83 protein-coding genes and 2 pseudogenes (1 of these 85 only partly in view) are annotated in these 105,150 nt (G+C 63.8%); 41 read left to right on the top strand and 44 right to left on the bottom strand.

Going from position 1 to position 105,150, the window contains the following annotated elements:
- The 6 genes from LGN19_RS29535 to LGN19_RS29560 all read left to right on the top strand — a co-directional run.
- Positions 1–560, top strand: the end of a protein-coding gene (locus LGN19_RS29535; protein WP_226218669.1) for an acetamidase/formamidase family protein. 781 nt of this gene lie to the left of the window's left edge; the window shows 560 of its 1,341 coding nt (coding positions 782–1,341); its start codon lies off the left edge, out of view; it ends in the stop codon at positions 558–560.
- Between the two features lie 58 nt (positions 561–618).
- Complete coding sequence (locus tag LGN19_RS29540; protein WP_175221955.1) at positions 619–1,821, top strand: aromatic ring-hydroxylating oxygenase subunit alpha; 1,203 nt, start codon at positions 619–621, stop codon at positions 1,819–1,821.
- 14 nt (positions 1,822–1,835) lie between these two features.
- A complete protein-coding gene (locus LGN19_RS29545; RefSeq protein ID WP_043185625.1) occupies positions 1,836–2,177 on the top strand; it encodes a hypothetical protein in 342 nt (113 codons plus the stop codon).
- Between the two features lie 74 nt (positions 2,178–2,251).
- The gene (locus tag LGN19_RS29550) at positions 2,252–2,743 is read left to right on the top strand and encodes a nuclear transport factor 2 family protein (RefSeq protein ID WP_174957555.1); all 492 of its coding nucleotides are present in this window, start codon (positions 2,252–2,254) and stop codon (positions 2,741–2,743) included.
- Between the two features lie 303 nt (positions 2,744–3,046).
- A complete protein-coding gene (locus LGN19_RS29555) occupies positions 3,047–4,120 on the top strand; it encodes a porin (RefSeq protein WP_226218671.1) in 1,074 nt (357 codons plus the stop codon).
- Positions 4,121–4,137: 17 nt separating this feature from the next.
- Complete coding sequence (locus tag LGN19_RS29560; RefSeq protein WP_226218673.1) at positions 4,138–5,568, top strand: purine-cytosine permease family protein; 1,431 nt, start codon at positions 4,138–4,140, stop codon at positions 5,566–5,568.
- 60 nt (positions 5,569–5,628) lie between these two features.
- Here LGN19_RS29560 and LGN19_RS29565 read toward each other — a convergent pair whose 3' ends face one another.
- Positions 5,629–6,279: a response regulator transcription factor gene (locus LGN19_RS29565; protein ID WP_226218675.1), complete on the bottom strand. Its 651-nt coding sequence runs from the start codon at positions 6,277–6,279 to the stop codon at positions 5,629–5,631.
- A 686-nt stretch (positions 6,280–6,965) separates the two neighbouring features.
- On the bottom strand, positions 6,966–8,135 hold the full coding sequence (locus tag LGN19_RS29570; RefSeq protein ID WP_226218677.1) for a porin: 1,170 nt from the start codon (positions 8,133–8,135) through the stop codon (positions 6,966–6,968).
- 669 nt (positions 8,136–8,804) lie between these two features.
- Here LGN19_RS29570 and LGN19_RS29575 point away from each other — a divergent pair.
- The gene (locus LGN19_RS29575; protein ID WP_413227250.1) at positions 8,805–9,941 is read left to right on the top strand and encodes a TIGR03364 family FAD-dependent oxidoreductase; all 1,137 of its coding nucleotides are present in this window, start codon (positions 8,805–8,807) and stop codon (positions 9,939–9,941) included.
- A 237-nt stretch (positions 9,942–10,178) separates the two neighbouring features.
- Here LGN19_RS29575 and LGN19_RS29580 read toward each other — a convergent pair whose 3' ends face one another.
- Positions 10,179–10,850 carry a TetR/AcrR family transcriptional regulator gene (locus tag LGN19_RS29580; RefSeq protein WP_226218769.1) on the bottom strand — a complete coding sequence of 224 codons (672 nt, stop codon included), beginning with the start codon at positions 10,848–10,850 and terminating at the stop codon, positions 10,179–10,181.
- A gap of 355 nt (positions 10,851–11,205) precedes the next feature.
- Here LGN19_RS29580 and LGN19_RS29585 point away from each other — a divergent pair, with 355 nt between their 5' ends.
- The 13 genes from LGN19_RS29585 (at position 11,206) to LGN19_RS29645 (ending at position 29,195) form a co-directional block, all read left to right on the top strand.
- Positions 11,206–12,018: an enoyl-CoA hydratase-related protein gene (locus tag LGN19_RS29585; RefSeq protein ID WP_226218681.1), complete on the top strand. Its 813-nt coding sequence runs from the start codon at positions 11,206–11,208 to the stop codon at positions 12,016–12,018.
- A 29-nt stretch (positions 12,019–12,047) separates the two neighbouring features.
- Positions 12,048–13,232: an acetyl-CoA C-acyltransferase family protein gene (locus LGN19_RS29590; RefSeq protein ID WP_226218683.1), complete on the top strand. Its 1,185-nt coding sequence runs from the start codon at positions 12,048–12,050 to the stop codon at positions 13,230–13,232.
- A gap of 47 nt (positions 13,233–13,279) precedes the next feature.
- Positions 13,280–14,836: a long-chain-fatty-acid--CoA ligase gene (locus tag LGN19_RS29595; RefSeq protein WP_226218685.1), complete on the top strand. Its 1,557-nt coding sequence runs from the start codon at positions 13,280–13,282 to the stop codon at positions 14,834–14,836.
- Positions 14,837–14,897: 61 nt separating this feature from the next.
- A complete protein-coding gene (locus LGN19_RS29600; RefSeq protein ID WP_226218687.1) occupies positions 14,898–15,368 on the top strand; it encodes a hypothetical protein in 471 nt (156 codons plus the stop codon).
- A 785-nt stretch (positions 15,369–16,153) separates the two neighbouring features.
- Complete coding sequence (locus tag LGN19_RS29605; RefSeq protein WP_226218771.1) at positions 16,154–17,647, top strand: NAD-dependent succinate-semialdehyde dehydrogenase; 1,494 nt, start codon at positions 16,154–16,156, stop codon at positions 17,645–17,647.
- A gap of 29 nt (positions 17,648–17,676) precedes the next feature.
- The gene (locus LGN19_RS29610; protein ID WP_226218689.1) at positions 17,677–18,843 is read left to right on the top strand and encodes an iron-containing alcohol dehydrogenase; all 1,167 of its coding nucleotides are present in this window, start codon (positions 17,677–17,679) and stop codon (positions 18,841–18,843) included.
- Positions 18,844–18,895: 52 nt separating this feature from the next.
- On the top strand, positions 18,896–20,359 hold the full coding sequence (locus LGN19_RS29615; RefSeq protein ID WP_226218691.1) for a flavin-containing monooxygenase: 1,464 nt from the start codon (positions 18,896–18,898) through the stop codon (positions 20,357–20,359).
- A gap of 12 nt (positions 20,360–20,371) precedes the next feature.
- Positions 20,372–21,355 (top strand): alpha/beta hydrolase, encoded by a 984-nt coding sequence (locus LGN19_RS29620; protein WP_226218692.1) that lies wholly within the window; start codon positions 20,372–20,374, stop codon positions 21,353–21,355.
- Positions 21,356–21,522: 167 nt separating this feature from the next.
- On the top strand, positions 21,523–23,145 hold the full coding sequence (locus LGN19_RS29625) for an AMP-binding protein (RefSeq protein ID WP_226218694.1): 1,623 nt from the start codon (positions 21,523–21,525) through the stop codon (positions 23,143–23,145).
- Between the two features lie 437 nt (positions 23,146–23,582).
- Complete coding sequence (locus LGN19_RS29630) at positions 23,583–25,073, top strand: flavin-containing monooxygenase (RefSeq protein ID WP_122950381.1); 1,491 nt, start codon at positions 23,583–23,585, stop codon at positions 25,071–25,073.
- A 32-nt stretch (positions 25,074–25,105) separates the two neighbouring features.
- A complete protein-coding gene (locus LGN19_RS29635) occupies positions 25,106–26,056 on the top strand; it encodes an alpha/beta hydrolase (RefSeq protein ID WP_175221947.1) in 951 nt (316 codons plus the stop codon).
- Between the two features lie 222 nt (positions 26,057–26,278).
- On the top strand, positions 26,279–27,898 hold the full coding sequence (locus LGN19_RS29640; RefSeq protein ID WP_226218696.1) for a GMC family oxidoreductase: 1,620 nt from the start codon (positions 26,279–26,281) through the stop codon (positions 27,896–27,898).
- Between the two features lie 607 nt (positions 27,899–28,505).
- A complete protein-coding gene (locus LGN19_RS29645) occupies positions 28,506–29,195 on the top strand; it encodes a response regulator transcription factor (protein WP_226218697.1) in 690 nt (229 codons plus the stop codon).
- Between the two features lie 345 nt (positions 29,196–29,540).
- Here LGN19_RS29645 and LGN19_RS29650 read toward each other — a convergent pair whose 3' ends face one another.
- The 5 genes from LGN19_RS29650 to LGN19_RS29670 form a co-directional block, all read right to left on the bottom strand.
- A complete protein-coding gene (locus LGN19_RS29650) occupies positions 29,541–30,503 on the bottom strand; it encodes a WD40/YVTN/BNR-like repeat-containing protein (RefSeq protein WP_226218699.1) in 963 nt (320 codons plus the stop codon).
- Positions 30,504–30,519: 16 nt separating this feature from the next.
- On the bottom strand, positions 30,520–32,919 hold the full coding sequence (locus LGN19_RS29655) for an efflux RND transporter permease subunit (protein WP_226218700.1): 2,400 nt from the start codon (positions 32,917–32,919) through the stop codon (positions 30,520–30,522).
- 7 nt (positions 32,920–32,926) lie between these two features.
- Positions 32,927–34,633, bottom strand: coding sequence for a DUF1302 domain-containing protein (locus LGN19_RS29660; protein WP_122950386.1), 1,707 nt, complete (start codon positions 34,631–34,633; stop codon positions 32,927–32,929).
- Between the two features lie 16 nt (positions 34,634–34,649).
- The gene (locus LGN19_RS29665; RefSeq protein WP_226218701.1) at positions 34,650–36,107 is read right to left on the bottom strand and encodes a DUF1329 domain-containing protein; all 1,458 of its coding nucleotides are present in this window, start codon (positions 36,105–36,107) and stop codon (positions 34,650–34,652) included.
- 266 nt (positions 36,108–36,373) lie between these two features.
- Positions 36,374–37,354, bottom strand: coding sequence for an aminotransferase class IV (locus LGN19_RS29670; protein WP_175221940.1), 981 nt, complete (start codon positions 37,352–37,354; stop codon positions 36,374–36,376).
- Positions 37,355–37,919: 565 nt separating this feature from the next.
- Here LGN19_RS29670 and LGN19_RS29675 point away from each other — a divergent pair.
- On the top strand, positions 37,920–39,380 hold the full coding sequence (locus tag LGN19_RS29675; protein WP_226218702.1) for an aldehyde dehydrogenase family protein: 1,461 nt from the start codon (positions 37,920–37,922) through the stop codon (positions 39,378–39,380).
- 142 nt (positions 39,381–39,522) lie between these two features.
- Here LGN19_RS29675 and LGN19_RS29680 read toward each other — a convergent pair whose 3' ends face one another.
- Together LGN19_RS29680 and LGN19_RS29685 are read right to left on the bottom strand one after the other, a co-directional pair.
- Positions 39,523–40,122 carry a TetR/AcrR family transcriptional regulator gene (locus LGN19_RS29680; protein ID WP_226218703.1) on the bottom strand — a complete coding sequence of 200 codons (600 nt, stop codon included), beginning with the start codon at positions 40,120–40,122 and terminating at the stop codon, positions 39,523–39,525.
- Between the two features lie 585 nt (positions 40,123–40,707).
- Positions 40,708–41,337 (bottom strand): TetR/AcrR family transcriptional regulator, encoded by a 630-nt coding sequence (locus LGN19_RS29685; RefSeq protein ID WP_122950390.1) that lies wholly within the window; start codon positions 41,335–41,337, stop codon positions 40,708–40,710.
- A gap of 781 nt (positions 41,338–42,118) precedes the next feature.
- On the opposite strand from LGN19_RS29685, the gene LGN19_RS29690 reads away from it, so the two are divergent.
- From LGN19_RS29690 to LGN19_RS29705, 4 genes are all read left to right on the top strand, one after another.
- Positions 42,119–42,976 carry an NAD(P)-dependent oxidoreductase gene (locus tag LGN19_RS29690; protein ID WP_226218704.1) on the top strand — a complete coding sequence of 286 codons (858 nt, stop codon included), beginning with the start codon at positions 42,119–42,121 and terminating at the stop codon, positions 42,974–42,976.
- A 20-nt stretch (positions 42,977–42,996) separates the two neighbouring features.
- Entirely contained in the window at positions 42,997–43,875 is an 879-nt protein-coding gene (locus LGN19_RS29695) for a phytanoyl-CoA dioxygenase family protein (RefSeq protein ID WP_174938107.1), read from the top strand.
- Positions 43,876–44,116: 241 nt separating this feature from the next.
- Entirely contained in the window at positions 44,117–45,265 is a 1,149-nt protein-coding gene (locus LGN19_RS29700; protein WP_226218705.1) for an MFS transporter, read from the top strand.
- Positions 45,266–45,470: 205 nt separating this feature from the next.
- Positions 45,471–46,160, top strand: coding sequence for a hypothetical protein (locus LGN19_RS29705; protein WP_226218706.1), 690 nt, complete (start codon positions 45,471–45,473; stop codon positions 46,158–46,160).
- 631 nt (positions 46,161–46,791) lie between these two features.
- Here the strand turns inward: LGN19_RS29705 and LGN19_RS29710 are convergent.
- The 6 genes from LGN19_RS29710 to LGN19_RS29735 form a co-directional block, all read right to left on the bottom strand.
- A complete protein-coding gene (locus LGN19_RS29710; RefSeq protein ID WP_226218707.1) occupies positions 46,792–47,697 on the bottom strand; it encodes an NAD(P)-dependent oxidoreductase in 906 nt (301 codons plus the stop codon).
- Positions 47,698–48,250: 553 nt separating this feature from the next.
- On the bottom strand, positions 48,251–49,519 hold the full coding sequence (locus LGN19_RS29715; protein WP_226218708.1) for an aminotransferase class III-fold pyridoxal phosphate-dependent enzyme: 1,269 nt from the start codon (positions 49,517–49,519) through the stop codon (positions 48,251–48,253).
- Positions 49,520–50,389: 870 nt separating this feature from the next.
- Entirely contained in the window at positions 50,390–50,614 is a 225-nt protein-coding gene (locus LGN19_RS29720) for a hypothetical protein (protein ID WP_122950397.1), read from the bottom strand.
- A gap of 106 nt (positions 50,615–50,720) precedes the next feature.
- Positions 50,721–51,596, bottom strand: coding sequence for a phytanoyl-CoA dioxygenase family protein (locus LGN19_RS29725; RefSeq protein ID WP_226218709.1), 876 nt, complete (start codon positions 51,594–51,596; stop codon positions 50,721–50,723).
- Positions 51,597–52,353: 757 nt separating this feature from the next.
- Positions 52,354–52,620 carry a hypothetical protein gene (locus LGN19_RS29730; protein ID WP_226218710.1) on the bottom strand — a complete coding sequence of 89 codons (267 nt, stop codon included), beginning with the start codon at positions 52,618–52,620 and terminating at the stop codon, positions 52,354–52,356.
- Positions 52,589–55,780 (bottom strand): cytochrome P450, encoded by a 3,192-nt coding sequence (locus LGN19_RS29735; protein ID WP_226218711.1) that lies wholly within the window; start codon positions 55,778–55,780, stop codon positions 52,589–52,591. Before LGN19_RS29735 ends, LGN19_RS29730 begins: the two co-directional genes overlap by 32 nt.
- A 91-nt stretch (positions 55,781–55,871) precedes the next feature.
- Here LGN19_RS29735 and LGN19_RS29740 point away from each other — a divergent pair, with 91 nt between their 5' ends.
- The 3 genes from LGN19_RS29740 to LGN19_RS29750 all read left to right on the top strand — a co-directional run bounded on the left by LGN19_RS29740 (position 55,872) and on the right by LGN19_RS29750 (position 59,342).
- Entirely contained in the window at positions 55,872–56,501 is a 630-nt protein-coding gene (locus tag LGN19_RS29740) for a TetR/AcrR family transcriptional regulator (RefSeq protein ID WP_226218713.1), read from the top strand.
- Positions 56,502–57,117: 616 nt separating this feature from the next.
- On the top strand, positions 57,118–57,837 hold the full coding sequence (locus LGN19_RS29745; protein ID WP_039353478.1) for a response regulator transcription factor: 720 nt from the start codon (positions 57,118–57,120) through the stop codon (positions 57,835–57,837).
- Positions 57,837–59,342, top strand: coding sequence for a sensor histidine kinase (locus tag LGN19_RS29750; RefSeq protein ID WP_226218715.1), 1,506 nt, complete (start codon positions 57,837–57,839; stop codon positions 59,340–59,342). Before LGN19_RS29745 ends, LGN19_RS29750 begins: the two co-directional genes overlap by 1 nt.
- 19 nt (positions 59,343–59,361) lie before the next feature.
- On the opposite strand, the gene LGN19_RS29755 is transcribed toward LGN19_RS29750, so the two are convergent.
- The gene (locus LGN19_RS29755) at positions 59,362–60,462 is read right to left on the bottom strand and encodes an AraC family transcriptional regulator (RefSeq protein WP_122950401.1); all 1,101 of its coding nucleotides are present in this window, start codon (positions 60,460–60,462) and stop codon (positions 59,362–59,364) included.
- A gap of 179 nt (positions 60,463–60,641) precedes the next feature.
- Positions 60,642–61,097 (bottom strand): carboxymuconolactone decarboxylase family protein, encoded by a 456-nt coding sequence (locus LGN19_RS29760; protein WP_122950402.1) that lies wholly within the window; start codon positions 61,095–61,097, stop codon positions 60,642–60,644.
- A 70-nt stretch (positions 61,098–61,167) separates the two neighbouring features.
- On the opposite strand from LGN19_RS29760, the gene LGN19_RS29765 reads away from it, so the two are divergent.
- A complete protein-coding gene (locus LGN19_RS29765; RefSeq protein WP_226218716.1) occupies positions 61,168–61,380 on the top strand; it encodes a hypothetical protein in 213 nt (70 codons plus the stop codon).
- Between the two features lie 17 nt (positions 61,381–61,397).
- Here the strand turns inward: LGN19_RS29765 and LGN19_RS29770 are convergent, their stop codons facing one another.
- Positions 61,398–62,189 carry an HAD-IIB family hydrolase gene (locus LGN19_RS29770; RefSeq protein WP_226218718.1) on the bottom strand — a complete coding sequence of 264 codons (792 nt, stop codon included), beginning with the start codon at positions 62,187–62,189 and terminating at the stop codon, positions 61,398–61,400.
- A gap of 303 nt (positions 62,190–62,492) precedes the next feature.
- On the opposite strand from LGN19_RS29770, the gene LGN19_RS29775 reads away from it, so the two are divergent.
- Both LGN19_RS29775 and LGN19_RS29780 read left to right on the top strand, forming a co-directional pair.
- On the top strand, positions 62,493–64,127 hold the full coding sequence (locus tag LGN19_RS29775; RefSeq protein WP_226218720.1) for an AMP-binding protein: 1,635 nt from the start codon (positions 62,493–62,495) through the stop codon (positions 64,125–64,127).
- Positions 64,127–65,287: an AraC family transcriptional regulator gene (locus LGN19_RS29780; protein ID WP_226218721.1), complete on the top strand. Its 1,161-nt coding sequence runs from the start codon at positions 64,127–64,129 to the stop codon at positions 65,285–65,287. Before LGN19_RS29775 ends, LGN19_RS29780 begins: the two co-directional genes overlap by 1 nt.
- Positions 65,288–65,373: 86 nt before the next feature.
- Here the strand turns inward: LGN19_RS29780 and LGN19_RS29785 are convergent, their stop codons facing one another.
- Genes LGN19_RS29785 through LGN19_RS29800 form a run of 4 tightly spaced genes read right to left on the bottom strand, consistent with a single transcriptional unit; the run spans position 65,374 to position 68,970 of the window.
- Complete coding sequence (locus LGN19_RS29785; RefSeq protein ID WP_226218723.1) at positions 65,374–66,015, bottom strand: membrane integrity-associated transporter subunit PqiC; 642 nt, start codon at positions 66,013–66,015, stop codon at positions 65,374–65,376.
- The gene (locus LGN19_RS29790; RefSeq protein WP_226218724.1) at positions 66,012–67,682 is read right to left on the bottom strand and encodes an intermembrane transport protein PqiB; all 1,671 of its coding nucleotides are present in this window, start codon (positions 67,680–67,682) and stop codon (positions 66,012–66,014) included. Before LGN19_RS29790 ends, LGN19_RS29785 begins: the two co-directional genes overlap by 4 nt.
- Positions 67,679–68,326 (bottom strand): paraquat-inducible protein A, encoded by a 648-nt coding sequence (locus LGN19_RS29795; RefSeq protein ID WP_175221932.1) that lies wholly within the window; start codon positions 68,324–68,326, stop codon positions 67,679–67,681. The genes LGN19_RS29790 and LGN19_RS29795 overlap by 4 nt, the downstream gene beginning before the upstream one ends.
- Entirely contained in the window at positions 68,323–68,970 is a 648-nt protein-coding gene (locus LGN19_RS29800; protein WP_226218726.1) for a paraquat-inducible protein A, read from the bottom strand. Before LGN19_RS29800 ends, LGN19_RS29795 begins: the two co-directional genes overlap by 4 nt.
- Before the next feature lie 254 nt (positions 68,971–69,224).
- On the opposite strand from LGN19_RS29800, the gene LGN19_RS29805 reads away from it, so the two are divergent.
- On the top strand, positions 69,225–69,686 hold the full coding sequence (locus LGN19_RS29805) for a glycine zipper domain-containing protein (protein ID WP_226218728.1): 462 nt from the start codon (positions 69,225–69,227) through the stop codon (positions 69,684–69,686).
- 260 nt (positions 69,687–69,946) lie between these two features.
- Here LGN19_RS29805 and LGN19_RS29815 read toward each other — a convergent pair whose 3' ends face one another.
- From LGN19_RS29815 to LGN19_RS29840, 6 genes are all read right to left on the bottom strand, one after another.
- Positions 69,947–70,207: a hypothetical protein gene (locus LGN19_RS29815; RefSeq protein WP_226218730.1), complete on the bottom strand. Its 261-nt coding sequence runs from the start codon at positions 70,205–70,207 to the stop codon at positions 69,947–69,949.
- On the bottom strand, positions 70,204–70,893 hold the full coding sequence (locus tag LGN19_RS29820; protein WP_122950412.1) for a response regulator: 690 nt from the start codon (positions 70,891–70,893) through the stop codon (positions 70,204–70,206). The genes LGN19_RS29815 and LGN19_RS29820 overlap by 4 nt, the downstream gene beginning before the upstream one ends.
- A 113-nt stretch (positions 70,894–71,006) precedes the next feature.
- Positions 71,007–72,449: an efflux transporter outer membrane subunit gene (locus tag LGN19_RS29825; RefSeq protein ID WP_226218731.1), complete on the bottom strand. Its 1,443-nt coding sequence runs from the start codon at positions 72,447–72,449 to the stop codon at positions 71,007–71,009.
- Positions 72,450–72,453: 4 nt separating this feature from the next.
- Entirely contained in the window at positions 72,454–75,597 is a 3,144-nt protein-coding gene (locus tag LGN19_RS29830; protein ID WP_226218733.1) for a multidrug efflux RND transporter permease subunit, read from the bottom strand.
- Between the two features lie 20 nt (positions 75,598–75,617).
- Positions 75,618–76,775: an efflux RND transporter periplasmic adaptor subunit gene (locus LGN19_RS29835; protein ID WP_122950414.1), complete on the bottom strand. Its 1,158-nt coding sequence runs from the start codon at positions 76,773–76,775 to the stop codon at positions 75,618–75,620.
- A gap of 436 nt (positions 76,776–77,211) precedes the next feature.
- Positions 77,212–78,351 (bottom strand): ATP-binding protein, encoded by a 1,140-nt coding sequence (locus LGN19_RS29840; protein WP_122950415.1) that lies wholly within the window; start codon positions 78,349–78,351, stop codon positions 77,212–77,214.
- A 440-nt stretch (positions 78,352–78,791) separates the two neighbouring features.
- Here LGN19_RS29840 and LGN19_RS29845 point away from each other — a divergent pair, with 440 nt between their 5' ends.
- The 3 genes and pseudogenes from LGN19_RS29845 (at position 78,792) to LGN19_RS29855 (ending at position 79,653) form a co-directional block, all read left to right on the top strand.
- Complete coding sequence (locus tag LGN19_RS29845; protein ID WP_226218735.1) at positions 78,792–79,082, top strand: hypothetical protein; 291 nt, start codon at positions 78,792–78,794, stop codon at positions 79,080–79,082.
- A 91-nt stretch (positions 79,083–79,173) separates the two neighbouring features.
- A pseudogene (locus LGN19_RS39965) lies at positions 79,174–79,284 on the top strand (STM2901 family protein); the annotation flags it as partial.
- A 3-nt stretch (positions 79,285–79,287) separates the two neighbouring features.
- Complete coding sequence (locus LGN19_RS29855; RefSeq protein WP_226218738.1) at positions 79,288–79,653, top strand: DUF1493 family protein; 366 nt, start codon at positions 79,288–79,290, stop codon at positions 79,651–79,653.
- Between the two features lie 245 nt (positions 79,654–79,898).
- Here LGN19_RS29855 and LGN19_RS29860 read toward each other — a convergent pair whose 3' ends face one another.
- The 8 genes from LGN19_RS29860 to LGN19_RS29895 form a co-directional block, all read right to left on the bottom strand.
- Positions 79,899–80,642 (bottom strand): hypothetical protein, encoded by a 744-nt coding sequence (locus LGN19_RS29860; protein ID WP_226218739.1) that lies wholly within the window; start codon positions 80,640–80,642, stop codon positions 79,899–79,901.
- Positions 80,643–80,694: 52 nt separating this feature from the next.
- Positions 80,695–81,135 carry a hypothetical protein gene (locus LGN19_RS29865; RefSeq protein ID WP_175221927.1) on the bottom strand — a complete coding sequence of 147 codons (441 nt, stop codon included), beginning with the start codon at positions 81,133–81,135 and terminating at the stop codon, positions 80,695–80,697.
- A gap of 58 nt (positions 81,136–81,193) precedes the next feature.
- The gene (locus LGN19_RS29870; RefSeq protein WP_226218741.1) at positions 81,194–82,669 is read right to left on the bottom strand and encodes an efflux transporter outer membrane subunit; all 1,476 of its coding nucleotides are present in this window, start codon (positions 82,667–82,669) and stop codon (positions 81,194–81,196) included.
- An 11-nt stretch (positions 82,670–82,680) separates the two neighbouring features.
- Positions 82,681–83,595, bottom strand: a complete 915-nt coding sequence (locus LGN19_RS29875; protein ID WP_226218743.1) for an HlyD family secretion protein — start codon at positions 83,593–83,595, stop codon at positions 82,681–82,683.
- Positions 83,596–83,618: 23 nt separating this feature from the next.
- The gene (locus LGN19_RS29880) at positions 83,619–83,813 is read right to left on the bottom strand and encodes a DUF1656 domain-containing protein (RefSeq protein ID WP_174957465.1); all 195 of its coding nucleotides are present in this window, start codon (positions 83,811–83,813) and stop codon (positions 83,619–83,621) included.
- On the bottom strand, positions 83,803–85,902 hold the full coding sequence (locus LGN19_RS29885) for an FUSC family protein (RefSeq protein WP_226218745.1): 2,100 nt from the start codon (positions 85,900–85,902) through the stop codon (positions 83,803–83,805). Before LGN19_RS29885 ends, LGN19_RS29880 begins: the two co-directional genes overlap by 11 nt.
- Positions 85,903–86,002: 100 nt before the next feature.
- Entirely contained in the window at positions 86,003–86,926 is a 924-nt protein-coding gene (locus tag LGN19_RS29890; protein ID WP_175221923.1) for a LysR family transcriptional regulator, read from the bottom strand.
- Between the two features lie 526 nt (positions 86,927–87,452).
- Positions 87,453–88,178 carry a FadR/GntR family transcriptional regulator gene (locus LGN19_RS29895; RefSeq protein WP_226218746.1) on the bottom strand — a complete coding sequence of 242 codons (726 nt, stop codon included), beginning with the start codon at positions 88,176–88,178 and terminating at the stop codon, positions 87,453–87,455.
- A gap of 303 nt (positions 88,179–88,481) precedes the next feature.
- Between LGN19_RS29895 and LGN19_RS29900 the strand changes: the two genes are divergently transcribed.
- A complete protein-coding gene (locus tag LGN19_RS29900) occupies positions 88,482–90,725 on the top strand; it encodes a TonB-dependent siderophore receptor (RefSeq protein ID WP_226218748.1) in 2,244 nt (747 codons plus the stop codon).
- Between the two features lie 45 nt (positions 90,726–90,770).
- Entirely contained in the window at positions 90,771–91,793 is a 1,023-nt protein-coding gene (locus LGN19_RS29905; protein WP_226218749.1) for an alpha/beta hydrolase family protein, read from the top strand.
- Between the two features lie 558 nt (positions 91,794–92,351).
- On the opposite strand, the gene LGN19_RS29910 is transcribed toward LGN19_RS29905, so the two are convergent.
- From LGN19_RS29910 to LGN19_RS29930, 5 genes are all read right to left on the bottom strand, one after another.
- A complete protein-coding gene (locus LGN19_RS29910) occupies positions 92,352–93,464 on the bottom strand; it encodes a GTPase (protein WP_226218751.1) in 1,113 nt (370 codons plus the stop codon).
- Between the two features lie 545 nt (positions 93,465–94,009).
- Positions 94,010–94,444, bottom strand: coding sequence for a lysozyme inhibitor LprI family protein (locus LGN19_RS29915; protein WP_226218753.1), 435 nt, complete (start codon positions 94,442–94,444; stop codon positions 94,010–94,012).
- A 425-nt stretch (positions 94,445–94,869) separates the two neighbouring features.
- A complete protein-coding gene (locus LGN19_RS29920; protein ID WP_226218755.1) occupies positions 94,870–95,814 on the bottom strand; it encodes an alpha/beta fold hydrolase in 945 nt (314 codons plus the stop codon).
- A gap of 254 nt (positions 95,815–96,068) precedes the next feature.
- Positions 96,069–97,139 carry a D-cysteine desulfhydrase family protein gene (locus LGN19_RS29925; protein ID WP_226218757.1) on the bottom strand — a complete coding sequence of 357 codons (1,071 nt, stop codon included), beginning with the start codon at positions 97,137–97,139 and terminating at the stop codon, positions 96,069–96,071.
- On the bottom strand, positions 97,136–98,164 hold the full coding sequence (locus tag LGN19_RS29930; protein ID WP_226218759.1) for a D-alanine--D-alanine ligase: 1,029 nt from the start codon (positions 98,162–98,164) through the stop codon (positions 97,136–97,138). Before LGN19_RS29930 ends, LGN19_RS29925 begins: the two co-directional genes overlap by 4 nt.
- 234 nt (positions 98,165–98,398) lie before the next feature.
- On the opposite strand from LGN19_RS29930, the gene LGN19_RS29935 reads away from it, so the two are divergent.
- Entirely contained in the window at positions 98,399–99,301 is a 903-nt protein-coding gene (locus LGN19_RS29935) for a LysR family transcriptional regulator (RefSeq protein ID WP_122950682.1), read from the top strand.
- Between the two features lie 331 nt (positions 99,302–99,632).
- Positions 99,633–99,752, top strand: a pseudogene (locus LGN19_RS29940) (IS5/IS1182 family transposase); the annotation flags it as partial.
- A gap of 146 nt (positions 99,753–99,898) precedes the next feature.
- Here the strand turns inward: LGN19_RS29940 and nuoN are convergent.
- On the bottom strand, positions 99,899–101,371 hold the full coding sequence (gene nuoN, locus LGN19_RS29945; RefSeq protein ID WP_226218761.1) for an NADH-quinone oxidoreductase subunit NuoN: 1,473 nt from the start codon (positions 101,369–101,371) through the stop codon (positions 99,899–99,901).
- A gap of 388 nt (positions 101,372–101,759) precedes the next feature.
- Complete coding sequence (locus LGN19_RS29950; protein ID WP_174963346.1) at positions 101,760–102,074, bottom strand: DMT family transporter; 315 nt, start codon at positions 102,072–102,074, stop codon at positions 101,760–101,762.
- Between the two features lie 666 nt (positions 102,075–102,740).
- Here LGN19_RS29950 and LGN19_RS29955 point away from each other — a divergent pair.
- Both LGN19_RS29955 and LGN19_RS29960 read left to right on the top strand, forming a co-directional pair.
- Positions 102,741–104,531, top strand: a complete 1,791-nt coding sequence (locus LGN19_RS29955; protein ID WP_226218762.1) for an acyl-CoA dehydrogenase — start codon at positions 102,741–102,743, stop codon at positions 104,529–104,531.
- Between the two features lie 81 nt (positions 104,532–104,612).
- Positions 104,613–105,150, top strand: a 538-nt coding sequence (locus LGN19_RS29960) for an NAD(P)/FAD-dependent oxidoreductase (RefSeq protein WP_413227251.1), incomplete at its 3' end; no start/stop codon positions are given.

Genomic DNA, 105,150 nt, shown 5'->3' on the forward strand with positions numbered 1-105,150 from the left:
ACAGCGTGCGCGAGGGCGCGATCCTGATCTGCCCCGTCAAGGTGCCGGGGGCCGGCGTGTACATGGGCGACATGCATGCGCAGCAAGGCAATGGCGAGATCGCCGGCCACGCGACCGACGTCGCGGGCGAGGTCGAGCTGCAGGTCGAGGTGATCAAGGGGCTGACGCTGGACGGTCCGATCCTGCTGCAGCGACCGGATGATCTGCCGCCGATGGCGCGGCCGATGAACGCGGCGCAGCGCGCACGGGTTGCGGCGCTCGCGGCCCGCTACGGGCAGCGCGAGATCGAGGAGAACGCGCCGATCACCTTCATCGGATCGGGAGCCACGCTCAACGACGCGACGAAGAACGGTTTGCAGCGCGCGACGAACGTCACGGGGCTGGCATACGACGAGATCCTCAACCGCGCGACGATCGCCGGTTCGATCGAGATCAGCCGCTTGCCGGGCGTCGTGCGGGTCACGTTCCTGTGCCCGATGCCGGTACTCGAACGCCTCGGCATCGCGCACCTGGCGCGCGCGCAATACGGACTCGACGACGGCGCGCACGACCGGACCTGAACCGCGTGACGGTCGACACGATCGAGCAAGGCAAATCAATTCATTGAGAGGAGCAGCGATGGACACCACCACCAATACCCTGAGATGGGCGGCCAAGTATCCGGAACTCGGCACGGAGCCGATTCCGGTCGAGCCCTGCATATCGCCGGCGTTCTACGAACGCGAAAAGGCGCGCGTGTTTTCGAAGACCTGGCTGAAGGTCGGGCGCATCGAGGAAATTCCGAAGGTCGGCGACTACAAGGTCAAGAAGATCCATTTCGCGAAGACGTCGGTGATCCTGATGCACGGCAAGGACGGCACGATCCGCGGCTTTCACAACACCTGCTCGCACCGCGGCAACAAGGTCGTCGTCGAGCATGGCGAGGAAACCTTCGGCCGCAACAAGGCGGCAGTCGTCACGTGCCGGTTCCACGGCTGGGTCTACGACGGCCAGGGCCAGCTCGTTCAGGTGCCGGAGGAGGAGCGCTTTCCGCCGTGTTTCGACAAGGCGTCGAGCGGGCTGACGCCGGTCCATACGGAGGTGTGGGAGGGCTTCATCTTCATCAACCTGGCCGCGCAGCCGGAGCGCTCGCTGCACGCGTATCTCGGCGGCCTCGGACAGCATCTCGCGGGCTACCCGTTTCATGAGATGAGCCAGTGCTTCAGCTACAACACGGTGCTCGACTGCAACTGGAAGATCGCGCTCGACGCGTTCTCCGAGGCGTATCACGTGTCGACCATCCATGCCGGTTCGTTTCCGAACGTGTTCTCGAGCGGGCTGACCGACGTCGCGCTGTTCGACGAGCATCGCACGACCGGCATTTGCCTGACGCTCAATGCCACGCCGACGCCGGTCGCCGGCATCGCGAACGGCATCACGGGCGCGTCGCTGGTCGCGCAACGCGGCTCGTCGATGCTGCCGCCGGGCGTGAACCCCGACCGCCGGGGCGACTTCTCGTTCGAACTGAGCGTCGTGTTCCCGAACATCCTGATCCACATCTCGGAGGGGATCTGGTTCACCCATCAGTTCTGGCCGCTGTCGCACGACAAGACGCTGTGGGAGGGCAAGTACTACGTGAAGCCGCCGAAGACCAACAGCGAACGCTGGGCTGTCGAGTTCGCCCAGGTGCTGCAGCGCAACGCATGGCTCGAGGATACGGCGACGATGGAGGATACGCATGCCGCGCTTGCGTCCGGCGCCAAGCAGCACATGTTCCTTCAGGACGAGGAAATCCTGCTGCGACATGGGTACAAGGTCCTCGAACAGTACATGGAACAATGACGGAGACGCACGCAATGGACAATCTGCTTCCGAAGGAATTCGACATGCTCGAGCCGCTCGTCGCGGCGTGGGCTCTCCCGACCCAGAACGAACGGCAGCAGCGCCGCATCGGCTCGTCGAGCGGCGAACTGCGCTACTTCTACGACAACATGCTGCCGCGGCTGCCGTCGATCCTGACGTACCTCGACCGCTATCCGATCGGTGAATTGCCGGCGGACGCCGCACGGCTGCTGTCGCTGGCGCTGTCGCTCGCCGAAGTCGCGCCGCACATCGAACTGTATCGCGGCGATCCGAAGGTACCGTACAGCTTCGACGAAGCACGCTTCGTCGCCGAGCACGGCGACGCACGGCACTGAACTGCCGAAGCATGTCCGGCGCATGCCCGATGTCCGGCTGGATATCGGGCGCATTCCTGCAAGGAGACCGGCCGATGGCCGCATCGACACTCGCCCGGCGCATTGCGCGCCTCGAGGCAATCGCCGACGTCGGCCAGCTCGTCGGCCGCTACGCGTATGGGGCCGATCGACGCAACGATCCCGCGTTGATGGCGCCGCTCTTCAGTCGCGACGCGGTGTGGGAAGCGAGGGGTTTCGGGCGTCATGAAGGCCGCGACGTCATTGCGGAGCAACTCGCGCGCATCGGCAGCGAGCAGATCGTCTGGAGCCTGCACTACATGGCCGTGCCGGTGATCGAGATCGACGAGACGTTGCTGAGCGGGCGATGCCGATGGCATTTGTGGGAGCTGGCGCAGATCCGACCGGGCCACGACGATGCCGAGCCGCCGGCCGCCCACTGGATCGGCGGCGCGTATGACAGCCGCGTTGCGATCGACGAAGGGCAGTGGCGTTTCCGGAGCGTGTTGCTCGATCTTCGGCTCATTCATCGACACGACGCGGCGTGGTTGCCTCGTCCGTCTTCCTGACCCGATCGGCGAACCCGCGAAGACAGGGCGCTTCATCCGGCCGCGTGCGAACGCGGCCTTTTTTTCGTGCGCCGCCGCACCGCTCGTGTGCCGTATCGAATCAGAAGACAAATAAGTATTCCCATCTAGTTTCTTACGTGCGCGACCGAATGTCGGCAGCAATTTCGGCTTCTTAACTTGGAGTCGCTGCGAATTCGCAGGATTCGCGAGCGGAACGGCCGGTGCGTCGATGCATCGCGCCGGCCGTTTCCGGCAAGCGTCTGCAGGCATGAATCGAACGACTGAAACCCCGGGAGACACTCAGTGAAGAAAACCAGATGGATGGCGATTGCCGTCATGGGCGTGCCGCTGGCGGCCGCCGCGCAAAACAGCGTCACGTTGTACGGCGTGCTGGATGCCGGCGTGACCTTCATCAGCAATCAGGGCGGGAACCGCAACACGGTGATGTCGACCGGGATGCAGGTGCCCAATCTGTTCGGCCTGCAAGGCAGCGAGGATCTGGGCGGCGGGCTCAAGGCGATCTTCAAGCTGGAAGGCCAGTTCGGCCTGGAGAACGGCCAGTCGATCGGCGGCGGCACGTTCGGCCGGCAGACGTATGTCGGCCTGGCAAGCCCGTGGGGCACGCTGACGTTCGGCAACCAGTACGAGTTCATGTTCGAGTCGCTGTCCGCAAAGCGCCTCGGTCAGTCGCTCGGCTACGTCAGCCTGTACAACCTGCAGCAGGGACCGTTCCAGGGGCTCGGCACGCCGTACGGCGGCCTCGATTTCAACCGCGTCGCCGGTGCGTTCCGGGTCGCCAATGCGGTGAAGTACGTGACGCCGGACTACCGCGGGCTCGATGCCGGCGTGATGTACGGCTTCGGCGGCGTCGCGGGCTCGTTCGGGACCGACAGCACGATCAGCGCGGGCATCAACTATGCGAACGGGCCGCTCGGGCTCAATGCGGCCTACACCTATGCGAAGGATCCGTCGATCAACAACGGACGCGACGGCATCCGCAACTGGGGGCTCGGCGGCCGGTACACGATCGGCAAGCTGCAGCTCGACGCGATGTATACCAACACGCGCAACACGTTCAGCAACGCGCACGTCGACGTCTATCAGGCCGGCATCGACTACATGTTTTCGCCGTTCACGATCGTGCATGGCGACTACCAGTACATGAAGGGCAATGCGCAGCTCGGCAATAACAAGGCGCATCAGTTCGGCGTGACGCTCGACTACTGGCTGTCGAAGCGTACGGATATCTACACGAATCTCGTGTACCAGCGCGCGAGCGGCAATGCCGACGCGAACGCATGGATCTCCGGGTTGTCGGCGCCCGCCGCCGGCGGCAACCAGACGGCCGTGCGCATCGGCATGCGCCACCTTTTCTGAGGCCGGAGGACGTCACCATGCATAGCGAATCCAATCTCACTTCGCGTACCGACGATCATGCGCTGGAGGCCGTGCCGGACAACGAGCGCCAGAACTGGCTGCAGTTGTCGTGGAGTACCGCGGGCATCGTCACCACGCTGATCCAGTTGTTCGTCGGTGCGCTCGTCACGTTCGTCGCGGGCATCCGGATCGGCCTGCTCGCCGGCGTATTCGTCGCCGTCGCCGGTGCGTTGCTTGGCTGGGGCGCCGGCCATATCGCCTACCGCACCGGGCTGTCGAGTACGGTGCTGTCGCGCCGGCACGGCCTCGGGTCGCGCGGCTCGGCGCTGCTCGCGCTCGTGTTCGGCTTCATGATCACCGGCTTCATCGCCCTCGAGAACGCGCTGCTCTACAAGGGCTTCCTGTTCTATCTCGACCGGCCCGATACGCTCGACATGCGCATGCTCGTGTACGGCATCCTGTCGGTCGCGTGGATCCTGCTGACGGCCTTCGGCTTCAGGCTGGTTGCGCGCGTGTCGTCGCTGGCGCTGCTCGCGTTCCTCGCCGTGCTGGCCTACATGATGGTCGAAGTCATCGCCGCGTCCGGACAATCGTGGGCGTCGGTCACGCAGTTCGGCGCGCAGATGCCGGTCGCCGTGCTTCACGCGCTCGGCGCGGATACCGACGTCGGCAAGTTCAGTTTCTGCGTGAACGTGATGATCGGATCGGCCGGCGCGCTGGCGCTGATCGACGCCGATCTCGGGCGCTATGCGAAATCGTCGCGGGACATCGCGATTGCGGCGGTGATCGGCAACGTCTTCATGGATGTCGTGATGGTCGCCGTCGGCGGGATCGTGATGTATGCGGGCATGGACCAGATCGTGGCCCATCACATGAAGGCGGGCGGGATGACCGAGGCGGCCGCGCGAACGCTTGCGCTGCAAAGTCCGGACAGCGTCGCCGTCGCGTTCATCGTGTTCGGCGGCCTGTTCGGCACGTTGCTGATGGTGTTTGCACAGTCGAAGGCACAGGTGCTCAATACGTACAGCGCGTCGCTTTCACTGACCAATCTCGCGGACGCGTTGTTCAACTGGCGGCCCGGCCGCTTCACGTTCGTCGTGCTGGCCAACGTGCTGGCCTGCCTGATGCTGGTCGGTTCGATCCTCGCGTGGTTCAACGCGTTCATCACCGTGCTCGGCGTACTGACGACCGGGTTCGCCGGAATCATCATCGCCGACTATCTGCTCGTCGGCCGCATGCCGGGCTGCTCCGCACCGGCGGACGAGGAGATCAACTGGGCCGGTGTCGTGACGGTGGCGGCGGGTTTCGTGCTGGCGCACTACGTGCTGGAACGCGTCGTGCCGATCGAGTTCTTTACGTCGCTGATCACGTCGTTCGTGCTGTATCCGGTGCTGCGCGTCGGCATGCTGAAGCGCATGAACCCGGCACGCGGGCAGGTCGAGGGCTGACCTGCGCGGCATCCGGCCGGCCCGTCCCGCGGCACGGACGGCGGCCGGCTCGGCCGCGGTTCATTCTTCGTGCTGCGGGGTGCCGCGCATCCCGAGCCGCACGAGCTCGGCGAGCGACGTGGCACCGAGCTTCTCGCGGATGTGCGCGCGATGCACTTCCACGGTCTTGTAGCTGATGTTCAGTTCGGCCGCGATCACCTTCGATGCCTTGCCCTCGATCAGCAGGTCGAACACCTCGCGTTCGCGTGCCGACAGCTGCTTGAGCAGGCCCTGCGTCTGGCTGTCCGCCTGGGCCTGCCGGTATTCGCGCAGGCCGACCTTCAGCGCGTCGGCGACCTTGTCGATCAGGTCCTGGTCGTTGTAGGGTTTCTCGAGAAAATCATAGGCGCCGCCCTTCATCGCGCGAACGGTCATCGGAATGTCGCCATGCGCGGTCAGGAAGATGATCGGAAGCCGGAATCCGGCGGCGCGCATGCTTTCCTGCAATTCGAATCCACCCATGTACGGCATTCGAATGTCGAGCAGCAGGCAGCCGGGAATCTCCGGATCGGCGCCGGACAGAAATTCGCGCCCGTTCGAGAACACATCCACCTGGTGTCCGACCGATTCGAGCAGCCAGCGCAGCGACACGCGTACCGCTTCGTCGTCGTCCACGACGTAGATCCTGGGCGTGCGGTCGTGATGGGGGGGACTCGATCGACGGCTGTCCATGTGCGTTTCCTGTTTCGTTGCTGCTTGTCGGCAAGGTCGTTCGGGTCGTTCGAGATCCGGATTCGGGATTGAAATCGCATTCGAACCTGTCGCAGTCTGCTGGGCGCAGCTGGATTCCGGTGCGGAAATCGTGGAAATTCTATCGTTTCAATATTGGCCGGGACAGCCGGGAAAGTCCTCACCGGTAGTTGATCTCCAGGCAGTGAGGCGTGCTTTTCGCGTCGGATGCGGGACGATCCTGCGTCGGGTGGTCGGCCGTGATAGTCAGGACGGCGCAATGACGTGCGTCACGGCCGGTTCACGGTCATGGAGGGTATTCCATTGTCGTTTCGAGACAGGCGGCAGAAATGGCGAGCCGCCCGTCCATCAGCGAACCGCCACGCGGCGTGCGACGACAGCGGCCAGCAGGGGCGCGGCAGCGAATGTGGCGAACAACCACACGGCCGCCTGCTGCGCACCGGCGAGCCCGCCGGGCGTCGAGAAACCGGCGAGACTGGGCGAGCGGGCAAGGTGGCTTCGAACGAGATCCCGAGCGGCCAGCTGACCGGCACGTGCTCCGTGCTCACGTTGCGCAACGCGCAACCGCAGCCGTATGAGCGGGCGGGCACGTGCCGGTGGCGCGCAGCGCAATCCAACGGCGGCGGCCCCGGATGCACGCACGCACCCGGGGCCAAACAACATCGCGATCAGAACTTGTGACGCAGGCCCAGCGCGACGATCTCCTGCGACTTCGTGCCGGCATAGCCGTACGAACCGATCGACGCCTGCGCGTCCTGCGTGACCAGTTGTCCGCTTGCGTTCACGACCTGCTGCTGGCCGCTCGCATGCTGGTAGGCGCCGATCAGATAGAGGTCGGTGCGCTTCGACAGCGAATAGTCGGCGCCCACCGACACCTGGTGATACTTCGCGTCGACGTTGCCGCTCGCCTTCGTGTACGCATAGCCGACACCGAGCAGCAGCGGTGCCGATGCCTGGTACGTGGCGAATGCGCGGCCGGTGTTGTACTTCTGCGTATTGGCGAAACCGGCGAGCGAATCGCCGTCGCGGCGGTACTGCGCATTGCTGTAGCCGAGGCCCAGCGTGACCGGGCCGATCGCGTACTGCCCCGCGACCTGCGCGATGCCGATGCTCTTCGCGCTCAGGTAGCCGCTGTTGATCGGGCCGTCGAAGATCGCGTCGGACGAGCCGCTCCAGCCCGTGGCGCGTGCGGCGCCGCTCACGTTGTTGGTGTAGAAGTAGCCGCCGGCGATCCCCAGCGGGCCGTTGTTGTACGCGGCTGCGATCGCGTACGTGAGGCCCGAGCCCGTCGAGCCGGCGACGCCGCCGAAGCCGTACATCGCCTCGACCTGCAGGCCGGCCAGCACTGGCGACGTGTACTTGACCGTGTTGTTCACGCGCAGGCTGTTGTCGTTGTTGTCGACGTCGCCCGGCGTCGCGAAGATGCCGCCGAAATAGTTGTCGCCGGTGACGCCCTGAACCAGATCGACGACCGGGTCGTACTGGCGGCCCAGCGTGACGGTGCCGTACTGGCTGCTCTGCAGGCCGACGAACGCCTGGCGGCCGAACATGCGGCCACCCTGGCCAAGGCGGCCCGTGCCCGAATTGAAACCGCTTTCGAGCTGGAACACGGTCTTCAGGCCGCCGCCCAGGTCCTCGCTGCCCTTCATGCCCCAGCGGCTGCCCGACAGGTTGCCGGTGCCCATCTGCCACAGATTGTTGCCCGTGCCGCCGTTGCCGTGAACGTACGTGATCGACGTGTCGATCACGCCGTACAGCGTGACGTTCGACTGTGCGTGCGCCACGCCGGCGACACCCAGCAGCGACAGCGAGAGAGCGGACAGTGCGAACTTCTTCATCGTTGAATTTTCCATGCGAGAGCGATACGTGTTTAATTAAGGACTGTGAATCAATTGAAAAGCCGATCCGACCGCTCGAGGCGAGCCTGCCGACCATTCGTGGTGTCCGTCAGCCGGAGTCGGCCGGATTTCCGGCGACGCGGTTACCGGCGACACGGCAGTGTTGCGATCCTTGGTGACATGCACATGAAAAACCACAAAACAGCATGAATTGGCTTAAGTTGCCACGGCACATGGCGGGCCAGGGCGATCCACTGCGGACACGCTGCGCGGGCGAGCGCGTGTTGCGCGGCATGCTGTTCCGATGTGCGTGAAAAGCGCATTCACGCAATACAGTCGAGATATTTCGGCATGTCATCCGTACGCTGACAGCGGATTCGGGCGACGAGAATGCGACACATGCGAATGCGGCGACCCGGCAGGTCGGCGCAGATTTCCGCCATGTCGTGCAATGGCAAAATGTGTCAATTCATGCGATTTTGCGGTTTTTCATTCGGATGTCATCTTGCGTCGCGATAGTGCGGGATCGGGCGACCGTCCCGGGGACGAGCAGCACGTGCCGGCCCGTTCGCCCCGCTCCCGGGGAGCCGTCCATGGGACGCGGCGAGCGGCAACCGATGCGCACGGCCCGACGGGCGGCGCGTGTCATCTGGACAAAAGGAACGTGCAATCGTGAACGCCATCGCAGCGGCAGATTCTTATGACGTGATCGTCGTCGGCGCGGGTATCGTCGGCCTCGCCCATGCCTATACGGCGGCACGCAAGGGGTTGCGCGTCTGCGTGATCGAGCGCGATGCCGCATGCGTGGGCGCGTCGATCCGCAATTTCGGGTTCGTCACCGTCACCGGGCAGCACGCCGAGCACAGCTGGCGGCGTGCGCGCGCGAGCCGCGAGGTCTGGGCGGACGTGGCGCCGCAAGCCGGCATCGACGTGCTTCACCAGGGCCTCCACCTGATTGCGCGTCGCCCCGAGGCGCTGCACCTGATCGACGCTTTCATGCAGACCGGCATGGCCGACGGCTGCCGGGTCATGACGCCCGGCGAAGCGGCGGCCGTGGCGCCGGCGTTGCGGCTGGACGGCGCGCAAGGTGTGCTGCACAGCCCGCATGAACTGCGCATCGAGCCGCGTACCGCGATCGGGTTGCTGGCGGCGTGGCTGGCGGAGCGCTTCGACGTGCGGTTCCGTTACGGCGAGATGGTGCACGAGGTGCGAACGCCGACCGTGCGTACGTCGCGCGGTGTGCTGCACGCGGAGCGCGTGATCGTCTGCGGCAATGCGGACAGCCGTCATCTGTATGGCGACTGGTTCGCGCAGCATCAGGTCCGGCTGTGCCAGTTGCAGATGCTGCGCGTGCGGCCACGACGCGCACTGACGCTGCGCGCCGCGGTGATGAGCGACCTGAGCCTGCTGCGTTACTCGGGTTTCGCGGCGCTGCCCGCGGCCGACGCGTTGCGCACGCGCCTGAAGGCGGAAGAACCCGTGTGCCTCGGTTACGGCATCCACCTGATCGCGGTGCAGAGCGCCGACGGCAGTCTCGTCGTGGGCGACTCGCACGAATACGGCGCCGCGCCGCTGCCGTTCGCGACGCAGGAGATCGATGCGCAGATCCTGCGCCTGCTGCAAGAGACGCTCGATGTGCCGGAACTGGACGTCATCGAGCGCTGGACCGGCAGCTATCCGTCGGCATCCGATGCCGATTGCGTGATCGAGACGCCGGACGACGGCACGCGCGTCGTCGTCGTGACGAGCGGCGCCGGGATGAGCACGGGCTTCGGGATCGCGCAGGACGTGTTTGCCGCGTGGTGATGGCGCGGGCATGCGGGTCGCGCATCCGACGGATTCGCGGGACCCGCGGGACTCACGCGGCCGATGATCGACGGGGCCGCTCGAGGGCGTGCTAGGCGAGCGTATCGATAACGCGCGTCCCTGACATCCAGGTTGGCTTGCGTGCCGGTCACTCTCGGCACGGCATCCAGCCGACTGCGGTCGCCCGGCGTGGCGGCCCGATCCTGTCGCTCCGCCGAGCGCGGCCCGATTACGCCTTCACTTGCCCCCCGCTTCCCGACGCAGCAACAGGCCACCGGTGAGCGTCGCAATGCAGTGCTCCGCGATCTGCTCGGGCGTGTATTCGCCGCCGGGCTGATACCAGCGCCCGATCCAGCTCAGTGCGCCGCCGATCACGAAGGCTGCCATCTTGGGATCGCACGGCGCCAGCGAACCTTCGTTGACCCCTTCCGCCACGAGCCGGCGGAACTGCTGGTCGATCGATGCCTTGAGTTGCCGCAACGCCGCGCGGCTGTCGGGCGGCAACTCGTCGTCGCCCACGCGGATCAGGCACATGCCGAAATCCATCGTGACGATCCGCGCATACACGTTCATCGATGCGACCAGCTGGTCGACCGCCTTGCCGCCGGCGCTGCGCGATTGCTCGATGCCCTCCAGCACCATCTCCAGGCCCTTGCGGACGCACTGCAACAGGATGTCGTCCTTGTTCTTGACGTAGTAGTAGAGCGTCGGCTTGCTGACGTGCAGCTCGGCGGCGATGTCGTCGAGCGAAGTCGCGTGAAACCCCCGCTCGTTGAAGAGCCGGGCGGCAGTCGACAGCACCGCGTTGCGTTTTGCTTCGCGTTGTTGTTCGCGCTCGGTGGCGGGCGTCCAGGGTGACGCGGTGTCGGCGGGGCGTCGGGACTTGGGCGCCGAAGGGGGATTGGACATGAGGCAAACGCGGGAAAGTACGGATGGTGAAGTATCGTTCAAAACCTAGAATCTACCGAATCGTAACTATGTTACTCGAAAGTAGGTTCATGGAAAAATCCGTGAAACACCTGTTGGCCGCGATGACCGGGACGTGTTCGGCTCGGGCTACGGCGGCCGAAGGGCCATCGTGCGGCGGTGCGCGAGCCGGCATGTCGTCGAACGCCGGGCGTGACAGGGCGCGGCGGGCGGCAGGGGTGCCCGCGCAAGCCGGCCGCCGCGATCGGGGCGCTTGCGGCGACCCATCGCCCGATCGACCGGGCATGCGGTGTGATCCACGGCCTGCCCATCAGTTGCGTCTCTTCCTGAAATGCCGATGAATACGACCGACTCACCTTCGCGGGACGTCCCGGGCGCTCCCGAACTGCAAGTGCAGCGCGCGGCCGCAGTCGTCACGCTGACCTTCAACCGGCCGCACGCGCTCAACGCGCTGGACGTGCCGATGGCCCGCGCATTGCTCGCCGCCGCGAAGGATCTCGCGGCCGACCCTTCCGTGCGGGCCGTCGTGCTGCGCGGCGCCGGCAAGGGGTTCGTGGCGGGCGGCGATCTGGCGACGCTGCGCGCCGATCCCGTGCAAGGGGCCGTCGATCTGATCACGCCGATTCACGAGGCCGTGGCGATCCTGGCCGGACTGAACGCGCCCGTGATCGCCCAGGTTCATGGCGTGGCCGCGGGTGCGGGCCTGAGCCTGATGCTGCAGGCCGACTTCGTGCTGGCGGCGGAGGGGACGCGCTTCAACTCGGCCTTCATCAACCTGGGTGCGAGCTGCGATTCGGGCACCTCGTGGGCGTTGCCGCGCCTGGTGGGGCTGCGCCGCGCACTCGAAATCGCGATGCTGGGCGAGACGTTCGGGGCTGCCGATGCCGAGCGGCTCGGGTTGATCAACCGGGTCGTCCCGGCGGAGCGGCTTCAGGAGGAAGTCGACGCATGGGCACAGCACGTCGCGTCCGGCCCGACGCTGGCCTATGGCGCAATCCGGCGCCTGATGCGCGAGTCGTTCGACCGCAGCCTGCCCGCGCAACTCGGCGCCGAAGCCGACGCGTTCCGCGCCTGCGCGGCGACGCAGGACTTCGCTGCCGGGCTGGACGCGTTCCATGCCAGGCAGACTGCCCGGTTTGCGGGCCGCTGATCCATTCCATTCATCTTCCGGAGATCGATATGACCCAGCGTGACATCTATGTCGTCGGCACCGCGCGCACCGCGATCGGCACCTTTGGCGGCGCGCTCAAGGACGTGCCGAACACGCAGCTCGCGACCACGGTCGTGAAGGCGGCCATCGAGCGCAGCGGCGTCGCGCCCGATGCGATCGGCCACGTGGTGATGGGCAACGTGATTCCGACCGAGCCGAACGACGCCTACCTGAGCCGCGTGGCCGCCCTCGATGCGGGTTGCCCGATCGAGACGCCGGCCTTCAACGTGAACCGCTTGTGCGGCTCGGGCCTGCAGGCCATCGTGTCGGCGGCGCAGGCCATCGGCCACGGCGATTGCGATATCGCGATCGGCGGCGGTTCCGAGTCGATGAGCCGCGGCCCGTACTTCGATACCGCGGCGCGCTACGGCGCGCGCATGGGCAACGCCGCGCTGATCGACTACATGGTCGGCATCCTGCACGACCCGTGGGAAAAGATGCACATGGGCATCACGGCGGAGAACGTCGCCGCGCGCTACGGCATTTCGCGCGACGCGCAGGATCGCCTCGCCGCGGAGAGCCAGCGGCGTGCCGCGTTGGCGATTGCGCAGGGGCGCTTCGACGAGCAGATCGTGCCGGTCGAGATCGGCACGCGCAAGGGCGTGGTCCGGTTCGATACCGACGAGCACGTGCGGGCCGATACCACGGTGGAGACGCTGGCCGGCATGAAGCCGGTCTTCAGGAAGGACGGCCTCGTGACGGCCGGCAATGCGTCGGGCATCAACGACGGTGCCGGCGCGGTCGTGCTGGCGACGGCGGAGCGTGTCAACGCGCTGGGCCTGCGGCCCCTCGCGCGTCTGGTCGGTTATGCGCACGCTGGCGTAGAGCCCGCGTACATGGGGATCGGGCCGGTTCCGGCCACGCGCAAGGTGCTCGAACGCACCGGGCTCAGGATGCAGGACCTGGACGTGATCGAAGCCAATGAAGCATTCGCCGCCCAGGCTTGTGCCGTCATTCAGGAACTGGGCCTGGATCCGACCCGGGTCAATCCGAACGGATCGGGCATTTCGCTCGGCCACCCGGTGGGTGCCACGGGGGCGATCATCACCACGAAGGCGATTGCCGAACTGCACCGGACGGGCGGCCGCTACGCGCTGGTGACGCTGTGCATCGGCGGCGGGCAGGGCATCGCGGCCATCTTCGAGCGAGCCTGAATCCGTTCGACGGCCGGTTCGATATCGATCACCAGTCAGGAGACGTCATGCATTTGACCATTGGGCTGCATCGCGCGGTACAGCAGAAGCCGAATGCCATCGCGACCGTGTTCGGCGAACGGCGCCGGACCTTTGCGGAACTCGGCGAACGTGTGTCGAGGCTGGCATCGGCGTTGCAGACGCTGGGCCTCGATGCCGGCGGCCGCGTCGCCATGCTCGCGCTGAATTCCGACCGCTATCTGGAGTACTACCTGGCGGTCCTGTGGGCGGGCGGCGTCGTCAATCCGGTCAATATCCGCTGGAGCCCCGCCGAAATCGCGTATTCGCTCGACGATTGCGATACCGCGATCCTGCTGGTGGATGACGCGTTCGCACCGATGGTGCCCGAGTTGCGCAGCCGGTCGACGGCGCTGCGCGCGGTCGTTCATGCGGGCGAAGGCGCGACGCCCGATGGCATGCTGTCCTACGAGGCGCTGCTGGCAGCCGCGCCGCCGGTGCCCGACGCGATGCGCTCGGGCGAGGACCTGGCCGGCATTCTCTACACCGGGGGCACGACGGGCGTGCCGAAAGGCGTGATGCTGAGCCATCGCAACCTGTTCAGCAACGCGCTCGACATGCTTGCCGAAGGCGTGATCGCGGAGGACGGCGTCGGGCTCCACGCCGCGCCGATGTTCCATGTGGCCGACGTGACGCTCATGCTGGCGCTGCTGCTGCGCGGCGGGCGGCATGTGTTCCTCCCGGCATTCGAGCCGGCCACGGCGTTGTCGGTCATCGAGAAGGAGCGGGTGACCGATACGCTGCTGGTGCCCACCATGATCCAGATGCTGGTCGATCATCCGGCCATGAAGACGCACGACGCCAGCAGCCTCCGGCTGGTCCAGTACGGCGCCTCGCCGATCAGCGAGGCGGTGCTGAATCGCGCGTTTGACGCACTGCCCGGTGCCGCATTCATGCAGCTTTACGGGATGACCGAGATGTCTCCGGTGATCGCCGTGCTGCCGCCTGCATGCCATACCGCGGAGGGCCGCCAGTCGGGCAAGTTGCGCGCCGCGGGCCGGTCGACGTTCTTTGCCGAGATCCGTGTCGTCGATGCCGACGGTGTCGAGGTGCCGCGCGGCACGCCCGGCGAAGTCGTTGCGCGCGGCGCAGGTGTCATGCAGGGGTACTGGAACAAGCCGGCGGAAACCGCGGCGGCGATTCGTGACGGGTGGATGCACACGGGAGACGGGGGCTATCTCGACGAGGACGGGTTCCTGTTCATCGTGGATCGCCTGAAGGACATGATCGTGACCGGCGGCGAGAACGTCTATTCGGTCGAGGTGGAAAACGCGATCGCGAAACACCCGGCGGTCGCGATGTGCGCCGTCATCGGGATTCCTGATGAAAAGTGGGGCGAGACGGTTCATGCGGCGATCGTGCTGAAGCCGGGCGCCGACGTAACCGGAGACGACATCAAGTCGCATTGCAAGACGCTCATCGCGGGCTACAAATGCCCGCGCAGCGTCGAATTTCGCGACGGGCTGCCGCTGTCCGGTGCGGGCAAGCTGCTGAAGTATGTATTGCGCGAGGCTTACTGGAAAGGCGCCGGCCGGTCGGTGGGCTGACGCTGCAGGGTGCCTGCGGTGATTGCCCAAGCCGTTCGGCGGCGGGGCGTGCTTTCATCGTATGAGCGTGTTCAATGCCCGTACGGAATGGGGAACTGACACGGGCGCTCTGGCGCGCTTGCCGGAATCGGCGCAACGAGCGAGATGGCTGCGCGGCAGGCGAACGCTATCTGCCCGACGGCGCGACGGAACCGTACTGGTGCCGGCCGGCGCCGCGCGGCGGGAGACCAGGATCGCGGAGCGGCTCGACCGGGATGACCTGCTGCTCAACGGCTTGCTGCCCGGCCTGCTCGTGCGCTTTGCCGTCGACGGGAAAATACCGCGCACGGTGCTGCTGATCCACAGCGACGCCGCCTGTTTCCATTTCTCGAAGGCCATCGTGCGTTCGCGTTTCCGGGATCCGGATGCGCGGATCGAACGCGACCGGCTGCCGAGCGCGGGTGCGATGCATCGGCGGTTGAGCGGCGCCACGTTCGACGAAGATTCGTACGATCGCGACCTCCCGGCTCGCACAGTCGCCGGGCTGTACTGAGTGCCGGCGGGGCGATCCGCGCGCACATCGGTGCAGATCGCCCGCCCTTGTAGCACATCCCATTTCACAGTCGCATTGTGTGGCCGAAGTCGTAGAGAACCGGCGACAGAAGCCGGGAACGGCGGCTTCGGTCGCCGGTGCGTGCCTGTTGTACGCCCGCGGCCCGCGGCGATACGCGACCACGGGCCGCGCTTTGATGCGCGATCAGGCAGCCGTCAAGCGTGACGGCGCGCACCGCATTCGCCGCACAACAGGTCGTCGCCGGCCATCGATTTGTACACGATGTGCACGCGGTGGCTTCGTTCGCCGCGAGCGGTGACCTATCCAACGCCGGCGGGATGCCGGTCCCGCGGTGGCGGTGGGCGGTGAACGACGCCTGCAGCAGCGCTTCGACGAACCCGACCGATTCGCCCCGAGCGATCCCCTTGTCTGACGCTCCCGCCTCGTGTGGCCCTCTCCCCAAGGGGGCACCGGTAGCCCGTGCAACTACTGAGTTGCCGCAAAAAATGGTTTATGGTCAAATGACCATGTCACGTGATCTACATTCCTGTTTCATCCCCAATTGGAAGCCACCGCAATCGCGCGGACTTCCGCTGGGCGGGCAATTTCTTTGCGAAAGCGTCCGGGTGACGGGGAAATTGGCCGGCGTCGGCTACCGGAAGTCAGGCGGAATCGCGGGAGATGGAGCAGGCGTCATCGTAGTCAAGCCCGGGCAGTTTTCGGCGGTCGGCCGACAGCGCCCGGGTTGAAAAAAGAAATCTCTGGAGACAGTGCTCGTGGATGAAATGCACAGCAGGATGAACCAATCGATCGACCCGTCGGCGCTTCGCGCCCAACTGCGCGACGGATCCTTGCTGGAGACGCGTGCGTGGCTTGCGTCGGGATGGGTTGGCGGCACGGATGGTCGTTCGTTTCCGGTAACGAATCCGGCCACGGGTGAAATCCTGGCCCGCGTGGCGAGCCTTGGCGCAGCAGACGTGGAGCAAGCCATTGCAGCGTCGGCCGTTGCACAACAAGGCTGGCAGAAACGCACCAGCCACGAGCGCGCGAGGATATTGCGCGCGTGGTACGACTTGATCGTTGCGAATGCCGACGACCTCGCATTCATCATGACCTCCGAGCAGGGCAAGCCGCTGGCGGAGGCCCGCGGCGAAATCGTGTATGCGGCTTCGTTCGTGGAGTGGTTCGCCGAAGAGGCGAAGCGTGTCTACGGCGACGTCATTCCTCACCCGCAAGGCGACAAGCGCATCCTTGTCATCCGTCAGCCGGTCGGTGTTTGCGCTGCAATCACACCGTGGAATTTTCCTGCCGCGATGATCACGCGCAAGGTGGCGCCGGCACTGGCGGCGGGCTGTTCCATCATCGTGCGCCCCGCGGACCTGACGCCGCTGACGGCACTTGCGCTTGCCGTCCTGGCCGAGCGAGCGGGAATACCGGCGGGTGTCCTTCAAGTGGTGTGTGGCCCGTCGCGCGAGATCGGCGCGGTGCTCACGGCCAGCCCGATCGTGCGCAAGCTTTCGTTCACCGGCTCGACCGAAGTCGGCCGCGTACTCATGAGCCAATCGTCCGGGACGATCAAGCGACTTTCTCTCGAACTCGGCGGCAACGCACCCTTCATCGTGTTCGACGATGCGGATCTCGACGCAGCGATTGAAGGTGCGATGGCGTCGAAGTACCGAAACAGCGGCCAGACCTGTGTTTGCGCCAATCGCTTTCTTGTCCAGGCGGGCATTCATGACCGCTTCGTCGAGGCGCTCACCCTGCGCGTTCAGGCGCTCAAGGTAGGGAACGGCATCGAACCGGGGGTGCAGCAGGGGCCGCTGATTCAGAAGTCCGCTTGTGACCACCTAAATCAGCTGATCGACGATGCGGTAAGCAAGGGCGCACGAATCGTCACCGGCGGGAAAGGCCATCAGCTTGGGGGCACGTTCTTCGAGCCGACGGTTATTGCCGATGCGACGCCGGCCATGCGTCTCGCACGCGAAGAGCTCTTCGGGCCGGTCGGTCCGGTGTTCCGATTCGAGGATGAGGCAGAAGCGATCGCGATGGCCAACGACACCGAGTACGGGCTCGCAGCCTATCTCTATACACGCGACCACGGCCGGATCTGGCGCGTCGGCGAGGCACTGGAGTACGGCATGGTCGGCCTGAATACCGGCGTGATTTCGAACGAGGTCGCGCCGTTCGGTGGGGTCAAGCAATCGGGCCTTGGCCGTGAGGGTTCCCGTTATGGAATCGAGGAATACCTGGAAATCAAGTACATGTGCGCCCAAGTCTAACTGCCAAAGTCTGCATCAAGGAAACGCCAATGGAAATGTCCCCGCAATCGATGCTCTTCGAAACCGTTCCGTCCATTCTCCAGGAGTGGGGTTGTGTGCGCCGCCTGGGTCAGGTGATGGCGGCATGGACGGAGCGCCGTCATGTCCTGATCGTTACCGACGCGGGACTGCACAACGCCGGTGTGCTGGAGCCGGCGAAAGCGTCGTTGGCGGCCGAGGGATTCCGTGTGGCGGTGTTTGACGAGGTCGTGGCCGATCCGCCGGAGATCGTGGTTTCGCGCTGCGTCGAGTTCGCGCGCAGTGCAGCGGCGAACATCGTCATTGGCCTGGGCGGCGGCTCGTCGATGGACATTGCAAAACTGGCCGCCGTGCTCACCGTCTCGCGGCAATCGCTCGCGGAAATGTACGGAATTGGCAACGTTCAGGGTGCACGCTTGCCATTGGTGCAGATCCCTACAACGGCTGGAACCGGGTCGGAAGTCACCAACATTTCCATCGTTTCGGTTAACGAAACAACCAAGATGGGCATCGTCGCACGCCAGCTGTATGCCGACAAAGTGATCCTGGACGCTGAATTGACGGTCGGCCTGCCACGCAGCCATACCGCTGCGACGGGCATCGACGCGATGGTTCACGCCATCGAGGCCTATACCAGCAAGCACAAGAAGAATGCCATCTCCGATGCGCTCGCGCGTGAGGCACTGCGATTGCTGGTGAGCAACCTGATTCCGGCTTGCGAAAACGGCGAGGATCGGCAGGCGAGAGAGGCCATGCTGCTGGGCGCCACCCTGGCGGGGCAGGCCTTTGCCAATGCCCCGGTGGCCGCGGTCCATGCGCTGGCGTATCCATTGGGTGGCCATTTCCATATCCCGCATGGCTTGTCGAACGCTTTGATGCTTGCCCCGGTGCTGCGTTTCAACGCCGAAGCGGCCGCTTCGCACTATGCGGAACTGGCAGACGTCGTCGGCGCGGGTGGAACAGGTGACGCCACGGAGCGCACGGCAGCGTTCATCGCATTCATGGAAGACCTGATGGACCGATCCGGCGCGCCGCGTCGTCTCCGCGACGTGGGTGTCACGCATGCGAGCCTGCCAACGCTGGCGGCCGATGCGATGAAGCAGCAGCGCTTGCTGTTGAACAATCCAGTCGTTGTCACGGAGTCGGACGCATTGCGCCTGTACGAACAGGCCTATTGAACCGACGCCGGAAAATCCGCAGTCGCCGTAACGTAAATATAGAGAGTGCACCGTGAACAATGTAGAAAGGATTGAGCACCACGAGATCGTTATCCTGGGTGCAGGCTTCGGAGGCCTCGGCATGGCCGCTCGCATGAAAATCGCGGGCATCGACGACTTTGTCGTGCTGGAGAAGCGTCCCGATCTCGGTGGCGTCTGGCTGGACAATTCGTATCCCGGCGCAGCATGCGATACCGAATCGCACCTGTACTGCTACAGCTTCCATCCGCATTTGCGCGTGAGCGCCATGTATGCCGGCCGCAATGAGCTGCTGCACTATTTGAAGTCACTTGCCACGCGGTTCGACCTGGCAGAACACCTGCGATTCAACCGCGAGATTCGCAGTGCGGAATGGGATGCAGAGGCAAGCCTCTGGCGATTCGAGCTGAACGACGGTTCCCGGATGACCTCACGATTCTTTGTGCCGGCCTGGGGGCAACTGAACCGTCCGATGATTCCCGCGGTTCGCGGTCTGGCGGATTTCAACGGAGCGTATTTCCACTCCGCCGAGTGGCGGCATGACGTGGACTTGAGCGGCAAGCGTGTGGCAAGCATCGGAAATGCCGCCAGCGCCGTGCAGTATGTGCCGCTCATCGTGCCGAAGGTCGATCACCTGACGGTATTCCAGCGAAGCGCGAACTGGATCATGCCGCGCAACCAGATCGTCTTCTCGACGGAGCAGCTCGATACCTACGAGCGCGAGCCCCATCTTTTCGAAGAAAGCAGGAAATCGCTGCATGCTTTCCGCGAGTCCGGGTTCGAGCGTACACGGATGGGTTCCAACGCCCAGATGGAAGGCAAGAGTCTCGCGTTGGCACACCTTCATCGCCAGGTGACCGACCCGGTACTGCGCGAGCAGCTGACGCCGGATTATGAATACGCGTGCAAACGGATTCTGCGATCGGACGACTACTATCCGGCGCTCATGCGCGACAACGTCGCGCTGGAGACGGCGGGGGTGGAGTCGTTCGTCGACGAGGGCATCGTAACCCGGGACGGCCGTCTGCTCCCGTTCGACGTGGTCGTGTTCGGAACCGGATTCGAGAGTCAGGCATTCCAGGGCAGCCTGCAGGTTCGCGGAACGGACCGCACGTTGGCCCAGGCGTGGGAAGACGGCCCGGAAGCGTATCTCGGCATGACCGTGCCGGGCTTTCCGAACATGTTCATGTTGTACGGGCCGAACACGAACCTGAACCACAACTCGATCGTGTCGATGCTCGAGATCCAGCAGAACTACATCATCGACGCGATCGGCGGCATGGCTACGGCTGGCGTGAAGGCAGTCGACGTCGACCGGACCGTGTTTGACGAATACAACGGCAAGCTGCAATCGGCGATGGTCGGCTCGGCGTTTTCGGCGGGCTGCTCGAGCTGGTACAAGAACGCGCAAGGCAAGGTGATCAACAACTGGCCGGGCACGGTGGACGAATACCGCGCGGCGACGCAATGGGATCAAAGCGTGTTCGCTGCGATCTGAGCGGAGAGGCACATGACATCAGTGCACTGGTTGCCGCTGACGGAGGTGGCTGACGATGCTCGGGACGCCGTCCGGGCGTTCCGCGAACTGGGCGGACGACACTACGGCAGCTTTTCCGTCGACCAGTCGCGCGTGAACTTCGTGCGTGCCTGCGAATTGAACGGCCTCACGGGTGACGAGGCCGTTGTCCATGAAGACATCGACGTTCCCGTTGCGGACGGCAGCATTCGGGTACGGCTCTATCGTCCGCCCGCAGGGGCGGGTGCCGACGGCAAGCCGCTTGTCGTCTTCATTCACGGCGGCGGGTGGGTGATCGGCAGCGTGGACACGCATGACGGCATCTGCCGTCATCTCGCACGGCATGGCGGGTGTGCTGTCGCGTCGGTGGAGTACCGGCTAGCGCCGGAGTACCGGTGGCCGGTCCCGCTCGAAGATTGCGAGCAGGCACTGGACTACCTGATGGCCAACGCTTCTGCGCTCTCCATCGATGCGTCACGGGTGGTCCTGGCGGGCGACAGTGCCGGCGGCAATATGGCGACCATCATCGCCAATGCGGCACCGGCGGCGGGACCCGCGATCATCGGGCAGATCCTGTTTTATCCGGTGACGGACCTGACGGCATCGCTCCCTTCATACCAGCGCATTCAAGGCGGATTTCCGCTTGTCGCCGAGTCGATGCCCTGGTTCCGGGATCACTACGTGCCGGCCGGCCCCCCGCTTGATCTTCCGCGCCTGTCTCCGCTGCTGCATGCGGAAGGCCGGCGGCAGCCACCGATGTTCATTGCAACGGTGGGGCTGGATCCGCTATGCGATGAAGGCATTGCCTACGCATCGTGCGCGGCACGGGCAGGGAGCAAGGTCGAGCATCACCATCTGCCCGGACATCATCACGGCATCGTCACCGCGGCCCGCAATATTCCGGCAGCGCGATATCTGCTGGAACGCGCGGCTTCCTTTGTTCGGCGGCTTGCCGACACGGAGGGTTTCAATGTTTGACGTCTTGATCTTCGCGCGGGCTGGCGCATCGCTGTCCGTGCGGTCGTGTCAATGACGAGTTCGCCAGGGATGAATCTCGCGTAGCTCGACGCGTTCCGGCTCGTTGACGAGCCTGATGAGCGGAGTGGCGTCGCGCAATTATTCAAACGGGACAGAGGAGATTGGGTATGGAGAAGATCTGGCTTGATGCCTATCCGCCGGAGGTTCCGGCAGAGATTGATTCCAATGCGTATCGATCCGTCAGTGCGCTGATTGAAGAAAGCTTCGGCAAGTTTCAGGGAAAGCCCGCTTTTGCGTGCGACGGAAAGCGGATCACATATGGTGAGCTTGACGAAATGTCTCGTTCACTGGCCACGTGGCTGCAATCGCGGGGGCTCGAGCGTGGTGCGCGTGTCGCCATCATGATGCCGAATGTGCTGCCTTACCCGATCTCGATTTGCGCAGTCCTGCGTGCCGGCTACGTTGTCGTCAACGTCAATCCGCTTTATACGCCCCGCGAGTTGCAGCATCAGTTGAACGACAGCGGCGCGGAGGCGATCGTCCTTCTCGATAGTTGCGTTGCTACTTTGGACGAGATCAGAGCACAAACGCAGGTGAAGCATGTTCTGATTGCGACGCAGGACCAAGCTTCGCCCGCGGCGCCGATCTCGAGCGCGCATACGACATTTGACGATGCGATTGCAGAGGGACGTCAGGGCAAATTCGTGCCGGCCTCCCAGTCACCGGATGACGTCGCCTTTCTCCAATATACGGGGGGGACAACGGGGGTGTCGAAAGGGGCGACCCTCTTGCATCGGAACATCGTCTCGAACGTATTGCAGACGGACGTCTGGCTCAAGCCTGCGCGTAGTTGGCGCCCTGACGTTACACAGTTCATCACGGTGGCGGCGCTTCCGATCTATCACATCTTTGCGCTCAACGTGTGCTGCCTGTTGACCATGCGTACGGGCGGGCTCTGTGTGCTGGTTCCGAATCCGCGTGATATCGGCAGAATGATCAAGTCGCTTGCCGGATACAAGATCACGAGCTTTCCGGGAGTGAACACGCTTTATAACGCGATGCTTCATCATCCGGAATTTTCCAACCTCGATTGCTCCAATCTGCTGCTGGCCAACGGCGGCGGGATGGCCACACAAGAGGCCGTCGCAAAGCGCTGGAAGGAGATGACTGGCGCGCCGATTATCGAAGGATACGGGCTGTCCGAGACATCGCCCTGCGTCACGATCAATCCTGTGGCCCGTGGCGAATTCAATGGCACGATCGGTCTGCCGCTGCCTTCTACCGAAGTGTCGATCCGGGACGACGACGGCAGGGAATTGCCGCCCGGAGAAGCAGGGGAGTTGTGCATTCGTGGTCCCCAGGTGATGGCCGGTTACTGGCAGCGACCCGATGAGACCGCGAAGGTGATGACCGCGGACGGCTTCTTCCGGTCGGGCGACATTGCGTCGATCTCCGCGGACGGCTTCGTGCGCATCGTCGACCGCAAGAAGGACATGATCCTCGTGTCCGGCTTCAACGTCTACCCGAACGAGATCGAAGAGGTCGTTGCCAGACACCCGGGTGTATACGAGGTCGCGGCTATCGGCGTACCCGACGAGCATTCCGGAGAGGCCGTCAAGCTGTTCGTGGTCAGGAAAGCGCCCGACCTGACGGACGAAGATCTGCTGACGTTCTGCAAAGGCCAACTGACTGGCTATAAGCGACCGAAAAGCATCGAGTTTCGCGACAGCCTGCCAAAGAGCAACGTCGGGAAGATCCTTCGACGAGAGTTGCGGGCGCCGAAGGGTTGACGTCATCGTCAGGGGCTGATGCCATCAAGTTCGAGCTGCCCCGTCGCATCTCCCCGAGCGGATCCCGGAACGATGCGACGGAGCATTCGGCACGACGGGACCCGTGCGAGGCGACGCAACCTTCGCAACCGATCGAGTAATGGAAACCCCTGATTCAAATTGTCCCTTGACTGCATAGACTGGGAACCGTGGAACTTGGTCAATTGATCATGTTCTGGGTGACCGGTCAAACCGGGATGCGTACGCCAATGATCCGCGTGCATGTCAGGCCGGGTGTGTCGATGATCTTTCCTGCGGTTGTCCCGTGCTGGTTTGAAGCGTTGTCGCTGGCATACACGTGTGGGCGTCTTTTTGCTTCGTAGTCACATGACCAAGTCTAATGATCTGGTCGTGCGGCGTTACGGATATTTTCAATAACTGGTCATCGGAGGGATCTCATGACTAAGAAACAAACAGATTCGTGTTCGCCTGAGCACGTAGATGTACTGATCATTGGGGCCGGGATCTCGGGGCTCGATGCCGCTTGTCATCTCCGCATGAACTTGCCGGGCCGCTCGTTCGCCATCCTCGAAGCCATGGATGGATTCGGTGGCACGTGGTGGACCCATCGCTACCCCGGCGCGCGTTCCGACAGCGACCTGTACACGTATGCGTTCGGATTTCGCCCGTGGCAGGGCCGCTCGATTGCAACGGCGGAGGAGATCCACAGCTATCTGGGCGATGTCATCAAGGAATATGACCTCGGTTCGAAGATCCGCTATGGGCATCGTGTTCAAACGGTGAGCTGGTCGAGCGAACAGAAACGCTGGACGGTCGAGGTATCGCGCAACGATACGGGCGAGCGCTTCTCGATCACCACCGACTTCCTGTGGCTGGGGGCGGGGTACTACGACCATCGCCAGGGCTTTACGCCCAAATGGAACGGGTTCGATCGCTACAAGGGAACGGTCGTCCATCCGCAGCACTGGCCCGAAGATCTCGACTATGCCGGAAAGCGGGTGGTCGTGATCGGCTCGGGCGCGACCGCGGCGACGCTGATTCCGGCGATGGCCGGAACCGCGGCGCACGTGACGATGCTCCAACGGTCGCCGACGTTCTTCACGGCGGTGCCCTGGACCCACCAGCTGGACGCGACGCTTCGCGAACTGAGCCTTCCCGAAGAATGGCGATCGGAGATTCTGCGGCGTGCGCACCTGAAGCAGACGTTCGACCTGATCAATCTGTCCGCAGCGAACCCGGACGCCGTTCGCGACTGGCTGATCAACGAGACCCGGCAACAGCTGCCGGAAGGGTTTGACGTCGACAAGCACTTCAATCCCGGCTATCGCCCGTGGCAGCAGCGCGTGGCGGCAGTGCCCGAGGGCGACCTGTTCACGGCCATCCGGGACGGGAAAGCCTCCGTCGTGACGGACACCATCGAATCGTTCGACGAAAGCGGCATTACGCTGGCGTCGGGCGAGCACCTGCAGGCGGACATCGTCGTCACGGCGACCGGCTTCGACATGAGCGCTTTCGGCCAGATCGCCTTCCAGGTCGATGGAGATACCGTCGACATGACCAAGCGGGTCTCGTATCGAGGAATGATGATCGAGGGTATCCCGAACATGGCGTTCATCTACGGCTACTACCGGTCGAGCTGGACGCTACGCGCCGATCTCGTCTGCGAATTCACCTGCCGCGTCCTGGCGCATATGGACAAGGTGGGGGCGAAGACGGTGGAACCGCGCCTGCGCGCCGAGGACGCCGACATGCAGCGGCTGCCGTGGACGGACCCGAACAACTTCAATGCGGGGTACGTGATGCGCTCGCAACACCAGATGCACTCGCGTGGCGATCGCATGCCGTGGCAGCACCACTTCGAGTACGAGGAGGAGCGCCAGACCATTCCGGAATTGAGCCCGGATTCCGAAGTCCTCGTGTATCGCTGATCTCCGAGCAACGTTCGATTAAAGGTGATGTTATGGCACTCGATTTGCACCTCGCTGGTTTTCTCGAATCCTTTGCCGGGTCCGGCGCGAAACCGCTGCCGCAGTCGACCCCGGAAGAGGCGCGCGGATTGATGCAGCACCTGGCACGCGCCGTTCGCGCACCGGAGGCCGTTGTCGACATTCACGGCGTGGAAGACTTGACCGTTCCCGGCGCGGCTGGACCGCTGCGGGCGCGGCTCTATCGTCCGACCCAGGAGCGTCATCTGCCGACGGTCGTCTATCTCCACGGCGGCGGGTTTGTGATCGGCGATCTGGATACCCACGACAACATTTGTCGAGAGCTGGCTCGTGGCGCGAACGCGGTCGTTGTTTCGGTGGATTACCGGCTGGCTCCCGAGCATCCGTATCCGGCCGCGGCGGACGATGCGATTGCCGCGACCAAATGGGTGATCGCGAACGCGGGTGAACTGGGCGGAAGCGACGTCGTGGCGGTGGCCGGAGATAGCGCTGGCGGCAATCTTGCGGCCGTCGTGACCCAGCAACTGCACGCCGACGGAATTTCGCTTTCCGCCCAGTTCCTGATCTACCCCGCAGTCGCACAGGACCGCGCCGGCTTTCCTTCCTTCAAGGAAAACGGCGAGGGCTACCTGCTCGATCTCGAGACGATCGCCTGGTTTGACCGACATTACGTGCTCGACGGTACCGACAGGGAGGATGCGCGACTCGCCCCGATCCGTGCGAAGGACCTTGCCGGGTTGCCGCCCGCGGTCATCCTGACCGCCGAATTCGATCCGCTGCGCGACGAGGGCGAAGCCTATGGCCGCTCGCTCCACGCGAGCGGCGTCAAGGTCGACACGATCAGGTGCGATGGAATGATTCACGGGTTCTTCGACATGGGGGCGATCTCCCCGGGCGCCCAGGCGTGGATCGAGAAGGGCATCGCGAGCTTTCGAAAGGTACTCGGCGGCGCGCAGCACCATTGATACGTTGGCGGAAGCGAGTTGATTTCGCTTTTCGCCATTTCGTGGCCGCACGCGGTTCGATGGATGACCTCCAACGCTGCCGGCGCGGCCACGCAGTGCTGATGCATGACGGAATGAAGCCGATTGCGCAACGGTTCGGTGAGGCCGCGACGTGAGTGGTGGAGTCAATGCATCAGGTAGTTGCTTGTGACGCGTTCAAGCATCTATCCAGGACACAGACCCGTGAAGAACTCATTCGATTATCTTGTTGTAGGCGGCGGCTCGGCAGGCAGCGTGCTGGCTTCGCGTTTGACCGAAGACCCTGATGTGACGCTGTGCCTCTTCGAAGCCGGCGGCACCGGCGATGGATGGCCCATCAACGTTCCGGCCGCCCTGGTGCTGATGGTCCCGTCCCGGCTGAACAACTGGGCGTTCGAGACGGTGCCCCAAAAGGGGCTGCTGGGACGACGCGGCTACCAGCCGCGTGGCAAGGCGTTGGGTGGATCGTCGGCGATCAATGCGATGGTGTACACGCGTGGCCATCATGCCGACTACGACGACTGGGCCGCGCTTGGCAACGAAGGCTGGGCCTGGAACGACGTTTTCCCCTATTTCAAGCGAAGCGAGCATAACGAGCGGCTTGGCAATGAATGGCACGGGCGCGGCGGCCCGCTGTGGGTCAGCGATCTGAGGACCGGTAATCCATTTCAGGGCCGTTGGCTGGAGGCCGCACGTCAGTGCGGCCTGCCCGTCACGGACGATTTCAACGGTGCGGAGCAGGAAGGCGTCGGCATCTACCAGGTGACCCAGAGGAATGGCGAGCGCTGGAGTGCGGCACGTGCGTATCTCTTTCCGCATCTGAAGGTTCGCGACAATCTGACGGTGGAGACCGGTGTGCAGGTCAGACGCATCGTGTTCGACGGCAACAGGGCCGTTGGCGTCGAGGTCTCGCGTGGGGGGAATGTCGAGACGGTCTGGGCAAAGAAAGAGGTGATCCTTTCCGCGGGAGCGTTTCAATCGCCTCAGTTGCTGATGTTGTCCGGCGTCGGGCCGAAGGACGAACTTCAGCGTCATGGGATCGAGGTCGTAGCCGATCTCCCGGGCGTGGGGGAGAACTTGCAGGATCACCCGGACTTCGTCGTCAGCTACAAGACGAATAGCCTGGACGCGCTAGGTGTATCGGTACGCGGCGGGATCAAGACGCTGCGCGACATCAGGCAATACCGGGCGTCGCGGCAGGGCACGATGACGACCAACTTTGCTGAAGGCGGCGCCTTCCTGAAGACGCGTCCCGATCTGGAGCGACCGGATGTTCAGATGCACTTTGTCGTGGGTCCCGTCAGCGATCATGGAAGGAAGGTGCAGCTCGGACATGGTATTTCCTGTCACGTGTGCCTGTTGAGGCCGAAAAGCCGTGGATCGGTCAAGTTGCGAAGCGCCGATCCGCTGGACGCGCCGTTGATCGACCCGGCATTCCTCGAGCACGCGGACGATCTCGATGTCCTGGTCGACGGATACAAGCTGACTCGGCGGTTGATGGCGGCGCCGGCGATGTCCGAGTTCGTGACGGAGGATCTGTTCGAGTCCCGGTCGCGATCGGACGAAGACATTCGTGCGCTGCTGCGCGAGCGGACCGACACCGTGTACCACCCGGTAGGAACGTGTCGCATGGGGAGCGACGCGCTCGCTGTCGTTGATTCCCAGCTGCGCGTACGGGGAACGGAAGGCTTGCGTGTGGTGGATGCCTCCATCATGCCGACGCTGGTGGGTGCAAACACGAACGCGCCGACGATCATGATCGGGGAGAAAGCCTCTGACCTGATTCGGAGGATCTCCAGATTCCCGTCCGCGATGTCGGCGTGAAAATCGGCATCGTGGTTTAACGGGCCGCTTCACGTGCTGGCCTTCGTCAGCATAGGCGCCTCAACCGTACCCGGACGTTGCGCGCGCGATATGCGCGGCGACGTCCGCTGCCGGAAGCCTGGGGCCAGCTGGCCGGTTGAGGCAAAACCGGACGCTCCCCGGGCATCGCGAGCTTTTTGGCGTCGGGCGCTCGAGCGGTGAGGTCGGGTGATGCAGCCAACCGCCGATCACGAACGCACCTTTGCTCTTTGGCGGGCAGGGCAGGCACGAGGCAGGCGATGTCGTCGCCTGCGGCCGGGCTGCCGGGTGGCGACCTGTATGCGCCAACCACCGGATGAAGGCCGGTGCGTGCCTTGCCGCGATGAGCCGCAGCTACCAGCGAAGCAATCGGCCGATCGATCCCGCTCGGCGTCCGGCCTGGTCCGGGTGCAGGAAATATTCTTCCCCAGCTTCTATCCCGATGGCTTCGGCGTGCGCCATGCCGAACGCCGCTTTCAACTCGTCGAGTCGTGCCAGTTCGTGCCGGTGAACCTGGACCCCGTCCGGCGTCGAACGCTGTCCGGAAGGTGTTCACGCGCACGAAAGGCGACGACTCGGAAATTCAATCATGCACTCGCTCATACTCATCGCGGATGACGCACCGGACATGTCGTCAACGCTCGATACCTGCCTGACTCGCAACGGGTTTCGAACGTTTCAGACCAACACCTCCCAGGCCGTGCTTGCCACGCACCTGCACCTGAAGCCGGATCTGGTCATTCTCGACGTCCGTGAACTCCGTGCGGATACCCTGGAAATGCTGGCCAGGCTGCGACGACAGAGCGATACCCCCATCGTTGTCATTTCGGAGTGTGATCTGGACAGGGAGCGGTTGCGCGCACTGCACGCCGGCGCTGACGACTACATCGTCAGGCCATTCAACCCGGACGTGGTCGTCGCGCGATTGCTCACGATGCTTCGCCGCTCCGGTGCGCTCGCTCCTGAACGTCGTCTCCGGGTGGGAGCGCTCGAAGTCGATACGGAAAGCTATAGGGTGTGCCTGCGGACGTCCTCCGGTGAAACGCCGGTTTCCGTGACACTCGTCGAATTCCGCCTGCTGGCTCACATGGCCAGGCTGCCGAATCGTGCCTTTACGCGCATCGAATTGCTCAATGCGTGCATGGCAGACGTAAGTGCATCCCCACGCACCGTCGACAGCCACATGACCCGGCTACGGAGAAAGCTGGTGGCCGCAGGGGCGTCGGGCATCCTGGAAAGCGTGCACGGCGTCGGCTATCGCCTGAGAAAATCCGGCTGACGGGGGAAGGCGTCGCTCGTTGTCCGAATCCGCTGTTCGTCGAGTGTGCATGCGGCGGTGGCGTGCGTGCCGCAGAGAATGGTGCGCCACCAGGCGATCGTCCGCTCCGAGCCGTTGCGGCGGTTGCGCAGATACCCGACCTGATCGCTTGGCCCTGGGCCTCATGTGGGATGCGGGCGGGCGGCGCGTCCGTATGCCGCTTCTTCATCGCGTTACCCCTGGCCTCCAGGGTAGGCGAATTCGATGGCCGTTTGGCTGCACCATCCATCCCGGGTCGGGCAGGCTTCGACACAGCGAGCCGCATTTCACGATCACGGCTCGCTGCGCGAATCAAGCATCCGACAGTTACTGCGCGACGACCCCGTCGCGAGAAAAAACCAGCCACTTGTCGCCAGGCGAGGGGAGCGCCGCGGTGTACGTCGTCCCGGTCTGGGTGTGCAGGCGCTGGAACGTCTTTCCATCATCGGCGCTTTGAGCCTGCAGCCCGTCGACACCCACCGCCAATACCGTGGAGCCTCGGGACGCAAGCGCGGTAATGGAATTCTTGGTGTCGAGTGTCGCGCGTGACCAGGTCTGGCCGTTGTCCTCGCTTCGCATCAACGTGCCGCGCAGCCCGCCGACCAGCAGCACGCCATTGGGCAGCGCCACGCCGCACCAGAACGACCCCTTGTAACCGGTGTCCACGCTCTCCCAGGTGTTGCCCTTATCCTTGGAGATAAAGAGTTGCCCCTTCTCGGCCGTAGCAAAGATCTCGCCATTGCTGTTCGAAAAAAGACCGAACAGATTCAGGTCGGACTTCTTGCCGTTCGGGAGAACGGCTTCCTTTTTTGTCCAGGTCTTGCCGCCGTCATCGGTGACGAGGATGAGCGACCAGAGTCCGACGGCCACGCCGTGGTTGGCATCGATGAAGTGAACGCCGAACAGCGGGCGATCCTCGGTCGTCGCGAGACGCTGAACCTCCCACGTCTCGCCGCCGTCGGTCGTCTTCAGGATCGCGCCCCAGTGGCCGACTGCCCACCCTGTCCTGGCGTCGATGAAACTGACGGACGTCAGCGTCGAGCTCACGGGCACGGCCTTGGCCTGGCGGTACGTCGGGCCGCGGTTATCGGACAGCAGGATGATGCCGTTCGCGCCGACACTCACCACCCGCTGGCCTGCCCACGTTGCATCCAGCACGGGCGACTGGGTCGCAATGCTGGACTGGACGGCCGGAACGGGCCTGAGTTCCGATGCGGATACGCCGCCCATCAGCGCGCCAAAGACGACGATACCGGCCGACATGGAGAGAACCTTACGATATAGGGTCATGGAATCCTCTTCTTCTTCAATGTGCGAGCAGGCCGGGTGCGCGCGCGGGCCGGCGCCGCGGGAAGATGCGCTCGAGCCAGACGGCGAAGGCGGGCAGAACCGTCATGGCCATGACCATGTTGACGATGAACATGAACGCCAGGAGCTTGCCCATATCCGCCTGGAACTTGAGCTCGGAGAACGACCAGGTGGCGACGCCGATCGCGAGCGTGATCGCCGTGAAGATGGTGGCCGTCCCGATCTCGAGGATCGATTGTTCGAGCGCCTTGACGATGCCGACGCCGTTGGCGAGATGCAACTGCAGGCGGTTGTAGATATAGAACGCATAGTCGACGCCGATGCCCACCGCCAGCACCATCACGGGCAGCGTGGCGACGGTCAGGCCGATCTGCAACTCCTTCATGAACCAATAGCCGATGAACGTGCCGATCGTCAGCGGCAGGCAGCATGCAAGGACAGCACGCAGGTCACGGTACGTGACGAGGACGAGCAGGACGATCGTCGTATAGACGTAAAGCATCATCGGCAATTCGCTGCGCTCGATTTCGTCGTTGACCGCGGCCAGCACGCCGGCGTTTCCGGAGGCGAGCCGGATCTTCACGCCCGGCAGCTTGTTCGTATCGCGGAATTGCTTCGCTGCGTTGATCACCTGGGTGATCGTGGTCGCCTTGTGGTCTGCCAGATAGATGTTCACCGCGGTCATGCTGCAGTCCTTGCGCATGACGCCGGGCGTGCGGGCCACCTCGCCGGCCAGCGATGAATAGTTGTCGGGGTCGATGGGGATCGCCGACATCTTCGGATTGCCTTCGTTGTACCCCTCGTTGTATTGCCGCAGCAACGACGAAAACGAGACGACCGACAATACGCCGGGAACGGCACGCATCGACCAGACGAAGCGATCCTGATAGGCGCCGACTTCCACGTTGTTGCAAGACTGGGGCGGCGCTTCGAAGACGATGGAAATCCAGTCCAGGCCGACGTCGTAGCTCGACGCAATGGAAACCGAATCCTTGTTGAACCGGGCGTCGGCGCGAAGCTCGGGCGCGCCGGCCTGCAGCGTGCCGACCACGCGATCCCGGCTTTCCCAGGCCGCCACGCAGAACACCACGACGGCCGCCAGCAGGATGATCGCTGCATTGCGCGGAACGGCGACTTTTGCGAGAACCCGGAGCACGCGGCCACGACGAGCGGCATGCAGCTCCGCATTCTTTGCATAGTTGCCGTCGACCTTGAGCATCGACGCTGCCAGCGGGAGCATCACCAGATTCGTGACGATCTTGTACGCCACGCCGAGCGAAGCGGTGATCGCGAGCTCGCGAACCATCGGGATCGGAATCAGGATCAGCGTGACGAAGGAGACGAAAGCGGTCACCAGGGCGAGCGTGCCGGGAATCAGCAGCCCGCTGAAGCTGGACCGAGCGGCTTGCTCCACGGATTTCCCGTGGGAGATCTCGCGAACGATGAAGTTGATCTGCTGGACGCCGTGTGACACGCCGATCGCGAACACCAGGAACGGAACCAGCACACCCAATGGATCGAGCCCGTAGCCGAGGAGATGCAGCGTACCGAACTGCCAGACGAGCGAGACAAGCGAGCAGGTCAGCGGCAGGATCGTCAAGCGAATGGAGCGGCAGTACCAGTAGACGGCCAATGCGGTCAGGAGCAGGGCGATCGCGCAGAACTTCAGGACGGACGATGCGCCGTTTGCAATATCACCAATCTGTTTCGCGAAACCGATGATCTGGATCTCATAGTTCGAATCCTCGAACTTGGCTCGCAATTGCGATTCGAGCGCCTGATCCAATGCCACATAGTCGACCCGCTCGCCTTTGGCATCCAGCTCGTTGAGATCGGCGGTGACCATTGCACTGCTCTGGTCGCGCGACACGAGGCTGCCGACGAAGCCGCCCTGGGCCGTCGAGCGCGAAATCGCGCCGACGGTATTGCTGTCGAGCTGATCGGGCGTCACGGTGCCGGGAATGAGCGGGTCGGCCCGGAATCCGTCTTCGGTAATCTCGTTGACGAATGAATTCGGAGTCCAGAGCGACTGAACGCTGCTGCGAGACACGTTGGGCAGAAACGTGACCGCCTGGGTGACCTCATACAGGCGTTTCAACGCGGCCGGCGTCCAGATGCTGCCCTTGCGGGCCTTGACGACGACGATCAGGCGGTTGGCGCCGAGCAGGTCGCCGCGATACTCGTTGAACGTCTGCGTGTATTCGTGGCCAAGCGGAAGCTGCTTCTCGAACCCGGCGTCCATGCGCAGCTTGACGGCGAAGCAGGCCATGGCGACCGTGAAGAGAACCAGAAGCCCCAGAACGAGACGCCTGTGACCGAACAGCGTATTTTCCAGCGAATGAAGAATTCTTAGCAGCTTGCTGGGCCGGGCTGCGTCGGAAACAGGCGTTTGATTCATATTGACCTCAGAAATTGCGAGATGCGACGATTGCCACGAAGTCTCGATCACGTAGCGGGTTGGCCAGCGGGTTGGTCGGGCCCATGAAGCGGGTGTAGTTCAACGCGACCTGCCAGTTCGCCGGGTTCTGTATGAAATTCACATACAGGTTCATCGCCGTCACGCCGCGCATGAACTGGGCATTCACGTTCGGCGTATTGCCGAACAGGCCGTACCGGACGTATATCCCCGGATTGACCTGCCACCCGGGAATGACCGTGCCGTCGTAGACCCAGTTGAAATCGACGTCGATCCCGCCGGAGTATTTCGTTCCCTGTGCACTACCCGGCGAGTTGAGCGCACCGGTCGCGAACAAGTCATTGAACTCATTCCCCCACAGAAGCGCACCAGGAGAAATCGGCGACCCGCCATAGCTCTTGTGAAGCCCGGGATAAGCAATGATCACCGTCTCGGTCGTCAGGGTGGCGGTCTGCGCGCCGAGCAGCTTGAGGAACGCGCCGGAATTGCCCGGCTGGAGCGAGTAGAGGGTAGTCAGGTGCCACTGGAATCGCTTCTCGTCGACCCAGCAGTTTCCCCCTTGCGCGACGCATCCACTGGCCGGGTTCAGGGGAACGGCATCTCGCGGACGGTACGAGAGCTCGGTGCCGATCGCCCAGTCGCCAACCGGGAAGTTAGCGCTGACACCGATCATGTGACGGTCTTCCGGAAATCTGAAGACCGTCCCACCCGTCGAGCTCAGCGAGACTTGCGGGAACTTGTCGTGGTACGCGATCGTGTAGAAACCGAGATTCAGGTCCGTTCCCGCCGGCTGGTAGCGAATGGAAAAGCCGTACTGCCCGCCGTTTTTCGGATGGACGGTCGCGACGCCATACGCATTGTTGCCGGGCCCTACGATCTGATTCGACCAATAGCTGCCAACCGGGGGAAGGTAATTCTGGTTCCAGTTGCTCTGGATGTACCCTTCGACGTTCACGCCGTGACCCACACCGGACGCGACACTCAGGATCGGGGCAGGCAGGATGAATTCCTTGACCTGCGCGCCCGGTTGCGATGCGCGATTCACGTCGATCGCATTCGTCGCATTGATCCCCCCGACTTCCCAGATACTTTCGCCCCAGCTGACGACCTGGTTACCCACGCGGATGCGCGTAATCTGATCGCCTACGTTGAACTGCTTGCTGACCCACAGGTCAAGCAAGCGCGGCTTGAAGCGGATGTTCTTCTCGGCGTCGGACGAGAGCCCGCCGTTCAGGCTGGGCGGTGGGTTATAGAAAAGGTTCTGCCCGCTGGTTGCACCGGTGGTGTGGGTGCCGGAGTAGTCGTATTGCCAGGTGCCACGTGCCATGAACGTGAGCCCCTGCGACGGCATCTTCAGAAGCAGCTCGTGGCTGCCCTTGAGATAGCTCGTGAACGGATCTCCCTTGCCGTAGTTGATGTCGCCCTGATCGGAGAGGCCACTCAATTGACCGAGTCGACCGCCACCGGTCTGCGCACCGGTGGCCTGGTTGTAGGTCGGCGATACGAGGTTGCTGCTTGGCGAGGCGGTTCGAATACCGACGCCCGCCGACACCGTGGAGTCGAAACTACCTTCGACATTCCCGATCGTGAACGTGAAGGCGTGCGCGCTGCCGCACCCGAGGGCGACAAACGCCGAGATCGCCGCGCGCACGAAGATCACGCTGGATCGGGGCTGTAATGAGGAGGGGGTAGCCATTTTGTTTCGGCCCCTGTCAACGCTCGCTCAACGCACGGAGATTATCGGCGTTGTAGAAGCTCGGCTTGTAGTGTTGGTCCGCCGACGAGTCGACCGACCACTTCGCGTCCCGTCCGGCCGCGAGCATCGAACCGTCCACGAGGTATCGGCCATCGACGAGGTTGTACTGAGCGAATGCGAGCGTGTCGCAGCTCCCCGTCTCATACACCGGAATGACGTAGCCCTCGCGGACCTTCGAGATGTTGCCCTGCGCGTCGTAGTCCACCGCGCCGAGGTAGTTCCAGCTGTCTTCGTCGACGTAGAAGAGGCGCTTGGGAGCGGTATGGCGCATCCCCTGCTTGACGGTGGCTTCCACGACCCACACGCGGTGGAGTTCGTAGCGACGCTTCGACGGGTTGACGAAGTCGGGGCCATACGCATCTTCAAATTTGTCCGAGAAGTCGTACATGCCCAGGTCGTTATACGTCACGATCATTTCCTTCTTGCCGAGCAGCTTCCAGGAGAATCGGTCCGTCTGTCCGGAGAAGACCAGCGCTTCATCCATGTTGTACTGGTTGTCGAAGCCGATCTGGGGCGCGTCGTACGCATACGACGGCATGCGACGGGTGCGGCGCTGCCCCGGGAAGTAGTAGAAGACTTCGGTCGGCTTGCCGGCGTAGGTCGTAAAGATCGCGGCCTGGCCGGCAATGGCCGCCGGGGACTTGTACGCGTAGTAGGCGTTTCCTTCGACCTGATTGACCTTCGCGAACGTCGTGCCGGCCTTGTCACCCCACGGCTGGTAGATCCACGCGTCGGAAACGTTCTTGATCCAGTCGGACGCGCCCTTTCGCGGAGAGACGACGGTGATGATGTCGCGCATTTCGACACCGGCGCCGCGGTAGTGCAGCTTCGCGTTCCACATCACTTCCGCGCCGGTCTTGGGCGCAGGGAAGGGGTAGCCGGGCAGGTGAGCATCGGCGAGTTCCGACCCGTCCGCGTTCATCTTGGCGAAGCCCACGTTGTTCTTCGTGTTCTCCGCGACGAAATCGGGAGCGCCGCACGTGCGCCGGGACGGATAGACCGGCATCGAGAAGCCCTTCAGGTTCTTCAACAGCGCGATCTGGCCCGGGTTGAGCTTGTCCGCGTACTTGTCGACATTGCTGGCATCGATCGTGTACAGGGGCTTGTCGGACTTGTATTTGAAGAAATCCGCGCGGCGCTTGCCGTAACTCCAGCCCGCCCCGACGTTACCTACGGGCGTCCATGCGGGAATGCCGCTCGCGGTGCCGGCGACTTCGGCACCCGACGGCGAATGAGCCGAATCCGTACCTTCCGCCAGCGCACCGGTCAAAGACATCGCGACTGCGGAAGCGATGACGGACAATTTCGCTGCCGATCGGATGAGCGAAGCAGATTTCTTGAAAGCATGAGTCTTGACCACGGCTATCTCCTTGACCTTGACCAGGTGACGTGCGCCCGCCAAAGGGTTATGCATAGATGAATGCGGATGAACGGTTTGGAAGTTCTGTCCGTTTGTTAGCTATGCGAAATGAATGAAGGTGCGTTTTTCTTTGTTTTCGTGAATCGGCGAACTCCAGGTCATCGTTGTCACGCTGGAGTTCGTATTGCCCGGCACCCTGTTGGCGTGCCGGACGGTTTGTTACTGCGTGCAGCTATTGGGCGCCCACCAGGGCCGGATGCGGCCGGTTCGACCGGATCGGCTTCGTACGCGCCACTTGTGAACGGCTTCTGGCTTCCGGCTTATGCCGGGACCGACGAGAAGTATTCAGCCGGTTGAGCGTGCCATCCTGCCCAGCGCTTCTCCCAGTAGAGGTTGTGAATCTTCTCGGAGATCGGGCCGGGGCCGTTGCGGTTGCCGAGCGGCTGATCGTCGATTGCGCTGACGGGCATGATCCCGCCTGCCGACGACGAGGTGAATGCTTCGTCAGCCTCGCGCAGCTGGGTCGCGGTGTACTTGCCGATGTTCACCTTGAGGCCGAGCTCGGCGGCGATGTCGAAGACGCTCTGGCGCGTGATGCCCAGCAGGCAGCCTTCGGCCGGGGTATAGAGTTCCTCGTTCTTGATGAAAAACACGTTCGCACCGGCTGCTTCGGTGAGGTTGTCGCTTTCGTCGACGAGAACCGCCCAGTCCTTCTCCTGGGTCATCGCTTCGAACAGCGCGAGCTTCATGTCCATCCAGTGGAAGTTCTTGGCCGTGGGATCGACCGCCTTCGCGGAAATGCGGTTGTACAGCTTGCTGATCAGCAGGTTCGAGCCTCGCGTGCGGACCTCGTCGTCGGCCTGGAAGAAGAACGGCACGGCAAACGCGAACATGGCGTTCTTCATCGCGCCGCGGTCGCGGCGATCGACGCTCAGCGGGCCGCGGGTGACGCACCACCAGACGTACGCGTCCTTCAGACCGGCGTTGCGTACGAGGTTGTGGAGAATCTCCTTGACCTGCTCGCGATTGAACGGATTCTCGAGGAAGAACTTCGCCGACGATTCTTCCATGCGCGTGAGGTGATCATCGAGCCGGAAGAAGTTGCCCCGCGAGACGGTGACGACATCGTAGGCCGCGTCGGCGTGAAGGAATCCCGCGTCGACGAGCGGGACGGTCGCTTCGGTGATGGGGACGTAGTTGCCGTCACAGAAGGCACTGCCATCTTCGTAGCGGGGTTCATGCGGAGCGCGAGCATGCAGCGGGTTCTCGTGCATGATCTGCTGGACTTGAATGATTGCCATGGTAATTACCTTTCGCTCCCGAGGGAGAGTTGTCGTTCGGTGTTGACGTCAAAAGCGACCGGATCGCGGTGCGCTTCTTTGCGGATTGCTTACTTCCTGGCTATCCGGCGTGAAGTCTTCCATATGACTTGATCAAATGACCGTGTAGTAGAAAGTATTGCTCGAAAAATTCCTTGTCGATGAAGGTTAACCCTCTGTGATGCCTGGCTGGATACGTGAGCGGCGAGCAGACCTATGTCTGCTGGCCGTGATGGTCGGATGTCCTTCCGGCAGACCAAACCGATCCGCCTGAGAAAAGTAGCTTCGGCGTGTTGCGAGCTTCGCCGGAAGTCGTCTCGTGGTCTCGTCTCCATCATCATCGGGTCAAGCCCGCTGCAGATCTTTTGCGGCGACATGACTGTTCGTTCCGTGAAGGGTCTTACTTCGGCGTGCCGGTGGCAATACTGATTATTACCGAGTCATGTGACTTGGCCAAATGATCAAAAAAGACGATAGTATGGATCTTCCCGGGCGATCCAGAAGGCTGAAGACTCGCCCTCGATACCAACTGACATGGAGCGAGCAGATGCCGATTTTCGAAGCAGACCATCTCCGCAAGGCGTTCATAGGCGGCCGTTGGGTAGCGCCTGCGAACGGTGGCGTGGAGCACGACATCATCAACCCGGCGACGGGCGAAGTCTCCGGCGTGTTGCTGTTCTCTGACGAAGCCGATGTGAACCTGGCCGCGGAGGCGGCGCGCAACGCCTTCGCAGGATTCTCGAATACGCCCCTCGTTGAGCGGCTCAAGCTGCTCGAGCGCGTGATCGGTGCATACACCGAGCGGTTGCAGGATATGGCGGACGCCATCACGCTCGAGATGGGCGCACCGATGGACGCCATCTCTCGCCCGCTTCAGGCGGCGCTGGGGCTCTGGCACCTCCATACGACCCTGGAAGTTGCGAAGCAGTATCCGTTTGAACGAACCCAGGGCACGTCGCGGATCGTGAAGGAGCCGGTGGGGGTGTGCGGGTTGATTACGCCCTGGAACTGGCCAATGAACCAGGTCATGTGCAAGGTGGCGCCGGCGCTGGTGGCGGGTTGCACGATCGTGTTGAAGCCCAGTCAGAATGCACCGTACTCGGCCATTGTTCTCGCCGAGATCCTTGAGAAAGCCGGCGTACCGCCCGGCGTATTCAATCTGATGCAGGGCTCCGGGCAGCGCCTGGGCAGGGCCATTGCGTCCAGCCCGCTCTTTGACATGGTGTCGCTGACGGGTTCGACGAGCGCTGGCGTGGAGGTCGCTCAGGCCGCTGCGACGACGATCAAGCGGGTGACGCTGGAGCTGGGCGGCAAGTCGGCGAACATCATTCTGGATAGCGAGAACTTTCAGCGGGGCGTCACGCACGGGGTGCTCCAGATGATGGCCAATTCCGGCCAGACCTGCACCGCGCCATCGCGCATGCTGGTGCCGGCGCATCGGCTCGAAGAGGCGGAGCAGATCGCGGTCGCTGCATGCGGGCAGGTCGTCGTCGGTGATCCGCGCGATCCCGGTACGACCATGGGGCCGATGGCGAACCAGCGCCAGCATCAAAAGGTGCAGGAGATGATCCGGGTGGGAATCGACGAGGGCGCGATGCTTCTATCGGGTGGGCTCGGCAATCCCTCCGGGCTTGAGCGAGGCTACTACGTCAAGCCGACGGTGTTCAGCCGCGTGAACAATCGCATGAAGATTGCAACCGAGGAGATTTTCGGCCCCGTATTGGTGATCATCCCCTATCGGGATGAATCGGACGCCGTCACCATCGCCAACGACTCGCCGTACGGATTGTCCGGCTACGTCTATGGAGACTCGATCGAACAGGCGGAGCGCGTCGCCAGAAAATTGCGGACGGGGATGGTGCATTTGAACGGCGCGGCTGTCGATATCGCGGCACCGTTCGGTGGGTACAAGCAATCCGGCAATGGACGAGAGTGGGGCTACGCCGGTATCGAGGAGTTCCTGGAGACGAAGTCGATGTTCGGTGCGACGTCGGGCGCCGTCAGCTAGCGGGAATCGACGACGGGCGTCCGGCGGGATGCGGACGTCCGTCTACGGCAAGGTGGCAAGGTCGAAGCGCGCGATGAGGCGGAGCGCTGACGGGTGCTGTCGGGCTGCCGGCTATGGGTGCAATGACGCGCCGTGTCGACGCTCAAGCCTGTACCGTCGAGCTCGAGAGGGAGGTGGCAAACGCCTCCAGCGCTGAACTTGCATGATCCAGGTTCGCCCTGAGCTGGCGGATATTCGTGTCCCCGTGCCAACTGTTCAGCAATCCATCGATCAGGATGATGCTCATTCTGGCGACGGATTCAATCGCGTCATGGTTGACTTGCGGCGCGCACTTGCCGAGGTAAGCGATCGTTCGCTCGATCGTCTGGACATAGGTTTTCAACGCGAAATCGGGGCGATGACGCTCTGCCCACTGGATCAGTTCAGACTGTGCTCGCGCGTACGACGGATGCTGCACGAGCCATTCGACCATCTTGCGCAGCTGCCATCCGGCGAGTTCGCCGAAAGAATGAAATTCCCTGTCAGCGGGGGCATTCGCTGCGAGAAGGTCGAACAGGGATTCGTAAACCGCATCGAACAGATCGTCCTTGGTATGGAATACATAATGCAGCGATGCCAGAGGGCAGTTTGCGGCTTCGGCGATTCGCCGCGTGGTGGCTCCGGCAACGCCGTGCGCGGCGATGACTTCGACGGCAGCGTCAACAAAATCTTGTCGCCGCAACGCAGCGCGAACTCTTGTCATTGGTAAACTCCGGTACCCGAAAATCCTCTTCCGTTCACGTCATACACAGGTGTAGTGTTTATCCGTGATACATGGTCAAGTGACCATAACGCTCGTGAATTATGTCGGCTTCTTGAAAGTTTGTCCATGAATGAGCCGGCCACGGGTGCCCTGAATATTCAGTTCGCTTGGTTGAGCTGATTTTGGAAAGTGTGATCGCTTGACTTGATCATTTGATCGGTCAACGTTAAGCAGACAAAGAAGCGCTGTCGATGGAGGTAAACCCGTGAGCGCGAGAGCGGCAACGTAAGACCGAGGGCCGCCTGCCGGGAGCGTCAGGTTTCGATGCGATTGGAAACGGGCTGCTTGGTCGCAGCCCGTGTGGATTTTCGGCGGTGCCCATCACCTCGCGTCGCACGTGCGCGGCCGGACGCGCACAACGGTTCGTGAAAGCACCTTCGAGCAGCGCTAGCGAGTAGGGCGGCGCACGGGACAAAGCTGAAAATGTCATGCGCCGCGCACCGTGCGGTCATTTTGAAGAGGCGACGTGACGCTGCCGCCGTGAGGACACCGGGGAGCCGGTGCCTCGGGGCAGGTGGCAGGAGCTTATTGCTTCCGTACCGACTTGCGAGGGGTCTTGGCGGCAGGGCGAGCGTCCAGAAGCGTCGTCGCGTAGGCGGCCAGCATCTTGCTGGCGTGGTCGACATCGGCGGCCAGACGCTTCGAATCTTCCTGGGCAAACCACGAGAAAAGCAGTCCGTCGACCAGGGCAATGCTCAGCCGCGCGATGGCATCCAGCGCCTTGGCATCCGCGCGAGGCTCGGCGGCGGCCAGCATGGAACGGGCACCTTCCTGGGATATGCGAAGGGCGCCAATGGCCATGTCGGGCTGATGTCTGAGCGCCCACGTGTACAACTCTGATTGAGTCTTCGCGTATGCCGGGTTTGCTTCGAACCAGGCCATCACGGAGCGCAGGTTGAACTCCGCCAGTTCCGACAGGGTGCCGTGCTCCGGCGCCTCCGGGCTATCCGAGCGGATCAAGTCGATCAAGGACTCGTAGACCGCGAATAACAGCTCGTCCTTTGAGTGAAAGACGTAGTGCAGGGAAGCCAGTGGGCACCCTGCGGCCTCGGCGATGCGGCGGGTCGTGGCACCCTTCACACCGTGCTCTGCAATCACCGCGACAGTCGCCGCTACGAGGTCCTGGCGGCGGACTTCAGCCCGTACTCTCTGCATTGGCCAGAGCTCCGTTTTATGTCTTCGTCCAAAGGTGCTACCCGTGCAGGGTAGTCGAATCCTCGGATATTAGCATGACGATGGACGGCATTTCGCAAGCAACGCAAGGCGTTGTCCTGCACGGATGTTGTGCCGCCATGGCGGCGCGGGAAAAGTCGTTCGCAGGGACGTGTTGCGCGTGATCGCAGCATCGGTGCATCGCGGTGCCTGGCAAACATCCCGAAGCCGACGCGACTCGGCAGCCTGCTTCGGGAACCAGGGGCGCACTCATTCATTGGGCATCCGCCCGGCTGATCAAGCGGTGCTCCGTTTGTCTGGCGGCGTTTGCGTTCCGGTTTCGATGCTGCTGTCTCGGGAGATACGCAAATGCGGTGACCGACGTGCGTCCGCGAAAAGGGCAGCCACGCGTCGCGTGGAATGGGCGCAACTGCGTTGGCTTGTACGGTGCCTTCGTGAGGTGGCTAATGGAAACTCCGTATTCCAAATGTCCTGTCGAGGCATAAGATTCGTGCCTGTAGATACGTGGTCATTTGATCAAGTCAACTTGTCTGCACCGCTGACGTGACTTTGGGTATCTCCTGGTGCAGCGAAATCCCCGCTCCGGGGCATGTGTTTCGCCACCGGGCGCGTCAGCCGCAATACAGGGAAGGATGATCACTTGAATCGGGTTGGCATGTGCATTGCTTTGTAGTCATATGACCAAGTCGTGTGATCTTGTATGTTGACTTGAACGATGAATCTCTCTTGGTGGTGTGGTCAACGACAACGATAGGGAATGCGAATGAGCAATTTGATTGCTGTCTTGGGCCTGGGGGCGATGGGGTCAGCAATTGCCACCTCCCTGATTGCGGATGGCGAGAAGGTCGTCGTCTGGAACAGAAAAGCGGAGAAGGCGCAGCGAGTGCTTGAACTGGGCGCACGCGTTGCCGATAGCGCCACGGCAGCCTGCGATCAGGCAGACGTCATCGTCGTCGTGACGGCGACACCGATTGACCTCGCGGCGGACTTCGAGGCGCTGGGCGAGCGGCTGAAAGGAAAAACGGTGGTCAATCTGGCAACGGGGCGCCCATCCGAGGTCCAGGTACTGGATCAAATCGTGACGGGTGCTGGCGCAAAATTCATCAGCGGAACAATCCAGTGCTTCCCGCCCGATATCGGCCGTGAGAGCGCCGTCATCCTTTTGGGTGGCGACGAGAAGATCTGGAGCGAGGTTGAGCCTCTGCTTCGAAAGATTGCGCCGCAATCCACCTACGTCAGTGCCAGACCCGATGTGCCGAACGTGCTCGATGCAGGGTTGACGGGCACCTTCGTTTTCGGCGCTGGCGCAGCCTTCCTGGAAGGTCTCAGATTCGTGGTGAATTCAGGCATTTCGATCGACGAGATTCGCGACCTGATCCCAACCTATATCGCCGGTCAGACCCACTTCATCGAAGGTCTGTTCGAATCCGTGGCGGCTTCAGACTATCAACCACGAGGCGCAGATCTGGATGTCTACGCGCGGGCCACCGGACTGTTTCAGCAGGCGCAGGAAGATATCGGGCAGCCGCCTCGAATTCTGAAGGCGCTACGCGAGCGAATCCTGGCATCCATTGCAGAAGGCAGTGGTGACCGGGGATACGCCGCACTTTTCAATCATTGACACCTGTTGGAGGAAGCACCATGTCGTTGCAACGCCTTTCAAGCGATAGCACTCCTGAAGATCTTGCGAACGCAGTTCGCCAGGATGGTGGAGCGATCGTCAAGAACTTTCTCGGTTCCGACTTGCTCGCGCAGATCCAGCGGTCGCTCTTTGACACGCTCCAGTCCGCTCCGAACGGAGTAGACGATTACTTTGCAGGTACACAGACACGTCGGGTCTCGCGCCTCTTTGCGCGTACCGACTGGATGGCCGAAGTTGCGTTGCATCCGCTCTATCTGGGCGCGGCGCGCAACATCCTGCAGACGCCGATCAAGATCTGGAGCGGCGAAAACCAGGTCGACATCGCTCCCGATATTCAGGTGGGCGTGACGCAAGCCATTCAGATCCTGCCGGGTCAAGGCCTTCAGCCGTTGCATCGTGACGATTCCGTATGGCTTTGGCGGCACCCGAACTATGGGCGCGAGGCCCGGTTCCAGGTCATGGTGGCGGTATCCGACTTTACGGCGGCAAACGGCGCCACGCTTGTCATCCCGGGTAGCCACAAGTGGGACGACGAGCGCATGCCTAAACAGGAGGAAGCCGTTTCCGCGGAAATGTCCGCCGGCGATGCGCTGTTCTTCATCGGCTCCACCTATCACGGGGGCGGAAAGAACACCAGCGATGCACCGCGCACCGGCCTGACGATGTCGTATGACCTGGCCATCCTCCGGCAGGAAGAAAACCAGTACCTCACGTTGCCCATCGAACGCGTGAAGCGCTATCCGGAAGAGCTGCAGCGCCTGCTCGGCTGGACGTACGGCACGACTTTTGCCGGCTTTGTCGAGCGTAACGGTCAAATGTCGGATCCGAACGACCTGTTGAAAATGAAGGATTTCCTCGAGGTCGGGCATTTCGATTAACGGTCGTGATGGGGGAGTCCGGGCCCGGTTTTCACGCGGAAATCGGGCGACTCCATCACCTGACGGCATCGTAGTCGATCGACGGAATGCAACAGGTCGGTGAACCGCGAGCAATTCTGAAATTGCGATTTTTCGGTTGGATCAAGCAGTCTTCGAAACAGTGTCAGTGCGGATGCGAAAAAGAGGGCAATTCGATGCCTCGTCACGATTTCGCATTCGTGCAAAAGTCAAGGAGTCGATCGTGAGTTACGAAATCAAGGGAATCCGGAAAATCGCCCTGCTTTATACCGGGGCCGTGGTCTGGACGCCCACCTACCTGCTTCCGTTCAACATCGAAGAATCGATGGCCCGGTTCGGACTGTCCGAGAGCACCGCTGGATGGCTTGCGTCTGCGGTACTGCTCTGTCTTGCGCTTTCCATCATCATTTTCAGTCGTCACATGGCGACGTTGAACAAGAGAACGGGGGCGCTCGCTGCGGCAGCGCTTGCCGTTCTGTCGACGTGTGCGATGTTTTCAAATAATTTTTATGTATTCGTCGCTGCGAAGCTGGTTCTCGGCGCCGCCTTGGGCGTCAGCTGCGTTTGCGCGTACGGGGTGATTGCACACGTCAAGCACCCGGAGAAGGTCGCGGCTCAAGTCGCTGTGGCGATGGCCATCATATTTTCCTGTGCGATGTACGTCGTCCCGATCGTGAATGTGGAGATGGGCAATATCGGTGTGGACGCCGTCCAGCTCGCCGTTGTCGTGACGGCGCTGTTCTTCGGCGCATTCATGCATCCCGCCGTCAACGCAAGCGAGGAAGAGGTCGCGAAGGACGCCATCAAATCCAGTGACGTCCGAGGGATTCTGTTCAGCGCATTCTTCATCTACGTGTCGCAGACGGCCCTCATGGGTTTCGCCGCAGAGGTCGCTGCAACCCGGGGTGTTGAAGCGGAGCAACTCGGCATGCTGTTCATGATCAATGCGGCTTTCCAGTTGCCGGTGGGGGTAGCGGTCAACTGGCTGGGCGATCGTTTTGGTCTGTTCAAGCCGATCGCCTTTGGACTCGCGCTGTTGATCGTATGCAGCCTGGGCATGTATTGCGTGGGCGGCAGGTGGGCGTTTCTCGTGTCGACGGCCCTCGTCAGTGCCGGTGCGACGCTGGTTGCCCCTTACATGGTGGGGGCACTTTCACAAATGGATGCCAGCGGACGAAGCACCGCGACCTGTGCGTCGGCAATCAATCTTGGCCTGGCAGTGGGCCCCGCGATTGCCGGCACGGTGTTCAGCGTGGCCGGTCTGCGCGCGGTCGGCTGGCTGTCCGTCGGGTTGCTGGTGGTGCCGATCTTCCTGACCAGCATGGCGATCCGGCAGTTCAAGTCGCGACATTCCGAGGCGGCTATCGCCTGACGCGTGAGGCGACGCGATCAGCTTGCCACGCGAACGCGCCCCGGCCCTTGCGGGTGCCCGGGGCGGCGCCGGCCGCCCGACAAGCCAGTGCGAAACCAATCCATGCCGATAGCGTCTTCTCGCGTCGAGAGGTGATGCACGGATGAGTATTGACGTTGGCAAGCGCGATGGTTACTCAAATTCTTGACGATCATTGGAATGTGTCATGGAACTCAAATTTTATCTTTATTGCCTTGCCGATCTTGCGTTGATAACGACTTCACTCGTCTATGGCGTGAAGCTTCTCAAGCGTCGCAACGGCCTGCTCGGATTCGAGTGGCTGGTGACGACGTTCTCGGCATCGAATTTGATGCTCAATGCGCTGACTGGCGAGCACGCATTTCTCAGTACCTCGCTTTTTTGCGACGCATTTTCCAGAGGTTTCGGCGTACCTGTCATCACTATCGTTGGCATGATGGCTGTTACGCACCGACATAAACCATCGATTTTCACTGACGTCTTGTATGTGGTGGGCGCGCTGGCGGGAACCGTCGTTGTGTGGACGGCAGACTTCATGGTTGAGCCCAAGCCGTATTTCTATCTGGTGATGTGGTCCTTGTTCTCGGTGTATCTCGTGTACGTCGTCGGGAAGCTGCTGCGAATTGGCGACAAGCGCAACGCAGTGAGCGTGATCGTGGCACTGGTCGCCACGCAGATTATTGCGAGCACCTATGACTTCTACCCTATACCTGGTGACCATGATCACATGATCTTCTATATCTTCGCGTTGCTTTCCTGGTCTTACCTGTCCGTCTCGCTGTATTACGCCTATTGCTCGCTGGAGCGCGCGCAGGAAAAAGCAACGAACCTCAATCGACGCTACACCATTGGCAGCCTGGAACGAAATCCGCAGTGATTGCCGCACGGCCAGCGGAATGCCGTTGGATCTTCATGCGGGAAAACGGAGATGGCTACTTCAATCGTGAGCTATCCCGCCGTGGAGGGGGCCATTTGATTGCGAGCAATATCTTGCCACCCACGCCGCGCTCTTACGGGCAGCGTGGGGCGAATTTGGCCTGCAGTCGGTGGAGGTTCTGTTTCCGGTGTCAGGTCTGCGGCCCTTCGGCTGCGGAACGGGACCTCCGCTTCTCTCTCGCCCAGGCATGACAAGCCGGCATCGATCGATTTGCGCTGCGACTGTCTGGTCGATCAGCTTGCGAGCTTGAAGAAACGGACGCGCCGCGATCGAGCTCGGTGGCGTACCCGGTACGGATGTGAAGTTTCAGCACGAACTCGAGCAGTTGCCCAAGCGCGCCGTCCGGCGCGCCGTGGGCGTCGTCGCACGATGCGTGCACACGAGGCCAGCACAGCCGTGATCGAGCGAGAACGCGCTATCGAGATGAGTTGCGCGCGCTCGCCTTCGCTCGGTCACCGGAATGCCTTCGGTCGTCCGATCGCGATGCTGACGTTTCCCGTTCCGCTGGCGTCAACAGACGACGTGAATACGGGTCCGTTGAGAGCGGAACGGGATACGGGTCGGGTTGTATCTAACCCCGGTCCGCGAGCGGCTTCCTGAAACATTCAAACACGGCGGCCAGCTCATGTTGACCGTGGCCCTTGGCGACGGCCTGCTGGAGTCGCGCCAGTACTTCCTGCGGGTAGCTGCTGTCCGTGCCACTTTCCTGGCTGAACGCCACCAGCTGTCCGATACCCGCGGCCCAACTGTCCAGGGTGGCCTGCGACCCGGAGTAATTCCCTTTCTTGATCATCTGTACGCACGTCTGAAGCGTATCCTCGACGAAGGGACGACGCGCCAAGGCAAGTGACAAGTAGGTGTCGAGGGAGATGCCTTCGGCGTTACACACGGCTGCGCCGTAGAGAAACCCGAGCGCGGCCCCCAGGGAGAACGAACCCACAACTGCGCCATCGAGAATGGCGGCATTCTCGAATCGCTCCCCAACGAACAACGCATGTCCACTCAGGTTCGCCAGGGCAGGTCGCAGGGCTTCGAAGGTCGAACGCGAGCCGGCATACAGAATCGATCCGTCCGGCGTGCCGATATCCTTGGGGTAGCAGCCGATGGTGCCGTCCAGGTAAGCCATGCCGTGTTCCTTGGCCCATTCCGCAGCATCTCGTGCGTCCTCCGGTGTGCCCGTCGTGAGCTGGATGATCGTTTTGCCTTTGAGACGGGCCGCGACGTCCGGCGTGCGCAGCAACGAGTCGGACGCGCCATAGTCGAGCACGCAAACGATCACGACCTGACTCGCATCGATCGCCTCCGCGGCTGAGTGTGCGACCTGGGCGCCAACCTCGCCAAGCGCCGCGGACTTGCTCGCCGTGCGGTTCCAGACGGTGACGCGATGATTGGCGGCAAGCAATGCCTTGGCCAGGGCCGCTCCCATTGCGCCGAGACCAATGACGGATATTGCCTGCGCCGTTACGGTATTTGCCATCACAAAACTCCTTCGAATCGCGTATTTGAAACTTCAGAAGAGGACTTGCTTTGCACAGCGAGGAACAGGGGTGCCCGCCGTCGACCGCCACCGATCACATGTGGCAGGAACCTGTCGTTGGCCTGCCTGCTTGCCCGGCAGCCGCGTCGAGATGTGCTCGATCAGCACCCTGCCGTAGTCGGTCTTCCACATCGCATCGGTCGACTCGGCGCCGATGAAGCGTGGTTCGATCGCGTTGGCGGATGCGGTAGATCCTGGATGGTTTCACGCGAGAAGTGCCATCCATCGACGTCGGGCAACGACGGATCAATCCGCGACGAATGCTTTAACCTGCATGGGTTCGAGACGCTGGATGAAGCCACGACGATCATCGAGGCATGGCCCCTGAATGACCTGCCAACGATGGTTATCCTGGCTCTTCTCCCAAAGAAGCAGCACCAGCCGAATTCGCCTTTCAGCTGGTGCCTTGGTCGGATCCGGCTGGATCCGAAATGCTGTAAAGCGCGCTCCAGATCTGGCGCGGAAAACCCGCGCCGATCAAGCGCATCCGGCATTAACGCTGCACGGTGTCCAGAATATCCAGGCGGCTCACTGCAATCGCCTTCTGCTTGATCGCGCCAAATGCCACTTCGGTCGCCTCGAGCGTACGTGCGATGTCGTCGTCGGTGTGGCTCGCCGTGAAGAACATGTTGTGCCACGGGTGGAGATAGGCGCCATTCTTGATGACTTCGGAAGCCCACGCCCGGCCGCGCGACACGAGCTCGTCGTCACCCGCGAAAAGCATCTGGGGCATGACGCTCGGCCCGGTCTGCTTGAGTTCGAAGCCATGCCGCTCGGCTTGCTCGGCGATGCCGGCGCGCAGCTTGTCCGCCAACCGCTTGGTGTGTTCGAGGTAGTCCGTTTCTCGTACCAGGCGCAACGTTTCGATCGCCGCGGCCATCGGCACAGCCGAGAGCCAGTAGGAGCCCGTGACGAAAACGTTCGTCGCAGCCTCTCGTGCCTTGTCCGAACCGAGCACCGCGGCGATCGCGTAGCCGCCGCCGATGGCCTTGCCCCAGCAGCTGAGGTCCGGGTGCACGCCCCAGTCCGACCACGAACAATCACGCGACAGGCGCAGCCCCGTGCGGACCTCATCGACGACCAGAAGCGCTTCCTGCTCGTCCGCGAGGCGACGGCACTCCTTCGCGTATTCGATCGACGGGAAAAACTGATCGTAGAGCACTTCGTGCCGGAACGGCGTAGCGTAGATGGCCGCTACGTCACCGTCGACGCTCTTGATGGCGGCATTGAGGCTCTCGATATCGTTGTACTCGAAGTAGACGATGTGAGCTCTGTCTTCCTTGGTAATCCCCGTCGTATAGGGCACGTTCCACGGGGACGCACCATGGTACGTGCCGCGCGCAACAAGAATCTTCCGCTTCTCGCGATAGGCGCGCGAGATCACCATGGCCATCGACGTGGCGTCCGAGCCGTTCTTGCAGAACATCGCCCAATCGGCATGGCTGACCTGTTGAGTGAGCGCCTCGGCAAGCTGAACCATCACCTCGCTGGGGCCCGTCGCCGTGTCGATCTTCTGCAACTGGAGGGCTGCGGCCTGCTCGATCCGCTCGTTGCCGTAGCCGAACAGATTCGTGCCGTAGCCACACACGTAGTCGATGTACTTGTTGCCGTCGACGTCCCAGAGGTGGGTACCTTTCGCTTTTGCAAAGTACAGCGGGAAATCTTCCGTCAAATACTTGACGCTCTGGTGACCGTACATCCCGCCCGGGATGACCTTTTCGGCTCTTGCGAACCACTCGTTCTTCTTTGCCAGCCTGTCCATGCTCGACTCCTTGTGAAAAATTCGTTCTCGGAACGTCAGACCCGATATCAAGTCTTTTGACTGAGTCATTTGACCACGCGGGCGAACCCAGGAATTTTGAGGAATGCAGCTTCCGATATCCCGCGTTTCGTCGTTGGATCGACGCGCCGTCTAGCCTCGCGTCGCGAATGCAGCCTCGCTGCGTCACGCGCCTGGACGTCTGTCGTCGCTTGATGCGAATTGGTCATTTGACCAAGTCTAGTGTCTACAAATGTCGCCCAGGCTGAAATTGGCGTTTTCCACTAGCCCCGCACAGGAGTGGATCAACGTCGCGCTCGGCATGCCATGGCGATGGGGGAGGCGGCGGGTTGAGCAGCGGCAGTTCGCCGGCGTGTGCTGCGCGGCGGCGACATCTGATCCGGGTAATGGAACTCCCCGCTCAACCTTTCGAGCAGGGATGCAGGGCGGTCAAGGTGGGGATGCGGGCTGGGGAGGGTGGTGGTGCACGTCCGCCAGAAGATTTCGCCGCGGGAGATCGTGGTGCGTACGGACGTGTTCAGACGCACGTGCGCGCATGGCAGGGGCAGACTGATCTACGCAGTTGAACGTATCCGAAGCGCGCGGGCTCGCGCGTCATCGACACATGGATCCACAGACTGTCGGGCCGATTCAAGACCGAAAGCCGTCACCGAAGCGCGAGCAATGCGCTACGCGGATCGTGTTCGACACGACCCGCGTGCAAGGCTGCGCCGGCATTTTCGATTGTTCCAGGTAGGGCCTATTGGGACGAGTCGTAGTGCTCGATGTGGTACAGAACCATGAATCCCGGGCTTAACACCAGAAGGATCCCGGCAACGAGAGAGATTGCGACAATTAAACGCTTCACCATGATCACGCTCCTGAGTTGGATGAGGTGCAATAGAAAGTCGATTCTTGGGGGCCATCCCCGGAACGGCGCGCAATCCCCGCGTTGATCTCCAGATCGCCCTGGGCAACGTCGGACGAAGGAACCCTCTCGCCGTCGCGGTTTGCCACCTCGTCGAGGCGTTGGGCGAGCGGGTGAGCGACCTGGCCGCCGGTCACGATCGCAACGCGATTCGTCAGGTCGATCTTCATGGGATGTCTCGCTGGTGGTGATGCCGTCGTGGCCCGCGCATGTGCATCAGGAAATACGGGGAGGGGGATCACCCCTCCCGGACCGATGCAGGCGTCTGTTCGTGGTTCAGAGGCCGAGGTGCGTGGCGATATCGTCGTAGTCGACTTGCCACAGGCCCGGCGTGCCAGCGGGGTATTGCGAGCGGAAGCCGATGATTCGCTGAACGCGTTTCGACAGGCGTCGCACGGTGTCCATGTCGACGATGAAGGGATACGCTTCCTCCGGAGTCAGGTAGGACGGTTGCATCGGAATCGTGAGCCCGCGCCGGCGCTCGTTCTGCGTCACGTTCGCGCCGCCACCGTGGATCACCTTTCCGCTGAACAGCAACGCGTCGCCGGCATCCATCTCGGCGGCAATGGTCATGTCAGGCGTGCCCTTACTGTCGAAGTAATCCTCGTCCCAGTTCTGGCTTCCCGGAATGATTCGGGTGGCACCGTTTTCCTCGGTGAAGCGCGTCAGGGCAATCATGAGGTTGGTGAACACCGTCGGCCCGTTGATTCCAAGCGCGCACAGGGGCGGAAAATTGCCGACATCGCGATGCAGCATCTGTGCCGTGTTGCCCGGGCCGATGTCGATGACCTGCGCGGTCGAAAGCCACCAATCGCCAGACTCTTCACGGTAGAGCACCTCGCCGAGCTCGTGAAAGAGTTCGTCGTCCAGCACGTCGCCAAAAGTCTTGCTGTGCGTGACCATGTTCGTCAGGCGCTTTGTATAGGTGCCGTGGAATTCCTTGATCAGTTCGTTTTCGTGCGACGACCCTTCGCGAAGCCGCTCGAGCGGAGCATCGACCTCGCGGTTGATGTTCGCGACTTGCTCCTGGGTCAGATAATTCTTGATCCGGACTCCGCCATATTGATTCATGAGCGACACGATTTCTTGTGCGCTGGTCTGCTTCGGGACGGTGGGGAGCGCGCCCTGAATGTTCTGAATATTTGCGTTCATGGTTGCCTCAAAGTTGCGTGGACGGGTAAATCAGACGCGGCGTCACGTTCTGATTCGGGTGGTGATCCAGACACCAAGTAGAATGTTTGACTGAGTCATTTGACTGCATATACCTTCGCTTTCTGCCATACGTTCCTTTCGCGCCAGTTGACGGAACGCGCACGTTGTTCCCGACGTTGTCGCGACCTCCGGGTAGTCCAGTCGCTGTTTCCAGAGGCGACAGACACGGAGCGATTCGCCGGGGTTTCCGGTGATCTGGCGTAATCGTGACGAATCAGGTCAAATGACCAAGTCGTATGATCGAGAAAGTTAACATGGCGTTTTTCGACGGTCGATCATGGTTAACCCGTCGCTTTCGAATGGTGTAGCCGTTGAACGTCGAAGCGTCGTTCCGACGAGCATGCGAAAAATGTGGTCACGCCCTGCGCCGCAAGGCGAGGCGTGGACCAGGAGCGACATCCGTGTCACTGACGCACGCAATTCGACCTGGACAGATGTGTGTTGGCGCGGCTTGGTGGTTCAGGCGACGTCTGCGATTCCCGCAGGGGCGCTGAGTGAGGAGTTGTCGTTTCGTTTGCTCTCGAGACGACAAGATGAGACACGACAACATCTCACTCGGGGCGGGCCTCTGAATGCCTGTATGCGGGGAGGGTAGCCATCCCCGCTGCGGAATGGTTCGGAGATAAACTACGGAGCGCGTCAGCTTTTATAGGAATCCGATGTTTTTATCAATCGAATTCATCCGTTTCATGCGGCTTCAGCGCATGCTCTCGCGCCACCTTTCTTGATACGGCATGCCCTCTCGAAACGAGTGGAAAATCTGCCAATCCGGTTCCGGCCAGAACTCGACAGGAACCCGATTGAGGGAAGCAAGGGCAAGAAAGCGCAGGCCCGGATCGAAGAACGAGTCGCAAATGTTCCCGAAAGCGGGGCAGGTCAAGACTTCTTTTGCTTCTCGAAAGTCACGGGACGCTGCATGAATCTTGTTACCGTCATGCAAACACGTCGGCAACGTATCTGCCATGCTCCCGTTCCATCGTGTCGATCCACTCGCTGGCGCTTTCATCGTTCTCGCCGGTTGTCTCCTGATAAATGCGACCAAGCGTGGCACGTACGGCGGGTGCCATATTCTTTCCGTCCCCGCAGACAAAGACGGTGGCACCTTGCGCAAACAGTGCGGCGATTTTCTCGCGTTCCAGCCAGACTTTGTCTTGAACGAAGCGAGCACCTTCCTCCGGGCGGTTTGAATAAGCCGGCATCACTTCGACCACACCGCATCGTGCCCATTCGTCGAGTTCATCGCGATAGAGAAAGTCAACGTCGGGGTCATCGATCCCGAAGAAGAGCAACGACGTGCCGACGTTCTCCCCCCGCTGTTGCTGTAATGCGCGCTCTTGCAGAAAGCCGCGGAATGGGGCGATACCGGAACCGGCGCAGATGAGAATCATCGGAAGATTGGGTTCGGCTGGTGGCCGAAAACGTGCATTCGATGGCCTGACTGCAACGGACAAGCTGTCCCCCGTGTTGAGTCGCGCGAGGTACGACGACGCTACCCCTTCATGACGACCATTGCCGGAGAGCGCTGGTGCGTCGACCACTGCTACCGTCAGCGTGACATGGTCTGCTTTCCAAAGCGGGGAAGACGAGATCGAGTACTGGCGTGCTTTCAGCGCGGGCAGCATATCGAGGAACTTATCGAGCGACAGATCGACGGAACCGAAGCGTTCGAGCAGATTCATGACGGTTGTCCGCTTTCCCAGAATCTCGCCTTCGAAATCGTCGGCGCTCAGGCGCTCAAGCTCGACCTTCTCGGGTGGGCAACGCGTGGCAGCGGCCAGGCTGGATACTTGTGATCGAGTTGCGGGAACGGCGAGTTCAACATAGCTCGAAAACAGTTCACCGCAACCCATTGCCTGGCCGAGCGGAAGGCGTGGATTGCTTGACGTTCCTTCAATCACCACCTGAGTGTCCCAGCTCACGCGAAACCGGCGCAAGACGCGATCGACGTTGTATTTCGAGTTGCGGGGCAGAACGGCCAGGTAATCTCCCGATCGATAAGTCATCGCTTCCGGAAGTTTCAATTCAATATGCTTTTTGGAGCGGCTGCCAGCCACGCTGATATCAACCAGTTCTCTATTGTCGACGATGGAGGCATGCGCCATGTCGCCGACATTCAGCAATTTTTCACGGGTATTCTCGGCGAAACTTACTTTCAGTGCGGTATCGCCATGATGCACAACCGAGACTTCCCTTCCGGCGCTAGTTGCAAAGCGATTCCACATTTCGGTGTACCAACGGTCAAATTCACCAAAGAAGTCGCCACCGGAATCGAGTTCGCCTCTGAAGTGCACTCGCGTAGCGCCGGCCTTCTCGAGCGCTTCATCGACGCGCTTGGGAATCGCCTGGTATGTCCGTGCCCATTGTTTGTTGCCGCACCCAAGAACCGAAAAATGGACGCCGTCCAGCGCACCCTCGTCCAGTGCTTCGACATACGGGACGAATGATCTGGCGTTGTCTGGCGGCTGTCCTTCGTAGGAAGCGGTGACGATCACGATTGCAGGATGTCCGTCGAGTTTCCCCGCGAAGTCGTCAAGCGGCGCGCACGTGGCGTGGAATCCATGACGGCTCGCGTCGCCTGCAATGCGTCGTGCAAAGGACTCGGCGGAACCGGTGTTTCCCCCGAAGAGGACGAGCATATTCGACACATCGTCGCTGGCAGGGATCGACTGAACCGGAGCGACGCTGGGGCTTTGAGCGCTCGAGCGGGCGTGAGGGGCCGTATCGGGCACTTTAAGCGCACCTCGGGCCCGCGGTTTCACGTTCACCCGGAAACCGGCTGGCTTCAGCGTAAGCGTTTCGGCGACGTCCAGCTCGTAGTCCGGATCTGCGAAAGAGAAATCGAATCGCTGAAGCAGCATGATCAGAACGAGATGGGCCTCCTGCATGGCAAAAGGGCGGCCGATACAGGCACGTGCACCATTGCCGAAGGGCTTCCATGAATTGGGAGGCAGTTGCTCCGCATTCTCCGGGGCAAATCGCTCCGGACGAAACGCCTCGACGTCCTCGCCCCAGACGCTCACATCCCGATGCAACATGGGAGTCAAGATCATGATGATGTCGTCGGGAGAAACGGCATATTTCCCGCCGAACGTGGTGTCGGCGAGCGGTTTCACTGCGAATGCCGGCGCTGTCGGCCAGATTCGCAACGTCTCCATGAGGATTTGTTCGATGTAACGAAGGCGTGCGAGATGCTCGATCCGGGGTGTCTCGCTGCCAACAACCTCGTCGACCATGTTCCGTGCTTTCTGCAGGATGTCCGGGTTTTTGAGGAGGAAATAGGTGGCAAAGGACAGGAGCCCGCTTGTCGTTTCATGTCCGGCGATGAGAAATGTAATCATCTGAAAGACGATGTTCTCGTCATCAAGTTTTTCTCCCGTCACCGGATCGATGCCGTTCAGCATTCGGTCCAACAGGTCCATCGACTCTTCGTTGTCGTGCGGGTTCTTCCGCCGGTCTTCGATCATTTTGGTCGCGAGCGACCGCATGACTTCGATGTCCGCGTCGAACTTTCGACTGCGATTGACCATCAACTTCGAAACAAGTTTTGGTCGCAACTCGCGCTTTCCGGCCTCGCTGAGGGTGTTGACCATGGCATCGACAAACGGATGCTGATCTTCACGGTAGAAGCTGTTGAAACGACAATCAAACGCACAAAGGGCAATCGTGTCGAGCGTCAGTCGAGTCATGTGATCGGACACATCGACCGGCGTCTCCGGGCCGAACCGCTCCCAATGGAGAAACATCTGGTCGGCGATGTCGACCATTTTGTCAAACATCGACCAGATACTGAGCGGGCCGAACGCCTGCATCAGCACACGATGCGCTTTGGCCCAGTTCGGTTCGTCACCGAACGCCGTAAATAACCCGTCCCCGATCGCGGGTCTGAGTTCGAGCAGCGATTGGTGTACACACTTCTGAAATCTGCTTTCGTCACACACTTCATTCACGAGTGTTTGTCCGCTGACAACGTAGTAACCTTGCCCGAACACCTCGAACCAATAGACTGGCCCGTAAGTGCGCGCGAGATCCATCATCTTTGCAAGCGGAGACGGCCCGAGGACCTCCATCAAATGACCGATGACGGGTTTCAGGGGCGGCTGGGGGACGAGGGATGAGGATTTCATTTCAATAGCCTTTCAGAGGTATGTCGGCGCATCGCATCTCAATCTATTGAACGAATGTAAAATAGACAAAACCACGTGTCCAGAGCTTTTTATGCCACCTGATGTAAGCCCTAATCCCGCCGATCCTCGCTTTCAACGGAGTTACGACGCTCTCGTTCGTGCCGCGACCGAACTGCTCGACGAGGCGCCACTGAACAAACTCAGCATTGCTCAACTGGTGCAGCGCGCGGGTGTCGCTCGCCCCACGTTCTATCAACACTTTTCCGATCTCCAGACTGCCGCTCAGCGGGCGGCGTTGGTGAGGCTCGACAACGCTTTCGCATTCGTCGAGGAGCAAGGCAAACTGCTGAACTTGCCGAATGCCACTTTCGTCACGTCGATGGAGGTGGAAACCGCGCTGATTCTCGAGCATCTGTATGAGCACGAGCCTTTCTATCTGACCGTATTCAACGACGCGGCGACATCGGCGTTTTTCGATGAACTGGTGACGTTCGTCGCGGGCCGCATCCTTCCGCCCTATGAAGGTGTTCGCACGGAAGCAGAACAGGATTGCCTGACGGTGCTTGGCGGCGGGTTGGTCTGGACGGCGGTGCACTGGCTTCGCCAGGGCGCCACGCGCGAGACCCCGGCGGCAATGGCAAAGCGAATGGCCACGACTGCGGCGACGATCCTCGACGCTTTTGGTCTTACGCTCGGGTTCGCACAGGCGGATTCAGAGTAGCGGGAGGGGAGGCACGGGAAGTGGGCGGGTTGATCGACATGCGCTGCTCGCGTGCCGAATCGACTTGCACGCGAACTTGCTGCGCAGGAAGGGCATCTTCGGTCGTATCGCTAACCGACAGGTATTGATCCATGCGGATGATCGTGAGTGTCAGTTGGCGCGATCTTTACTTTGAAAAGTAGTTTGCACTGCTTGTTATATGCGCGTTGGCTGAGACGGCTTGTAGCACTGCGTCTACATTCTCTGCAAACGAAATGCGGTGGGGAACGCTTGCGCAGCATGCCATGGCATCACAGCCACTCACACCCACTCCCACCAGCGATCACCGATCACCGCGTCATCGCTTCCGCTCTTTGAGCGTACGTCGTGTTCGTACCGACTGATAAAATCGCCAGCCAAGGGCCGGATCGCAGAGCCATGCCAGTATTGACTTCCGGCCCGCGCGCCGGCCAAAGTTAAATGAAATGTGATCACTCCCCGCCGCGCCGCAAAATTTTGCACAATGGCGGCAGCGCGGCCCGTTGCCGCGATTCACCCCCGGGAACCCGGCCAGCCGGACCGGGGCCGGCCCGAACCGATACCCGACCTCGGCACCGACGTGCCACCGCCCGCCGCCATGGACCAACCGAAACGCATCCTGATCGTCGAGGACGATGCTGACATCGCCGACGTGCTGAGCCTGCACCTGCGCGACGAGCGCTATGAGGTCGTGCACAGCGCGGACGGTGCTGAGGGGTTGCGCCTGCTCGAACAGGGCGGCTGGGATGCGCTGATCCTCGACCTGATGCTGCCGGGCGTCGACGGCCTCGAAATCTGCCGGCGCGCGCGTGCGATGACGCGCTACACGCCGATCATCATCACGAGCGCACGCTCGAGCGAGGTGCACCGGATCCTCGGCCTCGAGCTCGGTGCCGACGACTATCTGGCCAAGCCGTTCTCGGTGCTGGAGCTCGTCGCGCGCGTGAAGGCGCTGCTGCGGCGGGTCGACGCGCTCGCGCGCGATTCGCGGATCGACGCGGGCACGCTCGACGTCGCGGGGCTGGCGATCGACCCGATCGCGCGCGAAGCGAGCGTGGACGGCGCGCGCATCGATCTCACGCCACGCGAATTCGACCTGCTGTATTTCTTCGCGCGGCACCCGGGCAAGGTGTTCTCGCGAATGGATCTGCTCAATGCCGTGTGGGGCTACCAGCACGAAGGCTACGAACACACGGTCAACACCCATATCAACCGGCTGCGCGCGAAGATCGAAGCCGATCCGGCCGAGCCCGTGCGGATCCTCACCGTGTGGGGCCGCGGCTACAAGCTCGCCGCGCCGGGCCAGCGGGACGCATGATGAAGCTCACGCTCACCCAGCGGCTGTCGCTCGTGTTCTCCGTGCTGCTGCTCGCCTGCTCGGGCGCGTCTGCGTGGCTGCAGATCCGTGCGAACGACATGCGCGAGCAGGAGGTCGTGCAGGGGCTGTCGCGCGACCTGGCCGCCAATATCGTCGACAGCGTGACCCACAGCGCACCGCTGATGGACGCGAACGGGCTGCGCCCGGACGCCGTGCGCACGTTGTTCGGCCAGTTGATGGGCGTGAACCCGAGTGTCGAGGTCTATCTGCTCGACAACGCGGGGCGCATCAAGGGCGACGATGCGCCGCCCGGCCACGTGAAGCGCGACCGCGTCGATCTCGCGCCCGTGCAGCGCTTCATCGCGGGCGAGCCGCTGCCGATCCTCGGCGACGACCCGCGCAGCCCCGATGCGCGCAAGGTGTTCAGCGCCGCGCCGCTGCAGCGCGCGGGGCAGCCGCCGTCGGGCTACATCTACGTGGTGCTGCTCGGCGAGGCGCACGACCGGCTGGCCGCGCGCGTCGACGCGGGCAACGTGCTGCGCACGACGCTGTGGTCGATGGCGCTGGTCGCGCTGCTCGGCCTGCTCGCGGGCCTCACCGCGTTCAGCTTCATCACGCGCCCGCTGCGCCGGCTGACGGACGCGATGCGCCGCTTCGACGCGAACGGCACGCCCGACACACAGCCGCCGGTGCCGCGTTCGCGGCCGGGCCGGCGCGGCGACGATATCGTCGTGCTCGAATCCGCGTTCGCGCAGATGGCCGACCGGATCGGTGACCAGTGGCGCGCACTGACGCACCAGGACCAGCAACGGCGCGAACTGATCACGAACATCTCGCACGACCTGCGCACGCCGCTGACGTCGCTGCACGGCTACCTGGAGACGCTGTCGCTGAAGGCCGACACGCTCGCCGAGACCGAACGGCGGCGTTACCTGTCGATCGCGCTCGCGCAGAGCGCGAAGGTCGGCCGGCTCGCGCAGGCGCTGTTCGAGCTCGCGCGGCTCGAATCGGGTGGCGTGCAGGCCGAACGCGAGCCGTTCTCGCTCGTCGATCTCGTGCAGGACGTGTTCCAGAAGTTCGAACTGACCGCGCAGGCGCGTGGCGTCGCGCTGCATGCGCGGATCCCGCCGCGGGTGCCGGTCGTGTCGGCCGATCTCGGGATGATCGAGCGCGTGCTGACCAACCTGCTCGACAACGCGCTGCGGCACACGCCTGCGCACGGCGAGGTCGAGGTCGCGCTGGAGCCGCGCGGCGACCGCGTGGTCGTGACCGTGGCCGATACCGGGGAAGGGATTCCGGCGGCGCGGCGCGAAGGGCTGTTCCAGCGGCCGCAGCGGCCGATGAGCGGCGGTGCGGTGACGAGCGGCGGGCTCGGGCTGCTGATCGTGCACCGGATGCTGGCGCTCAATGGCAGCAGTATCCGGCTGGTCGACCAGGCCGGGCGGGGGGCGGTGTTCGAGTTCGCGCTGGCGGTGGCCACGCCTGCGGCCGGCGACGGACGCTGAGCGCCGCCAACGCCCGTGCTCAACCGCCGCGCTTGCGCCGCACGTCGCTCGGCGTCATGCCGGTCCAGCGCTTGAACGCGTGGCGAAACCCCACGGCGTCGCTGAAGCCGAGCGTCAAGGCGATGTCCTCGGTGCTGAGCGTGGTCGTGCTGAGGTAGTCGATCGCGAGTGCCTTGCGCACGCTCGCCAGCAGCTCGCTGTACGACGTGCCTTCGGCTTCGAGCTTGCGGCGCAGCGTGCGCGATGTAATGCACAGGACCGCCGCGATCGCGTCGATGTCCGGAAACTGCCCGGGCGTGCGCGTGAGTTCCTGGTACACGCGCCGCGTGACGCCGGCCTGGCTGCGCAATTCATCGAGCAGGCTCGCGCAATGCGACGACACCTGCGCGGCGGTAATCGGATTCGCGAGCTGCGGCGCGCGCGTGAGCCACGCGGCCGGGTAGCTGAGCACGTGATGCGGCTGGTCGAAGGCGATCGGGCATTCGAGCGCATCGGCCAGCAGCGCCGCGTGTGCCGGCTGCGGTTGCGCGAACTGCGCACGCGCCGGCACGCACCACGCGCCCATCACGTCCTTGATGATCGTCACGTGCAACGCGAACTGCATGTCGATCAGGAAACGGTACAGCGGCTCGTCGAGATCGGGCAGCGCGACTTCGTGCCGGTCGGGAAACAGCCACGACGCGGTATCGCCCTGTTCGACCCAGCGGATCGCGAGCATGCCGTTCGCGAGCCGGTGATATTTGACGGCCGATTCGAATGCGTGCGCGAGCGATTCCGAACACAGCATCGCGTAGCCGTACATTCCGTAGCTCGACACGTGCAGCCGGTGGCCGACGCGCACGCCGAGATCGGTGCCGTCGTAGCGGCCGATTGCATTGCGCGCGGCCGTGAGGAACTGCAGCGGCGACGTGAGCGTGAACGGGTCCGCGACGGCGGCCGGCGTGAGGCCGGTACCGTCGAGCACCGCGGCCGGGTCGATGCCGGCTTGCGCCGCCACGTCGAGCAGCACGGCCAGCTTGGCCGGCGTGAAGCGCTGCTCGCGCAACGCGTGGGCCGGCTCGACGTCCGGCAGCCGGGCTGCGCGGGCGGTCGTCGGGTTCAAGAGCGCACTGCGCGGCATGGGAGAGTCCTGCGTCCGAATCGATATCGTTTACGGCACGCAATTCTGCTCGGGATCGGTCCCATGCGCTACAGGGTTCACCCTGATACGCGCACCGGCGCCACCCGACGTGGCCGGTTCCGACCGTCGCCAACCGGCTTCCGCCGGCCTCAACCCGCCTTAACCCGCCTCAAACCGCTTCAACCGGCCTGGAACACGCCGGCCTGCCATGCGAACGGCTTCGCGAGCCGGTTCCACGTGTTGATCTGCGCGACGATCAGCGTGAGCGTGGCCAGTTCGTCTCGATCGAAATGCGCGCGCGTCGCGTCGACGAGTTCGTCGCCGATCGCGTGCTCGCTGATCAGCGTCAGCGCTTCCGCCCAGCGCAGCGCGGCCTGTTCTTTCGGGGTGTAGAGATCGGGCGTTTCGTGCCATACGGGCAGCAGGTGGTAGCGCAGCGGATCTTCGCCCGCGTGGATGCCTTCCTTGATGTGGCGGTCGAGACAGTAGGCGCAGCCATTGAGCTGCGACACGCGTGCGCGCACCAGTTCCACCAGCTTGAAATCGTGGCCGGTGTTGTTCGCATATTCCTCGACGTTGAGCACGACGTCGAGCAGCCGGGCGGGGAGTTGTCCAAACGAGATGCGTTCTGGCATGGCGACTGACCTTTGAAAGCGTTGTTGTATGTCGTGTTCCGGTTCGGCGTGCTGCCGAGATCGAAGTCGTATGAAAAGCAATCCTGATTATCTGGCGACGGGAGCGACCGGCAAGAAAAGGCACGATGCACGCATGACCCGTGGTGCGGATGCTGCGGCTCCGTGGGTGGCGGCGCGCGGCACGTTCGGCCGTGGCGAACCGGAAGCGAAGCGATCGTATCAGGTGCGACCGGCGACCGGAATCGCCGGATCCCGTATGTCGTTCATGCCGCTCGGGCGATAGTCGATGCGCGCAAGCGATCAGCCCCGACCGTCCGGATGCGTGCGAAGAATCGCATCGGCGAACTCGACGAACCCGCTGCCGCCCGGGCCTTGCGTGATCCATCGCGGCAACGCAGGCAATTGCTGCAGATACTCGACCACGGTGCTCATGCCGGCCGTGTGCGTGAAGTAGCCGAACATCGGCGCGTCGTTGGTGGAATCGCCGGAATACGCCACGCAATCGCGTGCCGAGCCGGCGTCGGCGCCGAACGTGTCCGACAGCACGCGCAGCGACATCGACAGCTTGTCGTACCCGCCGACCCATCCGATGATCCACAGGTTGTTGATGGTCGCGTCCGCGCCGGCCTCGATCAGTGCATCGCGTATCCGGTCGTCCTGGTCGGTGCCGGTGCGCGCATACGCGAGCGACGTCAGCCTGAAGTCCTGGTCGTCCGCGTGGCGGGCGGCGGGTACGGCCGTCTCGACCTGCCGCGCGATGCGCCTGAGCGTGTCGCGCGCGCCGGCGAGCGCATCGTCCGCATGCCAGTAACGGCGTTCGACGCCGTGCCCGTCCGCGCTGCGCCGGATGAAGAGCCCGCCGTTCTCCGCGATCACGCCGTCGACCGGCCACATGCGCGCCATCTGGTCGCACCAGCCCGCCGGCGCGGCGGTCACCGGGATCACGCGGATGCCGCTCGCCTGCAGGCGTTCGAGCGCCGAATAGGTGCGTGCGGACAGGCGGCCTCGATGGGTCAGGGTCTCGTCCATGTCGGTCAGCAGGAAGCGGACGGACGAGAAGGTGTCGGCGGGGGCCAGGGCAAGCGGCTGCATGGTCTCGACAGCGGAATGACGATCGTCGATTATGAAGAAGGGCGCGAGGCCGTGCCACGCCGCTTGCTGCTTAGCAATTCACACCGGGGAATAAGCGGCTGCCGGCGTCGGCAGGCGAAGTTGTCTGGACAAGTGCGAACCCCCGCGTGTCCGTTTCGATCATCTTTTCGGCCGCCCGGATCATTTTCAAAGCGCGCCGCGCGGGCGATAGTCGCCGGTCAGGCGATGGTCCGCGCTTCTCCGGCGTGCAGGCCGTCGCGCGAACGGCGCGCGGCTGGCGCGCCGTCCCCCGTGGAGTGAGACATGACGAAGAGACACTGGACCGGGTCGTATGGCTCGATCCCCGCCGAGATCGATCCCGATCGCTTTCCTTCCGTAAGCGCGCTGCTGGACAACGCGATGCGCCAGTTCGCCGATCTCCCGGCGTTCCACTCGTATGGCCGCACGCTCACCTATGCGGACGTCGATCGCCTGTCGACCGCGCTGGCCGCCTATCTGCAGCAGGTCGTGGGCGTCCGCAAGGGCGATCGCGTGGCCGTGATGCTGCCGAACGTGCTCGCGTTCCCGGTCGCGTTCATCGCCGTCGCGAAGATCGGCGCGATCCAGGTCAACGTGAACCCGCTCTACACGGCGCGCGAGCTCGAGCATCAGCTCAACGACGCGGGCGTCGAGGTCGCCGTGGTGTGCGGCGGATCGATGGGCACGTTCGCCGAGGTGGTCGGCGGCACGCGTGTGCGCACCGTGCTGAGCGTCGGGCGCGGCGATCTCGGCGTCGTCGATGCGCCGGCCGGTACATGCGACGCGCTGTCGCCCGGTTCGGTCCCGCTCGCGGACGCCATTGCTGCCGGGGAATCGCTCGCGTTCGAACCGGTCGCGCTCGGCGGCGCGGATCTGCTGCTGCTGCAGTACACGGGCGGCACGACCGGCCTGTCGAAGGGCGCCGCGCTGTCGCACCGCAACCTCGTCGCGAACATCGAGCAGTTCGGCGCGATCGTGCCGGCCGCGCGCGAGCCGGGCGAGGAGGTCATCGTCACGGCGATCCCGCTGTATCACATCTTCGCGCTGACGGTGAACTTCCTGTCCTACTTCGCGATCGGCGCGCAGAACTGGCTGGTCGCGAACCCGCGCAACATGGACGGCTTCATCGACGTGCTGAAGACCGCGCGGCCGACAGTGTTCGTCGGCGTGAACACGCTGTACGCGGGGCTCGCCGGCCATCCGCGCCTGACGGACGTCGACTGGTCGCGGCTGAAGCTGTCGGCCGGCGGCGGCGCGGCCGTGATCGACGTGATCTCGTCGCGCTGGAAGGCGGTGACGGGCAACTTCATCCGCGAGGGTTACGGGCTGTCGGAAACGTCGCCGGTCGTGTCGTTCAACCCGCAGTCGATCGACTCGTTCACGGGCACCACGGGCCTGCCGCTGCCGTCGACCGACGTGAAGCTGCTCGACGACCAGGACAACGAGGTGGCGATCGGCGGCGCGGGCGAGATCTGCGTGAAGGGGCCGCAGGTGATGGGCGGCTACTGGCAGAAACCGGACGCGAATGCGGCAGCGTTCACGGCCGACGGCTACTTCCGCACTGGCGACGTCGGCGTGTTCGACGAAGCCGGTTTCCTGCGGATCGTCGACCGCAAGAAGGACATGATCATCGTGTCGGGCTTCAACGTGTACCCGAACGAAGTGGAAGCCGTCGCCACCGCGGTGCCGGGCGTCGCCGAGTGCGCGTGCATCGGCGTGCCGGACGCGCGCACGGGCGAGGCCGTCAAGCTGTTCGTGGTGCTGGCGGAGGACGCGTATGTGACGGAGGAGCAGCTCGTCGCGCATTGCCGCGCGAGCCTCGCGGCCTACAAGGTGCCGAAGCTCATTCGCTTCGTCGACCGGCTGCCGAAGTCGACCGTCGGCAAGATCCTGCGCCGGGAACTCAGCCGCACCGACTGATGGCGTCGGCGCGCCACGCAGCGCCTGGCGCGCCGAGGGCCCGGAAGGCTCCGCGCGGGCCGCTCAAGTACAATGCGAGCGGTTCGATCGACGGAGACGCGATGACCGGTTCAGATTCACTTTCCGCCCAGCCCGGGCTCGCGCCCGGGCGGGCACTGCCGTCGCCGAGCGCGACGGTGCCGATCTCGCTCGTCAACGGCTTCCTCGCGAGCGCGGGCGTGCAGCGCGACGTGGTCGAGCGCTACCTGCGCGGGGCCGGCATTCCGATCGAGCTGCTCGGCGAACCGCATGCGCGCGTGACGGAGGAGCAGTTCTCGACGCTGTACCGCACGCTCGCGATCGACCTCGACGACGAGATGCCCGGCATCTTCTCGCGCCCGCTGCGCGGCGGCACGCTGAAGTACCTGTGCCTGAGCCTGCTCGATGCGCGCAACCTCGAAACGGCGCTGCATCGTTTCGGGCAATTCTTCCATATCCTGCTCGACGATTTTTTCCTCGAATCGAAGCGCGACGGTCTCGTCGCGCAGGCGGTGCTGCGTCCGAACGACGCCATTGGCCCGATCGGCGCGCTCGGCCAGGAGCTGATGCTCAAGCTCGTGCACGGCGTGTGCTCCTGGCTGATCGGGCAGAAGATTCCGCTGCTGCAGATCGAGTTCGCGTGCCCGCGGCCGCGCCATGCGGTCGATCACCTGTACTTCTTCACCGGCGCCGTGCAGTTCGACTGCGAGCGCACGCTGATGCGCTTCAGCGCGGACTACCTCGACGCGCCGATCCGGCAGAGCAAGCGCAACCTGCGCAAGTTCCTCGCGCGCGCACCCGGCGACTGGATCTTCGAATCGTTCAGCGAACAGCTCGTGTGCCATCGCGTGCGGCAGTATCTGTCGGAAGCGTTGCCCGACCTGCCGGTGATCGACCACGCGGCCGAGCACCTGCATTGCTCGGTGCGCACGCTGAGTCGCCACCTGGCCGCCGAAGGGACGACGTTCCAGGTGCTCAAGGACGAACTGCGGCGCGACATCGCGATCCAGCGGCTGACCGATACGCCCGACACGATCGCGGCGATCGGCGCCGACATCGGTTTCGACGATCCGAGCGCGTTCCATCGCGCGTTCCGGCACTGGACGGGGAGCACGCCGGGTACTTACCGGCGGCGCGCGTAACGGGTCGCGCCAAGCGTCAAGGTAGCCGGTTCCCATAACCGGATACCTTCGCGCGCTCCCATGGACGGCTCCCCTGGGCGGGACGTTTACGAATCGGCGGGGCAGGCGGGGCGCCCGTTGCCGAAGCTGCGCACCGTGCTCGCGATCCGGGCGGCGAACTGCTCGATCATCCGCTGTTGCACGCGCACCATGTCGGCATAGCTTCCAGGGGCGGCCTCGTTGAGCCGCGTGCTGCACGAAATGCGCGTACCTGGCGCGTCCTGCTGCACGCCGACGACCCAGTCGGCTTCGAACTGGGCCATGCGGCCCGGCCACGCGTCGAAGCGGCGCACCTGCGTGCGGATGCTCATGACGGCCTGGTTCGACGGACGCGGCAGGCCGGTGACGTTGCGCGCGCCCAGTTGCTCGACGAGCGCCGACGAAAGCGCCGCGCGCAGCTCGTCGCCGAGCGGTGCGACCCAGCGTTCGTTGTCGAGTATCACCGCGGTGCCCGTCCCGCTGCGCACGACCATCTGCTGCTGGTCGAGCTGGGCGGGGATGCCGACCGGCAACACGTTGATCGCCAGCGGCGCGCCGGTGTGTGCGGCGGGTGCCGTTGTCGCGGTCGGCGCGGTCGCGGCCGGCGAGACGAGCGTGTAGTAATGCACCGGGTTCGACGCGCAGGCGGTCAGCGCGATGACGGCGCCGGCGCCCAGGGCGATCGTCCTGGCGCGAATCGGGAAGCTCATGGTTGTCGGGGCTCCTGCTGGACAGGCGGGGTTGAAGGGGCGACAGGCGCGATCGGCGCGTGATCGGCCCCGGTTCCCCGGAGCAGCGATTCGGGACGGCGGCCCAGCATGTCGGTGAGCGTGCGCAACGAGCGCGCGGTACGCTGGACTTCGGTCAGCGTGTTCGCCAGGTTTTCCTGAAGCGGGCCGTCGTCGGCGATGCCCTGGCGCAATGCGCCGAACGTCTGGTTCGCCTGGTCGAGCGCGCGCGTCGTCGACGGCAGCAGCTGGCCGTTGAGCTGCCTGAGCGTCGCGTCCAGGTTCGTCAGGCTCGAATCGACGTGCTTGCCGATCGAATCCAGCGGCATCTTGTTGATCTTGTCGACGATGTCGGCGACCTGCTCCGGCAGCTTGTCGAACGTACTCGCAACGGTGGGCAAGGTCAGCGGGGTGGCATTCGCATCGAACGGCACCTTCGGCGCGTTCTTCACGAAGTCGAACGAGATATAGAGCTGCTCCGTCAGCAGGTTCCCGGTACGCGCCTGCGCACGGAGCCCGTGCTCGACCAGGCCCGCGAGAAACTGGGCCACGCGCGGATTGCCGTTGCCTTCGGTCTTCTGCAGTTTCTCGATGACGGGGCCGAGCCGATACGGATAGACCTTCACCATCACGATGGACTGGAAGCGCCGGGTCGCACGGTCGAAGTCGAGCTGGGTCGATACCACCTTGCCCATGTTGATGCCGGAGAATTCCACTGGCGCCCCGACTGCGAGCCCGCGCAACGGCTGCTCGAAACGGAGTCGAATGAGTTGGGATGGCCCGTCCGGCGCAGCCATCGCGGAAGCTTCGTTGTCGGCGAGCGCAAACACGTTGCCGGCAGGGGCGGCGGTCGCGCTGCTGTCTTCCGGTGTCGCGAACGCGATGCCGCCGCCCACGATCGTCGCGACCGACTGGGTCTTCAGCTTCAGGCCGTTCGCGTCCAGCGACAGATCCATGCCGCTCGCGTTCCAGAAGCGCGTGTCGGTCGTCACCAGCCGATCGTACGGCGCATCGATGAACACCTGCAGGTTCATGTCGCGGCGCTGCATGTCGAGCTTGTACGACGCGACGTGGCCCACCATCAGATGGCGGTAATAGACCGGCGAGCCGATATCGAGCGAACCGAGATCGGTGGCCCGCAACGCGAAACTCGTTCCCGGCATGCCGTTGATGACGGTAGGCGGCGTCTCGAGCCCGGTGAAGGCTTTGCGCGAATGCTGCGAGCGGCCCGTGTCCATGCCGATGTACGCACCGGAGAACAGCGTGTCGATACCCGATACGCCGCTCATGCCGACGCGGGGGCGCACGACCCAGAAGCGCGTGTCGTCGTGAATCAGGTTGCGCGCATTCTTCACGAACGACACCGTCGCGACGACGTGCGAACTGTCGTCGCTCAGCGAGATGGCGGTCACGGTGCCGATCACGACGTCCTTGTACTTGACGGGCGTCTTGCCGGCTTCGAGGCCTTGCGCGGTGTTGAACGTGATCGTGATTTCCGGTCCGACGGACAACCACGCGTGGATCACCATCGACAGGCCGATCAGCGCCGCGACGAGCGGCACGAGCCAGACGAGCGAAAGCCGCAGGCGATTGCGTGTCACGGGCGGGTCATGGGGTTCGAGGCCTTGCGGGCCGGATGCAGGATTCATGCTTCTTCGGCGTCCCAAATGAGGCGTGGGTCAAAACTCATCGCAGACAGCATCGTGAGAATGACGACCATGCCGAAAAACAAAATGCCGGCGCGCGGCTCGATCTCGGACAGCGGACCGAACTTCACCAGCGCACAGATGATTGCGACGACCAGCACGTCCAGCATCGACCAGTAGCCGACGAGTTCGACCGCGCGATACAGCACGGCCCGCTCGCGCATGGCCGCGACGCTGCGCCGGCCCGTCGTGACGAGCAATGTGCCAAGCGCGAGGAACTTCGTGCACGGCACGACGACACTCGCGATGAAGATCACTGACGCAATGCCGTACGAGCCGGCTTTCCAGAACACCACGACGCCGCTGAGGATCGTCGATTCGCTGTGGCTGCCGAGCAGCGTGGTGCGCATCACCGGCAACAGGTTGGCCGGGAGGTAGAAGATCAGGCTGGCGATCAGGAACGCCCAGGCGCGTACGAGGCTGTCGGAACGACGCGCGTGCAGCGCAGCGCCGCACCGCGGGCAGCGTTCCGCTTCGGCGGCATGCGGGTGCGCATCCTGCGCGTCGGACGCGCGCGTGCGGCAGACGAGGCCGCAGGCATGGCACCCGACCATGCCCAACTGACTGGCGCGAACGGGCAGGCTCATGGGCGGCCTTCGGCGGGTTTCACCGGCACGACCCAGTCCCATAGCTGGCGCGTTTCGTGGCCCGCGATCAGCGGGATCAGCACCATCAGCACGGCCGTGGCCCACAAGCCGGCGCCGGGAATGATCTGCATGATGCTGGACAGCTTGATGATGGCGATGAGGATGCCGAGCAGTCCAACCTCGATCATGCTCCAGGGACGCAACGCGACGAGCAAGCGCATCAGCGGGCCGAACGCGGGCGCGCGGCGCCCCGCACGGGCAAAGGCCAGCAACCAGATCAGCGTGGCGATCTGCAGGAACGGCACCCCAACGATGGCGAGGGCCGTCGGAATCGCAATCGGCGCCGCGAAGCCATGCGCAAGCGCGAGCGCGGATTGCCACAGCGTGGCCTCGCTATGCAGCCCCTGCACGCTGATCCGCATGATCGGGCAGAGGTTGGCGATGGCAAACACCACGCCTGCCGCAACCGCCAGCGCGAGCCACCGGTCGATATCGAGCCCGCTCGATTGAAACAGGACGGCGGAACAGCGTTCGCAACGCGCGACCTCGTGAGGCGCCAGCGCGCGGCGTCGGTAGACGCTGTCGCAATGCTCGCAGGCGATCAGGGTCGGAAACGTGTCCATGTGTTCGTGTTGCTCGCGCATGCGTACTCGATGATTTGCTTCGCAGTGTGCTTGGTGTCGATGGACGTTTTTGTGCGGTTTGATGGAGAAACGATGGAGCCGGGATTAAAAAATGCAGTCATGCCGGGGTGGCTGTCGAGGCGCACACAATCTGTTACGACAATGGCGAACCGGGGTTGGATTGGAGTGCTATCTTTCGCCGGCCTTTCGATGAAACGAATGGGCAGCAACGCAAGAACCCGGACTTCAGATTGAGCACAAGGAACAGTATTCGCATGTTGAAGAAGATCGCCTCCGCATTCATCGTCACCGCGGTTGCGGTGATTTCGCTGCCGGCCGCGGCCGACGGCTGGGACAACGCGCTCGGCGGTGCGCTGGGCGGTATCGCCGGTGCGACCGTCGGCGATGCACTGGGCGGCCGCACCGGCGCGGTGGTGGGCGGTGCGATCGGTGGGGGCGCCGGCGGCGCGATCGCGGCGAACCGTGACGAGCGCGACGGAGCCATCATTGGCGGTGCGCTTGGCGGCGGTGCGGGCACCGCCGCCGGCCATGCGATGGGCGGCCGCAACGGCGGGCTCCTCGGGGCGGCGCTCGGCGGTGGTGGCGGCGCGGCACTGGGTGGCAACCTCGGCCGCAATGCGCGGGAGCGCGACGATGCGCGGGATCGCGACAGCATGCGCAGGATGCGCCGCAACAAGCATCGCTACGACGAGGCTTACTACGACCAGGCTTACTGAGCGAGTGGTTGACGCTTAGCGAACGCGCATGCGATGCGATGAGATGCGCGTTTCGCCCTTCATGTCACACGGTGCAAGCGTTCGGCCATGCCGAGCGCGATGCCCGCCATCGAAGCAACTGAAACGAACGACGTGAAGCCGGTGCTGCCCGCGCGTTTGCCGAGCCCCGCATCACGCAAGCCGATCTGCCATTCGTACGGGCGTTTCAGGAACCGCTTTTTCACGGGGAAGGGGACAGGCGGCGAATGCGGCGCAGCGGCTTACGAGCCGGTGCCGCGCGCCAGTTTGACGAGGTCGATGACCGTCGCGACCAGCCCGGCCAGCAGCAACGCGGCGAGCAGCAGATAGCTCGGCGTCTCCCGGATCACGGCCGCGATCGGGTTGTCGGTCGCGAGAGACGAGACGGCGAGGATCAGTCCGTAGACGACGAACCATCCGGTCGCGATCGTCAACACGACGGCGACCGTCAGGAGACCGACGATCCGCACAGCGTGCAGACGCGATCCATGACGCGGGTTCACTGGGTGCTGCGCAGCCGGTAGCCGACACCGCGCATCACCTCCGGCACCCCGGACGCACCCGCGAATTCGAGCTTCTTGCGCAGCCGGCTGATATGGCTGTCGACGGTACGCTCCAGCGCATCGACGTCGGCGAGGCACGCGTCGATCAGTTCGCTGCGCGTGAACACGCGGTTCGGCGAGCCGGCCAGGTGGGCGAGCAGCCGGAATTCGGTCAGCGTCAGCGAGACGCTGGTTTCTCCGGTGTCCGAGCGGATCGTGGTCAGATAGCTTTGCGTGTCGATTTCGAGGTTGCCGACCTTGATGAAACGTCCTGAGGCGGCCGTTTCGATGCGACGCAGGATCGCCCGGATGCGCGCGACCACCTCGGCCGGATTGAATGGCTTCGTGATGTAGTCGTCCGCGCCGAAACGCAGCCCCTGCAAGCGATCGATCTCGCGGTCGAGTGCCGTGATGATGACGATCGGCGTGTCGACGCGGCGACGCAGTTCGACCAGGACTTCCCAGCCATCCTTTTGCGGCATCCTGACGTCGAGCAGGATCAGGTCGGGCTTCAGCACGGGCTGCACGTCGAGCACGGCCTGGCCGTGACCGACGCGGTAGGTGCGAAAGCCGTCGTGAGCCAGGTAGGCGTCGAGTATTTCGGCGATCTCGGGATCGTCTTCGGCAATGAGTATCAGAGGGTTCATCGGGTTCACTGGAAGTGAGCGTGACCGGTAGGCGGGCCGGCGGCGCGGCACGTGCGCCGCCGGACTTCACCGTGCTTTCAATCGTCGCGAACGGATCGGCGACGGTGCATGGCTCAGTTGTTCGCCACGTTGTTGGCGGGAGGCACGTCGGTGTCGGTCAGCCCGCCACCGAGCGCCTTGTAGAGCGCGACCGCGTTGTCCAGTTCGGCGTTGCGCAGATCCAGCAACGCCTGGCGCGCGGCATACAGCTGTCGCTGCGAGTCGAGCAGTTCCAGCCGATCCTCGATGCCGGCGCGATAGCGCAGGTTCACGAGATCGGTACGGCGCTCGGCGCTCTTGACGACCCGGGCCTGTGCGTCGATCTGGCGGCTGAAGGTCTCGCGCCCGGCGAGGCCGTCGGCTACTTCGCGGAACGCGGTCTGGATCGAGCGTTCGTACTCCACGACCGCGCTGGACTTGCGCACTTCCGCGAGATTCAGCTCGGAACGCAGCCGGCCGCCCTGGAAGATCGGCAGCGTGACCTGCGGCGCAAAGCTCCACACGCGCTGGCCGCCGTCGAACAGGCTGCCGAGGCCCGGGCTGAGGAAGCCGATCGACGACGTCAGCGACAGGCGCGGGAAGAATGCCGCGCGCGCCGCGCCGATGTCGGCGTTGGCGGCGACGAGATTCTGCTCGGCCTGCTGGATGTCGGGCCGGCGGTACAGCAATTCCGACGGCAGTCCGGCCGGCAGTTTGGTCATCACCGGCTGGCGTTCCAGCGACAGCGGATCGGGCAGGTTCTTCGGCAGGTCGGTGCCGACCAGCAGCCGCAGCGCATTATTGGCCTGCTCGACAGCGCGCGAACGCGCTTCGAGATCGGCGCTGGCGCTCGCGACCTGGCCTTCGGCCTGCGCGATGTCGACACCGCTCGCCTGGTCGGCGAGCTTGAGGCGGCGCGCGAGGTCGAGCGACTGGCGCCAGTCGTTCAGCGTGCGTTCGGACAGCGCGCGCTGCTCTTGCGCGAGACGCTCGGCGAAATACGCGTTGGCCACGGAGCCGACGAGCGCGATCTGCACTGCCCGGCGGCCGTGATCGGTCGCGAGGTAGCGCGCGAACGCCGCGTCGGACAGCGATTTCACGCGGCCGAACAGGTCGATCTCGAACGCGCTGAGGCCGACATTCACGCCATATTGGTTCTGCGTGTTTTCGAGCAGCGGCGGGTTCGATTGCGAGTCGGCGGCCGTGCGCTGGCGTGTGAAGCTCGCGCCGGCGCCGATCGACGGCAGGCGCGCGGAACGCTGGATGCCGTACTGCGCTTCGGCAGCCTGGACGTTCAGTGCGGCCAGACGCAGGTCGCGGTTGTTCTCGAGCGCGAGCTCGATCAGGCGCTGCAGGCGACGGTCGCCGAACATCGTGCGCCAGCCGAGATCGGCCGCGTTCGCGTGCTGGTCGGCCACGGCAGCGGTCGTATAGGCGGTCGGCACCGGCATCTCGGGCTTGACCAGCTTCGGCGCCATCGAGCACGCCGACAGCGCGAGCGCGGCGGAAACCGCGGCGGAAAGAATGAGTGATCGCATGGCATCAACCTTCATGTTCGTGGGTCACGGTGGCGGGCTTCTTGCCGGATGCGCGCCATGCCGAGATGCGTTCCTGGATGCTCATCACGAACACGTAGAAAACCGGAACGAAGAAAATGGCCAGCACGGTGGCGGTCACCATGCCGCCGAACACGCCGGTGCCGATCGCGTGCTGCGTTTCGGCGCTCGCGCCGGTCGCGATCATCAGCGGTACGACGCCGAGGCCGAACGCGAGCGAGGTCATCAGGATCGGGCGCAGACGCAGCTTCGATGCCTGCACGGCCGACTCGATCAGCCCCATGCCTTCCTCGCGCAACTGCTTCGCAACCTCCACGATCAGGATCGCGTTCTTCGCCGACAGGCCGATCACGGTAATCATCCCGACCTTGAAGAACACGTCGTTCGGCATCCCGCGCAACATCACCGCGCCGAGTGCGCCGATCAGGCCGAGCGGCACCACCAGCATCACCGACAGCGGAATCGCCCAGCTCTCGTAGAGCGCCGCGAGCACCAGGAACACGACGACCATCGACAGCGCCATCAGCATCGGCGCCTGCGAAGCCGACTCACGCTCCTGCAGCGACTGGCCGGTCCACGCCACCGTGAAGCCCGGCGGCAACTGCGCGGCCAGACGCTCCATCTCGGCCATTGCCGCGCCGCTGGAGTAGCCGGGGGACGAGCCGCCGGAGATACGTGCAGACGGGTAACCCTGGAAGCGCACCAACTGCAGCGGGGTTTCCGACCAGACCGGACGCACCACTTCGGACAGCGGCACCATGCCGCCGGTCGCGTTGCGCACGTAGAGCTTCATCACGTTCTCGATCTGCATGCGTGCCGGCGCATCGGCCTGGATGATCACCTGCTGCATGCGGCCCGCGTTCGGGAAGTCGTTCACGTAGGTCGAACCCATCGCGGCCGACAGCGTGTCGCTGATGGTCGTGAACGACACGCCGAGCGCTTCGGCCTTCTCGCGGTCGATGTCCAGCTTCACGCTCGTACCGGCCGGCAGGCTGTCCGGATAGACGCCGGTCACCACCTTGCTTTGTGCAGCCAGTTCGAGCAGCTTGGTTTCAGCCGCCTTGAGTGCCGAGTAGCCCTGGTTCGCACGATCCTGCAGGCGCATCGTGAAGCCCGAGCTGGTACCCAGCCCGTCGATCGCGGGCGGCAACAGGCTCATGACCGTGCCTTCCGTCACGCCGCTCATCGCATGCTGAGCGCGCATCGCTTCGTCCATCGCGCCGGCGCCTTCGCGCTTGTCCCAGTCCTTGAGCACCGCGTAGTTCAGTGCCGCGTTGGAGCCGAGGCCGGAGAAGCCGTAGCCAATGATGGAGATGCTCGACTCGATGCCCGGACGCGACGCGAGATGCTTCTCGAGGGTCTTGACCACGTCACCGGTGCGCTCGACGGTCGAATCGGCCGGGAGCAGGAAGCCGGTCATGAAGTAGCCCTGGTCTTCCTCGGGCAGGAACGACGACGGCAGCATGCGGAAGCCGAACCCCAGCGCGACGGCAATCGCGACGAACAGGAGCATCATGCGGCCCGTGCGGCCGACCAGCCGGCCGACGCGCGTCTCGTACCAGTTCGTCAGGCGGTCGAAGCGGCGGTTGAACCAGCCGAAGAAACCGCGCTTCTCGTGGTGGCCATGCGCGACCGGCTTGAGCATCGTCGCGCACAGGGCCGGCGTCAGCGTCAGCGCGAGCAGGGCCGAGAACATGATCGACACGGCCATCGACATCGTGAACTGCTGATAGATCACGCCGACCGAACCGCTCGACAGCGCCATCGGCAGGAACACGGCCGTCAGCACCAGCGTGATGCCGATGATCGCGCCGGTGATTTCCTTCATGGCCTTGATCGTCGCGTCCTTCGGCGACAGGCCTTCTTCCGCCATCAGGCGTTCGACGTTTTCCACGACGACGATTGCATCGTCGACGATGATGCCGATCGCGAGCACCATGCCGAACATCGTCAGCACGTTGATCGAGAAGCCTGTCAGCAGCATGACCGTGAAGGTGCCGAGCATCGCCACCGGCGCGACGATCGCCGGGATCAGCGTGTAGCGCACGTTCTGCAGGAACAGGTACATCACCAGGAACACGAGCACCATTGCTTCGATCAGCGTGTGAATCACCTTCTCGATCGAGATCTTCACGAACGGCGCGGTATCGAACGGGATCGAGTAGGTCATGCCGGCCGGCATCGTCTTGGCGATCATGTCCAGTTGCTCGCGCACGGCCTCGGCGGTCTTCACCGCGTTGGCGCCCGGCGCCAGCTGCACGCCGGCAAAGGTGGCGGGTTTGCCGTTCTCGCTGTTGACGAAGGTGAACGACTGCGGGCCGAGTGCGACCCGCGCGACATCGCCGAGCACGACCTTCGAGCCGTTCGCGTTCGCGCGCAGCACGATCTTCGCGAACTGCTCGGGCGTCGTGAGCTGGCCTTGCGCGGTGAGCGGCACGGTGACACGCTGGCCCGGCAGCGCGGGCGCCGCGCCGAGGCTGCCCGGGGCGATCTGCACGTTCTGCTGGGCGACGGCCGTCGTCAGGTCGTTCATCGACAGGCCATAGGTGATCAGCTTCTCCGGATCGACCCAAATGCGCATCGCCTGTTCGGAGCCGAACAGTTGCACCTTGCCGACGCCTTCGACACGTCGCAGGTCTTCGACGACGTTGCGCGCCATGTAGTCCGCGAGTGCGTTTTCGTCGTAGCGGCCGCTTTCCGACTTGAGGCCGACGAACAACAGGAAACCCGATGCGGCTGACTCGACGATCACGCCATTTTGTCGCACGACGGGGGGCAGGCGCGGCTCGACCGACTTGAGCTTGTTCTGCACCTCGACCTGCGCCATCGCCGAATCGGTGCCGGGCTTGAAGGTCGCGGTGATCTTCGCCTGGCCGGAGGTATCCGACGCCGATTCGAAGTACAGCAGGTTCCGGACACCGGACAGCTCGCGCTCGATGAGGCTCAGCACGCTGTCGTTCATCGTCTGCGGCGTGGCGCCCGGGTAGGTGGCGGTAATGGTGACGGTCGGCGGCGCGACCGACGGATAGCGCGCAACCGGCAGTTCGGGGATGGCGATCAGGCCCAGCAGGATGATGAAGAGGGCGATCACCCACGCGAAGACCGGGCGCCGGATGAAGAATTGGGACATGACTGGATGCTCCCCGTGACTCAGTGCGACGAAGCGGTCTTGACCGCTTCAGGCGCCTTCCATGCGGTCGCCGTGACGGTCGCGCCGTCGCTCAGGCGCTCCATGCCTTCGACGACGACCTTCTGGCCCGCCTGCAGACCCGACTTGATGCGGTAGCTGCGATTCGTCAGCTCGCCCACTTCGATGGCCTTCAGGTGCGCCTGGCTCTTCGCGTCGAGCACCCAGACCTGCGGCTTGCCGCCCGCGCGGACGATCGCCTGTTGCGGCACGGTCAGCGCGTTCTCGTAGTGGCCACGCGGGATGCGGGCGCGCACGTACATGCCCGGCAGCAGCTCGCGCTTCGGGTTGTCGACCAGCACGCGCAGCAGCACGTCGCCGGTGCCCGGGTCGACGTTGACGCCCGAGAACAGCATGCGGCCCTTCACGTCATAACGCTTGTCGTCGTCGCGCAGCACGTCGACCGGCAGCCCGTTGCCCGCGGTGTCCGGCTGTGCCGCGAGCGCGCCGCGCAGCGATTCAAGCGACGCGGCCGGCTGGCGCACGTCCACGTAGACCTGGTCGATCTGCTGGATGCGCGCCATCGGCTGGCTGTCGCTGCTCGCGACCAGCGCACCCTCGGTCACGAGGGCCTGGTCGATGCGGCCCGTGATCGGCGCCTCGACGGTTGCGAACTTCAGGTCGAGCTGGCGTCGTGCGAGCGTCGCACGAGCCTGTGCGACGTCGGCGGCAGCCTGGTCGCGTTGCGATACCGAGTCGTCATATACCTGGCGGCTGATCGCGTCGGCCTCGACCAGCGGCTTCAGCCGGGTGGTCTGCACCTTGGCGCGTGCGAGCGCGGCTTCCGCGCGTTGCAGGGCCGCCGCGGCCGTGTCCATGTCGGCCTTGAACGGCGCCGGGTTGATCTGGAACAGCGGCTGGCCGGCACGGACTTCCGTGCCCTGCTCGAACAGTCGTCGCTGCACGATGCCGCTGACCTGCGGCCGGATCTCGGCGATCCGGACGGCCGCGACGCGGCCCGGCAGGTCTTCGGTCAGGTCGAGGGGAGCGCCTGCCAGCGTCATCGCTGCAACCGGTGTGGCCGGCGCGGCGGCCTGCTGTTCGGAGGGCCCGCAGCCCGCCAGCATCGCCGCCACCAGCGCGCACACGGCGCCGTAGCAGGCTCGTTTCTGATTTTTCATGTGGACTCCATGGGACGCAGGCACCCAGTGGCCCGCATTTTCGGATCGAAGTGTGCGTGCGCCCGATGGAGTTTTTTGTGCGGAAAGATGGAGGTTTGATGGAGGGGGCGAAAGACTGACGGGAGGGCGGTCCGGACGCGGGCGGAGCCCGAAGATCGCGGGTGGCGGGGCGACCTCGCGGTATCTGGAAGCAGGCTGCGCGGCGCGGGAATCCTGGAACGCCGCAATCATCTGATGAAATGACGGTGGCCGTGCAGGCCATCGGCATCGCCGGCGTTGCGTTCCGGGTGCCGTTATCGCGAGGATCGCTTCGGCGTAGACGGCGGGCGTGCCGATCGGGGCACGCGCAACACTCGCTCAGCGGTGGCGGGCGTGTGCGAGACGGTGCGGGGCGGCAGGCCGGCGCACGGCGTGCGTCGGCCGCTTGCCGAGCGGTTCAGCGCGGATCGGTATCGACGGTACGCTGCGTGGCGGGCGCCACGTCCTTCCGGTTCGGTGTCGCGATGCGCGGCGATGCGGGGCTGTCGGGCCAGCGCAACTCGAACACGGTACCGCCGGACGCTGTCGGGCGGCACGATGCCTCTCCGTCGTGAGCCTGCGCAATGGCGGCGACCACGGCCAGCCCCAGGCCGCTGCCGCCTTTCTGGCTGGAATGCGTATCGTCCACGCGCCTGAACGCATCGAAAATCTGGGCCGCGCAATCGGCCGGAATGCCCGGCCCCTCATCTTCGACCTGCAAATGACACGCACCGTTTTCGACGCGCGTGCGAATGCGTATCGCGCCGGGTACCGCATAGCGCCGCGCATTCTCCAGCAGCGCGAGCAGCGCCTGGCGCATCCGGAACGGGTCGCTATGTACGGGGCGCGTATCGAGATCGAGCACCATGTGCTGACCGGCCGCGGCCAGCGAATCCTCGAACATCTCGACGACCGCCTTGACGTGTGTCGCCAGATCGGTCTTCTGGATGCTGACGCTCAGGTGCCCGCTCTCGGCGAGGCTGATCACGCGGAGATCCTCGATCAGGCGCGTCAGTCCTTCCGCCTGAATCAACAGGCTTCGGAACAGCGCCTCGCCCGGCTGGAACACGCCTTCCGCCAGCCCTTGCAACCGCCCACGCAGGACCGTGACCGGCGTACGCAGTTCGTGCGCGATCGCGGCATTCCAGAATGCCTGTTCGTCCGTCATGCGCTGCAGCTGGGCCGCGAGCGCATTGAAGTCGTCCGCGATCAGCGCGGCTTCGCGAATCGATCGATCGCCGGCGACGGCGCGTGCGGTCAGGTCGCCCTTGGCGACGCGGCGAATGCTGTCCGCGACCGAGTTGAGCGGCACCAGAATGCGATGCGCGAGCCGGGTCGACACGACAATGGCGAGTATCAGGCCGATCAGGAGCGTGGCGCTCAGCCATACCCACTCGGTGTTCGACGGAAGCCAGCCCGACTGGTAACACACCTCGCTCCAGTTCCTGAGCATCACGTAGTAGAACCCATAGACCATCAGCACGACGACCAGCATGATCCCGAGCGCCAGCTCCGCCATCGACACCGCAATCTTGCGGCCCAGCCCTCCGAGTTTCATTTCGTGCTCCCAAGCGTGGCGTTGCGTCGAGTCACGACGGGAAGACTGCACGGCTGGATTGCCGTGGCGTCAGCGGAGGGGTGTGGCCGGGGCGGGTGGGCGGTGTTCCGATCAGGGGTTGCGGAAGCGGTGCGGAAGGTCGGGCCGGGTGGGAGGCTCCCGGCGGCGCTGCGCGGTGTGCCGATTCTTGATGGCCCCGATGCCGCCGATGTGACGCCGATGCTGTGACGTGCGGCGCGCCCAGGCGCGTGGCTGTTCCCGGCGGCAGGTGTGTAGGAGAGGCCATGTCGCCGACGTCCGGAACAGGCCGCGCTTGTATCAACCGGGGCATTCCAGACCGACAGAGGCAGTGGCCGAACAGCGCGACTCGTGCGGGACGGTTTGGGTTCTGCAGTCATGATGTCCGCCGTGGATCCTGCTATTCACTTCGTCGGATCGCCATGTTACCGCACGAAATGCGCCACCAGATGACACGATGGTTCGGTGTGCATTGGAAGGCACGCGACGAGATCGTCGTTTTCATGCTGCCGTTGTGGATGATGTGGTTCGGCTTGCCGTGGCTGCACGATGCCGGCCGGCACGCGAAAACGGGCGCGCTGATCGTGTACCGCTCGGACCGGGGCGTTGCCGGCCCGGCCGTTCGAGGCGATGCGGTAACGTATCGCCTTCGCAGCGGGCACACGCCGAGAGGGCCGCGCCCTTGCAGGATCAGGAGAAAAATGAATGAGTGAATGCAGGTACGCCAGCCGCGCCTGGCAGGATTTGCGGCCCGTTGACGTCTTTGCCCTGGCCGCTGCGCAAGCGATGCGCGTCGGTCAGGTTAGCGTCCCTGTCGTGGGTGAGGTGTTCCCGGCTCGCGACGCCTTCCTGATCATGCGTAACATCGTGTCGACCTGCAACCGAATCGTAAAGCCCGAAGACCGGGTGCGCTGAACCATGAAAGACGATACCTGGGAACGTCTGGAAGCCTTCACACGCGAGGAGCTCGGTCGACCGCTGCTCGGTGGCCAACTGAACCTGAGGCCAGAGTCCCGGCTTGAGCAGGATCTTGGCGTCACGGGCCTCGACGCCGTAGCGTTCATCGACAAGTGGGCGGAGACCTTCGGCGTCGATGCCCAAGGGTTCCCGTACCGACGGTATTTCGGCCCCGAAGGCCAGGAATGGCTGTCGTCGTTCGTCGGGCTGTTCGTGAAGCGCCTCCGCCGCCCGGAGCGACGGCCGCTGACCCTGGGGATGCTGGCCGACGCAACGCGACGCGGGAAGTGGGACACGGACGCAATCGAAACCGCTACGGGGCAGTGATCGCATTTGGCGGGGCCGGTCGATACACCGACTCGCCCCTTTCACCGGCGGACATAGAACGGCGCCATGCCCGATTTTTCCACCTTCCTGTTGGTCGCACGCGGCTTCAGCCGCGCCGTTGCCCGACATTGAAACCACCCGCTCCCATAACCGGCTCCCTTCGTGCGCTCCCATGAACGGCTCCCATCGGCGATGCCGACGGCGGTCGTAGTGCAATCATGAGACGCGAAGGCTTCGGCGTCGGCCTATCCGGCTTCGACGATGACCGCTGCCTCGCGCACCGTCGCCGCCCGCAGATGCTGATCGCGATCAGCCAGCCAGTCTTTTCGCTCGCCGCGCCAGCCCACCGCGTGGATCCGGTCCATCTGGCGAGCAGCAACAGTTGCCGCGCAGGCCAGGCCGGAGAGCGGGATATCGAGCAGGCGCCAGTGGCCCGCATGCGGCGTATCGACTGCGCGGAATGCGCCCGCGAGTGGCGCCAGCGAATCGAGCGTCGCGCCGTGTCCGCTTCCACACGCGTTCGAGATGCTGTCCAGCCGCAGCTGGTCGCGCGAAACCGGATCGGCGAGCGCGCTGGTCTGCGCGATGCCCAGCCCGATCGGGCCACGCGCGATCGCGATGACGATCCAGATCCCGGCATGGCCGACCACGACGTCGAGCCCGTCCAGCCGGTCGCAGCCCGCGATCGCGAGATGGTCGGCATCGCGGTCGATCAGCGTCAGTTCGTCGGGCGCGCGGCCGGCCAGGGTTCCCAGGATCGCGCGTAGCGCCGATCGGCCGATCGCGAAGCGGCGGGCATGCGCGCGATTGGGATGCGTCCTGACCCGCCGCAACTCCGTCTTCGACAGGCAGAGATGACCTTGCTCGCTGGTGACGAGCTGCCATTCGCCGCGCAGTCGCCACAACAGCACCTCGCCTGCATCGGGGAGCCGTGACGGACATGACGCAAGCGTGTGCGAGTTCGCGATCGTCAGGGCGGGATAGCGCATGACGGCCCTCGTGTTCGTGGCGAGTGCAACGTGGCGTGGCGCGCCGGCCCCGTCATGCCTGTTGTCCGGCCTGCCATGCGTCATTCCCCGAATGCTGCCGCGTGAGTCGCGCCGCGAGCGAGAGGGCCTGTTCGAACGACGCCACCGCATGATGCGGAATCCCGAATGCCTTGACGGCGGTTTCGCCCTGCGCGGCCACCTCGGCGCGCCGGTCGGGATCGGGTTCGACGCTGACGAGCGCCTTGCAGACGGCGCCCAGCGCGTCCTTGTTCTGCTTGAGCCAGACCGCGCGATGCTTGCGGTCTTCATGGCTCTCGTCGGTATCGAGCTCGATGTAGACGATGACGAACGGCTCGCCGTGGCGCATCAGCGCGTCGATCTCGCGTTCCCAGCGGGACGCGTAGCCCGGTGTCGCGTGTTCGGCGCAAAACACGCAGGCCGGAAAGAGATGGATGTCGTGCAGCGTGAAATCATTCGGATCGAGAGCGGGCATCGAGGTTTCTCCGGTGGATGAGCGACGCCGAAGCGTCGGGGCGGTCGCGCGGCGGCGTTCAAGGTGCGTTCGCTGACGTTGCGCTGGCCTGCGTGACGGGCGGCGCGTTGCGCCAGCCGACGCCGAGCGACTTGTAGAGTGCGATCGCGCCTTGCACCTGTGCGAGCCGGCTGAGTGCGAGCGCATCGCGTGCGCGGTAGGTTGCGCGCTGCGCAGTGAGTACCGACAGGTATTCGCCGAGACCGTTGCGGTACAGCCGCGTCGCGCGCGATTGCGCATCCTGGCTGCTGTCGACGGCTGCGGCGAGCATGGCCTGCCGGTCGCGTGCGGCGCCGATCGCAACCAGCGCGTCTTCCACGTCGCGAAACGCGCTGCGGATGCGCTGTTCGTAGGCCAGCCGTGCGGCCTCGGCGGCCGCGCGCGCGGCGTCGACACCGGCTTTCGCGCGGCCGCCGTCGTACAGCGTCTGTGCGCCGTCGAGCGCGACCGACCAGGCGACGCTCGCCCCCGTGAACAGGTCCTGCACGAGGCTGGCCGTCGTGCCGAGGCTCAGCGGAATCGCGAAATGCGGGAACTGCTCGGCGCGCGCGACGCCGATCTGCGCGGTCGCGGCGGCAAGCCGCCGTTCGGCGGCGCGAATGTCGGGGCGCTCGCGGATCACGTCCGACGGCAGTGTGACGGGCAGGGCGGGCGCGACCGGCAGCGTCGCACCGGGCGCGCTCAGCGCGTCGCGCAGCGCTTCCGGAAAACCGCCGACGAGCACGCCGATCGCATGTGCGAGCTGCGCGACGTCCCGATGCAGCGGCGGCAAGGTCGCCTGCGCGAGCTGTAGCTCGGCGCGCGCCTGCGCGACCGCGAACGACGTGCCGAGGCCGCGCCGGTTCGATTGCTCGGTCAGCCGCCGGGTGGCGTCGAGGCTCGTGACGTTGTCCGTCGCGATCCGCAGCCGCTCCTGGGTCGCGCGTAGCGCCGCGTAATCCGACGCGAGCTCGGCCAGCAGGCTCACGAGGATCGCGTGGCGATCGTCGTCGAGCGCGTCGATCTGCGCGTCGGCCGATTCGACCGCGCGTCGCGTGCCGCCGAACAGATCGAGTTCCCACGACGCATCGAAGCCGAGCCGGTAGGTACGCGACTGACCGATACCGGGCGGCCAGTCGAGCGCCCGCGACGAGCGCAGCGCATCGGCGTTACCGCCCGCGGTGACGGTCGGGCCGAGGCGGCTCGCGATCCGGTCGCGCTCGGCGCGCGCCTGCAGCAGCCGCTGGCGCGCGATCGCGAGATCCTGGTTGTGCGCGATCGCCTGACCGACCAGCGCATCGAGCTGCGCATCGCCGAACGCGCGCCACCAGTCCTGCAACTGCGCGGGATCGGCCGGCACCGTGTCGCGCGGCGCGATCCAGCCGGGCGGATGCGCGGGCTGCGGCGCCACGTAATCGGGGCCGACTGTCGTGCACGCGGCCAGCGCGCACGTGCAGGCCGCGACGAAAGCACCCGCGTAGCGTGTCGCGCGGCGTGGGGGGAGCAGGCATCGCATCGTCGCCACCTTCACATCCACGCGTGCAGCCACGACGCGAGCCGGCCGCGCGGCGTGCGCTCGCGCCCGCGTTCACCGACTTCGACGCTGCACGTCATGCCTGCCGCCAGCAGTACGCCGGCCGGCACTTGGTCGATCTCGATGCGCACCGGAATGCGTTGTGCGAGCCGCACCCAGCTGAAGGTCGGATTGACGGCCGGCAGGCCGAGCTCGTCGAGCGTGCCGTTCTCGTCCGCGATGCCGCGGCCGATGCTCGTCACGTGCCCGTTCAGCAGCGGATCGAAGCCCATCAGCCGGATCGTTGCGGGCGCACCCGTCGCGATGCGGCGCAGCTTGGTTTCCTCGAAATAGCCGGTGATCCAGAAGCTGTGCGCGTCGAGCACCGAGATACCGGGCTTGCCCTCGACCGCGTAGTCGCCGTGACGCAGGCGCAGCTGCGTCACGTAGCCGTCGACCGGCGAGCGCAATGTCGTGCGTTCGAGGTCGAGCTTCGCGACGTCGAGCGCGGCCAGCGCCTTGCGGTGCTCGGCCTGCGCGATCGCCACCGCGCGGCCCGAGCGCTGGATGTCCTCGCGCGGCACCAGATCGTCGAGGCCGGCTCGCCGCTGCGCTTCGTCGCGCTTCTGGCGCATCGTCTCGGCGGTCGCGGCGACCTGCGCTTCTGCCTGCGCCACCGCCAGCGCGAAGCGCTGCGGGTCGATCCGGTACAGCACGTCGCCTTTCGCGACGCGCTGGTTGTCGATCACCGCGACTTCGACGACGGTGCCCGACACTTCGGGCGCGATCCGCACGACGTGCGCGCTCACGCGCGCGTCGCGCGTCCACGGCGCGAGGACGTACGCATGCCAGAGTGCGGCGACCAGCACGCTCGCGACGGCCACCGTGGCGAGTGTCAGCAGGGAGCGGGTGAGGGGTTTGAGCGACATGACGCGATACGTTCCGACGGGGGCTAGAAGGTGAGGATCAGCGTGGCGACCAGCACGAGCGAAATCGCGAACTCGAACAACGCCGGATGCCACACGCGGCGCAGCACGCCGAGCCGGGCGAGCAGCGCGCGCACGGCCATGTAGAGCGGCACGGTTGCGCACGCATAGACGAAGAACGGCGGCAGGTAGATGCCGGCCAGCGGGAATTCACTGAGCATCGCGGGCGCGCTCCGGAACGGTGGTGAAATAGGCGGCGTACGTATGCAGCAGCACGTAGACGTCGGCGAACGCGGCCATCAGCCACTTCAGTTCGATATTGCCCGGCTGCGCGGCGGCGAGGCCGACGAGGGCGTGCGCGGCGCGCCGTGCATGCCGGGCCGCGCGCGCGGGGGCGGCCGCGTGCCGCGCGAGGCCGGCGAGCCCGGCGCGCACGCACCGCTGCGCGGTATCGGGCAGGTCGTCGCGCGCGGCGCCGCGGCGGATCCGCAGCAGTTCCTTGCCGACGTGCAGCGCCGCGAGGGCCTCGATGCTCGCCTGCGTCATCGCGGCCGGCTGTCCGGCGAGCAGCGCACCAAGCTGCGCGATCCGGTGCTGCTGGCGCTGCTGCCAGCCTGCCGCCGTGACACGCCTGCCGGCCACGAGCGCGAGCGTGTCGTCGCGGATCGTGCGGCGCAGCCGCGTGGCGTCGGTGGCTAGGTTGCGCGGCAGGATTAACCGGAACGTGAGCAGTGTGAGGAACGTGGCGAGTACCCACGCGACCGACTGGTTGAGGAACAGCGTGACGTCGGGGCGGAACGGATTGGTCGCGCCGGTCAGCGTGTTGAACGCGACGAGATACGCGAGCCCCGCGAGCGCGGTCTTCGGCACGCTCGTCGCGTAGATGCCGGGTATCCAGAACAGCGCGAGCGCGATGACGAGCAGCGGAAATCCTTCGATGCGCGGCAGGATGCCGAACGCGCACACGAAAGCGGCCGGCACGGCCAGCACCGTGCCCTTGATGAACGCCTGCGCACCGGCGGCCGGGTTGCCGGCGGTCGCGAGCAGCGCGCAGTACGGTGCGACGACGAGCAGCATCATGTCGCCCTGGTTCCAGCCGGTCACGAGCCAGAAGGCGCCGGCAATCACGATCGCGCAGGCCGAGCGTGCGCCGTTGCGCAAGGCCGCGCCCGTGTCGCGGTGAAAGCGCACCCGTGCGGGCCGATGGCCCGGCCGCGGGCGCTGCAGTTCGACGAGCCCGTCCAGCGCCGCGCGGTAGTCGTCGATCTGTTCGATCAGCCGCTCGCCGGCGATCAGCAACGCCGCCTCGACGCGCGGATTGCCGAGCGCGATGCCGTCGAGGGCGTCGCGCAGGCGTTCGCGCGCATCGGCCAGCAGCGCCAGCGCGCGCGCCGCACCGCCGGGGCCGTCACCCAATGCGTCGGCGGCGGCCTGCCACGCGGCCGCGAGACGCGGCTGCAGTGCCGCGACCGCGCGCGCGCCGGGACTGTCGGCCGGCAGTGGCGGCATGCCGCCCGCGAGCGCACCGAACAGCGACGCCATCCCGTGCCGCACGGCGGCCGCGCGTTGCGCGAGATCTTCCGATTCGGCCTTTCCGAGCGCGAGCAGATCGTCGATGCCGTAGATGCCGGCGAACAGTGCGTGCCGCTTGGCGTCGGCGGGCGCCGCCGCGAGGCCCTTGCGCTGCGCGGCGATGACCCGCGCGACGTCGGCCGTGACGCGCGTCACCAGCGCTTCGAGTTTCGAATGCACGTCGCGCGTGCCGAGCAGCATCGACACGAGGCTCAGGCACAGCACGCCGATCGCGACCGTCGAGCCGCGCCCGATCACGTGCTCGAAGGTCAGCTCGGGATGCTGCATCGCGCCGTAGGTCGCGAGGCCGATCGTGTAGCCGGCCACCACGGTGCCCGACGCACGGAAGTGCCGCAGCAGCGTCATGCCCGCGACGCAGACGCCGAGCCAGAACGCGAAGCCGAGGATGAACAGCAGCGGCTGCTGCGCGAAGCAGCCCATCAGCACGAACGCGACGACCATCCCCGCGATCGTGCCGACCACGCGCCACACGCCCTTGCCGATCACGGCGCCCTGGACGGGGTTGATCACGAGCAGCACCGTCGACGCCGCCGAGTACGGCGTTTCCAGTGCGAGCAGGTACGCGACGCCGAGCGCGAGCGCGGCGGCGATGACCGAGCGCGCGACATACGCGCCTCGCGGCGTGAAAATGTCGATGCGCGCGATCAACGCCGCGGCCGCGCGGGTCAGGCGGCTGGGCGGCGCGACGGCGCGCGTCTGGTCTGCTGCGTCATGCACTGCGCTCGCTCCGTGAGAAAGGACGAAGCCAGTCTACGGTCGAGCCATGGATGCGGAACAGTGACGTCTTTGCACTCGACGAGTGCGCGCGACGCATGCGTCATGCGTGCGCCGGATGCAGTGCCGGCTGGCCGGTGCACAGCCCGCGCACGACACGCCGCAACCACTGGTGCGCGGGGTCGCTCTGGAAGCGCGGATGCCACGCCTGCGTGATCAGCACGGTTTCAAGCGGTACCGGCAGTTCGAAGGTGCGCACGCCGAGCCCGGCCTGCACCGCGCCGCGCGCGAGATGCTCGGGCAGCGGCAGGATCAGGTCCGACGCCTGCAGTGCGAAGATCGCCGCATACGGCGTCGGCACGACGAGCAGCACGTGCCGCGCGAGCCCGCGTGCGGCGAGCGCGTCGTCGATCGGCCCCGCCGACTTGCCGCGCCGCGATACGCCGATATGCGGCCAGCGCGCGAACTGCTCGGGCGTGATGTCGTCGTCGAAGATCGGGTGGTCGTGGCGCGCGAGACCGACGAAGGTCGTCGTGAACAGCGGCTGCACGCGAATCTCCGGCCCGAGGCGGCGGGACGCGCTGATGAACAGGTCGATGCGGCCGCTGCGCAATGCGTCGTCGTCGATGTCGTCTTCCTCGGGCATCAGGCGCAGCATCGCGCGCGGCATCCGGCGTGCCATCTCGTCGAGCAGGCCGCTGCTGTGCAGGCCGACGAAGATGTCGTTCGCACGCACGTTGAACTGCTTGTCGAGCGTGCCGAGATCGGTTTCCGCGGACGGGGCGAGCAACTGCGACGCGCGCTCCACGGTGTCGCGGACGACGTCGCGCAGTTCGAGCGCGCGCGGCGTCGGTACCATCTTGCGGCCGGCCTGCACGAAGATCGGGTCGCCGACCGTTTCGCGGATGCGCGCGAGCGTGCGGCTCATCGCGGGCGGGCTGAGGTTCATGCGGCGTGCGGCGCCGACGACGCTGCCTTCTTCGAGCAGTGCGTCGAGCGCAATCAGCAGGTTCAGATCGGGTGCCATCGGCTTCTCCGTTTCATCGCGTGCACGTCACGCAACGGTCGTGCGTGGTGCGCGCCCGCAGCGTGACTGCAGCGTACGCAACGATGGCGCGCGACATCGCGCGTGACGCACGCATCGGTGGTGCGATTGCCCGGCGCCGGCATCGGGTGGCAGCGAGTGGACGGCGGCAAACGCGCCGGGTTTCGGCGCCTGCGCGTCATGGTCGCCCGCCGGGCAGACAAGGCGCGTCGGACTTCATGGAAATCTCGTGCATCGATGTGCCGCCGTTGTCAGCAAAGGGAAGCGGTGCCGCGTCGAATGCCTTCCCCCGGGCGGCGAAACCGGAAATTCGCAACGTGCCGGTGCGATTGATCCAATCATAGGATGATTGGATCAATCGAATCTTACATGATGCAAGGCCGGCCGCAAGTGTTGCCCGGTTGTTGGGGGTGGTTTCACCCGCAAGCGGGCGCGCCGGGATCGATCCGCGCCGGACAGGCGGCGTGACGTGATCGCAGCCGTCGCCGCGTCGCGCGGGGCGGGCCCGTCAGCCGGCGGGCGTCTCGTGGGCCTCGTGGGTATCGTGGGTCTCGAGCCAGGTCATCTGCGGTTTGAGGATCGCAAGGGTCGCGCGAACCGCCTTGTTCTCGTCGCGCTGCTCGATCGCGTCGAGCAATGCCTGGTGCGCCTGCAGGTCCGGCTCGGGAATCGCGGCCTTGTCGAGCTCGACGAGGACGTCCTCGATGTTCGCGAGGATCGACCCCGAAAAGTAGCGATACAACGCTTCGAGCGCGTGATTGTGCGAGGCGGCGGCCACGGCGATGTGAAACGCGCGGTCGCGCTCGACGAACTTCTTCACGTCACGCGACGCTTCGCGCTCGCCGCGCGCTTTCAGCAGTTTGCGCAGCGTCGCGAGATCCGCGTCGGTGCGCCGGCGCGCCGCATAGCGCGCGCATTCCGTTTCGAGCATGCATTGCAGCTCGAGATGGTCGCCGCGCGCGGCGCGATCGACGTTGCGCATCGTGTCGGCCGGATCGACATTGCGCCGCACATAGGTGCCGTCGCCCTGGCGCACGTCGAGCACGCCGGAATACGCGAGCGTGCGAACGGCCTCGCGCACCGTGTTGCGCCCGACCTCGAGCTGTTTCGCGAGATCGAGCTCGGTCGGAATGCGTTGTCCGACCTGCCAGATGCCGGAAGTGATATTGGATTTGAGGATTTCGATTGCCGATTCGACGAGCGAGTGTCGGGTGGCCGGGGGCAGGCTTGACATTGCGTGTTTCGCTTGAAACTGGAGGGTGTCGCTATCCTATCATCCGATCATTCGCGTTGATCGTTCAGGATAACGATATTCAAGCGTGACATTTTGTTAACGCCAGGCGAATTAACCTGCGGCCGATCGATGCGCGCCGCACATTCGTCGATTGCGTCCACCGGCATTTACCCGCGCCGCGTCGGCGTAAATGATTCCCATTCGCTGTTCAGTCGAGGTCGCCGTTGCATGAGCGGCCCGTCTTCCTACTCAACGGCGCGGCGTATCCGCCCACGTCCGTCTCCGCTTTCCGGATAACCCGAGATGAATCAATCACACACCGGCCGCCGTGCTCGGCCAGGATTTCCGTTGCTGCGCGCGGCGTTGCGGCGCGTGCCGGGCTGGGCGGCCGCACTGGCCTGTACGGCCACGATGCCGGTTGCCGCTGCGGCGCAGGATGCGCCGGACGCGGGCGAGCCCGCGAATGCGCCGATGCTCGCGCCGATCGTCGTCGACGGGCGACGCGAGACGGGCGTCGGCCCCGTGCAGGGCATCGCGGCCGATGTGTCGCGCGCGGGCACCAAGACCGACACGGCGATCGTCGAAGTGCCGCAGGGCCTGTCGGTCGTCACGCGCGAACAGATGGACCGGCAGGACGTGCACAGCGTCGGCGACAGCCTGCGCTACACGCCGGGCGCCTACGCGGACTCGCGCCCCGGCGGCGTGCTCGAGAGCGTGTTCCTGCGCGGCTTCGGCGGCTTCGCGGCAGCGGCGATCAATCCGCAGATGCTCGATGGCCTGCCGCTGCCGAAAGGCGTGAACTGGGCCGCGAGCGTTGTCGATCCGTGGACGCTCGAACGCATCGACGTGTTGCGCGGCCCGGCGTCGGTGCTGTACGGGCAGGCGAGCCCCGGCGGCATCGTCGACATGGTCAGCAAGCGGCCGACCCGCGACGCGCAGCACCTGCTCGCCGTGCAGACCGGCAACCGCGATCGCGGGCAGCTTGCATTCGACTTCAGCGGGCCCGTGACGCAGGACGGTACATGGCGCTACCGGATCGACGGCCTCGCGCGCCGTGCGGACGAGCAGATCGATTACTCGCGGCAGCAGCGGATCGTCGTCGCGCCGTCGCTGACGTGGCAGCCGAATGCCGATACGAGTTTCACGCTGCTGGGGTCGTTCCAGCGCGATCCGCACAACAACTTCGCGGGCTGGCTGCCGGCCCTCGGTACGCTTTGGCCTGATGCGGGGCGGCGGATTCCGACGCATTTCTTTCCGGGCCTGCCGGGCTTCGACACGTATGACCGCACGCAAGCGACGATCGGCTATGCGTTCGAGCATCGTTTCAATTCGACGTGGAAGGTCCGGCAGAACGTGCGCTATACGCACCTCGATGTCGACTTCGCGGGCGCGGCCGTTAATTTCATCGCGCCGTACCTTTCGCCGGGTGTGCTGAACCGGTCGCTGTCGTGGTCGCGCGAGCATGTGAACCATCTCGCGCTCGACAACCAGGCCGAGATGCGTGTAATGACGGGGCCGGTCGAGCATACGGTGCTGGCCGGGCTGTCGTATGAGCATGCGGTGGCGAACCTCGTCGGATCGGGTTTTGGCGCGGCGCCGCCGCTCGATACGCGGGCGCCCGATTACGGGCAGCCGTATGCGGTGCCGCCGGTCGCGCAGCAGACGCGCCAGACGCCTGACCGGATCGGCGCTTATCTGCAGGATCAGGTGCGCTGGGATCGGTGGGTCTTTACGCTCGGCGGGCGTGAGGAGTGGTCGCGTACCACGACCGACGACCTGCTGCGGTCCGCGAGCGTGCGGCAGAGTACACGGGCGTTCACGGGGCGCGCGGGGGCGGTTTATCTGTTCGATAGCGGTTTTGCGCCGTACCTGAGCTATTCGACATCATTCGAGCCGGCGCTCGGCACGCGCTTCGATGGCCAGCCGTTCACGCCGACGAAGGCGAAGCAGTTCGAGGTCGGGTTGCGCTATCAGTCGCCAGATCGGTTGCAGAACGCATCGATCGCTGCGTTTGATATTCGCCAGCGCAATGTCCTGACCGCCGATCCCGAGCATCCGTTCTTCAGCGTGCAGACCGGGGAGGTGCGATCGCGCGGGATCGAGCTGGAAGGGCGCGCGCGAGTGTGGAAGCAACTGGATGTGATTGCTGCGTACACGTATCTCGATACGACGGTGCAGGCCGATACGGATTCGACCGTCGTCGGCAAGCGCGTGGCGGCGGTGCCGCGGCATCTCGCGTCGATGTGGCTGGACTATGCGGTTGAGCGACCGGGGTTGCGCGGGTTGAGGGTGGGTGGGGGCGTGCGATATGTCGGGCGCAGTGCGGGCGACAACGTCAATACATTCGATGTACCGGCTGTCGTGCTGTTCGATCTCGGGCTGTCGTATGACCTGGGTGTCGAGCGGCCCGCGTGGAAGGGATGGCGGGTCGCGGCGCATGTGAACAACCTGTTCGACCGGACTTATGTGTCGTCGTGTTTTTCGGCGGGTGGGTGCTTCTATGGCACGCGGTTGATGGTGACGGGGGATGTCAGTTATCGGTGGTGAGCGCACGCGAATGGGGTCGCTGCGATGCCGGTGCGGGTTGCGCGCGTGCGACTGGCCCGCCCGCCCGCGCCGCCGCCCGGATACACTGACGCCTTCGCCGTATGCGGCGCGGCAGCGTGGGCCGTCGGCTGCGGATTCGTGGAGAGATCACCCATGAGCATCGTCGTTCGTCGAAACCGGGTCGCCATTCGCCTGTGCCGGGTGCTGATCTCGGGCGCATTGATCGCTTCCGTCGTCGGCTGCGCGGCGACGGCGGTCGAAGACACGTCCATCGCGCCGGATCTGCATGAGACCGTCGTCAAGGTCCCGGTCGACGAAGGGGCGAGCACGCGGGACATCGTTGCCACCACCTACATGCCGGACGGCCCAGGGCCCTTTCCGCTGATCGTGCTGAGCCACGGCAGCCCGCCCGATCCGCGCGACCGGCCGAAGGTGCGCCGCTACCGCGCGTTGCCGCAGATCCGGACGTTCGTGCAACTCGGTTTCGCGGTCATCGTGCCGATCCGCCGCGGGTACGGGGCAACGGGCGGGGTCGATGAAGAGGATGCGGGGTCGTGCCGGCATCCCGATTACCTCGCTGCGGGCCAGCAGGCCGCGCGCGATGTACTCGCGGCCGTGCGGTATGCGCAGACGTTGCCGCAGGTGGATCGAAACCGCGTCGTGCTGGTCGGGCAATCGGCGGGTGGTTTTGCTTCGCTGGCGGCCGCTGGCTACGCGCCGCAAGGGGTGGTCGCGGTGGTGAACTTCTCGGGTGGGCGTGGGGGGAATCCGACGACTCATCCCGGCATGCCGTGCGATCCGAAGCAGATGGCCGACACGATCGGGCATTTCGCGGGCACGACGCGTGTGCCGGTGCTTTGGCATTACGTGCAGAACGACAAGTATTTCTCGCCGGAGGTGGTGGCGACGTGGTTTGCCGCGTTTCAGGGGGCGGGTGGGCGCGGGCAGATGGTTGTCGAGCCGCCGTTCGGCAAGAACGGGCACGGGATGTTCTCGGTCAAGGAGGCGATACCGATCTGGTTGCCGCACTTCGAGGCGTTTGTCGGGCCGTTGGTGGCGATGAAGTAGGTGAGCTGATTCGAGGGGGGGCGAATCAGGCAGAAGGGGGCGGGCACGTGCCTGTTGTGATCGCCTGCCGCTGGTCGAACGACAGAGCGCGCTTGCGAGTCGCGGCTGCTGGCGTATCCGCATGGTCAAAGTAACTTTTCCCAAGCGCATGAGGACGCTAGCTTCCCGTGCGCCTGCGAACGGTACTTCAATGAGCGGTAGGGCTTGTGCCTTGTCTGAAAGGGCCTCGGTCAGAAAGATGAATCGAGGCCCTTGTTACCGGGTGTTTGCCGCGGCCGCTACCGACCCACGACCGCCCTTCGACTCACCAAAAGCTCAACGGCGGTTCTGCAGCCACAACCGGCCTTTCGACTTCGAGACGCGGGTCGCCGATGACCATCCCTATCGCTTTGAGTGGCGCTCTAATAGGAAGGAAATACTTCGAACCACGGCATCACGCTGAGGCGGCATTCCTCTCAAATAATGCTATATCATGCCGCCCTTGCGCGAAGTCTTCAGTCTCAGGTTTACGGTATCAAGTGCGACACCAGATCTTCGAACACTCTACCGGGTGGGGCTTCAGAGATTTACTCTCTCCTTCAAGGCCTGCGTGATCATCGCAACGTCGATATCTTTGCCTGGATGGGCCGAACAAAATTCGAACAAAACGGCAATGTAGGCGTTGCCCAAAGTTCTGGTAACTAGGCCGGCTGTTGATGCCGCGACTGCGCCACCAACAGCGGAGCCCCCTCCTGGAATCAACTTAAGGAGGGTAGAGACGACCGTGCGTCCTATCAGAGTCGCCGCGGATGTTCCCAACACGGAAGTGACAAGCGTAGTCAGGGTTGCCGTGCTCACTTCCATCCCGAAAGTGACGCCAACCTTCGCAATCATCGAGACCTGAATCGGAACAAGCACAATTGCGTCTGAGAACGGAATGGGTACGGCCGCTGCAGTCGCTGCCAGACCTGCAGCGATGTTCACTTCGATCTCAGCTTGGGACTTTTTTTCATCGAGAGCCTTTCTATTGCGCGTCGACAATGCGTTTGCGTACGCGCGCCTCTGTGCATCCGGTATCAGTTTCGACGTTGCGGCGATCAAATCATCCAATCCGATGGGCGGCAAAACTGCGTCAAGTTCTTCAATTCGCTCGGAGAGCGCCCGAACGCGTGCGAAATCTGAAGCGCGCGACAAAAGCTTGCTTGCCTCTTCAAGGAATTTTTCGTTTTTTCGCGATTTGGTCAGTACCACGATCACTGGAATGCCCGCTTTGGCAAGCATCTCGCATAGCTCAACTTCTGCGGGTTCGACGCGATCGCTTCCCTCCTGAATACACAGCCACGCAACATGAATATGCCGGTTTTGGTCCTCGGACGAGGATCGGTCTTGTATCAGGTCGCGGAGTTCGTCCCTGGTTCTCGCGTAATCTGCGACCTCCAAACCTTTAGTGTCAATAATGGTGAGCGGGTGGCCGGGCTTGGTGATCTCGACAATCTTCTGTGTGACGGGCTTACCAGAACCAGTTTTCGCAAAGTCGCCGCGAAAAATGGTATTGATCAGCGTACTCTTCCCTACACCGGTTTTTCCAACTGTCACGACGTTGACTTTGCCTAATCCTTTGGCTGCAGCGTTGATGGCGTCCTCGATAGCATCGAGAAGATTTATTTGCTTGCCAGCGTCAGTAAAGCTCATCTTTTACCCCGAAAGATTGCGTTTTTTCAAATAATAGATGGTTTGTCGTGCTCGCGAAGCCGAATTTGATTCGCAACAGGCAGAAACCTGCAAAGTACCCGTGGCCTCGAACGCTGATTCTACGGCAAAGCACTCTAACCGCGGAGACCGGCAGCCGACCTTCAAGGCCATCCTGGCGTAACTAGTGTGAAAGGTAAAGACATCGGTTCCGCCAGCGCAGCGGAGTTCGAAGTTGGGAAGCTAGCATGCCGGACCCGAAGGGCCGCTGCCAAGAGCTAAGCCGACTTCTGGATGTCCGAGCCGCGGACGTGCGACCGACACTTCATGGCCGACAAGCGCCCGACCGCCGGCCGAGATGCCGTCAAACATCCGTCCGCTCTGCCATCTCGAGGGCATCGCATGACCGTTCGTGGCCGGGAGCTACCCGATACGCCCGGCCGAGTAGCCGCCCCTTTGTTGGCGTACCAGTTGCGACCGGAACGCCCGAAGCCAACACCTGGCGGCAAGCTTGGGTTGCTGTAGCCGGTCTGCCTCATAGTGCTGCGCTAATCATGGCTCACTTGCTTAAGCCACGCGTTCAATTCACGCGTACGATCGCGTGTTCTGTCGATTTCGCAAGTCAGCAGATCAAGATTCCGATCCGCACCTGCCTCGTTTATCAGATACCAGGCGGCACACTCGGTACCGAGAAAACGGACCCATTGCCGCTGAGCCTCGACAAATTTCACCTTGAGTGCCGGATAGTTGACGTACTCGTCACGCGGCCGAGACATCGACTTCAAAACCTTTTGGTACGTGCGGTTCAATTCGTCGTCTGCTTGCTGAAATTCGTCCTGGCTCCGCTGCAGCAAGCACTCTGGCGCCACGCTATCCGATGCGCAACTCTGCGCTTGCGCTGCGGTGAACCACGAAAATGTCAGCGCCGTGGCGACGCCGAGCGCTGCGCGACGCGGGCCGGACGTCGATGCGCGGATATGCATTCCTGCTCCCATTCCTGTTTTTCCCGTTCATGCGGCGATTGGAGTCATTCCGGCGTGGATTACAGTCGACAGCGCCGACTGAAGCACATATCGTTGATTTGCTTTCAACAAGCGCGACCAACTTTGGAAAGACCGATTGTCAACGAACTACACGGCCATGTCGACTGATCGCCCCTGGCCGACAGCCACCGATGGTGACCGTCGGAAACTGCCCCTTCCGAAACCTTCGCCGCACGATGACGTGCGGGACCTTCCAAACTGACTTCGGACGGCCAACGTACGCGTGGACTCATGTCAGTGCGGCGCCTGGTTGCTCTCCCGTCATTTTCTTGCCGGATTTCCTGGAGCACAGCCGCGAGGAACGGGTCGCGCGTTCACCCAACGATAGCCGGGCATCCGCCATCTGGTCGTGATCAAGCAGGCCGTCAGCGTGATCGGGACTCGCCCGCATTGAGGAAAGTGACCAGCGCCCCCATCGTTCGATCGGGCGCCTCGGACATCAGCCAATGGCCAGCCCCTTCGATCACTTCCCCTTGCACGTTCGCCGCCGTCACGCGAACCTGATCGATCGTGAAACGACCGGCGGCCTTCTGTCCGATGAGGACGAGAACCGGCATCTGCAATGGCGTCTTCGCGAATTGCTGGAAATCCTGGATGTCCTGCGGAAAAGCATGGAACCATTCGAAGCCCGCGCGCATGCGGCCCGGTTGTGCGTAGATGCTCGTATAGAGCGCGCGATCCGCCTCCGACATCGAATGGTCGGGATTGGCCGCAAAGTCGTTCCAGAAATGATCGAGGTAAATTCGCTCGCGGCCCTGCACGAGCTTCAACGGCGTTTCGCCATAGAACGCGAAATGCCACTTTGCGGGCGAGTAATAGTATTGCTGCCAGTTACCGACACCCGGCAGGAACGAGTCCATCAGCACAAGGCGCCTGGCTTCGTCCCGGTACTGGGCGGCGTAGGCGTACGCCACCATGAGGCCGATGTCGTGTCCCACGACCTCGACGTCGCGAAAGCCGAGCGCCTGCACCAGCGCGTGAATGTCCTGGGCCATCGTCTTCTTGTCGTAACCGCCCGCAGGGATGTCCGACGCACCGGCGCCCGGCAGATCCGGCGCGATCACGACGTGATTCGTGGCCAGCTTGGGCATGAGCGGCAGCCACATGTGGCTCGTCTCGCCATAGCCGGCCAGCAGTACGATGGGCGTGCCGTTCCCGGTGCCCGCCTCCAGGTAGTGAAGCTTGATCCCGTTGACCGTCAGCGAGTGTTCCGTGACCACGGCGGGCGCCGCGTACGATTGAGCCTGAAAGGCCAACAGGAAAGCCAACGCGGCACCAGCGCGCCGCAGCCAAAGCCCGAGTGATTGCATTGCCTGCTCCTCTCCTGGAACTCATTCAACGAAAAATTCGAGTGGGCCGGGAGCCCGCGTCGATTTGGCGTGGACAGGTCTGCGTGACCGCACTCGAATGTTCGTGTCATTGTGTTGTGGCCGAGGTGCCCAGACGTACCATCGACGTGACGAAGACGTTCGGTGTTTTCGAACGAGCCTGCACGGGAGGTAGGTGGCCTAGGTTCGCCGTGAAATGCCGCATCTGGACGGCCTATGGCGCTCGCTCAGCCATCTCAAGCCGCCTGAAACTCGTGCCGGTAGGCGAATAAGCCAGGCAGCCCCCCGGTCATGACGAAGAGAATGTTTTTGTCGGATGCGTAACGACCTGAGGTAACCCCTTCGATGAGCCCCGCAAACGCCTTTCCGCTATAGACAGGATCGAGCAAGAGCCCTTCTTGAGAGGCCAGTAGCCGGACAGCTCGACGCATGGCGTCCGTGGGGATGCCGTAGCCGGGGCCGAGTTGCGAGGCGTCGACGCGAACGGCATCGGGCGAGATTTCCGTATCGCGATTGATGATGCGGGCCGTCTGCTGCGCTTTGTCGAGCGTGGCGCGATGAGCCTCTGCTGCGGGGGCATAGACGGTGTAGGCGTCGACTTCAATCGTCCCGGTCCCGAGCGCCGCCAAGCCGGCAACCAGACCGGCATGCGTGCCTCCACTTCCGTTGGGCACGATGATGCGATCGAAGTGGTTGCCTTGCGCCCGGGACTGCTGGACGATTTCGGCTGCGCACGCAGCATAGGCGAGGCAGCCAACCGGACTCGATCCACCGAACGGGCAGATATAGACACGCTGCCCTGACGCACGCAGCTCGTCTGCACGGGCGATGGCGTACGCCATCGCATCGGCCGAAGCCGGCAAATCGTGCACACGTGCGTTGAACAGGCTGTCGAGCAGGATGTTGCCGCTTTCAACGTAATCGGCGTCGTCGCGCGGCACGGAGCGTGTGAGCACAACCTCGCATCGCATCCCCGCGCGGGCTGCCGCAGCCGCGGTCAGCCGCGCGTGATTCGATTGCCTCGCGCCAACCGTGATGACCGTTTCGGCGCCTGACTGCAATGCCTCTCCGATCAGGAGTTCCAGCTTCCGCAATTTGTTGCCGCCGCCGCCCACGCCGGCTATATCTTCCCGCTTCACATGAATGGTCGCACCGCCAAGATAGGCGCTCAGGCGCGGCAGGGGGTGAATCGGCGTTGCGCCGTCGAGCAGAGGGTAACGCGGTACCCGGATCGAATCGAAGCCGAACAATTCCTGGAGGTTCGCTCGCGCATGGCGCGTGAAAGAGGTTGGCGCGTTGAAAGTCATGCGAGTGCCCGATCGCGATTGATGCCCGCGAGACAGATCTGCTCGCAGAGCTGCGAAAACGCGATACCGGAGGCGGCCGCGGACTGCGGGAGCAGGCTCGTGGCGGTCATGCCCGGCAGCGTGTTCACTTCGAGACACCAGAGCATGCCCTGCGCATCCAGCCTGAGGTCCGTGCGGCTGTAGCCGTCGAGTTCCAGTAGCGCGTGAGCGCGCAGCGCGATCCGTTGCGCCGCTTCGAGCGTGGCCGCTGGCAAGGTGGCCGGGAATTGCTCACGCACATGTCCCGCCTGGTATTTCGACCGGTAATCGAAAATCGTCCCCGGCTCGATGACGATTTCACCCACGCTCAGTGCCTGCGTGCCCAGCACGCCGACAGTCAGCTCTCGGCCGGCGATGTACTGTTCCACCATCACCTGCGTGTCGAACTGCCGAGCGAGGTGCACGGCGTTTTCCAGTTCGTCGGGCGCGTGCACCAGCGACAGGCCCACTGTCGAGCCCTGCCGATTCGGCTTGACGATGAGCGGATAGCCGACGCGCCGGGGTATGTCATCGAAGTCGCACGGCAGCATCAACCAGCGCGGCGTGCGGATGCCGCCGGAGGAGAACAGGCGCTTTGCCATGTTCTTGTTCATGGCAATTGCGCTACCCATGTGTCCGCTGCCCGTATAAGGCACGCCTGCCAGGTCGAGCATCGCCTGAATGGTGCCGTCCTCGCCGGCGCCGCCGTGCAACGCGAGGAATGCGACATCGGCTTCGGTCAGTTCGGGAAAGCGGAGCAGGTCGAAGACAGCCGACGGCGATTGGGCAGGTGCGCCGGACGGCGGCGGTGCGTCCTGTATCCGCGAAGTCAAGAGAAGCGCATCTTCTTCTGGCGAGAGCGGGCCGCGAGCGGTGTCTATTGCCACCACGCTGTGACCGGCGCAACGCAGTGCGTTGATCACTTGAGTGGCGCTGGAAATGGAGACGTCGCGCTCTGCGCTGGCCCCGCCGAAAAGTACCGCAATCTTGAGTGTGGAATCACGCATCGTTTTCTTCACGCGATGAAAAATGGTGGGACGACAGCCAGAGCTGACAGGCTTGAGCGATCGAGGTCGACGGTTCTGCCAGTCAATGTGTTGCGGACACGAAATGCAGCGACGGTATGCCTGTGTTCTCTGCTGTGGCTGGCTACTTTAGGTAGCAATTTCATCCACGTATACTTATCGTTTTTGTAGTTATGCATTAGCTATTTTTAACGATCCACTTTGTGGAGGTACGCGTTGGAAGTCGGGCGACTGAAGGCACTTCTGGAGCTGGCAAGGTACGGCACGATGGCCGCCGCCGCTGAAGCGTTGCACCTGACGCCATCGGCTGTTTCACAGCAGATCTCGCAGCTGGAGGAGGAGGCGGGTGTCAAACTGACGGAGCGCGTGGGCCGTGGCGTCAGGCTCACGCCGGCGGGGCATGCCTTGGCAGGTCACGCCGAACGGGTGATGGTCGTACTGGACGAGGCGCGCTCGGAATTGGCAGAGCTGCGGCGCGAGATGGTGGGGGAACTACGCGTTGCTGCGTTTCCGTCGATCGCTTCGCTTGTACTGCCTGACGTGCTCAAGAAGCTGCGGCCCGCGTATCCTCGCCTGGAAATCGAACTTGAAGAACTGGAGCCCATTGACGCGGTTGCGGCACTCCGGGCGTGGCGAACGGACATCGCGTTGATTGACGATCTTTCGATCAAAGCGGGCAATGACCAGGAGAACATCGAGGTTGTGCCGCTGGCGGAGGACGTCCTCTACGTGGCGGTCGCGACCGATCATCCGTTGAGCAAAATGCCATCGCTGGGTGTTGCCGATCTTCGGCACGAAACCTGGGCGATGGAATCCACGTGGAATACCTTCGGCGGTTTCGTCATCGACTTATGTCGTCGCGCCGGCTTCGAGCCGCGTATCAACGCGAAATGTCGTGGATCCGAAATGGTCGAAGCCATGGTGGCCTCAGGCTGCTCGGTGTCGGTTGCCCCCGGGCTCCGGGTGCTGCGGGCACCGGCCGGCGTGGCGTGGGTCAAGTTGAAACCGGAGGTGCGGCGCAAGATTTATGTCGCCTATCGCCGCGGCGAGCGTAACCACCCGATGATCAAGGTATTTCTCAAAGAAGTGGTTGAAACCGTATCGAGCGTTCTCGGCTAGTTGAATCGGCGGCGGGATCACTTGAGCGCATTTGTGGGCCGCGGGCCCTGGATGTCCTGCTTGCGTGAGCATGGGCAGTACGCAGGCCGTATGTACGATCATGTGCGGTGGTGTGCGCCGGGCCAATCTTGTTGTAATCCGGTGACCCGCGCAACGCGCATCTACGCATCCACGATGCGCATTGGCAGACCGTTGAAATACCCCGGTCCGTCCTGAACGATGCAGGTTCCCGAGATCAGGGAAGGGCAGGCCGATGCGAGGCGCAGACGGTTACAACGAATCGTTGTTCAGCACGGTGAGGCTAGAAGCATTTGTTCCGCAGGCGCATCCGCTGCGAGAGGTCATGGTTCGTGGTCTCGAGAAAGTGGACCCACTGCTGACCCTGACGATGGCAGCCTACAACCTGACACGGTTGAGATCGCTGGCCGCGTTGCGCCCGCAGAGCGCCTGAGGTACCGGAATGGGCACCGGGAAGCTTACGACGTTGATCCATTCGCATTGAAATAGGGCGAATGAGCCGAAATCGAACGCTTCGCGGTGGTCATCGCGAACAGCAGATGGAAAATACGGCAGGCCGGACAGTCATTCAACGACCTGCTAGAGAATCAACGAATGACTCATTGCGCGCAGGCAGGCCGTCAGCAACTGACTTGGGAAGATGCCAAGCACGATCACTGCGAGGCCGTTCAGCACGAGGATCACGCGCTTGCTGAAATCACCCGAGATCGGCGTCGCATCCTGCGGTGCATCGAAGTACATCAGCTTCACGATGCGCAGGTAGTAGAACGCGCCGAACAGCGACGTGATCACGGCCAGCACGGCCAGCCACGTGAGGCCCGCGTTGACGGTCGCCTCGAGCACGGCGAGCTTCGCGTAGAAGCCGACGGTCGGCGGGATGCCTGCCAGCGAGAACATCATGACCATCATCACGAACGCGAACACCGGGCTGCGCTTGTTGAGGCCCTTGAAGTCGTCGATCGTTTCGGCTTCGAAATCGCGGCGCGCGAGCAGCATCACCACGCCGAACGAGCCGAGCGTCGTGATCAGGTAGACGATCGTGTAGAACATCGCCGAGCTGTAGGCGTTCGCCGGTGCTGCCGCGTCGCCGTTCACGATGCCCGCGAGCAGGCCGAGCAGCACGAAGCCCATGTTCGAGATCGCCGAGTACGCGAGCATCCGCTTGATGTTGCGCTGGACGATACCGGTAAGGTTACCGACGATCAGCGACAGCACGGCGAGGATCACCAGTGCCATCTGCCAGTTCTGCGCGAGCGGCAGCAAGCCCATCACCAGGAAGCGCAGGCCCCATGCGAATGCGGCCACCTTCGGACCGCCGCCGACGAACAGCGTGAACGCGGTCGGCGCGCCCTGGTAGACATCCGGCACCCACATGTGGAACGGCACGGCGCCGAGCTTGAACGCGACACCGGCGACGATGAAGACAACACCCAGCATCAGGATGGCCGAGTCGATGTTGCCTTCGACAGCCTTGTACACCTTACCGAGTTCGAGCGAGCCCGTCGCACCATAGAGCATCGAGATGCCGTACAGCACGAAGCCCGATGCGAGGGCGCCCAGTACGTAGTACTTCATCGCGGCTTCGCTCGACTGCGCGGCATCGCGGCGCAGCGCGACGATCGCGTACAGCGGCAGCGACATCAGTTCGAGACCGAGGTACAGCGTCAGGAAGTTGTTGCCCGAGATCATGATCAGTTGGCCGAGCAACGAGAACATGGCGAGCAAAATGGTGTGATCCCGGAATAAATTCCTGCTCTCCAGGTACCTTCGTGAGTAAACGAGTGTGACTGCGAAGCCCAGCGACACCACCGACTTCATCACGTTGGCAAATGAATCGACGACGATCATTTGCGAGAAATAGTAGTACCTTTGCGGCTCCGTCGACGCATAGGCGAACCATAATCCTGAAATCGTGGTTGCTACTACTGCGATCCAGTAAATCGCGCGCGTCGACTTTATTTCAGACGTGAAATCTCCTACTCGCGATGACAGGACAATTGCAATGACAAGCAGGAAATCTGGGAGCAAATGATACAGGGGCGCGCTTGGCATGAGTTGTGCCTCGGAATACAGAAATACGGATCGGGTATTGATTAACCAAATACTGCGAGTTGTGCGTGATGAATGTCACCACTCGCTTGGCGATGCCGTTGATGAGTGGCGCGTTTCACATGGACATTCGAATGTCGAGCGCGACGGGATGGTAGCGACGCTGCCTCGTAAATAACGCGGCGGCTGTTATCGCGCTGTCGTGCGGAATGCCCTCTGGATTCCGAGTCGAAATCAAGAGAGCAATCGCACGGACGATGCCTGCATTTTCTTGGGACATGTGGCCACCACAAACCTGATGCCAAGTTTCCGGACTATGGGGTCAGGTTGGTTTGACGGAATTTACGACGTCAATGCTGTCGGCCGACGATGATCCAATGGCTGCGACGCGTCAGGAGGCGAGTTTCATTATTACCAAGCCGCTGACAATCAGGAGCGCGGCCAAGATCCGCATGAGGCTAGCCGCCTCACCGAGCACGAAAAGACCTACAAGAAACGCTCCAATCGCGCCGATGCCAGTCCAGATCGTATAAGCCGTTCCCAAAGGAAGAACTCTCATGGAAGCCGACAGCAGACCGAAGCTCGCAATCATGGTCGTGACCGTAATAATGGACGGCCACAATCTCGTAAATCCGAGGGATTGCTTCATGGAGAAGGCCCACACTATTTCCAATAGGCCAGCAAGAACGAGGGAAATCCAAGCCATACGGCTCTCCTATAAAAGAGCCGGGCCGTCCCGGGCATTTCCCCTGATGGGTGAGGGCGTGGCCTCTGATTTGAAGGCAAATTGTAATGTCGTTTTTAAGAAATGGCAAATTCACGGCATCACGATCGGTCGATGCTGACGGTCCGGTCGCCGGCGGGAATGCAGCGCTCTGGCATGCGGGGCGGGTTCCGGTCGGCGACGACGATCGGGGAGGGGGCAGCGTCGTGCTTGACGATTTGCTACGCAGAATCGGAGGGCTCTCCGACCCCGGTGTGACCGCTTTCGCATCGGGAGCGTCCCTGCGTCCGGCCGGAGTCGCCTGCCGCCGCACGGCACACACCGCGGAACAAGAGAAACCGGTGGCCCGGAAGCCACCGCTCGAACTTGGCGACCCTGACTCCGATTGCCCCGGCGTGGCACGCCGATTGCTCGCCCATTTCCGAAAACCGCCAAAACCGACTCCGGCCAAACCCGCACCCAGCCAGCCTTTTCCCGCCCCGCCCCCGCATCCCGTGGCCGATTTTGTCACCACATGGGCCGGATATGACAATAAGAATCCACCGCCCCGGCATTACGATGACCCACGTCGTCGCAAGGGCCTGAGCCGCTATCACCGCCTCTCGTCCCATAGCGCCCCTCATACACCGTCTGATTGGAACATCGACCATGAGCTATAACGCCCCCGTCAAGGACATGCTGTTCGTGCTGAAGGAACTCGCCGGCATCGACGCCGTTGCGCAGTTGCCAGGCTTCGAGGATGCCGGTTTCGACACGGCGCAGGCCGTGCTCGACGAGTCCGCGAAGTTCTGCGGCGAGGTGCTGGCCCCGCTGAACGTTGAAGGCGACCGCAACCCGAGCAGCTGGAAGGATGGTGTCGTGACCGCGACGCCGGGCTTCGGCGAAGCATTCCGCCAGTTCGTCGAAGGTGGCTGGCAGGGGCTGCAGCATCCGTCCGAATACGACGGCCAGGGGCTGCCGAAACTGATCGCGACGCCGTGCATCGAGATGCTGAACGCATCGAACCTGTCGTTCGCGCTGTGTCCGCTGCTGACCGACGGCGCGATCGAGGCACTGCTGACGGCCGGCACCGACGAGCAGAAGCAGCGCTACGTGCCGAAGCTGATCTCGGGTGAATGGACCGGCACGATGAACCTGACCGAGCCGCAGGCGGGCTCCGACCTCGCGCTGGTGCGCTCGCGCGCCGAGCCGCAGGGCGACGGCACGTACAAGGTGTTCGGCACGAAGATCTTCATCACGTGGGGCGAGCACGACATGGCGGACAACATCGTCCACCTGGTGCTCGCGCGCACGCCGAACGCGCCGGAAGGCGTGAAGGGCATCTCGCTGTTCATCGTGCCGAAGTTCATGGTCAACGAGGACGGCTCGCTGGGTGCGCGCAACGACGTGCACTGCGTGTCGATCGAGCACAAGCTCGGGATCAAGGCGAGCCCGACGGCGGTGCTGCAATATGGCGACCACGGCGGCGCGATCGGCTACCTGATCGGCGAGGAAAACCGCGGCCTCGAATACATGTTCATCATGATGAACGCGGCGCGCTTCGGCGTCGGGATGCAGGGGATCGGCGTGGCCGACCGTGCGTACCAGAAGGCGGCGGAATTCGCGAAGGAACGCGTGCAGAGCCGCCCGGTCGATGGTTCGGCCAAGCAGTCGGTGACGATCATTCATCACCCGGACGTGCGCCGCATGCTCGGCACGATGCGTGCGCTGACCGAAGGCGCGCGGGCGCTGGCCTACGTGGCCGCTGCGCACAGCGACATTGCCCACCGCCATTCGGACGAGGCGACGCGTGACCGTCATCAGGCAATCTACGAGTATCTGGTGCCGGTCGTGAAGGGCTGGAGCACGGAGATGGTGAACGACGTGGCGAGCCTGGGCGTGCAGGTGCACGGCGGGATGGGCTTCATCGAGGAGACGGGCGCGGCGCAGTATTACCGCGATGCACGTATCCTGGCGATCTACGAAGGCACGACGGCGATCCAGGCGAACGACCTGGTCGGCCGCAAGACGATGCGCGACGGCGGCGCGGTAGCGAAGGCGCTGATCGCGGAGATCGGCGAGACGGTGGCGGCGCTGGGCAAGCTGGACGGTGCTGCGGCCGCATCGGTGAAGGCGAAGCTGGAGCAGGGCGCGAAGGCGCTGTCGTCGGTGGTCGATTACGTGGTGGCGAACGTGAAGCAGGACCCGAACGCGGTGTTCGCGGGCAGCGTGCCGTACCTGAAGCTGGCGGGCGTGGTGCTGTGCGGGTGGCAGATGGGTCGCGCACTGGTGGCTGCGCAGGCGAACCGCGCGAGCGATCCGGCGTTCTTCGATGCGAAGATCGCGATCGCGCAATGCTATGCGGAGCACGTGCTGGTGCAGGCGGGCGCACTCGAAGCGTCGATCGTCGGCACGAAGGGCAACGAGGGCGTGCTCGCGTTGACGGAAGATCAGTTCTGACCGGCTGACGGTCGGGACGCAGGAGGAGACAGGATTTTGACCACACAGGACTTGCTCGCGCAGTACGGCCCGCGCGAATCGATGGAATACGACGTCGTGATCGTCGGCGGCGGCCCCGCCGGGCTGTCGGCGGCGATCCGGCTCAAGCAGCTGGCCGCCGAGAAAGGCACCGAGATCGGCGTGTGCGTGCTTGAGAAGGGTTCCGAGATCGGCGCGCACATCCTGTCGGGCGCGGTGATGGATCCGCGCGCGATCAACGAACTGTTCCCCGACTGGAAGGAACGCGGTGCACCGCTCGACGTCGAGGTGACGGAAGACCGCTTCCTGTTCCTGTCCGAGAAGAGCGCAGTCACCACGCCGAACTGGGCGCTGCCCGCCAACTTCCAGAACCACGGCAACTACGTGATTTCGCTGGGCAACGTCACGCGCTGGCTTGGCGCACAGGCCGAAGCCCTGGGCGTCGAGATCTTCCCGGGCTTCCCCGCTGCCGAGATCCTGTACAACGACGACGGCTCCGTGAAGGGCGTCGCGACCGGCAACATGGGTGTGGGCAAGGACGGCGAGCCGACCGAGAACTTCCAGCTCGGCATGGAGCTGCACGCGAAGTACACGCTGTTCG

The sequence above is a fragment of the Burkholderia sp. AU30198 genome (assembly GCF_020419825.1).
Lineage (GTDB): Bacteria > Pseudomonadota > Gammaproteobacteria > Burkholderiales > Burkholderiaceae > Burkholderia.

Coding starts and splice junctions, on each gene's coding strand:
- LGN19_RS29540 (WP_175221955.1), top strand. CDS start 619: ATGGACACCACCACCAATACCCTGAGATGGGCGGCCAAGTATCCGGAA.
- LGN19_RS29545 (WP_043185625.1), top strand. CDS start 1,836: ATGGACAATCTGCTTCCGAAGGAATTCGACATGCTCGAGCCGCTCGTC.
- LGN19_RS29550 (WP_174957555.1), top strand. CDS start 2,252: ATGGCCGCATCGACACTCGCCCGGCGCATTGCGCGCCTCGAGGCAATC.
- LGN19_RS29560 (WP_226218673.1), top strand. CDS start 4,138: ATGCATAGCGAATCCAATCTCACTTCGCGTACCGACGATCATGCGCTG.
- LGN19_RS29565 (WP_226218675.1), bottom strand. CDS start 6,279: ATGGACAGCCGTCGATCGAGTCCCCCCCATCACGACCGCACGCCCAGG.
- LGN19_RS29570 (WP_226218677.1), bottom strand. CDS start 8,135: ATGAAGAAGTTCGCACTGTCCGCTCTCTCGCTGTCGCTGCTGGGTGTC.
- LGN19_RS29580 (WP_226218769.1), bottom strand. CDS start 10,850: ATGTCCAATCCCCCTTCGGCGCCCAAGTCCCGACGCCCCGCCGACACC.
- LGN19_RS29585 (WP_226218681.1), top strand. CDS start 11,206: ATGAATACGACCGACTCACCTTCGCGGGACGTCCCGGGCGCTCCCGAA.
- LGN19_RS29590 (WP_226218683.1), top strand. CDS start 12,048: ATGACCCAGCGTGACATCTATGTCGTCGGCACCGCGCGCACCGCGATC.
- LGN19_RS29595 (WP_226218685.1), top strand. CDS start 13,280: ATGCATTTGACCATTGGGCTGCATCGCGCGGTACAGCAGAAGCCGAAT.
- LGN19_RS29600 (WP_226218687.1), top strand. CDS start 14,898: ATGAGCGTGTTCAATGCCCGTACGGAATGGGGAACTGACACGGGCGCT.
- LGN19_RS29605 (WP_226218771.1), top strand. CDS start 16,154: ATGCACAGCAGGATGAACCAATCGATCGACCCGTCGGCGCTTCGCGCC.
- LGN19_RS29610 (WP_226218689.1), top strand. CDS start 17,677: ATGGAAATGTCCCCGCAATCGATGCTCTTCGAAACCGTTCCGTCCATT.
- LGN19_RS29620 (WP_226218692.1), top strand. CDS start 20,372: ATGACATCAGTGCACTGGTTGCCGCTGACGGAGGTGGCTGACGATGCT.
- LGN19_RS29625 (WP_226218694.1), top strand. CDS start 21,523: ATGGAGAAGATCTGGCTTGATGCCTATCCGCCGGAGGTTCCGGCAGAG.
- LGN19_RS29630 (WP_122950381.1), top strand. CDS start 23,583: ATGACTAAGAAACAAACAGATTCGTGTTCGCCTGAGCACGTAGATGTA.
- LGN19_RS29635 (WP_175221947.1), top strand. CDS start 25,106: ATGGCACTCGATTTGCACCTCGCTGGTTTTCTCGAATCCTTTGCCGGG.
- LGN19_RS29645 (WP_226218697.1), top strand. CDS start 28,506: ATGCACTCGCTCATACTCATCGCGGATGACGCACCGGACATGTCGTCA.
- LGN19_RS29650 (WP_226218699.1), bottom strand. CDS start 30,503: ATGACCCTATATCGTAAGGTTCTCTCCATGTCGGCCGGTATCGTCGTC.
- LGN19_RS29655 (WP_226218700.1), bottom strand. CDS start 32,919: ATGAATCAAACGCCTGTTTCCGACGCAGCCCGGCCCAGCAAGCTGCTA.
- LGN19_RS29660 (WP_122950386.1), bottom strand. CDS start 34,633: ATGGCTACCCCCTCCTCATTACAGCCCCGATCCAGCGTGATCTTCGTG.
- LGN19_RS29665 (WP_226218701.1), bottom strand. CDS start 36,107: ATGCATAACCCTTTGGCGGGCGCACGTCACCTGGTCAAGGTCAAGGAG.
- LGN19_RS29670 (WP_175221940.1), bottom strand. CDS start 37,354: ATGGCAATCATTCAAGTCCAGCAGATCATGCACGAGAACCCGCTGCAT.
- LGN19_RS29675 (WP_226218702.1), top strand. CDS start 37,920: ATGCCGATTTTCGAAGCAGACCATCTCCGCAAGGCGTTCATAGGCGGC.
- LGN19_RS29680 (WP_226218703.1), bottom strand. CDS start 40,122: ATGACAAGAGTTCGCGCTGCGTTGCGGCGACAAGATTTTGTTGACGCT.
- LGN19_RS29685 (WP_122950390.1), bottom strand. CDS start 41,337: ATGCAGAGAGTACGGGCTGAAGTCCGCCGCCAGGACCTCGTAGCGGCG.
- LGN19_RS29690 (WP_226218704.1), top strand. CDS start 42,119: ATGAGCAATTTGATTGCTGTCTTGGGCCTGGGGGCGATGGGGTCAGCA.
- LGN19_RS29695 (WP_174938107.1), top strand. CDS start 42,997: ATGTCGTTGCAACGCCTTTCAAGCGATAGCACTCCTGAAGATCTTGCG.
- LGN19_RS29705 (WP_226218706.1), top strand. CDS start 45,471: ATGGAACTCAAATTTTATCTTTATTGCCTTGCCGATCTTGCGTTGATA.
- LGN19_RS29710 (WP_226218707.1), bottom strand. CDS start 47,697: ATGGCAAATACCGTAACGGCGCAGGCAATATCCGTCATTGGTCTCGGC.
- LGN19_RS29715 (WP_226218708.1), bottom strand. CDS start 49,519: ATGGACAGGCTGGCAAAGAAGAACGAGTGGTTCGCAAGAGCCGAAAAG.
- LGN19_RS29720 (WP_122950397.1), bottom strand. CDS start 50,614: ATGAAGATCGACCTGACGAATCGCGTTGCGATCGTGACCGGCGGCCAG.
- LGN19_RS29725 (WP_226218709.1), bottom strand. CDS start 51,596: ATGAACGCAAATATTCAGAACATTCAGGGCGCGCTCCCCACCGTCCCG.
- LGN19_RS29730 (WP_226218710.1), bottom strand. CDS start 52,620: ATGGCAGATACGTTGCCGACGTGTTTGCATGACGGTAACAAGATTCAT.
- LGN19_RS29735 (WP_226218711.1), bottom strand. CDS start 55,780: ATGAAATCCTCATCCCTCGTCCCCCAGCCGCCCCTGAAACCCGTCATC.
- LGN19_RS29740 (WP_226218713.1), top strand. CDS start 55,872: ATGCCACCTGATGTAAGCCCTAATCCCGCCGATCCTCGCTTTCAACGG.
- LGN19_RS29745 (WP_039353478.1), top strand. CDS start 57,118: ATGGACCAACCGAAACGCATCCTGATCGTCGAGGACGATGCTGACATC.
- LGN19_RS29750 (WP_226218715.1), top strand. CDS start 57,837: ATGAAGCTCACGCTCACCCAGCGGCTGTCGCTCGTGTTCTCCGTGCTG.
- LGN19_RS29755 (WP_122950401.1), bottom strand. CDS start 60,462: ATGCCGCGCAGTGCGCTCTTGAACCCGACGACCGCCCGCGCAGCCCGG.
- LGN19_RS29760 (WP_122950402.1), bottom strand. CDS start 61,097: ATGCCAGAACGCATCTCGTTTGGACAACTCCCCGCCCGGCTGCTCGAC.
- LGN19_RS29765 (WP_226218716.1), top strand. CDS start 61,168: ATGAAAAGCAATCCTGATTATCTGGCGACGGGAGCGACCGGCAAGAAA.
- LGN19_RS29770 (WP_226218718.1), bottom strand. CDS start 62,189: ATGCAGCCGCTTGCCCTGGCCCCCGCCGACACCTTCTCGTCCGTCCGC.
- LGN19_RS29775 (WP_226218720.1), top strand. CDS start 62,493: ATGACGAAGAGACACTGGACCGGGTCGTATGGCTCGATCCCCGCCGAG.
- LGN19_RS29780 (WP_226218721.1), top strand. CDS start 64,127: ATGGCGTCGGCGCGCCACGCAGCGCCTGGCGCGCCGAGGGCCCGGAAG.
- LGN19_RS29785 (WP_226218723.1), bottom strand. CDS start 66,015: ATGAGCTTCCCGATTCGCGCCAGGACGATCGCCCTGGGCGCCGGCGCC.
- LGN19_RS29790 (WP_226218724.1), bottom strand. CDS start 67,682: ATGAATCCTGCATCCGGCCCGCAAGGCCTCGAACCCCATGACCCGCCC.
- LGN19_RS29795 (WP_175221932.1), bottom strand. CDS start 68,326: ATGAGCCTGCCCGTTCGCGCCAGTCAGTTGGGCATGGTCGGGTGCCAT.
- LGN19_RS29800 (WP_226218726.1), bottom strand. CDS start 68,970: ATGCGCGAGCAACACGAACACATGGACACGTTTCCGACCCTGATCGCC.
- LGN19_RS29805 (WP_226218728.1), top strand. CDS start 69,225: ATGTTGAAGAAGATCGCCTCCGCATTCATCGTCACCGCGGTTGCGGTG.
- LGN19_RS29820 (WP_122950412.1), bottom strand. CDS start 70,893: ATGAACCCTCTGATACTCATTGCCGAAGACGATCCCGAGATCGCCGAA.
- LGN19_RS29825 (WP_226218731.1), bottom strand. CDS start 72,449: ATGCGATCACTCATTCTTTCCGCCGCGGTTTCCGCCGCGCTCGCGCTG.
- LGN19_RS29830 (WP_226218733.1), bottom strand. CDS start 75,597: ATGTCCCAATTCTTCATCCGGCGCCCGGTCTTCGCGTGGGTGATCGCC.
- LGN19_RS29835 (WP_122950414.1), bottom strand. CDS start 76,775: ATGAAAAATCAGAAACGAGCCTGCTACGGCGCCGTGTGCGCGCTGGTG.
- LGN19_RS29840 (WP_122950415.1), bottom strand. CDS start 78,351: ATGAAACTCGGAGGGCTGGGCCGCAAGATTGCGGTGTCGATGGCGGAG.
- LGN19_RS29845 (WP_226218735.1), top strand. CDS start 78,792: ATGTTACCGCACGAAATGCGCCACCAGATGACACGATGGTTCGGTGTG.
- LGN19_RS29855 (WP_226218738.1), top strand. CDS start 79,288: ATGAAAGACGATACCTGGGAACGTCTGGAAGCCTTCACACGCGAGGAG.
- LGN19_RS29860 (WP_226218739.1), bottom strand. CDS start 80,642: ATGCGCTATCCCGCCCTGACGATCGCGAACTCGCACACGCTTGCGTCA.
- LGN19_RS29865 (WP_175221927.1), bottom strand. CDS start 81,135: ATGCCCGCTCTCGATCCGAATGATTTCACGCTGCACGACATCCATCTC.
- LGN19_RS29870 (WP_226218741.1), bottom strand. CDS start 82,669: ATGCGATGCCTGCTCCCCCCACGCCGCGCGACACGCTACGCGGGTGCT.
- LGN19_RS29875 (WP_226218743.1), bottom strand. CDS start 83,595: ATGTCGCTCAAACCCCTCACCCGCTCCCTGCTGACACTCGCCACGGTG.
- LGN19_RS29880 (WP_174957465.1), bottom strand. CDS start 83,813: ATGCTCAGTGAATTCCCGCTGGCCGGCATCTACCTGCCGCCGTTCTTC.
- LGN19_RS29890 (WP_175221923.1), bottom strand. CDS start 86,926: ATGGCACCCGATCTGAACCTGCTGATTGCGCTCGACGCACTGCTCGAA.
- LGN19_RS29895 (WP_226218746.1), bottom strand. CDS start 88,178: ATGTCAAGCCTGCCCCCGGCCACCCGACACTCGCTCGTCGAATCGGCA.
- LGN19_RS29900 (WP_226218748.1), top strand. CDS start 88,482: ATGAATCAATCACACACCGGCCGCCGTGCTCGGCCAGGATTTCCGTTG.
- LGN19_RS29910 (WP_226218751.1), bottom strand. CDS start 93,464: ATGAGCTTTACTGACGCTGGCAAGCAAATAAATCTTCTCGATGCTATC.
- LGN19_RS29915 (WP_226218753.1), bottom strand. CDS start 94,444: ATGCATATCCGCGCATCGACGTCCGGCCCGCGTCGCGCAGCGCTCGGC.
- LGN19_RS29920 (WP_226218755.1), bottom strand. CDS start 95,814: ATGCAATCACTCGGGCTTTGGCTGCGGCGCGCTGGTGCCGCGTTGGCT.
- LGN19_RS29925 (WP_226218757.1), bottom strand. CDS start 97,139: ATGACTTTCAACGCGCCAACCTCTTTCACGCGCCATGCGCGAGCGAAC.
- LGN19_RS29930 (WP_226218759.1), bottom strand. CDS start 98,164: ATGCGTGATTCCACACTCAAGATTGCGGTACTTTTCGGCGGGGCCAGC.
- nuoN (WP_226218761.1), bottom strand. CDS start 101,371: ATGCCAAGCGCGCCCCTGTATCATTTGCTCCCAGATTTCCTGCTTGTC.
- LGN19_RS29950 (WP_174963346.1), bottom strand. CDS start 102,074: ATGGCTTGGATTTCCCTCGTTCTTGCTGGCCTATTGGAAATAGTGTGG.
- LGN19_RS29955 (WP_226218762.1), top strand. CDS start 102,741: ATGAGCTATAACGCCCCCGTCAAGGACATGCTGTTCGTGCTGAAGGAA.